Genomic DNA, 115,343 nt, shown 5'->3' on the forward strand with positions numbered 1-115,343 from the left:
GCAGCTCCGTGTCGGCGGCCGCTGCCACCGTCGCGGCGACGTCGGAGGAGGCGGAGTCGGCCGCCACGGCGGCACCGCTGCCGACGAGCGCGGTGACGACGCCGAGAGCGGCGAGGGCGGAGAGCGGTCTGCGGGCGAAGGTCACCGGCGGTTCCTCACGGTCGGGCTTGCACGGACGTCCCCGTGGCGCCGAGAAGCTATGGGCGCGATGTGTCCGCCCCGTGACCGCGAGCGCCGTTCTTCGTGACCTCGAAGGAGAATCCGCGGGCCCGACGCCCCGGAACAGCGCAGGGGGCGAGGCCTGGCGGTGGACCGGTCGGAGGACCGAGGGCGCACAGCTCCGGAGCTGTGTCACCCCACGATCACGCATTGTTGACGACAATTCGCCGTGTCTCCCTGAAAGCCTGGCAACTCGGACAAGCTCGTCTTTCCGCCCATCCCCCTCATTCCGTCGGTTCATTGTCCGGGAACCCTCGAAAGAATGAGGTTCCGGTGTTTATCCGCCGGGCACGCTGGTGCAGTCGGCCGACCGGCCGTGCTCCCGCTCCACCGAGGTCGCATGTCCAGCACAGCCGTCCACCGCACCGACGACCACACGCCCACCGGGGCCACCCCGGACGACCTCGACCGGCTCCTCCTGGCCGTCGCCCACGGCGACGAGCGGGCGTACGAGCGGGTCTACGCGATGAGCGCCCCGAGCCTGGTGGCCATGGCCGGCCGCCTCCTGCAGGACCACGGCAGCGCCGAGGACGTCGCACAGGAGGCCCTCCTCGAGGTCTGGCGGACCGCGCGCCGCTTCGACCCGGCGCGCGGCGGCGCCCGGGCGTGGATCACGACGATCGCGCGCCGCCGAGCCATCGACCGGGTGCGCCGCGAGCAGGCGAGCCAGGACCGGGACCAGCGGGCGTACGCGCTGGACCTGCCGCTGCAGGACGGCGCGGCCTCCGGCGACCCCGGGCTGCGGCTGGAGCGCGTCGAGCGCGGCGGCAGGGTGCGCCAGGCGATGACCACCCTGAGCTCGCTGCAGCACGAGGCGGTCTCGCTCGTCTACTACGACGACCTGACCCACCGCCAGCTCGCGGACCGGCTGGGCGTCCCGCTCGGCACCGCCAAGGCCCGCGTCCGCGACGGGCTGCGCCGGCTGCACGCCGCCGTTCCGGACCGTCGCCTGCTGTGAGGACGGGGCGCGCCGCCTTTGACCCGCTTCGACTAGCCTCGTACCCCGAGCCGTACCGACCGGCCCGGCCTCAGAGGACGGTGGAGCACTGACGCACGGCAGCGACGACGGCCGCGGGAGGCTGCCGGTCCAGGTCGGCCGGGAGCTGCTGCCGCCGGGCACCCCGATCGACCTGAGCAACTGCGAGCGGGAGCCCATCCACATCCCCGGCAGCGTGCAGCCCCGTGGCGCGCTGCTCGTGCTCACCGAGCCCGAGCTCGAGGTCGTCCAGGCCTCCGCCAGCGCGGCCGCGCTCCTGGGCCGTGAGCTGGACGAGCTGCTCGGCGCGCCGCTGGCCGTCGCGCTCGGGCCGGACGCGGCCGGTGAGGTCACCCGGTTCGCCAGCACGTTCGGCGACGTCCGCGACCGCAACCCGCTGGAGCTCACGCTGCGGCGGGACGGCCGGCCCCTGGGGGTGGACGCGATCCTGCACCGGGTCCCGCTCGACCCGACGGGAGCGCGCACCGGCTCGCTGCTCGTGGTCGAGCTCGAGCCGGCGTACGGCCCGCGCCCCTTCTCGTTCCCCAACACCTACCAGGCCGTCCGGGGCGCCGTCGCCGAGCTCAACCGGGCCGGCACGTTGCAGGAGCTCTACGACGTCACCGCACGGGAGGTGAAGGCGCTCACCGGCTTCGACCGGGTGATGATCTACCGCTACGACGCCGACTACAACGGCGAGGTCGTCGCGGAGGAGCGCGAGGAGCACCTCGAGCCGTTCCTCGGCCTGCACTACCCCGCCTCGGACGTCCCCCGGCAGGCCCGCGAGCTCTACGAGAAGAACTGGATCCGGCTGATCGACGACGTGGGCTACGTCCCGTCGCCCGTGGTGCCGACGGACAACCCGCTGACCGGGTGGCCGCTCGACCTGACCTATGCGAGCCTGCGCAGCGTCTCGCCGATCCACGTCGAGTACCTGCGCAACATGGGGGTGCGCGCCTCCATGTCGATCTCCCTGCTGCGCAGCGACAGGCTGTGGGGGCTCATCGCCTGCCACCACTACTCCGGACCGCACGCGCCGCCCTACGGCGTGCGCGCGGCGGCCGAGTTCCTCGGCTCGACACTCTCCCTGCGGCTGGTGGACCGCGCCCAGGACGAGGAGCTGCAGGCCGCGCTCGCGGCCCGCTCGACGATGGCCGCGCTCACCCGATCCACGCTGGACGAGGACGTCCCGCTGGCCCGCTCGCTGCTCGCCGGGCCGACGCTGCTGGACCTGGTGCCTGCCGCCGGCGTCGTCGTCGCGCTGGGCGGGGACGTGCAGAGCGCGGGACGGGTGCCGCCGCCCGACGTCGTCGAGCGGGTCGTCCGCTGGGCGTGCGACATGGGCCGTGACGTCGTCTCCACCGAGGAGCTGTCCGCCGTGCCCGGCCTCGACGTGCCCGTCGAGACCGCCTGCGGCGTGCTGGCCGTCCCGCTGCCCGACGGGCAGAGCGTGCTGTGGTTCCGGGACGAGACCGCGCGGTCGGTCGACTGGGGCGGCGACCCCCACACCAAGCTCCGCGTGCACGTCGAGGACGACCGCATGCGGCTCAGCCCGCGCCGGTCCTTCGCCCGCTGGCGCGAGGTCGTGCACGGCCGGTCCGAGCCGTGGACGGCCGAGCAGCTGCAGCTCGCCGCCCAGCTGCGGGCCACCGTCGTCGAGGCGCTCTGGGCCCGCTCACGCCGGCAGCTGCGGGCGGCGGAGACGCTGCAGCGTGCCCTGCTTCCCGGAACCCTGCCCCGGCCGGTCGGCTGGTCCATCGGCGCCCGCTACTCCCCCTCGGCGGGAGGGCGGGTGGGCGGCGACTGGTACGACGCCTTCGTGCTGCGGGACGGACGCCTCGCGCTCGTCCTGGGCGACGTCGCCGGGCACGGCCTGGCCGCCGCGGGCACGATGGCGCAGCTGCGCAACTCGCTGCGGGCGGTCCTGCTCGAGACCGGCGACCCGGCGGCGGCCCTCGGCCGGCTCGACGCGCTCGTCGAGTGGCTGCTGCCCGACGCCCTCGCGACGGCCGTCGTCGTCGTCGTGGACCCGGCCGACGGGCGTGGGTCGGCCGCCAGCTCCGGCCACCCCGCCCCGATCCTGCTCGCCCCCGACCGCGGCCCCGCGCCGCTCGAGCTGACGGCCGGGCCCCCGCTCGGGGTCGGCCTGGGGGCGCCCGAGGCAGCGGCGGTCGTCCTGCCCCCTGGCGCCTGCGTCTGCCTGTACTCCGACGGGCTCGTGGAGCGGCGCACCGAGTCCCTCGACGTCGGCCTGGCCAGGCTGCAGCGCAACCTCGCCACAGCTGACATCGACGAGGTGTTCCTGCGTACCCGGGACCCCGAGTCCGAGGACGACGCGACCCTCCTGGTGCTGCAGCGCGACGAGCAGGCCCGCGCCGGCTGACGTCGGGGCCGGCCCGGCGGACGCCTGCTCCTCGCCATGGCTAAGCATCCGGGCGGCGGCGCCGATCAGGGGGTCATGTCCGGCGTCGCCTCCGCTCCGGCCCTGCGGGGCGTGCGGGGCCAGCTGGCCGTGCTCGCGGCGCTCGCGGCACTGGCGCTCGCGGTGCCGCCGTTGCGCCCCCCGCTGCTCCTGCTCTCCAACTGGGCGGCGGTGGTGCTCGTACTGGCCGGGCCGCGTCGCTCCCCGGGCGCCCCGCTGCGGGTCGTCGTGCCGTTGGCGCTCTTCGCCACCTGCGTGGCCGTCGGCAACACCGCCCTCACCGTCGCCGGCGAGGAGAACACCCTCTCCCGCCTGGCCACCGGGCTCGCCCAGCCGGCGGCGGCCCTGATCCTGCCGGCGCTGTTCCGCTCGAGCGCGGCCCCGCGACGCGGGCTGCTGCTCGACGGCCTGGTCCTCGGGGTGCCCGTGGCGCTGGTCGCCGCGGAGCTGGCGCTGCGCGGTGCCCAGGAGCACCGGACGAGCGGGCTGCACTGGGAGCTGGCAGTGGCCCCTGCCGCGGACGTGGTCCTGCTCGGGCTGCTCGCCTGGCTGGCGCTGACCCGGTCCCGGCTCGTGCCCGCGATCGCCCTCGGGCTCGCCGGCGGCGTCGGGTGCACCGTGTACGACCTCATCGTGACCCTCGGGGGCCAGCGCGTCGCGCTCCCGGGCCAGGCGGTGCAGGCGCTCGGGGTCGTGGACATGCTGCTGTTCGGCCTCGCCGCGGTGCACCCGTCGGCGCAGGCCCTCGGAACACGCTCGGGGGCCGCCTCCCCGCGCCGCCCGCACGTCCAGGTGCTGCTGCTCCTGCCGCTCGCGGCCACCCCGGCCCTGCTGCTGGTGAGCCACGGGGTCGGCCTTCCCCTGCTCGTCCCGGAGTGGGCACTGGGCGGGGCCGCGCTCGTCGCGGTCCTGGCGGTGGCGACCCGCGCGGTGCAGGCCCTGCGCGAGGTCGAGCGGCGCTCGACCCGCGACCCCCTCACCGGCTACCTCAACCGGGCGGGCGTGGTGGACGCGCTGGGCCGGGTCACCGCGCAGGGCAGGGGCGCCGAGCTGGTCCTGCTCAACCTGCGCCGGTTCAGCGAGCTGAACGAGGCGCTGGGCCACGAGGCCGGCGACGAGCTGCTGCGCACGGTCGCCGACCGGGTCGCCGGGCAGCTGTGCCCGGACGACCGGCTCGGGCGTACCGACGGCGACGAGTTCGCGCTCGTGCTGCCCGACGCCCCGCCGGACGTTGTCGCGAAGCGGGCGGAGCGGCTCATCACGGCGTTCGCCGCCCCGTTCGAGGTGCAGGGCATGGCGCTGCACGTCACCGCACGGACGGGCCTCGTCGACGCAGCGCCGGGCGACGACCCGGAGGACCTGCTGCGCCGGGCCGGCGTGGCCGTGCACGCGGCCGAGCAGTCCGGCGGGCTGCCCGTCCGCCACGAGGACCGCCTGGACGACGCGGCGCGCCGCCGGTTCCAGCTGGCCGAGGACCTGCGCGACGGGCTCGCCCGGTTCGAGCTCGAGCTGCACTACCAGCCGAAGGTGGACCTCTACACCGGCGGGCTGTTCGGCGTCGAGGCGCTGGTGCGCTGGCGGCACCCGCAGCGCGGGCTGGTCCCGCCCGACGACTTCATCCCGCTCGCGGAGACCACCGGGCTGATCGTCCCGCTGACCGAGCAGGTGCTCGACGAGGCGGTCCGGCAGGCCCGGCTCTGGCTCGCGCAGGGACACCGCGTCCCCGTCGCGGTCAACGTGTCGCCGGCCTGCCTCCTGGCCGACGGGTTCGTCGACGGCGTGGGCGAGCGGCTCGCCCGCCACGGGCTGCCCGCAGGCCTGCTCCGGCTCGAGATCACCGAGACCGCGCTGCTGCGCGACGCCGAGCGCGCCATCGCCGAGCTGCACGCCCTCGCCGCGCTCGGCGTCAAGCTCTCCCTGGACGACTTCGGGACCGGCTACTCCTCCATGAGCTACCTGCGGAGGCTGCCCGCGGACGAGCTGAAGATCGACCGGTCGTTCGTCACCGGGCTCGCGGGCACCGGTGGGCGGGACGACATCCTCGTGGCGGCCATGGTCCAGCTCGGGCACAGCCTCGGCCTCTTCGTGGTGGCTGAGGGCGTCGAGGACGCCGAGACGGCGGACGCCCTCGCCGAGCTCGGCTGCGACGTCGGCCAGGGCTACTGGTGGTCGCGGCCGGTCCCGGCGTCCCAGCTCGCCGACTGGCTGACGAGGTCGCCGGCCGCCCAGGGCCTGAGCGAGCGCGCCCGGCCGTCCTCGGCCTAGGCCCGCAGGGCGGCCCGGGCCGTCCGGCCGGCCCGCGCCCCGTACCCGCCGCCGAACAGCACCGCGTGCACGAGCAGCGGGTGCAGCTGGTGGAGCGGCGCCCGCTGGCCCCAGCCGGGGGCGAGCGGCGCGGCCTCCGCGCACGCTGCCAGCACGCGCTCGAGCAGGGGCGCGCCGAACAGCGCGAGCATCGCGAGGTCGGTCTCGCGGTGCCCGCCGTCAACGCGGGGTCGGCCAGCCGGGCGCGGCCGTCCGCGCCCCAGAGCACGTTGCCGGTCCAGAGGTCCCCGTGGACCGTGGCGGGCGGCTCCGGCGGGCCCGCCAGCCGGTCGAGCCGCCCGAGCACGCGCTCCACGTCGCGTGCGTCGTCCGGGCCGATCGCGCCCCGGTCGACCGCCCGGGCGAGGAACGGCGCGACCCGGCGCTCGGCGTAGAACTGCGGCCAGGTGGCGGCGGGGGTGTTGTCCAGCGGCAGGACGGCGATCCAGCCGGGCGTCGGCGCCCCGAGCCCGCCGGAGGCGTGCCGTGCCTCGCCGCCAGCTCACGGCCGAGCCGCTCGGCAGCGGACGGGGTCTCCGGGCCGGGCGGCACCCACTCCAGGACGAGCGCCTCGTCGTCGACGCCCAGCACCTCCGGCACGGGAGCCCCTGCCGCCGCGGCCAGCAGCCGCAGCCCGGCGGCCTCCGTGGCGAAGAAGCCCGCCGCCGCCCGTCCCGCGTCTTGGCGAAGAACTCCCGGCCGTCCCCCAGCCGCGCCCGGTACGCGCGGCAGACGTCCCCGCCTGGCACCGGGCGCACCGCCGACACCGCGACGCCGAGCAGCCGCTCCACGGCCGTCGTGACGACGCTCCCGCCGTGGCTCATCCCACGGAGCGGGCGGCGAGCCACGCCCGCACGTGCTCGAGGATCCCCGGGGCGGCCGCCTCCACCTGGTCGAGCGTGAGCTCGAAGCCCGCGTCGTCGCCGTAGTAGGGGTCGGCGACGTCGAGGTCCTCGCCCGCGCCGGGGTCGAAAGACCGCAGCAGCCGTACCTTCTCGGCTGCGTCCGGTGTCGGCGCCAGCGCCCGCAACGCGCGTACGTGACCCGCGTCGAGGGCGAGCACGAGGTCCTTGCCCGCGAACCACTCCGCGGCGAACTGCCGTGCCACGTGGGCGTCGTCGTACCCCCGCGCCCGCAGCACCGCCGCGGCCCGCGGGTCCGCCGGGCCGCCGACGTGCCAGCCGCCGGTGCCCGCGCTGTCCACGTGCACGACGTCCCCGAGCCCGGCGTCCCCGAACGCCCGGCGCAGCACGATCTCGCCCATCGGTGACCGGCAGATGTTGCCGGTGCAGACGACACAGATGCGGTACGCGACGGTCACCCGCTCATCCTGCCCAGCCCTGCTCCCGATCCGGTGACACGGGCCCGCGGCGCCTTGACCGGTCGACGGGCGGCCTCTAACCTCCCGTGAAACGTTTGCGCGAAGGACTCCTGCCGGTGGCTGTGACGATCCGGGACGTCGCCCGACTCGCGGGGGTCGACCCCGGCACCGTGAGCCGCGCGTTGACCAGGCCCGGCCTCGTCAACGACGCGACGCGGCTGCGCGTGCTGCAGGCCGTGCGCGACGCCGGCTACGTCCCCAACGCCTCCGCTCGCGCCGTGCGCCGTGGCGGCACGGGAAGCATCGCGCTGGTGGTGCTCGACATCGGCAACCCCTTCTTCACCGAGCTCACCTCCGCGGTCGAGTCCTGTGCGCAGGAGTCCGGCCGGCTCGTGGACCTGTTCAGCAGCGGGGCGGACGCGCGCCGGGAGGAGCGCGTCCTCGAGCACGTGCTCCAACTGCGACCCGACGGCGTGGTCGTCATGCCGCTGGACCCGGAGCACCCGCTGCTGCACCGAATGTCCGCGACCGGGACCCCGGTCGTGGTGCTCGGCCATCGCGTACGCCGCAACCGGCTCAGCTCCGTCCGCGGCGACGAGGGCTGCTCCGGACGTGAGGTCGCGCGCCACCTGGTCGAGCTGGGCCATCGGCGGGTGCTCCTGGCCGGGCCGCTCGAGACGCCGCGTCTCGCGGGCGCCCGCCGCGCCCTGACCGCGGCATCGGCAACGGCTGAACTGCGCATCACCGGACGCGCCGGTCTGCAGGACGGCCGGGCCGTCGGGGAGACGGTGGCCGGCACCCCCGCACGCCGCAGGCCGACCGCCGTCTTCTGCAACAACGACATGATGGCGCTCGGCCTGCTGCAGTTCGCCCGTGAGCGGCACATCCGCGTGCCGGAGGACCTCGCGGTCGTCGGCTACGACGACACGGCACTCGCCAGCGCGGCGAGCGGGGTCGGGCTGACGAGCGTCCGCACCCCGCCCGAGCGCATCGGCGCCGCGGCCGTGCGCCTCCTGTCCGAGGAGGCCGCGGGCGTGCAGGCGCGGCGGGACGTCGTCGTACGCCCGCGGCTGCACGTCCGGGCCTCCACGGTCGGCCAGCCGCCGGTCAGAAGCCGGTGAGCTTCCAGAGCTGCTGGCTGCTGTTCCACCCCGCGGGCGTCACGGCGGCGGAGCGCACCTCCCCGGAGGCGTCGTAGGTGTCGGACGTCGCCTGCAGGGCCGCACCGCTGCGCGCATTGACGATGCGCACGTAGCCGCCGCCGGCGTCCACGATGCGCCAGCGCTGCTCGGGCAGGTCCCAGGACCGCGGGGTCAGGGCGACCTGGGCCGCGCCGGCGTACCCGCCGTACTGCTCGCCCGTCGCCTGCAGCACCAGGCCGCTGCGAGCAGTGCTGGAGATCCGGTACGTGCCGTCCCCCACAGCGCTGACCGCCCAGCGCTGCTCCGGCCCCCGCCAGGCCACGGGAGTGGTGACGACGCGCCTGGTGTCGGCGTAGCCGCCGTACGCCTCGGCGGTGGCGTGCAGCGCGCCCTGCCCGTCCCGCGCCGTGACGGCGAAGGTGCCGACGCGCGGGTCCGCGGTCGCCCGCCCCACGCCGGCGAACGCGGCGCCGTGGCTGGTGAGAGAGCCGTCGGGCGCGTACAGCCGGGTCCAGCGGCAGCTCGCGTCCGCGCTGGTGTCGAGGAACCAGGCGTAGCGCTCGACGTAGGGCGACTGCTCGAGCCGCTGGGCGACGGCGCGCAGGAACGCGTCGGCCCGCTCGTCCGTGGGAGCCTGCTTCAGCGCCGGCAGGCCCCACGCCGACACGTCGATCGCCCCGACCTCGGTCACCCAGACGGGCTTGCGCCACTTGACCCAGGCGTCCTCGACCATCGCCATCAGCTGGTCCGGCGCGCTCGGGTCGGTGAAGTCCGGGTAGAAGTGCAGGGTGACGAAGTCGACCCGGTACCCGCGGGCCTGCGCCCCGGACATGAACCTGTCGAGCCAGCCGCCCCAGTAGTTCGCGACCGCCGGGCTCCCGAGCCTCAGCCCCGTCGCCTGCAGCTTGGGCCAGAGCGCGAGCGCCTGCTCGGGGGTGAGGTCCGCCTGGTCGGCGTGGTCCGGCTCGTTGAAGCCGAGCAGCTCCTTGTAGCGGCCGGCTCTCGCCCCGGAGGCGAGCGCGCCCATCTGCGCCGCGGAAGCGGCCGTGGCCGCGCCCCAGACCATGGGGACGAACTGCACCCCGCTCGCACTGGACCCGCTGTCTGTCCAGTTGTACGACCACGTCGCCCCGAGCGCGGCCAGCTTGTCCTGCCGCGAGGCGAGCGTCGTGGCGGCGACCCCCTTCTTCGGGGACACCTGCACGACCGCCGCGGCCTTGGCCGAGGTGCGCGCCTGCGCAGAGCCGGGCACCACGGCGAGCAGCCCGGCCATCACTGTGGCCAGGGCGACGCCCACAGCCCTTCCGTTACGCGTTCGCACTCGACGTGCCTCCCTGACGATGCGGCTGGTGACGGCGACAGGCCGTCGCTCCCACAACTCCGCTTGTGCATCGGCAGCGACCGGCCGTGACTGAAGCTCGAGCCCGCACGGGTTCAGGAGCACGCGGCCCCGACCCGCGACCCAGGTGGAGTGTCGCCACCGACCCTAGCCCCGCGGCTGCTGAAACGTCTGCCGGCCGAGGATCGGGCAACCCTCCCGTCACCCGGACGGCCCAGCGGCCACTCACGCTCCGAACAGTCCCCCGGACGCACTGTCGATCTTTCGTCCCGATCGGGCGACGCGGGTGGACAGCTGGTGATCTCGTGATGCACGGTCCTGTCTGCAATCGATTCAAGACCCCTTGGAGAGCTCCCCACATGCTCCGCCCCTCGCAAGCCTCGCGCTGGGTCGTGCTCGCGGCGGCCGGCGCCGTCGCAGCCGCCGCCCTCGTCGGACCTGCTTCCCCCGCCTCCGCCACCACGGCCTTGCCGTGGATGGACACGACGCTCGGCGCGGACCAGCGTGCCGCCCTGGTCCTCGCCGAGATGTCGCTGCACCAGAAGGCCAACCTGCTCATCCAGACCGGCGGGCCTGGCGTGCCCGAGCTCGGCATCCCCGCCATTCGCGGCCGCGACGCCTCCAACGGCGTCTCCCTGACGCCGGCGTCCACCGCTCTGCCCGTCGGCCTCGCGCTCGCGTCGGCGTGGAACGACGAGCTGGCCGGCGTCTACGGCAGCGTGGCCGGCGAGCAGGTGCGCGGCGCCGGCTACAACTCCGCCGCCGCCCCGTCGATGGACCTCGCCCGCAACCCCTGGAACGGCCGCCAGTGGGAGAGCTACGGCGAGGACCCCCTCCTCTCCGGCCGGCTGGCCACTGCCCAGACCCGAGGCATCCAGTCCAAGGTGCCGGCGGAGGTCAAGCACTACAACGTCTACACCCAGGAGACCCGTCGCGGGCACGTCGACGCGGTCGTCGACGAGCGCACGCTCCAGGAGGTGTACATCCGGCCCTGGGAGAAGGTCGTCTCGGAGGCCGACCCCGCGTCCGTGATGTGCTCCTTCAACAAGATCAACGGTGAGCACGGCTGCAGCAGCGGCACGATGCTCAACACCATCCTCAAGGGCCAGCTCGGCTTCAAGGGGTTCGTGCAGACCGACTACGACGCCGCGCACAGCATCGACGACTTCAGCAAGGGCCTGGACACCTCCGGCGAGAAGCTGGACTACTCGGGGGCCAACCTCGAGCAGGCCGTGCTCTCCGGCCGGGTCCCGCAGCAGCGTGTGGACGACGCGGCCCGCCGAGTGCTCGTCAGCATGTTCAAGTACGGCGTGATCGACAACCCGCCCCCCGGCTCGTTCACCACCCCGATGCCCGCGACGCCGGCACTGCCCGCAGCGATGCTGGAGCGCGGTGACGAGGTGGCGACCGAGGTCGGGGAGCAGAGCATCGTGCTGCTCAAGAACGACCGCAGTCAGCTTCCCTTGTCGACTGCGGCCACGAAGTCGATCGCGGTCATCGGCTCCGACGCCGACCACTACATCGACGGTGGCGGCAGCGCGGCGGTCACGAACCCGATCAACGCCCAGCAGAGCGGGTACGGCAATGGCACCGGTGGCAACTCCACCGCCGCGCAGCTGACGACCATCCTCGACGGCATCACCGGCCGCGCCGGCAGGGGCGTCGCCGTGAGGCACGCCGCCGGGACCGACCCGGTCGGCACCGCCGACACGCTGCCCGGCCCGGCGCCCGTCCCCTCGGGCGTCCTGTCCGGCGTGCGGGCCGAGTACCACCTCGGCCTCAACAGCTTCGCGAGCCCGGCCATGCTCACCCGGGCCGAGAAGCAGGTCCAGCTGCGGCTCGGCCTGTCGAACGACACCATCAACAGCTCCCAGGTGCCGGGCGTCCCGTTCCCGCTCCCCGTCGCCCCGATCTCGGTGCGCTGGACGGGCACGCTCACCGCGCCGAGCACCGGCACGTACGGCCTCTCGCTCTCGAGCCTCGGCACCGCGAAGCTGTACGTCGACGGCCGGCTGGCCCTCGACAACCCGGCCACCACGTACGGCACCAGGACGGTGCAGCTGCCGCTGACCGCGGGCAAGTCCGTCAAGGTCCAGGTCGACTACACCACCGACGCGCCGAACCAGTTCGACGGCTCGCTCAACGACCAGCCCGGTGCCATGGTGCGCCTCGGCTGGACGCCGCCGGCGGACGTGCTCTCGCCCGCGATGAAGGAGGCGGCGGCGCTCGCGAAGAAGTCCGACGTGGCCGTCGTCGTCGCTCGCGACTACACCGGTGAGGGCGCCGACCGGGGCAGCCTCACGCTGCCGCAGGACCAGGACAAGCTCATCCGCGCCGTGGCCGCCGCCAACCCGAGGACGGTCGTCGTGCTCGCGACCAGCGGCGCGGTGACGATGCCGTGGCTGTCGAAGGTCCCCGCGGTCATCGAGGCGTGGTACGGCGGGCAGCAGCAGGGCAAGTCGGTCGCCAAGGTGCTCTTCGGCGACGTCAACCCCTCGGGCAAGCTGCCGGTCACCTTCCCCGCCTCCGAGGCGCAGCCCACCCGCATGGGCGTGCAGCCAGCGTTCGACGACATCGACGAGGTCAACCCGACGGTGACCTACGCCGAGGGCCTGAACATCGGCTACCGGGGCTACGCCAAGAACGACCTCGAGCCGCTCTTCCCCTTCGGCTACGGCCTGTCCTACACCCGGTTCGACTACTCCAGCCTCTCGACCCGCGGCATCGACACCCGCCACAAGGGCAAGGGCCACGCGGACGACGTCGCCCGCGTCAAGCTGCGCGTCCGCAACACCGGCGAGCGCGCGGGCACCGAGATCGTGCAGGTCTATGTGGGCAAGCTCCCGGGCAAGGCCGCGAGCCCGGTCAAGCAGCTCGCGGGCTACGCCCGGGTGACGCTGCAGCCGGGCAAGAAGTCCACGGTGACGATCGACCTGGACGAGCGCGCGCTGCAGTACTGGGACGCCGGCGCGGACCGCTGGGTGACCCCGGCCGGCGACGTCCCCGTGTTCGTCGGGACGTCCTCCGCGGACGCCCGCCTCACCGGGACGATCACGGTCGAGTAGCGGGACATCCTCCCCTGGGGCAGGGGCCGGCGAGCTCGCCGGCCCCTGCCCTCGTCCCGTCTCCCTTCGCGGGCTGATCGAGCCGCCGTCGGGTGAGCACCCCGAGCACCCGGTTGGGCTAGCACGGTCTCGGAGGGGCCGCCGATGAGACGGGCGTACTAGAACGTTCGGGGGAAGCTCATGTCCACACTTGTCGACGCCGGGAACGGCGGCGAGGTCGACACCGTCGCCGAGGCGGGCCGTCTGCAGGCGCTCGACGCGTACGCGGTGTGCGGCACGGCACCGGAGCAGGCGTTCGACGACATCGCCTCCCTCGCCGCGGACCTCTGCGGCGCTCCGATCGCGCTGGTCAGCCTGGTGGGCCGGGAGCAGGTGTGGTTCAAGGCGCGGCACGGGCTCGAGGTCGCGTCCGCAGGCCGCGAGTCCGTCCTCTGCCCGCTGGCCCTTCGCGGCACCGATCTGGTGGAGCTGCCCGACCTGACGCTGGTGGAGGAGTACGCCCGCAGCCCGCTGGTGGTCGGCGAGCCGCACGCACGGTTCTACGCCGGCGCGCCGCTGCTCACGGCCGACGGCCACGTGATCGGGTCCCTGTGCGTCCTGGACTCCGTCCCGCGCCGGCTCACGGACGCGCAGCGGCGCGGCCTGCGCACGCTGGCCTCGCACGTCGTCGTGCAGCTGGAGCTGCGCCGGCGCGTCTGCCAGGAGGCCGTCGCGAACGACCGGCTCCGGCGCGCGGACCAGCTCAAGAGCGATTTCCTCGCCCGCATCACCCACGAGTTCCGCACCCCGCTGACCTGCATCACCGGCTACCTGGAGCTGCTGGTGGCCGGGGGCCTGGGCCCGGACGAGGTGGCCGAGTCCCTGCACGTCGTGCAGCGCAACTCCGCCCGGCTCACCGGGTTGGTCGACGACGTGCTCGCGGCCTCCCAGCTCGGCGGCGCGGCGCCGGCGCCCGAGCGCACGGTCGAGGACCTGTTCGACCTCGCCGCGGAGGCCGTGGCGAAGCACGCGGGGACGGCTGCCCGCCGAGGGGTGGCCCTCGAGCTCGCTGCGCCTCTCGGGCCCTCCGAGCCCTCCATGGCGTACGTGCGGGGCGACCGGGTGGGGCTGGCCTGCGCGCTCTCCCGCGTCGTCTCCAATGCGGTGCTCTACACCCCGGCGGGAGGGTCGGCCACGGTCAGCGTCACCGTCGAGGCGGACCGCTGCGCGGTCTCCGTGACGGACACCGGCGTGGGCGTGCCCGCGGACGAGGTCGCCGAGGTGCTCAAGCCCTTCTGCCGCGGCCGCTACGCCGACGAGCGGCAGGTCCCGGGGGCGGGCCTGGGCCTGCCCCTCGCGGCGGCGACCGTGCAGGCCCACGACGGCAAGCTCACGTTCGACAGCGTGCACGGCGCCGGCACGACGGTGACGATCGCACTGCCGCGCGCCTGACCCCACGCCCGGTCCCCGCGGGGCCCGCGGCCGGCACGCCGAGGCCCCGCCACGCGGAGGGGCGGGGCCTCGGCCGTGCGGGTCAGCCGGTCAGCTGCAGACGCTGCCGTTGAGCGCGAAGGCCGACGTCCCCGTCGAGGCCCCCGTCGCGGTGAAGCTGATCGTGGCGGACTTGCCGGGCTGGATCGACGCTCCCGACCTGACGGTGACGTTCCCGGCGGTCTGGCTGACCGTCCCCGGCCAGGCCTTCGTCACCTGCGCGCCGGCCCCCAGGTCGAACGCGAGCGACAGCCCGGTGACCGGCTTCCTGCTGGTGTTGGTCACCACGACCTGCCCGCTGAAACCGCCGTTCCAGGAGGTGGCGCGGTACGTCGCGGTGCACGACCCGCCGCCGGTCCGCTCCTGGCTGTAGAGCCAGTCGAGCATGGTGGTGTTGAGGTACGTCGGCACCCACGACCAGTGCGCGTTCTGCGGGGTCGTGCCGCGGGTGTAGGCCGTGAGCAGGGTGTGGCTGCCCGAGGCCTGCGCCGCGTCCCACTGCGCCCGGGCGAGCGCGTCCGCCTGGGCGACCGGCAGGTTGCCCGCCCACTCGGCGCGGGTCGTCGCCGCGCCCGCGGCCTCGATCGCATTGACGAGCGCCAGCGAGCCGTTGGTGTAGTTCACGGTCGCGTCGTCGACCGAGTGCGTGGCCCAGATCGGCACGTCGACGAGCGCGGGCATCGCGGCGGTGCTGCCGGTCGCCGCCACGGTGAGGGCCGCCGCGAACTTCGTCGGGTACTTGGGCAGGATGTCGAAGGTGCCGATCCCGCCGAGCGAGAGGCCGGTGAGGTAGACCCGGTCGGGGTCGACCGGGTAGTCGGCCATGACCTCGTCGACCGTCTCCAGCAGCGCCTGCTGGACCGCAGGCGTGGTCCACGCGAGACCGGCGGGCACCTGCGGCGAGAGCACGAAGCTCGGGTTCTCCGCCTGCCGGGCCGGTGCCGCGAACGCCGTCGCGATCTGGTTGCCCGTGATCTGGGTGAGGTTGTTCGGCCCGCGCTCGCCCGCTCCGTGCAGTGTGACGACGAGGGGATAGAGCGCCTTCCTGCCAGGCCGCTCGTCGTAGGGCTCCGGGGTGTAGAAGCGGTAGTTCAGCACCTGGCCGGCACTGCTGGTGCTCGACAGCGCGGCGAAGTCGTCCACGACCGGCGTGATGACGCTCGTAGCGGTGACCGCCGCCGATGAGCTCTCCAGCTCGACCCGGCCCCTCCCGTCCAGGACGTCGGCCACCTGGGTCACCGAGTAGGACAGCCCGTAGGGGCTGTTGATGCCTCCCGAGTACTGCAGCGCCCCGGCCGCGGGCCCGGTCGAGCCGAGCTCGAGGATGAGGTACCTGCCCTTCGTCCCCTGGGCGGCGGGCTCGGGCTCGTCGTTGACGTACGCCCGCAGCACCGGGCGCGTGGCACTGGTGACGGCCCCGTTGACCGTGGAGGCCCGGGTGCCGACCACGCGGAAGGCGGACGGGTCGATGGTGGCGCCCTCGAGGTCGACCTTGGAGGAGTACTCGATCGCCACCGCGGTGATGAAGTGCCCCAGGGGCAGCGACTCGGTGATGATGTCGGCGTCGACCGGGCCGGGGCCAGCGGCCGACGCCGGCCCGGCCAGCGGCACCGCGGACAGCAGCGCGGCGGCGGTGAGAGCCCCGAGGGCTCGCAGCGTGTTCACATGTCACCTCGACGTTGAGGGAGGAGCGGACGCGACGGCCGGGGCCCGGCACCAGGCCCCGCCGAACTCGGCGGAGGGAGGGGCAGGTCGTGCGCGGGCGGAGTCGTCGCGCTGAACGTAGAGAGCCCGCGAAAGCGGTGTCAACCGTCCAGATCTGGACGAATAGGCGGATGCACGGCCTGGAGCCCCCGGCCGACCGCAGTGGCCGCCTGGGACGCGGACCCACCACCCCCACTGTGTAATCACGTGCGGGGAGCACCTCTGGAGAAGCGGGCCGGTGTCCGGGCCACTACCCTGGCGAGGACGTCGGCAACGCGCGCGCCGACCGCCCGCACGCCCTGCCCAGCCAGGGCGCGACGACGATGGGATGAGCTGCGTGACGAGGTCGGACGCCTCCCAGCCCGCCACGTACGACCCGGTCACCACTCTCGCACGGCTCGAGCGGCTCTCCTGGTTCGGCGGCGTCGCCCGGCGACGGTCGGCCGCCTCCGTGCTCGTCGGCACCCTCGTCATCGCGATCGTCACGGTCGTGGTCGCGACGGGCCTGAACGCCGCGGGGATGTCGCTCGTCGCCCCGTTGTGGACCCAACTGCTGGGCTGGCCCCTCCTCTACGCCTCCCGGTCCGAGCCCGTGCAGCGGTTCCTCGGCGGCGGGCGCCTGGACAACCGCGAATGGCTGCGGGCCGTGACCGGCAACGCCCTGTTGCTGTTCGTCATCCTCCCGACCGGCCTGTCATTCCTGCTGCCGCTGGGTGCGGTGATGATCGCGAGCGTCCACATCGGCTGGTCCGGCGCGCGGGCCTGGTGGGCCAACGCGCTGTCCGCCACCCTGACCACGGTCCTCGGCCAGGCCTGCGTGCACCTCGGCGTCGGCCCCGAGGGCGACTTCGTCGACAACGCGGACCTCGCCTCCGGGGTTGCGCTCATCCTGGGCCTCGCAGCCATCGCCAACATGGCTCTGGTCGCCGCCCGGCAGGAGGCCGACCAGTCCCTGATCGACGCGGAGCGCCAGGCCCGGCAGGAGGAGCTGCGCCACGCCGCCACGCACGACGCGCTGACCGGGGCGCTCAACCGGGCCGGCCTGTACGAGCGGCTCGGGACGGCCCTGCCCACCGCCGCGCCGGACCACGGGGTGGCGGCGCTCTACGTGGACCTCGACCGCTTCAAGCCGGTCAACGACCGGCACGGGCACGCGACCGGGGACCGGCTGCTGGCCGTGGCGGCCCAGCGGCTGAAGCGGGTGCTGCGCCCGCAGGACGCCCTCGCCCGGGTCGGCGGCGACGAGTTCGTCGCGGTGCTCGTCGGTGTGGGGGCCAACGCGGACGTCAGGGCGGTCGCCGCGCGCGCGGCCGCCGCCCTGCACGAGCCGTTCAACCTCGACGGGACCGTCGTCGCCGTCTCCGCCAGCCTCGGCCATGCCCTCACCCACGACCCCGCCACCACCGCCGACGAGCTGCTGGGCGAGGCCGACCGGGAGATGTATGCGGCGAAGGGCCGAGCCCCTGCGGCCCGGCCCCTCGCCGACGGGCCCCGTCGCTGACGCCCGCGAGCGGGCCGGGCACCCGCCGCTCGTCCGGCGGCGCGGGCACGGGCCGTCCGGTGCCCGAAGGCCTTCGGCTAGTTGAGCATCCGGGTCCCCGCAGGCAGCACGCCCCCGTTCACCACCTCGGCGGCAGCGTCCTGCAGCGCCGTGAGGGCGACGCGCTGGGTGAACGGGCCGGCAGAGACCCGGGCCACCCCGAGCTCCTGCAGCTCACGGGTCGGCAGCGACGCACCCGGGACGCTGATGACGCTGAGCTTCTGCGGGCCGAGGGCGTCGACGAGAGCGCCGATCTCCTCGCGCGCCACCACGCCGGGGACGAAGACCACCGGTGCGCCGGCCTCGAGGTACGCCTTGCCGCGCCTGATCGCCTCCGCCAGCGAGGCGGCCCGGTCGCTGCCGGCCGGAGCGCGGAGGAACGCGTCGGTCCGTGCGTTGAGCACGAACTCCACGCCCGCGTCCCGCCCGGCGCGCAGGACGGCCTCGACGTTCGCCACCGCCTCGTCGAGGGGACGCAGCTGGTCCTCGAGGTTCCCGCCGACCGCACCGGCTGCCAGCGCGCGCCGCGCGGTCTCGCCCGCGTCGCCGTACCCGGCCTCGAAATCCATCGTCACGGGGAGGTCCACCGCTCGGCAGATGCGCCGGACCATGTCGAGGTGGAGCTCGAGCGGGATGTTCTCGCCGTCCTCGTAGCCGAACGTGGCGGCGATCGAGTGGCTGGCCGTCGCGAGGGCGCCCACGCCGGGCACGCCCGCCACGACGCGGGCGGACACCACGTCCCAGACGTTCGCGAGCACGAGGATGTCGGGCGCGGTGTGCAGGTCGAGGAGGGTACGGGCCTTCGTGGGGAGATCGGTCATGGGAGCCTCTGTATCGCGGCGGGCCCGGTCGCGCAAACGAGTTGCGTCCCTGCGTGACTGCGGCCACGCCGGCTCGTCACAGCACTCGTCGGGTGCGACACCGAGGAGGAGGATCTTTCGTGGGCAAGCTGGTCGTGGTCGAGAACATGTCGCTGGACGGGGTGGCCCAGTCCCCGGGACGCGCGGACGAGGACCCGCGTGACGGCTTCCAGCGCGGTGGATGGGCGTCCACCTGGTTCGCCACCGACCCGGAGGCGGCCCGGGCCGCGATGGGCGGCCGGCACGAGACGACCGCACTGCTGTTCGGCTCACGAACCTACCTCGACCTGGTCGGCCACTGGCTCTCCACGCCCGGCCCGAACCCCTTCGCCGACATCCTCCGCTCGATGCCCAAGCACGTCGTCACCTCCACCCTGCCCGACCCGCTGCCCCACCCCAACTCGCACGCGCTGCGCGGCGACCCCGCCGTGACGGTGGCCCGCCTGAAGGACGAGGCCGCCGGCGAGATCGTCGTGCTGGGCAGCATCCGCCTCGTCCACGCGCTGACCGCCGCGGGCCTCGTCGACGAGTACCTGCTCACGGTGCTGCCGGTCGTGCTGGGCGGCGGGCTGCGGCTCTTCGACACGGTCCCCGTCGAGCTGGAGACGGTAAGCAGCAGCACCTCGCCGCGCGGGGCGGTGACGGCGACGTACCGCCCCGTGCGGCGCGGCTCCTGACCGTCCGCTCTTCGGGCCGTCAGCCCCGGCCGGCACGGAACCGGCGCTTCGCCGCGTACATCGCCTGACGAGCGGGACGGACAGGCAGGCCTGGACGCCCAGCCGGTCGGCCGTCGCGGCGACGGCGGGCCACCTGGTGTCCCTGCCCAGCGCCAGGGACTCGACAGGGGCGCATGCCGGCCGTCGCGTCGCGGCAGGGCCCCTCCTGCCGCTCGTCCTGCTCCAGCTCGACGCCTCGTCGCTCGTCTCGTGCACCGCGTCCGACCGTGAGCCGTTGACGGCCACCACCCCGACGTCCAGCGGAGCGTGGGCGTGCGGCACACAATTCACGACCCGTACGAGAAGGCGACGGCGTTCCTGGGACTTCCGGGGGGAGCCACCCCGGCCACGGTCCTCGAGGTACTGCTCGTACGCCGCGGCGCGCGCCCGCTCAGTGCGCGTGCGCTCCGAGGGCCGCTCCCGGGTTGACGCCGGCCAGCAGCTCGCCCAGGGCCGGGTCCTGCAGCTCGTAGTACGCCACGCGGCCCTCCCGCCGGACCGAGACCGCCCCTTCGGCGCGCAGCAGGCGGAGCGCCTGCGACACGGCGGTGGGCGTCATGTCGACGGCCACCGCGAGGTCGGACACGCACACCGGGCCGGCGCGGGAGATCGCCAGCAGCAGCGCCAGCCGACCGGGGTCCGCGACGAGCGCGAAGCGGGCCGCGGCGCGGCGCACCCCGTCCCGGTCCCCCACCGCGGCGATCGCCGCACAGGCCCGGTCGGCGTCGATGACGGAGCCGGCGGCAGAGGCGGGCACGAGGTGCACCGGGCCATCGTGCCAGGCAGCCCCACGGAGACATCTGTCCGCCTGCTCACACTTGCAGTCGAAGCAGCAGCCTGGCTAGGGTCACCCCGCCGCGGTGCTCGGGAAGCCGGTTCGATGCCGGCGCGGCCCTCGCCACTGTGATCGGGAAGCTCGTACGCCGTTGCCTCCGGGCAGCCACTGGGCGCTCATGCGTCCGGGAAGGTGGCGCACGCGCGTCTCACCCGTCAGCCAGGAGACCGGCCGCGGCACGGAAGAAGCCCGTCCACGAGGTGCTGGAAGGCGGTCCGCGGAAGCGTGCCCACTCATCGGTCGACTGCTACACGTATCGCCGCCGCAGCGTTCGCCCTGGCGTTCGCCCTGGCCGGCTGCGGCTCCGACGACGGCGCCGCCCCGGTCGCGGCCGCGCCGTCGCCCCCGCCGGCCGGCCCGGCAGCCGTGGACAACTGCGGCGTCGAGGTCGCTCCCCCGCAGGCGCCCGACCGGGTGGTCACGATGAACCAGGCGGCGACCGAGGTCATGCTCACGCTCGGGCTGGCCGACCGCATGGCGGGGACGGCGTACCTCGACGACGACGTCCTCCCCGAGCTGGCCGCCGACTACGCGAAGGTACCTGTGCTGGCGAAGGAGTACCCGTCCCGCGAGGCGTTGCTGAAGGCCGAATCTGACTTCGTGTACGCGTCCTACCCGAGCGCCTTCGAGGCCGATGCGGCGGGAAGCCGCGAGGAGCTGGCGCGCCTCGGCGTGGTGTCGTACCTCTCCCCTGCCGCCTGTGCGGACCGCGACGACGCCGATCCGCTGACGCTCGAGGACGTGTGGGACGAGATTCTCGAGGTGGGCACCGTGTTCGGCGTCCGCGACCGCGCGGAGCAGGTCGTCGCCGCGCAGCGGGCGACGGTCGAGAAGGCACGGGCCGGCCTGCGCAGCGCCGACCCGCTGCGGGCGCTGTGGTGGGACGGCGGCACGGACGCCCCGAGCGCCGGCGCGTGCTGCGGCGCCCCCGGAATGGTGATGGCGGCGCTCGGCGTCACCAACGTGTTCGGGAGCCTTCCCGGCGGCTGGGCCGACGCGTCCTGGGAGGCCGTCGTCAAGGCGGGACCGGACGTGATCGTGCTCGTCGACGCCTCCTGGGACACCGCCGCGTCGAAGCGGGCGTTCCTCGAGTCCGACCCGGTCACGCGCGAGCTGCGGGCCGTGGCCGAAGGCCGGCTCGTGACGGTTCCCTTCTCGGCGACCACCCCCGGGGTGCGCAACGCCGACGCCGTCGCCGAGCTGAGCGCCTCGCTCGCCGCGCTGCCGAGCGAGTGACAGCGGTCGAGGCGCGGCCGGGCACCCACCGGCTGGTACCCGGCGTCCTGGCCGCTCTGCTGGTCGGGTCGGCGATGTACGCCGTCACCGCCGGGCAGGCCGGCCTCTCGGTCGGCACCGTCTGGGACGTCCTCGCGCGCCACCTGGGGCTCGGGGACACGCCCGTCTCCCCGCTGCACGACGCCGTGGTCTGGGAGCTCCGGCTGCCGCGGGTGCTCACCGCAGCGGCGGTCGGGGCCGGGCTCGCGGTAGCCGGGGCGGTCCTGCAGACGCTGACCCGCAACCCGCTCGCGGAGCCGTACCTGCTCGGCGTCTCCTCGGGTGCTTCCCTGGGCGCCGTCCTCGTGCTGGTCGCCGGCGTCGGGGGCGGGGTGGTGTCTCTGACGGCCGGGGCCTTCGCCGGCGCGGTGTCCGCGTTCGTGCTCGTGCTCGCGCTCGGGTCGGTCGCTGGCCGCATCACCCCGGCCCGCATGGTGCTCGCCGGCGTCGCGCTGGCGCAGCTGTGCGCCGCCACCCTGTCGTTCGTCGTCCTCTGGGTGGCGAGCCCGCACGCCACCCAGAGCGCGCAGTTCTGGCTCGCGGGGTCGCTCACCCGCAGCAGCTGGGGGTACGCCGGGGCGTGCGCGGCCGTGCTGGCCGGCGTCCTGCTGATCTGCGCCTGGAACGCGCGGTCGCTCGATGCGCTCGCGTTCGGCGAGGACGCGGCCACCGGGCTGGGGGTGCCGGTGCAGGCGCTGCGCTGGCTCCTGCTGGTCGCCGTCGCCCTGCTGACGGCGGTGCTGGTGTCGGTCAGCGGCAGCATCGGCTTCGTCGGCCTGATCCTCCCGCACGCGGCCCGTTTCCTCGTCGGCCCCGGGCACGCCCGGCTGCTGCCGGTCGTGACGCTCGCGGGGGCGCTCTTCCTGCTCTGGATGGACACGCTCGCGCGCGTCGTCTTCGCCCCGCGCGAGATGCCGGTGGGCCTGTTGACCGCCCTGCTCGGCGTGCCCGCCTTCCTCGTGCTGCTGCGGCGTGCGGAGCTGCGCTCGTGACGGCCGGCACCGGCCTCGTCGTCGACCGGGTGTCGTGGTCGGTCGGCGGACGGCTGGTCGTGGACGGCGTCGACTGCACCGTGCCTGCCGGCACCGTGACCGGGCTGCTGGGCCCCAACGGCTCGGGCAAGACCAGCCTGCTGCGCATCGTCGCGCGCCTGCTGGGGCAGGACGCGGGCTCCGTGCGGCTCGACGGGGAGGACGTGGCCGGCATCCGGCGGCGCGACCTCGCCCGTCGACGCGCGATCGTCGAGCAGCAGGCGACCACGGACCTGTCGTTGCGGGCCCTCGACGTCGTCCTGCTGGGGCGGACGCCGCACCGGGCGCCGTTGCAGGCCGAGAGCGGGCGGGACCGGGAGATCGCCCGCGCCGCCCTCGCCCGGGTCGACCTCGCCGGCTTCGAGGACCGCCGCTGGCACACGCTGTCCGGCGGGGAACGGCAGCGCGTCCACCTGGCCCGCGCCCTCGCCCAGCAGCCGCGGCTGCTGCTGCTCGACGAGCCGACCAACCACCTCGACGCGGGCCACCAGCTGCAGCTGCTGTCACTGGTCCGCGGCTCGGGGCTGACCGTCCTCGCGGCCCTGCACGACCTGCAGCTCGCGGCGATGTTCTGCGACGCGCTCGTCGTGCTCGCCCACGGCCGGGTCGTGGCGGCCGGGCCGGTGGACGAGGTGCTCACCCCCCACCTGGTGCGCGAGGTCTACGGGGTCGGGGCGACGGTCGTCGTGCACCCGCGGACCGGACGTCCCGCGCTGCTGCTGGACCCGCCCGAGGTGGCGACGTGAGCGGCGGGCGCCGCGTGCTCCTGCTCGGCCGGGCGCACCACGACCTGCGGGCCGTCGAGGCGTTGCGGGCGCTCGCCGCCCGGGCGCAGGCGCACGCCGGTGTCCCCGTCACGGCCTGCTTCCTCGACGGGGCGGAGCCGTCGCTGCACGCCGCGCTCGACGGCTGCGTGCGCCACCGGGCCGCGGAGGTCGTCGTGGTGCCGGCGACCGCCGACGGCTACCTCGCCCAGTGGGCCGCGCGGGCACCGGCGCACTGGCGGGAGCGAGCCGGCGCGGACGGCCCTCCGGTGCTCGTCGCCCCACCTGTCGCCGAGCAGCCGGGCATGCTCGAGGCCCTCGCATCGGCGGTCGCCGGCGCAGCCGAGGCACCGCCGGTCAGCCCGGCTGGGTTCCGCAGCCCTGCCTGGACAGTCCTGCCGCGGCCGCGCACCCACCTGCTGCTCTGCCGCGGGCCGCGCTGCACCGCGTACGGCAGCGGTGACGTGCTGCGTGCGCTGTCCCAAGTGACGAGGGATCGCGGCATCAGCGAAGTCGAAATCATGATCACGCCGACAGGCTGCCTCACGCCGTGCAACCTCGGGCCGCTCGCGGTGGCCTACCCGGTCGGGCGCTGGCACACGGGGCTCTCCCCCGAGCAGGCCGCCGCCGTCGTCGAGGAGTGCCTGCCACCGCGGGAGCAGCCACCGGCCGCCTCGGAGGTCCCGGGACTACCCGGGCCCGTGCCCGGACCAACAGGGCAGAGGGACGAGCTCCGGCCCGTCCCGCGCCCGGACCGCCGAGCAAGGGATGTCTCATGTCTGTCGACGCCCGCGGGCCCGCCCGGCCCACAGACGCCCAACAGACCGCGCCGTCGGCGGGCGCCGGCGCGCGCTCCTCGAGCTGGTGGAGGCAGCTGCTCCTGCGCTGGCACTTCCACGGCGGCTTGCTGATACGCCGACTTGCCGGTGGCCGCGAAGCTCGCGCGCTGGGGCATCGACGCGCACATGGGCTCGTTCGGGGTCGTCAACCAGGTGCTGCTGGTGGCGCTCGCCATCGGGCTGCTCTGCATGATCGTGTGGGGCTACCGGATGTGGTGGCAGCGCCGGCCCGACCTCGCGGGCACGTTCGCCGTCGGGCGGCCGGTGCCGCGGGGTGCGCTGCGCTCCGCGCCGCTCCCCGCGGTCGTCGCAGTCGTCGTGATGGGGGCCGCCATCGGGTGGTTCCTGCCCGTCCTCGGGGCCAGCCTGCTCGCGTTCGTGGTGCTCGACCTGGCCCTGGCGGCGCGACAGCGGAGCTCGGCCGGCAGGCGCTGACCCCCGTCCCCCACCCCTTGTCGCGCTGATCATGCACGACCTCGCTACTTCTCCCCAGGTGGACAGCTGACCCGGTGGTGATGATCAGCGGGGGACGTGAGGTGGGGGGCGCGGGGCACCGGCAGATGAGAGACCGCTCATGCACGGCTCACGGACGTCTCACGGGCCGTGGCCAGAGTTCTCGGCATCCGGGCAGCAGACCCGGGGAACCCAGGAGGACACATGGCACGGTCCGGTCTGTTCGCCGCGCTCCAGCCGGCGCGCACCAGCTCCCGTCGCGACACCACCAGCGCCCCGAAGCGGCGCCGGCGCGTCGTCCGCCGCCGCCCCCGTCGTCGCACCACGACCTGACCCGTCCGTACCCACCCCGCCGGGAGGCGGCGGCACCCCGCCGCCTCCCGGCCCGGACGGCTGAAGGACAACTCGTGAGAAGTGCGCTGTGTACGTGGATGGCACGGCGACTGCTGCCGCTCGGGGAGGGGCTCGGCCTCGTGCCGGAGACGCCCCCGGTCCCGTTGCGGCAGGTCGTACGCCGGTTCTGGCCCGACGTCCGCCCCTACCGGCTGCAGCTGCTGCTGGGGCTGGCCTGCCTGGCGGCCGTCCCCGCGGTGCAGGCCGCGGAGATCTGGCTGTTCGGCGCGCTCGTCGACGAGGTGCTCGTCCCGCGCGACTGGGGCCCGCTGCCGCTCGTCGTGGCGCTCTTCGTGGGGCTCGCGGTCCTCAGCGGCGCGCTCTCCTTCTTCGACGACTACCTCGCCACGGCGGTCGGGCAACGGATGCTGCTGCGCCTGCGGTGCCGGCTCTTCGCCCACCTGTGCCGACTGACCGGGGACGTGCTCGACCGCCGGCGCCTCGGCGACCTGCTGGCCCGGCTCGGCGGCGACATCGCCGCCATCGAGACGCTCATGGTGGCCGGCACCGCCCAACTGGTGAGCTCGGTCGTACGGCTCGGGCTGTTCACCGCACTCCTCTTCGTGCTCGACTGGCAGCTGGCCGCCGTCGCCCTCGTCGTCGCGCCCGCCTTCTACGTCGCGGCGCGTGCGTTCGCCCGGCTGCTGCGGCGCGCGTCCCGCGCGAAGCGCCGCGCCTCGGGCGAGCTGCTGGCGGTGGCCGAGGAGGCCCTGTCGAACGCCGTCCTGCTGCAGGTCAACGACCGGGCGGATGCCGAGGTGGCGCGCTACCGCAGCCAGGCCGACGCCGCGCTCCGGGCCGAGCTCTCCGCCGCCCGCGTGCGAGCGCTCTTCGGCCCGGTGATCGACCTGTTCCAGCTCGCCGGGGTGCTCCTCGTCATCGCGCTCGGCGCGCACGCGCTGATCCAGGGCCGGCTCAGCCTCGGCGAGCTGCTCGCGTTCCTCACGCTGCTGTCCCAGCTGTACGCCCCGGTGCGGGACCTGGGCGAGCTGTCCGGCATGGTCTTCGCGGCCGGAGCGGGCGCCGAGCGCGTGCTGGAGATGCTCGACACGCCTCCCGCCGTGACCGAGCCGCCCGACGGCGTCACGATCTCCCCGCGCGGAGTCGTCGACCTCGACTCCGTCTGCGTCCGCTACGCCGACGCGGCCCGCCCGGCGCTCGTGGACGTCTCGGCCCGCCTGGAGCCGGGCGAGCTCGTCGTCCTGACCGGCCCCAGCGGGGCCGGGAAGACCACGCTGGTCAAGCTGCTGCTGCGCCTGCTGGACCCCGGCTCGGGCGCGGTCCGGCTCGACGGCTGGGACCTGCGCGACCTCACGCTGTCCACCGTGCGCGCCGCCACCGCGGTCCTGCCCCAGGACGCCGCGGTGCTCAACGCCTCGATCGCCGACAACGTCCGCTTCGGCCGCTCCTCGGCCACCGACGTCGAGGTCCGCCAGGCGCTGGCGGACGCGGGCGCCATCGGCTTCGTCGACGCGCTCCCCGCCGGCGTCGACACCGTGGTCGGGGAGAAAGGGCGGCTGCTCTCCGGAGGCCAGCGCCAGCGGCTGGCGCTGGCCCGGGCGCTCGTGCGCGACCCGCGCGTGCTCGTCCTCGACGAGCCCACCACCGGGCTGGACGAGCCGTCGGCCCGCCTGCTCCTCGGCTCGATGCGGGGCCTCGTCCCCGGTCGCACCGTGCTCGTCGTCTCGCACGACCCGCTCGTGGTCGCGGCCGCGGACAGGGTGCTCGTGCTGGACGAGGGACGCCTGACGGAAGGGCCGCGGCGGGCGTACGCACCCGCGGCCGCTTCCTCCGCGGTGACGGCATGAGGGCCCCGGCCGCCGACGGGCTGCGCGAGCTGGGCGTCGTCCCGCCCGGCGAGCCCCTCCTGCCCGGCCATGTCGTCGTCGCCCTGCTGAGCCGGGGCCGCGACCTCGACGTCTACGACGTCTGGGACACGGCTCGCGGTTGCCGTTGCGTGGTGAAGACGCTGCGCCCGGACCGGTATGCCGACGCGGGCGCCCGGCGGAGGCTGCTCCTGGAGGGCAGCCTGCTGCGCCGGCTGGCCCACCCGCACCTGGTCCGTGCGTACGAGGTGGTGCCCGGCCCGCGGCCCGCCGTCGTGCTCGAGACGCTCGGGGGCGCCACGCTGGCAGCGGTCCTCGACGAGGAGGGCCGGCTCGCCGTGGCGGACACCGCCCTGCTCGGCGTGCAGCTCGCCTCCGTGCTCGGGTTCCTGCACGCCGCGGGTTACCTGCACCTGGACCTGAAGCCCTCGAACGTCGTCGTCGAGGCGGGCCGCGCGAAGCTCATCGACCTGTCCGTGGCACGCCGCCCCGGCCGCGCCCGGCGGGTGCGCGGCACCCCCGGCTACCTCGCGCCGGAGCAGGCGGCCGGCGGGCTCGTGGGCCCGGGGGCGGACGTGTGGGCGCTCGGCGCGCTGCTCCACGAGTGCCTGACCGGGGAGCCCGCCGTGCCGGAGGAGGACGTGAGCGGCGCCAGCCCGGCGGGCACCTTCCCGACGCCTGCGCCGGTGGCCGCGCTGCGCCGGCGGCTGCCGCGTCGTCTCGCCGCCGTGATCGACGGGTGCCTCGCCGACGTCCCGGAGGAGCGGCCACCCCTCCGGGACGTCGGCCGGCTGCTGGCCGAGCACGCCGGGGTCGACGTCCGCGCACCCGCAGCCGACACGCAACCGCGGTGGAGCACCGCGGCGGCCTACGCCCCGGATGGGTGACCGGCTCGCCCGGCCGCCCTCAGTAGGGCAGCAGCGTCGCGTCGACCCGCTCCCAGGACGCGCGCAGGTCGGCCAGCAGGGCGGGCTCCGCAGCGGCCCGGTCTGCCTGCTCGTGGACGTCCCGGGCCAGGTCGTAGAGCCGCGGGACGTTGTCCGAGCCCTGGTAGTACTTCCAGTCGCCGCGGCGCAGCGCCCTGCTCCCCCGGACCCGCCAGAACAGGTCGCGCTCCGGCGCCTGCTCCCCGCGTAGCAGGTAGCCGGCCAGGCTCTTGCCGTCGAGGGGGTACGCCGGGTCCGCCGCCGCGCCCCCGAGCTCGAGCAGCGTCGCGGTCCAGTCCTGGCTGTAGACGGGCTCGTGGCTGACCTGTCGCGGCAGGACACGGTCCGGCCAGCGCAGGATCGTGGGCACCCGGATGCCGCCCTCGTAGAGGCCGAACTTCTCCCCGCGCAGCGGCCAGTTGTTGGAGAAGCGCTCGCCGCCGTTGTCGCTGACGAAGACCACGACCGTGTTGTCCTCCTGCTTGGAGCGTCGCAGCGCGTCGAGGACGTCGCCCACGGCCCGGTCCAGGGACTCGACCATCTTCTTGTAGGTCTCCAGCGACCCGCTGTCGCGGTGGTTGAGCGCAGCCGACACGTTCCCGCCCGCACGGATCTGTGCGGCGATGCGCGCACCTTCCTCCGCGTCGTCCTCGGTGAGCCACGGCCAGTGCGGGGTCGTGAAGTTGAGGTTCAGCAGCCACGGCTTGTCGTGGTCACGCCGGATGTACTGCACCGCGCGCTCGGCGAGGACGGTCGTGTAGTAGCGCGGGTCCTCGTACGGCTGCTCGTTCTCGTACAGGTCGTGGTCGCCGTGGAACCCGATCTTGGAGAAGTACTCGGAGGCAGCGCTGTAGTTGCCGAAGAACTCGTCCCACCCGGACTTCAGCGGGCCGAACCTCGGCAACACACCGCAGTGCCACTTGCCGATGAGAGCCGTAGCGTAACCGGCAGACCGCAGCAGAGAAGCCAGCGTCGGGTGTGCCGGGTCGAGCCCCGTCGTGCGGTTCGCGATGGGCTCGGCCAACCCGGCGGGCGTACGTCCCGGATGGCGCCCGGTGTAGAAGCTGACCCGGGTCGGGGAGCAGGTCGCGGACCCGGAGTACCCGTTGGTGAAGCGCACGCCCTCCCGCGCCAGGCGGTCGAGGCTCCGCGTCTCGATGTGCGGGGACCCGTAGGACGAGAGGTCGGCGTAGCCGAGGTCGTCGGCGATGATGAACAGGATGTTCGGCCGGGGCCCGGAGCCCGCGCCCGGCTTGGACCGGAAGGGCCGCTCGTTGCGGTCGATGTCGGCGGCGGCCGGCGCCGCGGCGCTCGACACGCCCGCAGCACCGGCCAGCCCTGCGATCGTGCCGCCGACGATCCCGCCGAAGCGGCGGCGCGAGATGCCGTCGGACGAGCCCACGGGGCTCTGGTCGTGCTGGGGCATGGGTCCTCCACGAAAGGGATCGGGGCCCGGCGGACGACGTGCGGCAGCGCGCCACGGCGTCGAGCGGGGAGTCGAGCGGGGAGTCGAGCAGGAGCCGACAGGGGTGCGGGCGCGGCCACCTCAGGCCGGGCGGCGTCCGCCCGCGAGCCGACATCGGGGCATCGGGAGCGTCAGCAGGTCGCGGCCGGTCACGACGCGAACCTAGCGATGTCCGGCGTAGCTCGTCAACAAAACCTAGTGGATTGGTAGGGGAGGGTCGGGACCCGGTCCATGAGAGCTCTCTCATCCGGCTCTCATTCGGCGTTCCCGTGGGGGCGGGACGCTCGGGCCATGGTCTCCGGGGTCAAGGCGGGCTCGGCCGTCGTCGGCCTGGCCGTGGCCGGCGCGGCCGTGCTGGCCGTCGCGGCGATCGGCCGCGCGTCCCCGCCACCGGACCTCGGCGGGCCGCTCGTGATCCCCTCCCCGACAGCAGGCGCCCCCTCGGGCCCGTCCCTGCGTACCCCGTCCGCTCCCCCGCCCTCGGCGGGCGCGGCCACGCGGTCCGGGGAGGCCGCGCCCCGCACGCCGGGGCCCGGCGGTGTCGCGGGCCGGTCGGCCGGCTCGCCCCCGGACGGCTCGGCCGGAGCCCGGGGCCCGGCACGAGGCGGGGCGCCGGCGAGCGGTGGGCGAGCGGGAGGCGGCGGCTCGGCGGGGAGCGGAGGCTCGGGGGCGGCGCCGAGGCCGCCGGCCCCGGCCGCCTCGGCCCCCGCGCCGGAGCGTCGTCCGGCCGAGGTGCGGCCGACGCCCCGCCGGGTGGGGGGTGCGACCGCCCCTCCGCGGGCGGCGGGCGGCTCGGGAGCGGACGACGACGACGCGCGGGATGATGACGAGGACAATGACGAGGGCGGGCGCCCCCTGCCCGACGACGACGGGGACGACGACGGCGACGACACCGGGGACGACGACAGCGGAGACGGCGACGACACCGGCGACGGCGACGACGGCGACGACGGCGACGGGGGCGACAGCGGGGACGACGACGACAGGGGCGACGACTGACCGCTCCGCGGCGGCGCACACCGCCGTCCCGGCCCGGTCGGGGCTGCGCTGGTGGCGCCGGCTCGCCGCCCGCTCCGTGCGCGCCCGCATCCTCGGCTGGGTGGTCCTGCTCGCCTCGCTCTGCCTGGCGGGGGCGGGGACCGCGGCGTACGTCCTGGAGGCCGAGCGCATCGACAACCGGGTCGACGCGTCCATCGCGCAGGAGATCGAGGAGTTCCGCGAGTTCCAGCGCACCGGGGTGGACCCGGAGACCGGGCGTGGGTTCCGGTCGCTCGACCGGCTCATGGAGACCGCGCTCAGCCGCAACGTCCCCACCGGCTACGAGCGCGTCCTGGCCTTCGTGAACGGTGAGGCACGCTTCGTCCAGGGGTCCCGCGAGGGGCCGCCGCTCTCCGGTGACCCGGAGTTCGTCGCGGCCGTCCGCGACGTCGACGGCAGCGGCTTCGGCACGGTCGAGGTCGGCGGCGAGCAGGTGCGCTTCGCCGTCCTCGGCCTGCGCATGGGCCAGGAGCGCGGCCAGTACGTCGTGGCGACGCTCGTCGGGCGCGAGCACGCCGAGCTCGTCGAGACGATGCGCGTCTACGCCGCGGTCGCCGTCGTGTCGCTGCTGCTGCTGTCCGGAGCCGCCTGGCTCGTCGCCGGTCGGCTGCTCGCACCGCTGCGCCTGCTGCGCCGCACGGCGCACCAGATCAGCGACAGCGACCTGCAGCAGCGCATCCCGGTCGAGGGCGGGGACGACATCTCCGAGCTGGCCCGCACCTTCAACGCCATGCTCGACCGGCTCGAGGCGGCCTTCACCGCCCAGCGCGAGTTCGTCGACGACGCGGGCCACGAGCTGCGCACCCCGCTCACCATCCTGCGCGGCCAGCTCGAGCTGCTGGACGCCTCGGACCCGGTGGACGTCTCCGAGACGCGGGCCCTGCTGCTCGACGAGGTCGACCGCATGTCGCGGCTGGTGGAGGAGCTGCTGCTGCTGGCGAAGTCGGAGCGGCCGGACTTCCTCCGCCCGGGCAACGTGCATCTCGCCCGTCTCGTGGACGCCGTCGTCGACAAGGCGCGCGGGCTGGGCCCGCGCAACTGGCACGTCGACGCCCGTCCCGACGCGGTCCTGGTCGCGGACGAGCAGCGGTTGACACAGGCGCTCGTGCAGTTGGCGCACAACGCGTTCAAGGTGACGGGCCCCGCCGACACGATCGCCGTCGGCGCGACGGTGGAGGACGGGACCGCCCGGCTCTGGGTACGGGACACCGGGCCGGGGATCGACCCGGCCGAGGGCAGCCGCATCTTCGCCCGGTTCCAGCGCGGCAGCGCGGGCAGCCGCGCCGAGGGGTCCGGGCTCGGGCTCGCCATCGTGAGCGCGATCGCCGCGGCGCACAACGGCCGGGTCGACCTGCGCTCGCGCCCCGGTGCCGGCGCGATGTTCGTCATCGAGATCCCGATACCCGACGACACGGCCATGACAGGCCCGACCGGACAGGAGCGAGCATGAGCCGGATCCTCATCGCGGAGGACGAGGCACGGATCGCGATGTTCGTGGCCAAAGGGCTGCGCAGCAACGGTTTCACGGTCACCGTCGTCGAGGACGGCCCTGCGGCCGTCGACTACGCGCTGACCGGGGAGTTCGACCTGCTCGTCCTGGACGTCGGGCTTCCCGGCTGCGACGGGTTCACCGTGCTACGTCGGATCCGCGGTTCGGGAAGCTCGCTTCCGGTCATCTTCCTCACCGCCCGTGACTCGGTGGCCGACACGGTTGCCGGGCTCGAGGGCGGCGCGGACGACTACGTGCCGAAGCCGTTCCGGTTCGAGGAGCTCCTGGCCCGCATCCGGCTACGGCTCCGCGCGGGCGGCACCACCGAGGTCACCGTGCTGCGCGCCGGTGACGTGTCGCTGGACCTGCGGACCCGGCGCGCGACCGTCGGGGAGCGCACGGTCGACCTGACCGCCCGCGAGTTCCTGCTTCTGGAGACGTTCCTGCGCAACGCCGACCAGGTGCTCAGCCGCGAGCAGGTGCTGTCCCGCGTCTGGGGCTACGACTTCGACCCGGGCTCCAACGTGGTGGACGTCTACGTGCGCTACCTGCGGCGCAAGCTCGGCGCGGAGCGAATCGTCACGGTCCGCGGGATGGGCTACCGCCTCGTCCCACACTGAGGGGCCGCCTCCCCAGGTCACCGGGGCCACCTCACCCCCCCCGGGCCCGACGCCTCCGGACGCGAGCCCACCGACCCCGCCCACCGTGCCCGCAAGGATGCCCCTGCCCAGCTCCTCCGGCGGCAGCGGGCGGGCGAAGTGGTAGCCCTGCCCGTGCGTCACCCCGAGCTCGCGCAGCACGACGAGGGTCGCGGCGTCCTCGACGCCCTCGACGACCACCGTGCGCTGCAGGCTGTGGCCCAGCAGCAGGACCGAGGACACCACCGCAGCGGCGTCAGCGCGCACGGTCAGGCCTCGGGTGAAGGACTGGTCGACCTTGAGCGTGCCGGCGGGGATCTCCACGAGCCTGCTCAACGACGAGTAGCCGGTGCCGAAGTCGTCGATCGCGAGCTCGCACCCCAGCCGGCGCAGCTCCTCCACCGCGCGGGCCGCGATCACGGGCTCGGTGAACAGCTGGGTCTCGGTGATCTCCAGCGTCAGCCGACCCGGCGCGAGGCCGGTCTCCGCGAGGACGGCGGACACCGTGTCGACGAGCCCGCGCTGGGCGAGCTCGGACGCGGAGAGGTTGAGGAACAGGCGGGCGGGCGCGGCGTCGCCCAGGTCCCGGTCCCAGGCCACCATCTGCCGGCAGGCCTGACGCAGCACCAGCGAGCCCAGCTCCACGATCAGCCCGTTCGCCTCGGCGAGCGGCACGAACTCGCCGGCCGACAGCAGGCCCTGCGCCGGGTGCCGCCACCGCGCGAGCGCCTCGACCGCCCACACCTCGCGACCGGCGGGCGAGCCGCCCGGCAGCGCGTGGGCGGCGCGCTTCTCCAGGGCGTCGAGGTCGAGGATCGGTTGGTAGTGCACCTCGAGCTGGCCCCGGCGCAGCCCGTTCCGGAGCGCCGAGGTGAGCTCCTGGCGGGAGCTGACCCGGGCTCGCTCCGCGGCGTACGCGGAGGGCTCGAACACGCGGTAGCAGCGGCGCCCGGCCTGCTTGGCCGCGTACATCGCGGTGTCCGCGTGGGCGATCAGCTCGTCGGGGGTGCGGCCCGCGGCGTCGGTGACGGCCACGCCGATGCTGGCGGACGGCTCGATCAGCTCCCCGTCCGGGCGGTACGGCGCCGACAGCTCGTCGAGGATGCGCTGGGCCACCGCGGCCGCGTCGGCGGGACCGCCGATGTCCTCGAGCAGGATGACGAACTCGTCGCCGCCGATCCTCGCCATGAGGTCCGACGGGCGCAGCGCCGCACGCACCCGCCCCACGCACGTCGTGATGAGGTGGTCCCCCGCGAGGTGCCCGTAGGTGTCGTTGACGTACTTGAGACCGTCGATGTCGAGGAAGAGCACCGCGACCTGCTGGTCCGGGTTCCGCTGCAGCCGGGTGAGCGCGTGCGCCACCTGCTCCAGGAAGACCCAGCGGACCGGCAGACCGGTGAGCGGGTCGTGCGCGGCGCGGTGGGCCAGCTTCGCCTGGGCAGCTCGCGCCGCGTCCCGGTCCGCCGTCACCAGCAGGTAGGACGTGGCCAGGTTCGCCAGCCGCTGCGCGGCGGTGAGCTCCTTCTCGTCCAGTTTGACCGGGCGCAGCCGGTAGAGGTCGAGCACGCCGACGGTGCGCCCGCGCGCCCGCATCGGCAAGGTGGTCACGGCCCGCAGCCCCACCTGCACCGCGGCGGCCTGGAACTCTGGCCAGTCCCCCTCGACCGAGAGGTCGCTGATGTTGATCCACTGGCCGGAGGCGGCCGCGTCCGTGCACGGCCCGTCCTGCAAGGACTCCTGCAGCCGCTCGAGGCCCTCCGCCTCCCCCGACGTGGCGAAGACGAACCGCACCAGCGGCCCGCCCGCCGGCGCCATGACCCCGGCCCCGTCCACGTCCAGCACCCGGATGGCAGCCTGCGCGAGCTGGCAGAGGATGTCCTCGGCCTCGAACTCGCCGGCCACCGTGGCGGTGAACTCGTCGACGGCCGCGGCGAGCGCGGCCTCGTCAACCACGACGGCCAGAGCACACGGCGACGAGCGGCGCCCGCCAGGCATGGTGACAAGGATCGACTGCGCTGCGCATCCGTGCTCCCCCCTTAGGACCGCGGCCCCCCGTGCAGGCGGCCGGTACGACCGGCGGCTCGCTGGACCGTGTCGGCGCACCTACCCTGCGCTTCTCCCCGTCATGCTCGCGCCCCTCGCGGCGGGGCCCCTCGGCCGTTGGCGCGGGGCCCGCGGCACCTCCGGAGCCGTCCCAGCCGGTGCCTGCCGCGGTCGGGCGGCGGTTGCCGCGGCCCCCGTCCCGACAGAAGGACGCCGGCGAGCCGCGCGGCGCGACCTGTCGTGCCGAGCCGGGACGCTGCTGCGCGCCGCCGTCGGGCTGCGCGCCCTCGTGGCGGCCTGCTCCGGGGGAGGCTGCCGCCCGGGCTACGGCCCCGGCCGGGAGCCGGCCGGGCACGCCCTCCGGCACAGCCACGCCGGGCACGTCCGGCGTACACCTGTCCGGCGATGCCGGAACCCGGCGTCTGGTGATTGCAGGCGGCGGGACCGGGTCCGACCCGGGCGTCGACGCACACCGGCTGGCCGGGGAGCCAACTCGGGCTGGTGGCAGAACGGCTGCGCGTCCCCGCGACGGGAGGCGGGCTCGGGCCGGAGACCGCGCGGGGCACGGCAGGGGGCCGTCGTGGACGTGCCGGCCGGCGCATCCACCGAACCGGCGACGTCTCCGGACCGGACGGACGTGCGGACCGCGCACTGCTATACAAGGCACGCCGCCGCCCGCCGACCGGAGGAACTGCGAGATGGCCGCTCGGGCGTACCAAGCGCACGGCTACACCCTCACGAGCGAGGTCGCCCTCACGCTTCCCGAGGCTCCGGTCGGGTGGACGGGCGACCCCGGCCGGCAGCTGCGGGTACGCCTCGGCGAGCCGCGCCCGGTGCCGGCGACCGCACCCGCGGGCGTGCCCCTGACCGGCCCGGAGGGCCAGGGGCTGCCGTACGCCTTCGTCCGAGCCCCGGACGGGGGGGTCGTGCTGCGCTTCTTCGGCGTCGCGGACCTCGTCGCCGACCCCGGGCTGACGGACGTCGTGGCGCACCTCGCCCCCGGCACGGCGGAGGAGGTGCTGCCCCTGCTCGTCACCGGCCTCCTCGTCTCGACCCGGCTGCTGCTGGACGGCGAGCTCCTGCTGCACGCCAGCGCGGTGGCGCGCTCCGGCAGCGCCGTCGCCTTCGTCGCGGCGTCCGGCGCGGGCAAGTCGACGCTGGCGACGCTGCTGGGCCGCGAGGGCTGGAGCCTGCTGACCGACGACGTGCTCCGGGTCAGCCTGGGCGGGGGGGCCGCGCTGGGCTGGCCGGGCTCGGTCGAGACCAGGCTGCGGCCGGACGCGCTCGTGCTCGTGGACGGCCCGCAGAGCGCGCACACGACGGTGGACGGGCGTACGGCCGTGCGAGCGCGCCGGGCCGAGGCGGGGCCGCTGCCCGTCCGGGTGGTTGCCGTCCCCCGCCGGAGCGCCGGGCTGGCGGGCCCCCGGGTGCTGCCACTGCCACCGGGCGAGGCGATCGCGGTGCTGCTCGGGCTCCCGCGCGTGGTGGGCTGGCAGGACCCCGCGTCGTCCCGTGCCCAGTTCGAGCTCCTCGCCGACCTGGTCGAGCGCGTCCCGGTCGTCGTGCTGGAGACCCCGGAGGGGCCGCCCTTCGCCGACCGGCTCGCCGCGGACGTCGCAGCCCTGCTGGACGGCGTCCGCGCTCCGAGCGGCTGAGCTGCCGCCAGGGCGGGGCGAGCGGTCAGTCGCGCGCGTCAGCCTCGCTCTCGAGGGTGTCGACCAGCTCGGAAGCCAGCTGCTCGAGCTGCCTGACCTGCGCGTCGTCGATGGAGTGCGGCTCGATGTCGAAGGTGCAGAGGGTGCCGATGATGAGGTCGCGGGACGTGCGCAGCGGCACCGAGGCGTAGAACCGCACGTTGCCGAGCCGGCCGTCCACCCAGGGGCTGTCGGCGAAGCGGGGGTCGGCGCTCGCGTCGGACACGTGCACGGGGCCTCCGAGCCGCAGCGTGACGTCGCACATCGCCTCCGATCGCGGCGCCGGCGTGCCCGCGAACCCGCTCGTGGCGGGCTGCCACTGGGTGTCCGCGTCGAGCAGGTTCAGCGTGGCCATGGGCACCCCGGCGGCCACGGCGGCCCGCTCGACCAGGTCCTCAACGGCGGCGCTCTGCCGCACGGCGGGGTCGGTCAGCCGGTGCAGCTCACGGACCCGGAGGCCCTCCTCGACGGCTGCGCTCATGTGCGGCGCCCCTTTCACGACGGTCCTGCGCTCAGCAGGACACCTCTGCCCAGACGACCTTGCCCACGGCCAGCGGCTCGCACCCCCACGAGGAGCTCAGCGCATCGATGATCAGCATGCCGCGGCCGCTCTCCTCCTCGAAGGAGGCCTCCCGCGGCTCCGGCCGCCGGTCCGAGTCGTCCTGGACCCCGATGCGGAGCACGTTCCCGGTCCGGCGCAGCCGCACGCGCATCAGGTCGCCCTCGCCGTGGCGCACCGCGTTGCCGACCAGCTCGCTGAGCACGAGCGCGGCGTCGTCCAGCCGGTCGGGGTCGCAGGCCCAGCAGGCGAACGTGGTCCACAGCAGGGAGCGCAGCCGGGCGCTGGACTCCGCAGCACGTGGCACGGTCGCGACGCTGCTCGAGTCCACCGGTCCTCCTCGGCTGGTCCTGCTCGGTCCACCGCGTGTCATCGGCACGAGAGCCCGCGACTGAAGCACGAGCGCGACGCCCCTCATGTCTACCCTGCCGAGTCCCCGGGCCGCGCTGCGGTGGCCGGGTGCTACAGCCGGGCCGCGAGCCCGCCGAAGAGGACGGGACGACTCCTGGCCCGCGCCGCGCCGGCCTGCCAGCACACGGGGGGCCACATGGGCAAGGCACGCACACCGGCCGAGCAGCAGGTCGCCGAGCTCCTGCGGACGGCGAAGGGCGCCCTGGGCCTCAGCGTCACCTTCCTCACCCGCATGGACGGCGAGACCCAGCACCTGGAGGTCGTCGACTCCTCGGTGCCCTTCCTCTTCCAGGAGGGCTACCAGCAGCGCCAGGAGGCGACCCTCTGCCAGGCGATCAGGGACAAGAAGCTGCCTGCGGTCATCCCCGACCTCAGGGACTTCCCCGTGGCGATGAAGCTTCCCGCGGCCCGGTTCCCCCGGATCCGCAGCTACGTCTCCGTACCGGTCGTCCTCAGCGACGGCACCGTCTACGGCACCTTCTGCGGAGCAGGGCTGACCTCGGACAAGGGGCTGACCAAGCGCGACCAGTCGCTGATGGACGTCCTGGCCAGCGCGGCGGCGGTCATCCTCGAGCCGGGCGTCCAGGAGCAGGCACGCGCCGCGGAGATCGCCGCCCGCCTGCAGCCGGTCATGGACGACGGCGGCCCGCTCGTCGTGCTGCAGCCGATCGTCAGCCTGCGGACCGGCCACCGTGAGGGCGCCGAGGCGCTCAGCCGCTTCCCCCGGGAGTGGGGCAAGGCGCCCGACCTCTGCTTCGCCGAGGCCCACAGCATCGGGCGCGGGCACGAGCTGGAGCTGCTGGCCCTGCAGGGCGCGGCCCGGCACCTCGAGGTGGTGAGCGGGTACGTGTCGATGAACGTCTCGCCGCAGACCCTGCTGACCGAGGGCTGCGCCACCCTGCTCCGGTCGCTCCCCCTCGACCGGATCCTCCTCGAGCTGTCCGAGCACGACCCGGTGGAGGACTACGAGGCCCTGCAGGCGACGCTCGCCCCGCTGCGCGCCCGCGGGATGCGGCTGGCGATCGACGACGTCGGCGCCGGCTTCTCCTCGCTCCGGCACATCGTGCTGACCTCGCCGGACGTCATCAAGCTCGACCGCAGCTTGGTCGACGGGGTCAACTCCGACCCGGTCCTGACCTCGCTCGTGCGCTCCCTGGCCGAGTTCGGCCACGGTGCCGGGGCCGTCGTCGTGGCCGAGGGCATCGAGACGGCCGAGGACGCCGCGATGCTCGTGTCGCTGGGCGTGGACCACGGGCAGGGGTGGCACTTCGGCCGGCCCGGCCCGCCCGAGGCACTGGTCGACGCCTGTGCGGTACCCGCCGCGGAGGGGCTCGTGCCGCGCCAGGCGGGTCCTCTGATCGTCACCTGATCAGCGCAGCGCGTACGCCTCCGCGACCGCCCACATCCACGGCAGCACCAGCGCGGCGGTCGGCACGGTGAGCAGGGCGGCGGCGCCGCCGTAGGTGAGCGCGGACAGGCCGCGGTGACCGGGCCGCCCGCCGCCGGCGAGGCGACGGACCCGGGCCGCGGCACCGGCCGTCAGCACCGTGCCGGACGCCGTCGGCGCGGGTACCGGCGTTGCGCTCAGCGCCAGGAGGGCGTTCGCCAGCGGCCGCTCCCCGGCCTTGCGGCGGGCGGCGTCGTCGGCGAGCATCTCCACGAGCAGCCGCACCGTCTGCAGCGCGGCGCCGCTGCGTACGAGCCGGGGGAACGCCTGGTGCAGCGCGGTGAAGAACTCGACGAGCAGGTCGTGCCGGGCGCGCAGGTGGGCCCGCTCGTGCGCGACCACAGCCGCCAGCTCGACGGGACTGAGCGAGGCCAGCGTCGCCTCGGACAGGACGACGGCGGCCTCGCGGCCGGGCAGGCAGTAGGCGTAGCAGGCCTGGCCCTCGACCACCCGGACGGCCGAGCCGCCGGAGGTCACCGAGCCGCACTGCAGCAGGTCGACGAGGTCGCGGTGGCGCTGGCGGCGGCGGCGGGTGCGCACCGCCACGCTGAGGCCGGCCGCAGCGAGCCGCCCGCCGAGCAGCCCGGTGACGACGCCGACGGCCACCGCCGCGGGCAGCCCGTGCGGGTTCAGCAGCAGCTCGGTCGTGGCCCACGTGCCGGCGCCGAGCGCGGCGAGGAAGGCGGCGACCGCGAGGGCCTGCCAGAGCACGAGAGCGGCCCGCGGCACCTGCCAGGTCCAGCGCGCGCGAGCGAGCACGGCCGGCACCGGGCCGGCCAGCACGAGCGCGAGGAGCCCCAGCCAGAGCCCGGTCATCCCCCGCGCCTCCCGCGGCGCCCCCGGGGGCGGCCCAGCCCGTCGAGCGCCTCGCGCAGCGCCTGCGCCTCCGACGGCGACACCTGCTGGACGAAGTGGACGAGGGCAGCGGCCCGGGCCTGCTCGTCGACGTCGCCCAGCGCGTCGACCATGAGCTCGGCGGCCAGCTCCTCACGGCTCGCGGCCGGGGAGTAGCGGTAGGCCCGCTCGGCGCGCTCCTCGACCGCCAGCCCCTTGCGCGCGAGCCGTTGCAGCACCGTCATGACGGTCGTGTACGCCGCCTGCCGGGAGGCGCTCAGGCGCTCGTGGACCTCGCGCACGGTGAGCGGCCCGGGCGCGCCCCACAGCTGCGCCATCACGTCGCGCTCCAGGTCTCCCAAGCCCACGCACCGAGCCTACGACGCAGCGTCGTTGACCGCGACGGACAGCGCTGAGACAAGAGACACAGGCCGTCGAGGAACACGAGGGACCTTGGTCGCTACTACTCTTTGTCGTAGGTACTACGCCTCGTCGTAGAGAGAAGAAGCGACATGGACGTCCTCGAGCTCACCCGCCTCCAGTTCGCGGTGACGACGCTCTACCACTACCTCTTCGTGCCGCTCTCGATCAGCCTCTCCACCCTGACCGCGGTGCTGCAGACAGCCGCTGTCCGGACCGGCCGGGCCGACTTCCAGCGCCTCGCCCTCCTCGTCGGCAAGATCCTCATGGCGACGTTCGCGGTCGGCGTGGTCACCGGTCTGGTTCAGGAATTTCAGTTCGGCCTGGGGTGGAGCGACTTCGCCCGCTTCTACGGGGACGTCTTCGGCCCGACCCTGGCGCTCGAGGGCATGCTCGCGTTCTTCCTCGAGGCGACGTTTCTGGGGCTGTGGTACTTCGGCCGGGACAAGCTCCCGCGGCTCGCCCACCTGGCGACCATCTGGGTCGTCGCGGTCGGCACGCTGCTGTCGGCGTTCATCATCCTCGCCGCGAACGCCTTCATGCAGAACCCCGTCGGCTACACCTACGACGAGGAGGCAGGGCGGGCGCACCTCGAGAGCTTCTCGGCCCTGCTGCTCAACGAGGTCAACCTCGCCGCATTCCCGCACACCGTCGCGGGCGCGTTCATGGGCGGCGGCTCGCTGCTGCTGGCCGTGGCGCTGTGGGGGATGTCCCGCCGGCCGGCCGACACCGCCGCCTGGCGTACCCTCGGCCGGCTCGGCGCCTGGACGACCGTCCTCGGCGGCGCCGGCACCGCGGTCACCGGAGACGCCCTCGCCAAGGTGATGACGCACGTGCAGCCGATGAAGATGGCTGCGGCCGAGGCGCTCTACGCCTCGCGCAGCTCGGCACCCTTCTCCGTCTTCGCGTACGCGCCGCCCGGCGAGGACGAGCCCAGCTGGAGCCTCGAGATCCCCGGCCTGCTCTCCTTCCTGGGCAAGGGCAGCTTCGGCGCGACGATCTCGGGCATGGGCGACCTGCAGAGCGAGTACGCCGCCCGCTTCGGCGCCGGTGACTACGTCCCGTGGGTGCCCGTCGCCTTCTGGAGCTTCCGGCTGATGATCGGGGTCGGGCTGGCCGCGGCGGCGCTCGCCGCGGCGTACCTCTGGCTGACCCGCAAGGGCAGGCCGCTCCCCGTCCCCCGCGCCCTCTCCCGGCTCGTGCCCGTCCTCGCCTTCGCCCTCCCTCTGCTGCCCGCGGCCGCCAACTCCTTCGGCTGGGTCTTCACGGAGACCGCCCGCCAGCCGTGGCTCGTGTTCGGCCTCTTCCGCACCGAGGACGGCGTCTCCCTCGGGCTGACGTCGACCGAGGTGCTGCTCTCGCTCGGCGGTTTCGCGCTCGTGTACGGCCTGCTGGCCCTGGCCTGGGCGCGGCTCGTCCAGCGCCTGCTGCACGCCGGGCTCCCGCCCGAGGAGCCGGCGCCCGCCGAGCGGGACGACGCCCCCGTCCCGGCCCTGACCTACTGAAGCGGAGTTCGCTCGATGGCGCTGGACCTCCCCACCGTCTGGCTTGTCCTCGCGATCGCCTCGTGGGTCGCGTTCTTCGTCCTCGAGGGCTTCGACTTCGGGGTCGGCATGCTCGTCGGGCTCACGCGCGGCGCGCACCGCGAGGAGCGGCGCGGCGTACTGGTCCGCACCATCGGCCCGGTGTGGGACGGCAACGAGGTCTGGCTCGTCGCCGCGGTGGGCGTCATGTTCGCGGCGTTCCCGGCCTGGTACGCCTCGCTGCTGTCCGGGCTCTACCTGCCGATGGTGCTGGTCCTGCTGGCCCTGGCGGTCCGTGGCGTGGCCCTCGAGTTCCGCGGCAAGGTCGACGACCCGCGGTGGCGCGCCCGGTGCGACATGGCGCTGGCCGCGGCGTCGCTGGCCACGGCAGCCCTCTTCGGGGCGGTGCTCGCGGTGCTCGCCCAGGGCCTCCCGCTCGGGCCCGACGGGGAGGTGCGCGGCACCGGGGCGGGCCGCTCCCTGGGCCTCGTGCTCACCGGCCCCGCCCTGCTCGGGGCGGTGGCCGGCGTCGCGGCCTGCCTGCTGCAGGGCGCTGCGTTCCTCGCACTGCGCACCGAGGGGAGGCAGCGGCAGGCCGCACGTCGGGCGGCCGGGAGGCTCGCCCCGGCCGTCGGCCTGGCCGCCGCGCTCGCCGGGCTGGCCACGGGCGCGGGCCTCCTGGTGCTGGCGGGCATCGCGGCCGGGCTCGCCGGGCTCGCCGCGCTCCGCGCCCGGGAGGCGCTGACGTTCGCCGCGAGCAGTAGCGCGGTCGCGCTCGCCGTCGTGGCCGTCTTCGCCTCCAGACTGCCCACGCTGATGCCCAGCACGCTCGCGGAGGAGTGGTCACTGACGCTGCACGGCGGAGCAGCCTCGCCGTACGCACTGCGCGCCCTGTCCGTCGCCGCAGTGGTGATCCTGCCGGGCGTGCTCGTCTACCAGGCCTGGTCGTACTGGGTCTTCCGGCAGCGCGTCGCGGGGCCTCGGGTCGCACCCGTGCTCCCGTCGCAGGCGGCCCGCTCGTGAAGCCGCTGGACCCGCGGCTGCTCCGCCGCTCCCGGCACGCGCGGGTGGGCAGCGCGGCACTGGCCCTCACCGGGGCACTGGGCAGCGGGCTCGCGGTCGCCCAGGTCTTCGCGGTCGTCGGGCTCGTGTCGCCGGTGGCCGACCCGGGCCGCCTCCCGGCGCCGGCCACGCGGCTGCTGCCCGCGGCGGCCGTGCTGGCCGGGCTGGTGCTGGCTGCCGCGGCGGTGCGCTGGGCCGAGCAGCTGCTGGCGGTCCGGGTGGCGACGGCCGTCCAGGGCGAGCTGCGGTCGGCGGCGCTGCGGGCGGCCCTCCCGGTCGCCGGGCAGCTCGGGGTCGCCCGCGTCGCGACCCTGCTGACCTCCGGGCTGGCGGCCCTGGAGCCCTGGTTCACCGCGTACCTGCCCTCGCTCGTCGTCGCCGCCGTGCTGCCGGTCGCCGTCGTGGCCGTTCTGGCCCTGCTCGACCCTGCGACGGCGGTCACCGTCGCCGTCACCCTGCCGCTGGTCCCGCTCTTCGCCGCCCTGCTCGGCTGGACCGCCCAGCGCCGGGCCGAGCGGCAGTGGCACGCGATGAGCCGGCTCGCCGCGCACTTCCTGGACGCCGTGCAGGGCCTGGCCACGCTGCGGGCGTACGGCAGGGCGGAGCGCCAGGCCGGCGTGGTCGCGGCAGCGACGGACGCGCACCGGCGCTCCACCCTCTCGGTGCTGCGTGTCGCCTTCCTGTCCTCCACCGCGCTCGACCTGGTCGGGACCGTCTCCGTCGGGCTGGTCGCCGTCTCCGCCGGCCTGCGCCTGGTCGACGGAAGCCTCGATCTGCGAACAGCGTTGCTGGTGATCCTGCTCGCTCCTCATGCCTACGCCCCGCTGCGCGAGGTCGGTGCCCGCTTCCACGCCAGCGCGGACGCGCTCGCCGTGCTGGACGAGCTCGACGCGGTGCTCGCGCGCGGCCCCGGTGCCCCGCGAGCCCTGAAGCAGGTTCCCGGACTGTGCGTGCGCGGGCTGGCCGCCTCGCCCGGAGGCGCCGACGGCCCCCGCTGCGGCCCCCTGGACCTCGACGTGCGCCCCGGCGAGCTGGTGGCCCTGACCGGCCCGTCCGGGGCGGGGAAGACGACCCTGCTACGGGCCTGCGCGGGGCTGTCGGCGTACGACGGCGAGCTGGCCCGCGCCGAGCGGGTCGCGTACCTGCCGCAGCGGCCTACCTTCCCGGCGGCCCGCACCGCGCGCGAGGCCGTCACTGCGGGCCGGCCGGACGTGCCCGAGGCGGCGCTCCGGGCGGCGCTGGACGACGCAGGGGTCGAGCCCCCCGTGACCCTCGACACCCGGGTCGGCGAGCGGGGCGCCGGGCTGTCCGCGGGCCAGCGGCAGCGGCTCGCCCTGGCCCGGACGTTCCTCACCGCCCGCGGCGGCGCCCAGCTGCTGCTGCTCGACGAGCCGACGGCGCACCTGGACGCGGCGGCGGAGGCGCGTGTGGTGACGGCACTGCGTCGGCTCGCCGACGACGGGTACGCAGTGCTCGCCGTCGCGCACCGGCCGGCGCTCGTGGCGGCCGCCGACCGGGTCGTGCACCTGCCCGCGCGGCCAACCGTGCCGGCTCCTGCCCCGCCGGCGCCGCGGCGCACCACGACCGGGGCGGGCGCGCAGCTCCCGGCGGCGCCGGTCACCGACCGCTGGCACCGCGCCCGCGACCTGCTCGCCGTTCTCGTCGGGGTGGCGGCCGCGCTCACCGGCCTCGGGCTGGTGGCGGCCGCGTCCTGGCTGATCGCCCGTGCAGCCGGGTCCCCGCCCGTGCTCGCGCTCTCGCTCGCGGTCGTCGCCGTGCGCGGCACCGCGGTCGCACGGCCGCTCCTGCGCTACGTCGAGCGCCTGCTCACCCACGAGGTCGCGCTCCGCCGGCTCGCCGAGTGGAGGTCGGAGGTCTACGCGCAGCTCGTGCCCCGCGTGCCCGGCCGGCACGTGCCCCGCCGCGGTGACCTGCTGACCCGGCTCGTCGCCGACGTCGACGCGCGCGCCGACGTGCGGGTGCGGTGGGCGCAGCCGGTGCTGGTCACGGCAGTGGCGGGCGCGGTCGCGCTCGCCGGGGCGTACGCGATCTGCCCACCGGCCGCGACGGCCGCACTGCCGCTCCTGCTGCTGGCCGGGGTGGCCGCGCCCCTTGCCGCGGCCATCGGGGCGGGACGGCTCGCGGCGCGGCAGGCGGCCGCGGACGCCCGGCTGCAGGAAGAGGTGCTCGAGGCCCTCGACGGTGCCGACGACCTGCTGACGCTGCCGGCCGGGGCGGCCGGGGCTGCGGCCGGTGTGCAGGCCGCGGGACGCGCCTGCGACAGCGCCGCCCGTGCCCGCGCCCGCGTCGCGGGGCTCGCGGACGCGCTGGTCGGAGCCGGCTCCGGCCTGCTGCCTGCGGCCGTGGCTCTCGCGGCCGCGCCGGCCGTCGTCGCCGGCGAGCTGGCCCGCACCTCCTACGCCGTGCTGACCCTCGCCGCTCTGGGCGCCGGCGAGCTGCTCGCCCCGCTGCCGGCGGCGGCGCGGGCCCGCTCGCGCGGCTCGGTGGCCCGGGCGCGGCTGGCCGAGGTGCTGGGCACCGCACCGGCGGCGACCGAGCCCGCCGCCCCGCTCCCGCTGCCCGCGGGGACGCACCTGCAGCTGCGGGGCGTCCACGCCGGCTGGCAGGCCGGGAACCAGGTGCTGCGCGGGGTCGACCTCGACCTGCCCGCGGGGGCGGTCGTGGGCGTCGTCGGCGCGTCCGGCAGCGGGAAGTCGACGCTGGGGGCGGTGCTGCTGCGCCTGCTCGACGTATCGGCGGGCAGCGTGCGGCTGGGCGGTGCAGAGCTCGCGCGGCTGCCCGGGGACGCGGTGCGCCGGCGGGTCGGGCACCTGTCCGACGACGAGCACGTGTTCGCCACCACGCTCCGGCAGAACCTCGCGCTGGCCCGGCCGGACGCCTCGGACGACCAACTGGTGCGCGCGCTCGGCCGCGCGCGCCTGGGCGACTGGTACGCCCGACTGCCCGGCGGCCTCGACACCCAGCTCGGCGACGGCGGCCGCGCCCTGTCCGGTGGCGAGCGACGCAGGCTCGCCATGGCCCGGGCACTGCTCGCCGACCTGCCCGTGCTGGTCCTCGACGAGCCGACCGAGGGGCTGGACGAGCCCACGGCCCGCGCCCTCCTGACGGACCTGCTCGGAGCCGCGGACGGCCGCACCGTCCTGCTGCTGACCCACCGACCGGAGGGGCTGGAGGCCGCCGACGCCGTCCTCCGGCTCGAGCACGGGGTGCTCCACCCGCACGAGCAGCCCGCAGCCCTGCCGCGGGTGGCCGACGAGCCGGTGACCTGCTGAGCTCTCCGCTCAGCGGTAGCTGAAGACGGTCTCGTTGTAGCGGTGCAGCAGCTTGGCGAAGAGGTTCACGTCGGCCTCGTCCCAGCTCGCGAGCAGCTCGCCGAAGTACTCGCGACGGGCCTCCCTCATCCGCCGGATGCGCGCGCGCCCGTCCTCGGTGATCTTGAGCACCGTCGCCCTGCCGTCGGTCTCGTCCGGGTGGCGCTCCACCAGGCCGAGCTTCTCCAGGGTGGCGACCTGCCGGCTGATCGTCGGCTTGCCGACGCCGAAGAAGGCGGCGAGGTCGGTGCCGCGCGCCCCGTCCACCTGGTCCAGCCGGATCAACAGCCCGTACGCGTCGTTCTCGAGCTCCGGGTGGATCTGGCGCGCGAACTCCTGGGAGGTCCCGCGGGCCCGGCGCAGCAGGACGGTGAGCTCCTGCTCGACGCCGACGTGACCGGTGCGCTGGGCCGTGCCCTCGGTGTCACTGGCTCCGGTCATGCCACGCCCTTTCTCGTGCCTGGTCCACCGCAGCGTTCGCGGTGAGCCCACCCTGCCATGGCACGCGCCGGACGGGCGCACGACGCGGCGACGCTCGACCCCCCGCTCAGGGGCGTCGCGGGCGTCAGATGCCGACGAGCATCCGGTCCACCTGGGCGAGCAGCGCCGCTCGTCCCGCGTCGTCGATCTTGCTCGACCGGGCCGACTGCACGAGGGCGCGGATCTCCCGGAGGCGCCGGCGCTGGGCGTCGACGTTCCCGCACAGCTGGGCCTGCTCGCCCTGCTCGACGAGGCGGCCGAGGTCGCGGGCGAGGCTGCGCACGACCGAGCCCGCCGCGACGAGGTCGGCCACGTCGACCGACAGGTGGCGCACCGACTCGCCCCGGACGATGGCGTACGGCTGCGGCGGCGTCTGCGGCGGGTCGCCGGCGAAGAGGAGCGGCTTGTACGGCACGGGGCTCACGATCGCCGGGATCGGCTGAGCCGACGGCCTGAGCCGGCCCGGGACCACCTGGCCCGCCGCGTTGACGACGCCGAAGCAGTAGCCGCGCGCCCGGACGCCGTCTAGCACCTGCGGGAGGGCCTCCTGCACGGCCGCGCCCGCCGGGGTGTCGATCGGGCCGTCGTGGAACAGCAGGATCCGGTCGGGTGAGAGGTTGTTCAGGATCGCGTCGCGGATCGTCGTCGCGGTGGTCTCGGCGCGGAAGTCGTTCCCCCCGAGGTTGGACGGGACGCTGACGTAGCCCGCATCGGCGATCGCCTGGCGCAGCGGGGCGCCGTTGCCGGACCCGCCCGGAGCACGGAAGCCCTTGAAGGCGAAGGTCGCGCCCGAGCCCAGGATGACGGACTCGGCCGCGAGGATCTCGCGTCGCATGTCCGCCGGGGCGAGCTGGCCCATGTTGACGTGGCGGTAGGAGTGGTTGATGACCGAGTGGCCCTCGCGGACCTCGAACTCGGTGATGTGCGGGTTGGCCGCGACGCGCATCCCGATGTCCGCGAACGAGGCGGGGACGAGCTTCTCGCGCAACACGCGCAGCGTCTGCGGTCGGTAGCTCGACGGCCCGTCGTCGAAGACGAGGCCGACGGTCCCGCTCGGGCACACCTCGTCGACCGCGACGGCGGCCGTGGGGAGCGAGACGAGGGCACCGGCGCTCAGGGCCGCTGCCGACACGGCGGCGAGGACGAGCTTCTTCATCGAAGCCTCCGCGAGGACGACGACGGCGGCGAGTGGGCCGACGTCTCCCGCAACCTACGAGAGCGCCATTCCGGCCGTCAACGGGCCAGATCTGGACGAACGCCGGTCGACCCCGCCGCTTCGTGCGGCCCTTGACGCTGTCCGGAGCCGCGGTTAAGTTCGGCCCCGCGACGAAAGCGCGCTGTACCCCGGTTCGCACACCGGAGGCAGCACCGCGTCCCGAGGCCGTCCACAGCGGCCGGGCGTCGGCGATCCCGCTCGCGCGAAGACACGGGTGAAGCGCAGTTCGTGTGAACGCTCACAGCGCTTGCCCGGCGCCCTCGTCGTGCACCCTGACGCGGCTCCGCACCGCAAGCGGCCGCGGCTACCACGGCGCGCGACGCGGAGCAGTACCCCCACCACCACGCCCACCACCACGCCCACCACCACGCCCACCACGACAACGACGACGTCGGAGGAGCTCATGGACAACGACATCCCGAACGGCATGGGGCGACGCGCGTTCCTGCGCGCATCAGCAGTGGGGGCGGCCGCCGCCGCCGTGCCACTCGCCCTCGAGGCGGCCCCGGCGGAGGCCGCGCCGCTGCACACCACCGTCGGCACCCGCCTGCAGCCGAAGTACGCGACGGCTCCTGTCGACATGAGCAAGACGTACGTGAACCCGATCAACCTGCCGTGGATGGAGGTGCGCAGGACGCCCAGCACGCTGCCTGCCACCGACGCCGGCATCAACTCGACGCAGATGCTCCCGATCCTCGCGAAGGAGCAGTGGGTCGAGGCGGACGGCCGCAACCTCGTCGGCCGCGCCAGGACCGGGTTCCGGGTCCTGAGCGAGAACGCCTTCCGCACGATGGCCGACTTCTCGGCCGTCAACTACGACGGGACGATCTGGCTCTACCTCTCGGGCAGCATGCAGAACGGCAACCGGGCGGTGTACTCCACGACGGACTACATCAACTGGACCATGCACGAGATGAACATCGGGCCGACCGCTCCCACGGCGGTCCGGGTGAACGGCAAGTACTACCTCGCCGGCAACAACTCGCCGGTGTACGTCGCCGACAGCCCGACGGGCCCCTGGACGCAGCTGGGCCGGTTCACCCGGCCCGGAGGCCAGACCCTCAGCCCCGGCGACGTGCAGTTCTTCCTCGACGAGGACACCAACCGGCTCTTCCTCTCCTACAACATCGGCGCGCCGATCATGGGTGTCGAGCTCGACCCGAACAACCCCACTCGCCTGTTGAGCGAGCCCGTCGTGGTCGTCGACTTCGACCCGCACGAGGAGTGGATGCACCTCGGCGACAGCAAGCAGATGTACAACCTGGGCTACGTCGAGGGCTCTCAGCTCTTCAAGATCGGCCAGCAGTACTACATCCAGGTCGCGTCCGGCGGCACCGAGCACACCACGTACTCGACCGGCGTCTACAAGTCGACGGGCGGCCCCCTCGGCCCCTTCGTCCCGCAGGCGAACAACCCGATCGGCCAGGAGATCGGCGGGAACTTCCCGAGCTCGCTCTACCCCGACGCCGGCCACGGCAGCTTCGTCCAGGACGCCGACGGCAACCTCGTCTTCTTCTACACCTACGTCATCGCGTACGAGGAGATCTTCGAGCGCCGGATGGGGATCGACATCTGCGAGGTGGACGACAGGGGCAACATCTCCTGCCGGATCACGAACACGCCGCAGCTGTCGCCCGCCGCACAGCCCCCGGCGGGCAACACCAGCCGGGACGCCGGCCTCTACAACCTCGCCACGAACTCGTACGCCTACTGGGCCAGCAGCTACGCGCCCGGGCGCACGCCGTACTACGCCACGGACCGCACGTTCAGCACCTGGTGGGAGCCGCGCGACGGCGACCCGTCGCCGACCTTCGTCGTGGGCCTGAGCAACGCGTTCCACGTCTCGGCGATCCAGATCAACTGGAAGGAGCTCGGGCAGGCCTTCACGGCGAGGAACGCCGTGAAGTACACGGTGGAGTTCTTCGACATCAACGCCAACGCATGGGCGCCGCTCGTGGACAAGAGCCAGAACACCACCGCCCTCCCGGTCGACTACCTGCCGTTCGACCGGGTCTTCACGCACGCGATCCGGGTGCGCATCCTCGGGACGACCGAGAACGTCAAGGTGGGGATCCTGCAGCTCAACGTGTTCGGCGAGAACTACACGCTGACCGCGTCGAAGGGGATGATGGACCTCACCCACGGGTTGAGCCTCGACCCGCTCTACGCCACGCTCGACGCCCTTGTCGCCGCGGGCGACCTGCAGCGCAGCGTGGCGCGCGACCTGCGCGCCTACCTCGATGACGCCCGTACGGCGCAGGCCGGCGGCGACGACCAGCAGGTGCGCGCGCTCCTCACCCAGTTGCGGGACGTCGTCCTGGCTGCGCGGCCGGCGAAGATCGGAGCCACCGCCAAGACGGCCCTGCTCGACGAGCTCGCTCCCTGGCTGCGGCCCTGACCCGGCGGCCCTGACCCGGCGACGGCGACCCGGGGACCCCGTGGCCGGATGGACGGGCAATGGCCCGTCCACCCGGCCACGGGTGCCTCCGACAACGATTTGTCGGAGGCAACAACGAAAACTTTCGCTACCCATTGCCACTGCGTTCGAGGCGCCTCTAGCGTGGCCGCGCCGGTGCCCCTGGACCCGGGACGCCGGCGGTTGTGAGCGATAACAGAATCCGACGCGGAGCGCCTGTGCGAGGGCGCTCCGCAGCTGGCCAGACAAGGAGGAGTGCGGCAGCGACGGGACCGGTCGGACTCGGCCCTCTCGCCTTCCGCCCCACGGCAGTTCACCGCTGACGACGGACAGCGGGCTGCACCCGGGACATACGAAGGAGTATGCGACCCCCATGACCCGAACGACTTCCCGCCGGAGACCCGGCAGCTCCCGCCTCCTGGCGACGGCCACGGCCCTGGCGCTCGGCGCGTCCGGGCTGGCGGCGACGGTCGCCACAGCGGACACGGCCCTCGCCGCCGAGGACGGCCTCGTCGTCCACTACCCGCTCGACGAGACGAGCGGCAGCACCGTGCACGACGCGTCCGGCAACGGCAAGGACGCCGTCATCGTCAACAACACGGGCACCGCGGCCTGGCAGAACGGGCGCGGCCTGCGCCTGCCGGGTGGCAGCAGCACCAACCTCAACGCCTTCCCCGCGGTCAAGCTGCCCGATGCCCTCCTTGCCGGCCTGTCCGACGTGACCATCGCGTACGACGTGCTGGCCTCCGGCACGGCCGCGGGCGGCCCCGTCGCGGCGTTCGGGCAGAACTCCGACAACGGCGGCTACCTCGTCTCCTCCCCCGGCGACAACAACTCGACGACGGTCCGCCACCAGGCAGCGATCGCCGGCCCCGGCACCCCCGCCCAGACCGCGGCCGGGCCGGCAGGGCTGGCCCGCAACGTGTGGAAGCACGTCGCGGTGACGGTCAAGGGCGGCAGCGCCTCCGCGCCGGGCGAGCTGCGGGTGTACGAGGACGGCGCGCTGGTGGGCATCAACTCCGGGCTCACGCTCAAGCCCGCTGACATCACCTCGCCGACGTCGTACATCGGCCGGTCGAACGTCACCTCCGGCACGGTCCGTCAATTCGCCGGGACGGTCAAGGACTTCCGCGTCTACTCCGCAGCCCTCGCCCCTGCGCGGGTGCAGGAGCTGTCCGCGGCCACGGCTCCCGGGAACCTGCAGGAGATCCTGGCCGGGGTGACACTCGGGGACACCAGCGCGGTCCGCGAGCACCTCGTCCTGCCGACGGCACCCGGGCTCACCTGGACCAGCAGCAACCCCGCGGCCGTCACGGCGACCGGCCGGGTCACCCGCCCCGCTGCCGACGCGGCCGACGCCTCCGCCACGCTCACCGCGACGGTCACCCACCGCGGCCTCACCGGGACGAAGGACTTCCCGGTCACGGTGAAGAAGCGCGCCGCGCTCACCGAGCAGGAGCTCACCGCCGGGCTGGTCCACCGCTTCAAGCTCGACGAGACGAGCGGGACGGTGCTCCACAACTCCGGTAGTGCGGGGTCGGCGGCGGACGCGACGCTGGTGAACCCGCAGAAGGCCGAGCTGACCGGTGACGGCGTGCGGTTCAACCCGAGCTCCTACGAGGACTCGCTCACGGGCGCGCACGTGCGGCTGCCGAACGACCTCACCGCCAGCATGACAAACCTGACGGTCGACTACGAGGTGTGGGTCGACCCGGCGAACGTCGGCGACCACCAGATGTGGAGCTTCGGCAGCAAGTCCGGCAGCTGCGACGTCGACACCGGAGCGCAGGGCTCGATCTTCGCGTCGAACACCGCCCCTCGACCGGGCCTTCGCTTCCGCGTCGGTGTCGGCAGCCAGAACGTCATGGCCGCCGCACCCAGCCACCTGCTCGAGGGCGCCTGGAAGCACGTCACGTACACCCAGTCGCTGAACGCCAACGGCACCAGCTGGACCGGCACGGTCTACGTCGACGGCGTCCGCCAGGCCCAGGTCACCAACCTGACCACGCCGCCGTCGGTCAACGTCACCGCCGGGACCAACTGCAACTTCCTCGCGCGGTCGCAGGTCGCGGGCCACTACTCCTTCCGCGGCATCCTCAAGGACTTCCGCGTCTACGACCGCGCGGTCAGCCTCGACGAGGCGCTGGCGCTGTCCGACGCGAGCGTCGAGGCCGGCGTACGCGCCGACGCGGCCGCGATCGACCTCGGCCTGACGAGCGCCATCGTGCGCGACATCGTCCTCCCGAAGGTCGGCTCGGTGGCCGGCTCGTCCATCACGTGGGCCAGCTCGGACCCCTCGGTCGTGTCGGTGTACACACCGCCGGCCACCAACAGCGCCCGCAAGGTGCAGGTGACGGGCCGGGTCACGCGCCCGGCGCTCGGCCAGCCCGACGCGACCGTCGTGCTCACGGCGACGGTGCGCAAGGGCACGGACAGCGTCACCACGCGCCAGATCCCCGTCACCGTCAAGGCGCAGTTCGACGACGCGCAGGCGGTCGACCGCGACACGTTCGACCTCGACCTCTACAAGACCGACGACGTGCGGGGCAACATCGACCTCCCGGCGACCGGCGAGTTCGGCTCGACGATCACCTGGACGTCGACCACCGACCTCGTCGGCCCGACGGGCGAGGTGACCCGGCCGGCGTACGGCCGTCCCGCGGTGACCGGGACCCTGACGGCGACCATCACCAAGGGGTCGGCCTCGCAGACCAAGTCGTTCCCCGTCACGGTCAAGCCGCTGCCGCGCTGGGAGGAGAAGGAGCGCTACTTCCTCGGCTACTTCAAGGGCGAGAACATCGCCGACGGCGAGCAGATCATGTTCGCCACCTCCAACGGCAACACGGCGCTGGACTGGACCGGCCTCACCGGCGGGCGCCCGTCGCTCATCTCCCAGCTGGGCGACCAGGGCCTGCGCGACCCGCACATCGTCCGGTCTCCCGACGGCGACACGTTCTACATGATCGCCACCGACCTGAACTGGTACGACCAGGGCGGCTACGAGATCAACGACACGCAGTACATCGAGGTCTTCGAGTCGCACGACCTCGTGAACTGGACGCCGCAGCGCCACGTCAAGGTCGCGCCGGAGAACGCGGGCAACGCGTTCGCCCCGGAGTCGCTGTGGGTCGAGGAGATCGGCGCGTACGTCGTCTTCTGGGCGCAGTCGCTGTGGAACGACCCGGTCAACCGCACCAACCCCGGGAACGCGCAGATGTGGTACAACATCACGCGCGATTTCCAGACCTTCTCGGAGCCCAAGGTCTGGCAGAACCCGTTCCCGCAGTCGCGCATCGACACGACCGCGATCAAGGTCGGCGACTACTACTACCGCGTCACGAAGAACGAGGCCGGCAACGCCGGCTCGGACATCTTCTCGGAGAAGCACACCGACTTCCTCGACAGCAACATCAACAACTGGCAGCTCGTCGCCCCGGCCCTCGGCCGCACGACGTGGGTGGCGAACCAGGGCTACGAGGGCCCGATCATCTTCGAGGCGAACCCGGGCGACACCGCCTGCCCCGGCCAGTTCTACCTGTGGGGTGACCGCTACACGAACGGCGGCGGCTACCAGGCCGCGTGCGAGGAGAACATCGAGGCGCCGACCTGGGACGCGAAGCCGATCACGATGACCAACGCGGGGGTCCCGCGGCCGCGTCACGGCACCGTCATTCCGATCACGCTGCGCGAGTGGAACTCCATCCGCGGGATCCCGAACAGTGACGTGGCCACGACCACCGAGGTCACGGTGGCGCCGGTGGCTTTCGAGGGCAGCCGGCCGACCGTGACGGCGACGGTCCGCGCGGCCGACACCTTCGAGACCGGCGGGCAGGTCCGGTTCTCGGCCGGGGACTGGTCGCAGACGGCGTACCTCACCGACGGCAAGGCCTCGGTACAGCTGCCCGCGGGCCTACCGGCGGGAGCCTCCACCGTCACGGCCGAGTTCCTCGGCTTCGAGATCCTCGACGGCTCGCAGGGCAGCGCGTCCGTCCGGCTGCTGCCGCCGGCCGCCGGGCTCGACGCGGCGGTCGTTGGTGCCGTCGGCCGGGGCGACCTGACGGCGAGCCTCGGGCGCGACCTGCAGCGGGTCATCGACCGCGCGCAGCAGGCCGAGCAGGGCCAGGACCCCGCAGCGGTGCAGGTGGAGGCCCGGGCGCTGCGCGACCTGCTCGTCGCGGCCCGCACGAGCAAGGTCTCGGCCGCGGCACGGTCCGCGCTGCTCGAGCAGCTGGAGCTGTGGCTCGGTGACCCCACCGGGATCGCCGAGGCTCAGGTGCGGGCCGCCGCGCTGCTGGACGGCGGGCAGCTCGCCGCCGGCCTCGCGGCCGACCTGCAGCAACAGCTCTCGGACGCGGCCCGCGCCGAGGGAAGCGTGCAGCAGACGCATCTGCGGTCGGCCCGCGCGATGCTCGCCGGCGCCTCGCCGAGCAAGGTCAGCGACTCCGCGCGCGCGGTGCTGCTCCCCGTGCTCGACGCCCTGATCCGGTGAGCTGACGCACCGGTCGCCCTGCGGCCGCCGTGCCCCGGAGCCCGGCTCGACCCGCAACGGTCGGGCCGGGCTCCGTCGTGCGGCAGCACCCCGACGACACCGCTCTGGAGGAAACGCCATGTCGGCAGCCGGATCTCGCGGCCGTCCCCGCTCGCTCGCCCGGGCGGTGACCCTCGCCGACGTCGCCGCGGCCACCGGCGTCTCGCACCAGACGGTGTCGCGCGTGCTCAACGACTCCCCCGCGGTCCGGCCGGAGACGCGAGAACGTGTGGCCGCCGTCATCGAGCAGCTGGGCTACCGGCCCAACCCGGCGGCCCGGGCGCTGGCCACCCGGCGTTCGCTCACCCTGGGCGTCGTCAGCTTCGACCCCACCCTGCACGGGCCGGCGAGCACCGTGCACGGCATCGAGGTGGCCGCTCGGGCGGCCGGGTACTTCGTCAGCGTCGCCGGCCTGGACTCGCCGGGCGCCGACGGGGTCCGTCGGGCGCTGGACCGGCTGGTCGGGCAGGCGGTCGACGGCGTCGTCCTCATCGCGCCCTTCCACGAAGCGGCAGCCGCCGCTGCGGAGCTCGCGGAACGGGTGCCCGTGGTCGTCGTCGGCGCGGGCGGCTCCACAGGGATGCCCTGCGTCGGTGTCGACCAGGTCGAGGGCGCCCGGCTCGCGACGGCCCACCTGCTCGACCAGGGGGCGGGCACGGTGTTCCACGTGGCCGGGCCGGAGGGCTGGACGGAGTCCGAGGAGCGGGCGGACGGATGGCGGGCGGCCCTCGAGGCAGCCGGGCGCCCCGTCCCGCCGGTCGTGGGCGGGACGTGGCGCCCGTCCGCCGGCTACGAGGCGGGACGGCTGCTCGCCGCGAGAGGAGACGTCGAGGGGGTCTTCGTGGCCAACGACCAGATGGCGCTGGGCCTGCTGCGCGCCTTCGGCGAGGCGGGGCTCCGCGTGCCCGAGGACGTGCTGGTCGTGGGCTTCGACGACGTGCCCGAGGCCGCGTACTACAGCCCGCCCCTGACCACGGTGCGCCAGGACTTCGCGCGGGTCGGCCGGCGCAGCATCGACCTCCTCGTCGAGCGGCTTGCGCAGGGGGCGTCCGTGCCGGCGCGGTACGACGTCGTCCCACCCGAGCTGGTCGTGCGGTCCAGCTCGGTGCGTGCGCGGACGCGGCGGGCGCAGCAGGGCCGACGGGCGCCGGCGGAGGGCGCGCGATCCGCGCGCTGAGCTGGCTACCCGCCGCGGGGCGGCTGCGTGCTGGCGCGCACGACGAGCTCGACGGGGAGCTCGACACGAGACTCCGTGAGCGGCACGCCGGCCGCCTGCCGCACGACGATGCCGGCCGCGGCGGCGGCCATCTCGCGGATCGGCTGGTGGACCGTGGTCAGCGGCGGGACGCTGGACGCGGCGATGGACAGGTCGTCGAAGCCCACCACGCTGAGGTCCTGCGGCACGCGCAGCCCGGCCTCCTGGGCCGCCTGGCACACGCCGAGCGCCTGGCCGTCGTTGCCCGCGACCACGGCCGTGGGGCGGTCAGGCAGCTGCAGGAGCGCCTGCGCCTGCTCCCGGCCACCGCGGGGGACGAAGTCGTCCTCCCGGACGAGAGCCGGGTCGAGGGCGAGGCCGGCTCGCCTCAGGGCCGCGGTGTAGCCGTCCAGCCGTGCGCGCGCGGGCAGAGCCCACAGCGGCCCGGTCACCGCGGCGATGCGGCGGTGACCGAGGTCGAGCAGGTGCTGGGTGGCCAGCGCCCCACCGTGCCAGTTCCTCGCGGCCACCGTCGGGAAGTCCGGGCCGGGGTCCTCGGTCGGGTCGACCACGACGTACGCGATGTCACGGTCGCGCAGCTGCCGGCGCTGCTCCGCTCCCAGCCCGGAGAAGACCGAGATGACGCCGGCCGGCCGGCGCGACAGCACGCGCTCCATCTCCACGGACCCCGGGGTGAAGCGGTAGTTGAGCTGCGAGATGACCAGCGCCAGGCCGTTCTCGCTCGCGACCTGCTCGGCGCCGTTGATGACCTCCGTGTCGTAGGCGCTCTCCAGCGCGTGGAAGACGAGCTCGATGTGCGCCCCGGGGGCTCCGAGCTTGCGGGCGGGACGGTAGCCGTGTTCGCGCAGCGCGCGCTCCACGCGGCTACGGGTGTCGGGGCCGACGTCCGCGCGGCCGTTGACCACCTTGGACACCGTGGGGACCGACACGCCCGCGATCTGCGCGATGCGGGAGAGCGTCGGCCGTTGACGGGGCGGCTCGGGCGGCCTTCCGGCGGGCACGCCCGCGGACTCTAGCCCGCGACGCTGCGACATGCGGAACCGCTCACGGCTGCAGGAAGCCCTCGACCGTGCGGAGGAAGAGCGCGGGATGCTCCACGGCGGGGACGTGGCCGCACTCCGGGATCGTCTCCAGCCGGGCGTCCGGCAGCAGGCTGCGCAGGCGGAGGGCGGTCTGCTCGAGGGGCGTGACGGCGTCCTGCTGCCCGTGCACCAGCAGGACGGGCGCGACGACCGATGCGAGGGTCGGCTCGTCGAGGGCCAGGTCGTCCGCCCACCGCTCCCGCGGTGGCGGGAAGAGCCGTGCGTAGGCCGCCTCGCCGGCCGTCATGGCGGCGAGGCGGGCGTCGACGGCCGCCTCCGTCACGAGCACCTCGTCGTGGAACAGCAGGCGCAGCAGGCTGCGGGCCGCGTCGCGCGACGGGCGGGCGGACCAGAGCGCGTCCAGCCCGGGCGAGAGCGGTGCGGGCGCCCCCATCGAGGACACCGCGACCACGCGCGAGACCCGGTCCGGGTACGCCGCAGCGAGCGCGAGGGCGACGGCGCCGCCCATGGAGTGGCCGACCACGGCGTACGTCCCGAGGCCGAGCGCCGCCATCACGCCGGCGGCCTGCGAGACCCACACGTCGCGCCCGGCCCGGCCCTCGCCCGGGATGGGCGTCGCCCCGAACCCGGCCTGGTCGGGCACGACGACGCGAAAGCGGCCGGACAGGGCGGCCGCGGTCGCCCGCCACGCCCCCCATCCGGTCGTGCCCGGCCCCGACCCGTGCAGCAGCAGCACGCCCGGGCCGGAGCCGGCTTGCACGACGTGGACCGGGGAGCCGTCGACGACGACGTCACCCCCGGTCGGCGACGCGGAGCCCGCGTCGCCGACCGCCCGCAGCTGGGTCAAGCGGGGACCGCCGCGCGCTCGAGAAGCCCCATGAAGGCGCGCGAGAACTCCGGCATGTCCGGCCAGCCACGGCACGAGGCGATGTTGCCGTCGACGACGTCGGGAGCGTCGACCACGATCGCGCCGGCGTTCTCCATGTCCCCGGTCAGCGGGGGGAAGCACGCGGTCCGGCGGCCGCGCAGCAGGCCGTAGACGGCGGGGACCTGCGGGCCGTGGCAGACGAGCCCCACCGGAAGGTTCTGGGCGAAGAAGTATTCGGTGATTCGCCGTACGTCCTTGTCGAGCCGGATGTACTCCGGGGCGCGGCCTCCCGGGATGATGAGCGCGGAGTAGCGCTCCACCTCGACCTCTGCGAACGCCAGGTCGACCGGGAGCTTCCTGCCGTTCTTCTCGGTGTAGGCGTCGGAGTTGGGGTCGAAGTCGTGGATCACCAACTGCGCCTCGCGCCGGCTCGGCGCCGCGACGTCGACGTCCCAGCCCGCCTCCCGGATCCGGTACAGCGGGTACATGACGTCGAGCTCCTCGGCGGCGTCGCCGGTGAGCATGAGTGCTCGGGGCACCTGCTCCTCCTCGGTGGGGTTCAGCGGTCGACGAGCGCGTGCGACAGGGCTCGTCGGGCCACCTGCCCGACTGCCGTGAAGGCTCGATCCGGCTCGGAATCCGATCGGATCTGATCGCGCTCTGTCCGCAGTCTGCTTCAGCCTGGAGGGCGCGTCAATGACCGTTGCACAGTCGTGTCCTACCGATCACTTCTTCACCGGCGCGGCCATGCGCTCGAAGATGGGACGGAAACGTTCACCGGAGCGCAGGATGTGCCGCCGCATCGCATACGCAGCGCCGTCCGCGTCCCGTGCCGCGATCGCCTCGAGGATCTCCGCGTGCTCGTCCATGGCCTCGTTCGTGACCTTGGCGTCGTAGAGAAGCCTGAAGAGATGTACGTGCGTGTGCAGGCGGGCCAGCGTCTCGCGCACGACCCGGTTGCCGCCCCCTACCGCGATGAGGTCGTGGAAAGCGGCGTCCCGACGGCCGAAGATGCCGTACGCCAGGTGCTGGTCGCCGGCCTGCGGCCGAGCCATGTCCTCCAGCAGGCCCCGTAACTGCTCCGTCTGCGCCGGCGTCATGCGCTCGGCCGCATGGCGCGCGACCGACGGCTCGAGCAGCAGCCGGATCTCGACGAGGTCCTCGAACTGCTGCCGGGTGATCTGCGGCGCCACGCGGTAGCCCGCCAGGTGGACACGTACGACGAGGCCGTCGGCCTCGAGCCGGCTCAGGGCGTCGCGGATGGGGGTCTGGGACACCCCGAGCTCGCGCGCCAGGGCGTCGATGGTCACCCGCGCGTCCGGCTCGATCCGCAGCGTCATGAGCTGCGAGAGCAGGAAGTCGTAGACCTCGTCGGCCAGCCGCGGGCGCGCAGACGCCGCGCCCGCCTCGCCCCGCAGACCCGCGCCCGGCGTGGCGCCTTCGACCGCCGTGACCTCGCGCCGCTTCGCCATCAGCCAACCTCCGCTGCCGAGAAGTCTTCCCAGGCATGTTGACAGGCGCCGCCTGCTGCACGATTCTCTGCGCAGATCCTATCGGATCCTGCGCTTCGAGACCTGGTCTCGCTCTCACCGTCTGCGCGCTCCTCATGCGCCCGCCCCGGCAGGATGTGTCCACGCCTATGACTGTGTTCGGGCTTCTGCGGAGCCCCCGCCACGTGCTGTTCGGAGCCGGGCAGCGTCGTGCACTCGGAACCCTCGCCGCCTCCGTGGGGCGGCGGGCGCTCGTGTGCACGGATGCGAGATTCAGCAGCACCCCCGACTTCGACGAGCTGCTCGGCCTGCTGCGCGGGGCCGGCATGGAGGTCTCGACCTTCACCGAGACGCTGCCGGACGTACCCACCGGACAGGTCGTCGAGTGCGCGGAGCTGGCCCGCCGAGCGGCCCCCGACGTCGTCCTCGGCATGGGCGGCGGCAGCTGCATCGACCTGGCCAAGTCCGTGACCGTGCTGCTCGCCCACGGAGGCCGCCCGCAGGACTACTACGGCGAGTTCCGGGTCCCCGGGCCGACGTTGCCCCTCATCGCGCTGCCGACGACGGCCGGCACCGGCTCCGAGGTCACCCCGGTCGCCGTCCTGTCCGACCCGGAGCGGTCGAGCAAGGTAGGTATCTCGAGCCCGCACATCATCCCCTGGGGCGCGGTGTGCGACCCGGAGCTGACCTACGGCTCCCCTCCCGCGCTCACGGCAAGCACGGGCGCGGATGCCCTGGCCCACGCGGTGGAGGCCTTCACCGCCATCCGGCGCGAGCCGGAGCCGGGGCTCTCGGCCGCCCGGGTCTTCGTCGGCAAGAGCGAGCTGACCGACCAGTACGCGCTCCTCGCCGTGCGCCTCATCGCGGCCAACTTCCACCGCGCGTGGTCCGACCCGGACGACCTGGAGGCGCGCGAGGCCATGATGCTGGCCGCCATGGCGGGCGGCTTCGCGCTCGGCACCGCGGGGACCGCGGCCGCCCACGCGATCCAGTACCCGCTCGGGGCGCTGACCCACACCCCGCACGGGGTCGGCGTGGGCGCCCTTCTGCCGTACGTCATGGAGTTCAACCGCAACGTGCGCGAGCAGGAGCTGGCCCGGATCGCCCGGGAGATGCGAGTACCCCTGCAGGGCGACGACGCGGAGCTGGCCGACGCCTCCATCGAGGCCGTGGCCGACCTGCTGGCCTCCGTCGGCATCCCCCGCACGCTGGGCGAGCTCGGGCTGGCCGAGGACAAGGTCGGCTGGACCGCGGAGCAGTCGCTCAACGCGGCGCGGCTGGTGGAGAACAACCCGCGTCGGCTCGACGCGGCCGGCGCCGAGCGCATCGTCCGCGCGGCGTACGCCGGGGACCGCACAGGACTGCGCGACGAGCACGAGCCGCTCGTCGCCGCACGGGGAGGATCGCTGTGACGCTCGTCGACTGGGGAAAGCTGCCGACCGACCTGTTCATCGGAGGGGTGTGGCGGCCCGCCGCGAGCGGCCGGCGCATCGACGTCGTCGACCCGTCGACGGCCACCGTCATCACCTCCGTCGCCGACGCCGGCGTCGAGGAGGCCGTCGCAGCCGTCGACGCGGCATCGGCCGCGGCCGCCGCCTGGGCGGGCACGTCGCCCCGGCAACGTGCCGAGACGTTGCGCCGGGCCTTCGACCTGATGACGGAGCGGCGCGAGGAGCTCGCGCAGCTCATGTCGACCGAGAACGGCAAGTCCCTCGTGGACTCGCGGGCCGAGGCCTCCTACGCCGCCGAGTTCTTCCGCTGGTACGCGGAGGAGGCCGTGCGGGTGCGCGGGGAGATCGCCGAAGCGCCCGCCGGCACGAACTCGATCCTCGTCACCTACCAGCCCATCGGAGTGGCGGTCCTCGTCACCCCCTGGAACTTCCCTGCCGCGATGGCCACCCGCAAGATCGGGCCGGCGCTCGCGGCGGGCTGCACCGTGGTGCTCAAGCCCGCCACCGAGACCCCGTTGACCGCGCTCGCGCTGGCCGACCTCCTCACCGAGGCCGGCGTCCCGGCCGGCGTGGTCAATGTCGTCGCCACCTCGACCCCCGGCCCCGTCGTCGGGGCGATGCTGTCCGACGAGCGCGTCCGGATGCTGTCCTTCACCGGTTCCACCGAGGTGGGCCGGGTGCTGCTGCGCCAGGCGTCCGACCGGGTGCTGAAGACGGCGATGGAGCTCGGCGGCAACGCGCCCTTCCTCGTCTTCGACGACGCGGACCTCGAGGCCGCGCTGGACGGGGCGATGGTCGCCAAGATGCGCAACGGCGGGCAGGCCTGCACGGCCGCGAACCGCTTCTACGTCCAAGCGGGCATCCACGACGCCTTCGTGCGCGGGCTGACCGAGCGCATGGGCCGCATCGTGCTGGGCGCCGGCACGGACCCCGACACCCAGTGCGGCCCGTTGGTGAACCGTGCTTCGGTCGAGAAGGCCGACCACCTGGTCCGTGACGCGGTGGCGCGCGGGGCGTCGGTCACCACGGGCGGGGAGCCGCCGGAGGAGGACGGCTTCTTCTATCCCCCCACCGTGCTGGTGGACGTCCCCGCGGACGCGGAGATCCTGCGCGAGGAGGTCTTCGCTCCCGTGGCCCCCGTGGTGCGCTTCGAGGACCCGGAGGAGGTCCTCGCGGCCGCGAACGACACCATCCACGGCCTCGTCTCCTACGTCTTCACCGGGGACGTCGCCCGCGGCATGCGCGTCGCCGGGCGCCTCGAGTCCGGCATGGTCGGGCTCAATCGTGGCCTGGTGTCCGACCCGGCCGCGCCCTTCGGCGGCGTCAAGCAGAGCGGCCTGGGGCGCGAGGGCGGGCACGAGGGCCTCCTCGAGTTCATGGAGGCCAAGTACGTCGCGACCTCCTGGTGAGCCCCGGACGCATTCCGAAAGCGAGAATTGGGAGAAACAATGATGTTCCTCGACAGGCACGGAAGGCGCCGCCGGCTCTCCAGGCGCACGGCGGCGACGGCGGCCCTGGCCCTGGCGGTCGGCACCGTGGCCGCCTGCGGTGGGGGTGACGACAGCGAGGGCGGCGGCGACGCGGCCCCCGCGACGATCCCCGAGCTGTCCACCGAGCCCATCACCTTGAGCTTCCTCTGGTTCGAGTGGCCCCCCGCCCAGGCGCTGGAGGACTTCGCGAACGCGGAGTACACGAAGGAGCGCCCCAACGTCACCGTGAAGGTCAACACGGTGCCGAACCCGAACTGGCACGATGCGATCTTCACCCAGTTCGCCGCCCGCAAGACCGACTTCGACATCCCGATCCTGGACTCCCAGCACATCGGCGAGGCGGTCACGAACGGCAGCATCCTCGACATCACCGACTTCGTGAAGGCGAACATCGAGGAGGAGGCCTACGACCCGTACCTGCTCGCCGCCTACGGCCAGTACCCGCAGGCCGAGACCGGCCAGCGTGACGAGAACGCGAAGCTCTACGGGCTCCCGCTGCTGGGGGACACCTGGGCGATGATCTACCGCAAGGACCTCATCGGCGAGAAGCCCCCGGCCACGTGGGACGAGATGATCGCGACGGCCAAGAAGTGCCAGGAGGACAACCCCGGCGTCAGCGGCCTCGCCTTCCACCAGTCCAACGGCTCGGACGCCGCGGCCGTCACGTACAACACCGTGAACGGCGTCTACGGCGGCAAGCTGTGGGACCCCAAGGAGAAGCAGATCGAGGGGATCATCAACGACGAGGCCGGCAAGAAGGCCATGGACGTCCTCGTCAACCAGATGAAGCCGCTGGCGCCCAAGGGCTCGGGCAACTGGTTCATCGACGAGGTCAACGCCGCCATCGGGCAAGGCAAGGTCTGCATCGGGTTCAACTGGCTCGCCGCGATCGGCGGCCTGCTCGACCCCGGCCAGTCGACGCTCGGCAAGTCCAAGGAGGAGATCCTCACCAAGCTCGGCTTCGCCACGCTGCCGACGCAGGATGCCGACATCGTGCCGCTAGGCGGCATGGGCATGCACATCTCGAAGTACGCCCCGGCGGAGCGCCAGGCCGAGGCGCTCAACTTCATGAAGTGGTTCGAGCAGGCGGACGTGCAGAAGAAGTGGGCGGCCGCCGGCGGGGTGCCGGCGCGCACCGACGCGATCAACTCCCCGGAGTTCCTGAACGCGGCCCCGTGGAACAAGGTGTTCGCCGACTCGGTGCCTCGCCTGCGGGACATGTGGAACGTCCCGGAGTACGCGAAGCTCATCGACATCGAGAACACGAACGTCAACGCGGCGCTCAACGGGGCCAAGGACCCCATGGACGCCCTGGACGCGATCGCGAAGGAGCAGCAGGCAGTGCTGGACCAGAGCGGCGGGATCCGGTAACTGCTGATGGCTACCACGATCTCGCCCGCGGAGCCGGCGGCGCCCCTGGTGGCGCCGCCGGCGGCGCGGCGCTTCCGCTGGCTCGGCGACCGGCGCCTGTCCGCGATGTTCATCGCGCCGGCCCTCGCCCTGCTCCTGTTCCTCTCCGTGTTCCCGCTGCTCTGGGCGCTGTACCTCTCGTTCACGAACTACTCGGCCACCCGCGACACCCCCGCCCAGTGGGTGTGGTTCGACAACTACCGCGACATCCTCACCTCGGCCACGGTCCACCAGCGGGCCCTCACCACGCTGATGTACGTCATCGGCGCCGTCGGCCTGCAGACGGTGCTCGGCTTCTCGATCGCGTACCTGATCTCCCGCCGGGTCCGCGGCCGCGGCCTCATGACGACGCTGTTCCTCGTGCCGATGATGCTCTCGCCCGTGGTCGTCGGCCTCTTCTGGCGGTTCATGCTCGACACGCAGTTCGGCGTGGTCAACTCGCTGCTCAACTCGCTGGGCTTCGGCTCCGTCGAGTGGCTCACCAAGCAGCGGACCGCCCTGCTGTCGCTGATCGTCGTCGACACCTGGCAGTGGACGCCGTTCATCATGCTGATCGCCCTGGCCGGCCTCACGGCGGTGCCGAAGTACCTCTACGAGGCCGCGTCCATCGACCGGGCGTCGGAGTGGTTCCGCTTCCGGCACATCACGCTGCCGCTCGTGTGGCCGCTCCTGCTGATCGCCGTGCTGTTCCGGGCGATCGAGGCGTTCCGGCTCTTCGACCTCGTCTACATCCTGACGAACGGCGGCCCCGGCGTGTCGACCGAGACGCTGTCCTTCCACGTCTACAAGGTCGCGTTCCTCGGCTTCGACACCGGCGCCGCGTCGGCGTACGGGATCCTCATGGTCCTCGTCGTGATCGTCCTGGCGCAGTTCTACCTGCGCTACCTCGAGAAGCTGCGGAGCACCTGATGGCGCTGCACATCGACGAGACCGTCGCCGCCGAGGCCGGGGCGGCACACCGCAACCCTCCCCGCGGGCCACAGCGCCGCCGGCGCGGGACGCTGCGCACCTGGCTCGAGATCGTCGTGCTGGCCGCCTTCGCCGTCGTCATGCTCTTCCCGGTCGTCTGGATGCTGGAGACGTCCCTCAAGGAGAACCGCGACGTCTACGCCGTCCCGGCGCAGTTCTTCCGGTTCGACGTCACCCTCGACCACTACAAGGACGTGTTCGTGCAGCGCGACGGGTCGGGTACCTCCGACCTGGCGGTGTCGTACAAGAACTCGATCCTCGTCGCCGGCACGTCGACCATCCTCGCGACGCTGCTCGGCGTGCCCGCCGCGTGGGCCTACTCGCGCTTCGCGCTGAAGGCGAAGAAGGACCAGCTGTTCTTCATCCTCTCGACGCGTTTCATGCCACCGGTGGTCGTGGTCATCCCGATCTTCCTGATGTACCGCGACCTCGGGCTCATCAACACCAAGCTCGGGCTGGTCCTCATCTACGCGGCCTTCAACCTGCCCTTCACCATCTGGATGATGAAGGGCTTCGTGGACGAGGTGCCCGCGGAGTACGAGGACGCCGCGATGCTCGACGGGTACTCACGCTTCGAGGCCTTCTGGCGGTTCACCCTGCCGCTCCTCGTCCCCGGTATCGCCGCGACCGCGGTGTTCGCCCTCATCTTCTCCTGGAACGAGTTCGTGTTCGCCATCTTCCTGACCTCGAGCGACTCCGCCCGCACCGCCCCACCGGCGATCGCCGGGCTCATCGGAGGGACGACCATCGACTGGGGCCTGGTGGCGGCATCGGCCATGGTCTTCGCCGTTCCGGTGCTGCTCTTCGCCTTCCTCGTCCGCAAGCACCTCGTCGCGGGCGTGACCCTCGGGGCGGTGCGACGCTGATGGCCGGCATCGAGATCAGCGCCCTGCACAAGCGCTTCCCCGACGGCACGGTCGCGGTGGAGCATCTCGACCTCTCGATCGGCCAGGGCGAGCTGTTCGTCATGCTCGGCCCCTCCGGCTGCGGGAAGACGACGACGCTGCGCGCGATCGCCGGGCTCGAGCGGCAGTCCTCGGGCGACATCCGCATCGGCGACAAGCTGGTCAACGACCTCCCGCCGGCCGAGCGCGACATCGCGATGGTGTTCCAGTTCTACGCGCTCTACCCGCACCTGCGCGCGCGGGACAACATCGCCTTCCCGCTGCGCGCCGAAGGGGTCCCCGAGCCCGAGGTCAAGGCCCGGGTCGCGGACGCCGCGCGCATGCTGCGGCTCGAGCCCCTGCTCGGCCGCCGCCCCAACCAGCTGTCCGGTGGCGAGCAGCAGCGGGTCGCGCTGGCGCGTGCCCTGATCCGCCAGCCGCTCGCCTTCCTCATGGACGAGCCGTTGACCAACCTCGACGCGGAGCTGCGGGCGGACATGCGGACGCAGATCAAGCACCTGCAGCAGCGGCTCGGCACCACGATGGTCTACGTCACCCACGACCAGCTCGAGGCCATGTCGCTCGGGGACCGGATCGCGATCCTCAACAAGGGCAAGCTCGAGCAGGTCGGGACGCCGCTCGAGGTCTACAACCGGCCGGCCTCGCTGTTCTGCGCCGGGTTCATCGGCTCCCCGCCCATGAACCTCGTCGACGTCGAGCTCGCGGACGGCGCGCTGCGCGCGGGCGGCGGCCTCTCGATGGCGCCTCCGCACGGGCTGGACCGCAGTCGCAGGCTGGTCGCCGGCGTACGCCCCGAGGCGCTGGAGCTCACCGCGCCGGAGGCCGTGGGGGCGATCCCCGCCCGCGTCGTCTCCGAGGAGATGCTCGGCGACGAGACCATCTACGTCGTGCAGACGGGAGGCAGCGACCTGCGGGTCCGCATGCCACCCACCGCCCGCTACGGGCCCGAGGCACCGGTCGGGCTCAGACACGTCGGCGGTCCGCCCCCGGTCTACGACCTCGAGTCCCGGCAGTTGGTGGCCTGACGTGAGCGCTATCTCGACCGTCGGCCTGCGCAAGGCCTTCGGCACCGTGCAGGCACTGGAGGACGTCACCATCGACGTCCCGCAGGGGTCCTTCTTCGTCATCCTGGGACCCTCCGGAGCGGGGAAGACGACCACGCTGCGGGCGATCGCCGGGCTGGAGAAGCTCGACGGCGGGTCCGTGCACCTCGACGGCCTCGACGCGACCCGCTCGACCCCTGCCGAGCGGGACCTCGCAATGGTGTTCCAGAGCTACGCGCTCTACCCGAAGCAGACGGCGTACGCGAACATCGCCTCGCCACTGAAGGCACGGCGTGTCCCGTCCCCGGAGATCGCCAAGCGCGTGGAGGAGGTCTCCGCGCTGCTGCACATCGAGAAGCTGATGCAGCGGCGGCCGGCCCAGATGTCCGGCGGCGAGATGCAACGTGTCGCCCTCGCCCGCGCCCTCGTCCGCACGCCCCGCGCGTTCCTCATGGACGAGCCGCTGACCAACCTCGACCTCAAGCTCCGCGTGGAGATGCGCACCGAGCTGACCCGCATCCACAGAACGCTCGGCGGGACCTTCCTCTACGTCACCAACGACCAGGTCGAGGCCATGTCGATGGCGGACCAGGTGGCGGTGCTGCGCGCGGGCAAGGTCCAGCAGGTGGGGTCCCCGCGCGACATCTACGAACGCCCCGCCAACTCGTGGGTGGCGGCCTTCGTCGGCAACCCGCGGATCGCTCTGCTGCCCTGCCGGGCCGCGGGTGACCGGTTGATCGGGGAGAGCGGGTGGTCCCTGCCCCGCCCGCGTGGCTCCGGCGCCGACGACGGGCGGCCACTGCTGCTGGGGCTGCGGGCCGAGGACCTCTCGATCGACCGGCGCGAGCCGTCCGCGTCGCTCGACGGCGAGCTCTACGCCCTCGAGCCGCTCGGGGACCGCACGGTCGTGGACGTACGCGTCGGGGACGCGATGCTCAAGGTCAAGGCCCGGCCGTCGGTGTCGGGCCAGCCCGGCGACCCCCTGCGGGTGGCCGTGGACCTGGACCGGGCGCACGTGTTCGACGCGCAGACGGGCCTCGCCCTCGCCCGATGAGGACGCGACCCCCGCGCGGCCCGCTACCGGTCGGCGGCCTCGTCGCCCCATGGGGCGAGGGCCGACCCGCCCCCGTCCACCAGCGGGACGGGGCCGCCGACCAGCTCGAGCTCGGAGTGCTGCTGGACCTGCGGCAGCAACGCGGGCGACACGAGCAGGTCGGCCACGTCGAGCGTGTCGTGCATCCGTACGAGCCGGACGTCGGCCGGTGCGGCTCGACCGCACGTCAGCACCGCTGCGCTGACGGCGGATACCGGGTCGGCGAGGACCATGGGAAGCGCGACCCGGCGCGTTCCCACCACCCCGGCGGTGAGCGCGTTGGTGTACATCGCGTGCAGGTCGAGGGAGGCGGCGACCTCACGCGTCGTGAAGTCCGCCAGCCCGATGCCGTAGCCGTTGCCCTCCGAGTCCGGGGTCAGGCCGAGGGCGACGACGTTGGCGATCCGCGGCTCGACGGGCTCCTCCACCCCGTGGATGCGGCGGCGGCCGATGACGTTCGTGTCCATCCCCGAGCCCGAGACGTTCTTGCCGAAGCTGTCGACCACGAGGACGTCGAGCTCGTCGAACGGCAGCGTCCCCAGCAGGCGTCGGGCCTCGGCCAGCAAGGCGGCCTCCTCGGCACCGCCGATGCCCTGCGGCGGGACCCAGGCGACGCCCGCGGTCTGCCCCCGCCCGTTCTCCACCACGCCGAGGCCGCCGATCACCTTGCCCCGTGCGACGACCGCCCGGGCCACGGCGACGATCGACTCGGACAGCCGGGCCGGGCCGAGCGCGTGCAGCGTCGCCGCGCCCGCCTGGTTGCCCAGCCCGATCGCCGCCATCTTCGCCAGGCCGCTCTCGTGCGGGCCGTGGAAGTCGGTGTGCGGCTTCACGCGGTTGACCACGAGCACACCGTCCGCCTCGGCGGCGAGGGCGTCCATGTGCACCGGCACCCCTGCGGGCCCGCCGCCCAGGTCGACCGTCGCCATGCCGGAGCGGATCGGCGCGCCCACGCTCGCCTCGGTCACGCCGAGCTGGACGAGCAGGGACTGCTGGCCCTCCGCGGTGGCATGTCCGTGCGACCCCATCGCGGGCACGACGAACGGCTCCGCGCCCTGCACGCGCAGCCATTCGACCGCTGCCCGGACGAGCTCGACCAGGTCGTGCAAGCCGCGGCTGCCCACCGTGATCGCGATCCGCGAGCCGGGAGCCAGGGAGAGGCCGGCGCGGGCCAGCTCGCGCCGCACCGCCCCCGCCACGTCCGGCTCCTGCGGCTGGCGGCCGTGGCGGCGTACGCGATGGACGGCGGGCAGTGGGCAGGAGGCAGTGACCTCGTCGAGCCGGATGAACGAGCCCGTGGTCGATACCGTCATCGTCAACTCCAACTGGCGGGGGCTTGAAGCATCGCATTCAGCGAGCCGGATGTGAAGGCTCGTACGTTGAACGCTTCAGAGAAGCCTGCTTCCTGCAACACGCCACTGAGAGCCCGGAGCCCCTGCACGGCCGAGACGATCTCCTCGTCGACCTCGACCCGGGCCTCGTCGCCGAGGTCGCGCACCCGGACGTTCCCCCGCGGAAGGCCGGAGGCGGCCAGGAGCTCACGCAGGCCTGCCTCTGCCCTGCCCACGCGGTGCAGCCGGGCCGGGGTGATCTCCAGTCCGTAGGCGATGCGGCTGGACAGGCAGGCCGCGGCCGGCTTGTCCCAGGTGCGCAGCCCCCACAGGCGGCTGACCGCACGAACCATCGGCTTGGACATCCCGCACTCGGCCAGCGGCTCGCGGGCGCCCCGCTCGGCAGCCGCCCGCATGCCCGGGCGGAAGCCCGCCACCCGGTCGTCGGCGTTGGTGCCGGTGAGCACGACGGCTCCGCGCTCGCGGGCGATCGGGCCGACAGTGTCCAACAACGTCGACTTGCAGAAGTAGCAGCGGTTCCCGGCGTTCGCACGGTAGCCGTCGACGGACATCTCGTCCGTCCGCACGAGCAGGTGCTCGACCCCGAGCTCCCGTGCGAAGATCTCGGCGGCACGGGCCTCCACCTCGGGCAAGGAGTCCGAGCTGGCCGTGGCCGCCACGACGGAGCCGGGCCCGAGCGTACGGGCGGCGGCAGCGAGGACCAGAGCCGAGTCGGCCCCACCCGAGAACGCGACGAGGACGCATCCATGACCGTTGAACCAGCCCGACAGCCGCTCGGCGGCGCCGGCCGCCCCGTCCGCGTCGATGAGCACGTCGACCATGTGCCGATCCTCCCACCGGACACGGGTTTTGCCGATCTCGGATTCGCTTGTGTCGACACGGCCCGGGCGGCGCGCACCGGTGACCCCGAAGTCGTCTTCGCCCAAGGGAAGCGGCCCCACGAGGTGGTCGCGATCCTGCGACGGCTCGCGGAGGCGCACCCCGACCGGGCCGTCCTGGCGACGCGCTGCCAGGAGGAGGCGGTGCTGGCGTGCGCGGACTCGCTGGGCGACCGGGCGACGATCGACCGGGTCGCCGGCACGGTGGTGGTGGGCCCGCTGCCCGCCCCGGTGGGCCGGGTGGCCGTCGTGGCCGCCGGCACGTCCGACCTGGACGTCGCCCGCGAGTGCCTCACCACCGTGCGGGTGCACGGCGCCGGGGCCGACCTCGTCAGCGACGTCGGGATCGCCGGCCTGCACCGGCTGCTCGCCCGGCTGGACGACATCCGGGCCGCCGACGTCGTGGTGGCCGTGGCCGGGATGGAGGGCGCCCTGCCCAGCGTCCTCGGCGGGCTGGTCGCCACGCCGCTCATCGCGCTGCCCACCAGCGTCGGCTACGGACTGTCGATGGACGGGCTCACGGCCCTGCTGGCGATGCTGAACTCCTGCTCCCCCGGCGCCACGGTGGTCAACGTGGACAACGGGTACGGCGCCGGGGTCGCGGCCGCGCGCATCGCCCGCACCGTCGGGGCGCTCCGCGCGGCCGCGCAGATCGCTCCGCCCGCTCACGGTTAGCGGGTCGCGCACCGGGCACGCCCGCGCCCATGCCGACCCTGCACCCGACGCCCCAGCTGACCCGTGAGCCATGGATCGACCTGACGGGCACCTGGCAGTTCGCGTACGACGACGCCGACGTCGGCCTGCTCGAGCGCTGGCCCGAGCGCCCGGAGGCCTTCGACCGGGTGATCGAGGTGCCGTTCCCGCCCGAGTCGGCCGCGAGCGGCATCGCGGATCCCGGCTTTCACCCGGTCGTCTGGTACCGCCGGGAGCTCACCCACCGGCTCGCGCCGGGACGGCGGCTGCTGCTCCGCTTCGGGGCGGTGGACTACCGGGCCTCGGTGTGGGTCGACGGGCAGCTCGTCGTCACACACGAGGGCGGCCACACCCCCTTCGGCGCCGACGTCACCTCGGCGCTGCGCCCCGGCGACTCCCACGAGATCGTCGTCCGGGCCGAGGACCGTCCCGGCGACCTGCAGCAGCCGCGCGGCAAGCAGGACTGGGAGGAGCAGCCGCACGCGATCTGGTACGCCCGGACGACGGGGATCTGGCAGCCGGTCTGGGTGGAGGAGGTGCCCGAGACCTACATCGAGACGGTGCGCTGGACCCCGGACGTCGACCGGTGCGCGCTGCGGATGCAGGTCCGCGTACGCCGGACGGAGCCCGGGCGGCCGTTGCGGCTGCGTGCCCGGCTCACCCAGCACGGCCAGGTCGTCGCGGACTCCGTGCACACGCTGACCGGGCAGGACCTCGACGTCGAGGTCTACCTTCCGCAGTCCGGGATGAGCCTGCGCCGGCACGACGTGCTCTGGTCGCCGGAGCACCCGAACCTCATCGACGCGGACCTCGAGCTGCTCGACGAGGGAACGGTCGACAGCGTCCGCAGCTACACCGCCATGCGCACGGTCCGCACGAGCGACGGCCGGTTCCTGCTCAACGGCCAGCCCTACTTCCTCCGCCTCGTGCTCGCGCAGGGGTACTGGCCGGAGAGCCACCTGGCCGCACCCGACGCCGACGCGCTGCGCCGGGAGGTCGAGCTGGCCAAGAGCCTGGGCTTCAACGGCGTCCGGGTGCACCAGAAGATCGAGGACCCGCGCTTCCTGCACTGGTGCGACCGCCTCGGGCTCATGGTCTGGGCGGAGATGCCGGCGGCGTACGAGTTCTCCGAGCGCACGGTCCAGCGCGTCACCCGCGAGTGGCTGGAGGCCCTCGACCGTGACTACAGCGTCCCGTCGGTGATCGCGTGGGTGCCGGTCAACGAGAGCTGGGGCGTGCCGGCACTGCGCGAGCGTGCCGAGCAGCGCGACTTCGTCCGCTCCCTCTACTTCCTGACCCGCTCGATCGACCACACCCGCCCTGTGATCGGCAACGACGGCTGGGAGCAGGTCGTGTCGGACGTGCTCACGATCCACGACTACAGCCGGGAGGCCGCGACGCTGCGCGCGCGCTACGGGGACTACGAGTGCGTCGAGCGGACGCTGCAGCGCAGCCAGCCCGGCTACCGCTCGGTCCTGCTCCCGGGCACGCGGCGCGGCGACGAGCCGGTGATGGTGACGGAGTTCGGCGGGATCACGTACGACGTGGGCGGCGACGGCGAGACCTGGCACGGGTACGGCTCGGTGCACGACAGGACCGAGTTCCTGGAGCGCTACCGAGCGCTCGTCGACGCGCTGCTCGACAGCCCCGCGCTCACCGGCTTCTGCTACACCCAGCTCACCGACACCCTGCAGGAGAAGAACGGGCTGCTGACCGACGACCGGGCGCCGAAGCTCCCGCCCGAGGAGCTCTGCGCCATCAACCGGCGCACCTCCGCCGCCGTGCCGGCCGACGCGATCGGAGCGTTCGAGTTCGAGTTCGGTGACTACCCGGTCGGCCCCCAGGAGCGGGTGGACCAAGAAGCGAGCACAGGGTCCAGCACAGGGCCGTCGGGACGGCCGGAGGTGTGAGGCCGGGCGGGGCCACCGCGCTGACGGCCTAAGGGCTCGTGCCGGGTCCGCCCGTGCCCTGCGCGGCCGAGCGGTGCCGGCCCGCCCCGGCCTCCAGCGCCGCGAACACCTCCTCGACCGCGGCCGTCGCCGCCCCGCGCAGCCGGGCCGGCCCGTCCCCCGCCAGGATCCCGCGGCGTACGACAGTGTCGATCGCACGGTGGGCGGCGACCAGCTGCCCGGCGAGCAGCTCGACCTCGACCTCGCCGGCACCCGGCCCGAGGACCTCGGCCAGGGCCGCCTGGAGCTCCTCGCGGCGGCGTACCTCGATCCACCGCTCGCGCGCCCGCAGGGTCTCGCTGCCGGCGAGGACGGTGAGGAAGCGGCGGTATCCGGCCATCGCGTCCGGCTCCTGCTTGGCCGTGACGCGCTGCTCCTCGTAGCGGCGGACGGCGTCCAGCACGCGCTCCCCCGGCCCGGCCGCACGGACCGCATCGGCCAGCGCGCGCTCGTCGGCGGGCTGGTTCCAGAAGACGAGGTCTTCCTTGGTGCGGAAGTGGTTGAAGACCGTCGCCACGGACACGTCGGCGGCATCCGCGACCTCGGCGATCGTCACCGGGTCGAACCCGCGCTCGAGGAACAGCGGGCGGGCGGCGTCCAGGATCGCCTGCCGGGTGGCGAGCTTCTTGCGCTCGCGGCGGCCGGGCGTGTCCTCCATGCCCTCCACGGTACCGCGAGTTGCTCCAGGAATAGGCCGGATGAGTTCTTGAGTTGGTCACAACGCTGTAGCAGCTCTACTGTTGCAGCAGGCAACCAGCAGGACGAGGGACTCATGACCACGCAGACCGCACCGCCCCCCGTGGCGCACACGCACGGCAACACGCACGCCCACTTCCCGAGCTGGGCGGTGCTGCTCATCGCCTGCGCCGCGCAGTTCATGGTCATCCTCGACGTCTCCATCGTGAACGTCGCGCTCCCGTCGATGCAGCACGACCTCCGGCTGACCACCGACGGGCTGCAGTGGGTGGTCAACGCCTACACGCTGACGTTCGCCGGGTTCCTGCTCTTCGGCGGGCGGGCCGCGGACCTCTTCGGCCGCAAGCGCGTCTTCCTGTTCGGCCTCGTCGTCTTCACGCTGGCGAGCCTGGTGGGTGGCTTCGCCCAGGACGAGGCCACGATCGTCGCCGCGCGCGCCGTGCAGGGCCTCGGCGGCGCCGTCCTCGCGCCGGCCACGCTCAGCCTGCTCACCACCACGTACACCGAGCCGCACGCCCGGGCCCGCGCCCTCGGCATCTGGGGGTCCGTGGTGGGGGCCGGCGGCGCGCTGGGGGCCCTGGCCGGCGGCGTCCTCACGGACCTGCTGTCCTGGCGGTGGGTGCTCTTCGTCAACGGGCCCATCGGCCTCGCGCTCCTGGTGGGCGCGGTCGTGGTCCTGCTCGAGTCCAAGGGCCAGGCCCGCGGCGTGCGCAGCCTCGACATCCCCGGCACCGCGACGGTGACGCTCGGCCTCACGGCGATCGTGTACGCGATCGTCAGCACCGACACGTACGCCTGGGGCTCGGCCCGCACCCTCGTCCCGCTCGTGGCGGGCATCGCGCTGCTGGGCGTGTTCCTCCTCGTCGAGTCGCGGTCGCGCCAGCCGCTCGTGCCGCTCGCGATCTTCCGGCTGCGGGCGCTCTCTGCGGCCAACGGCGTCGCCGCGTTCGTGGGCGGCGGCATGTTCGCCTACTGGTTCTTCCTCACGCTGTACCTGCAGCAGGTGCACGGGTACAGCCCGCTCGCGGCCGGCTTCGCCTTCCTGCCCAGCAGCGTCTCGATCGTGATCGCCTCGCAGATCTCCGGCAAGCTGGTCCGCCGGGTCGGCCCGCGCCCGTTGCTGGTCGTCGGCCCGCTGCTCACGGCCACCGGCCTCGCCTGGCTCTCCCGGTTCTCGGCCGACGGCTCCTACGCCACCGACGTCCTGCCCGCGACCATCGCGCTCTCGCTCGGGCTCGGCCTGACGATGGTGCCGATGACCGTCGCCGCCACCGCCGGTGTCGGCCCCCGCGAGGCGGGGCTCGCGTCCGGGCTGCTCAACACGTCCCGCCAGGTCGGCGGCGCGGTCGGGCTCGCCGTGCTGTCGACGATCGCGAACACGCATGCCGCCGGGCTGCGCGACGCCGGCCGGCCGGTCGCCGAGGCGCTGACGGCCGGGTACGGCCGCGGCCTGCTCGTCTCGGCGGGGATCCTCGTGCTGGCCGGGGTCGCCGGTGCCCTGCTCCCGGGGCGGGCCCGGCAGCAGGCCTAGCTGTCCTGCCCAGGGAGGTTGATCGACCTTCCTGGGCAGTACAGCTAGCCCATCGCCTCCGCGGTCAGGGTGAGCGAGCGCAGCCGGGCCTCGGTCGTCGGGGCCTGGTGGACGGTGATCAGCTCGTCGGCATCGGCCTGCTTGCGGAACCGCTCGAGGTAGTCACCGACCTCGAGCGGGGTGCCGACGGCGGCGTAGGTGAACATCTGGTCCACGTGCCGCCCGGCGCCCTGGCGCAGCAGCTCGTCGGCCTGGTCGTCGGTGAAGCTGCGGCCCCGCCCGAAGAGCCCCACCGCCATCGTGCGCCGGACGGCCTCGAGGCTGTCGTTGGCGGCGCTCGTGGTGTCCGCCGCGATGACGTTGACCCCCGCGATGACGTACGGCGCGGCGAGCTGCGCGGACGGCGTGAACTCGCGGCGGTAGAGCGACACCGCTGCCTCGAGGGCCTGCGGCGCGAAGTGGCTGGCGAACGCGTACGGCAGCCCGAGCGCCGCGGCGAGCTGAGCACCGAACAGCGACGAGCCGAGCACGTAGAGCGGCACGTTCGAGCCCTTGCCGGGGACCGCGTCCACTCCCGGGACCCGGGACTGGCCGCTGAGGTACGCCTGCAGCTCCAGCACGTCCTGCGGGAAGGCGTCGGCCGAGCCGGCGTCCCGGCGCAGGGCGTACATCGTGTTCTGGTCCGAGCCGGGGGCGCGGCCGAGCCCGAGGTCGATCCGGCCGGGGTACATCGCGTCGAGCGTGCCGAACTGCTCCGCGATCACCAGCGGGGAGTGGTTCGGCAGCATCACGCCGCCGGCGCCGAGCCGGATCGTCGACGTGTGCGCCCCGACGTGGGCGATGAGCACGCTGGTCGCCGACGACGCGATGGTGGGCATGTTGTGGTGCTCGGCGTACCAGACCCGGCGGTAGCCGAGCTCCTCCGCCCGCTGGGCCAGCGCGACGCTGGCCGCGAAGCTGCTGCTCGCGGACTCACCGCGGGCGATGGGGGCGAGGTCGAGGACGGACAGCGGCATGCGCATGCGGGGGCCTTTCGATCGGTCTTCCCGGGGAACGCCCGTGACCGCCGAACTCCTTCCCCGGCTCGGGGTGACCCTTGCCGCGCGCCGACCGACGTCGCCCTTCGCCGCCGTCGGTCAGGCGGGGGTCACAGCGAGCGCGTCTCCCCGCTGCGGTCGCGGTAGGCCCCTCCGACGTCGCCGTCCAGCGCCGCGCGTACCCGGGTGGCCAGGTCGACGACGCCGTCGACGTCGGCCTTGGTGAGGGAGTCGGGCATCTCGTCCATCACGAGCGCGACCTGCCGGCTCACCTCGGCACGCTGACCCTCGTCGCGGGCGTTCACCGCGACGTCGCGCAGCATGCGCAGCAGCGCCACCAGGACGGTGGGCTCGCGCGCCCCGTAGCGGCGCACTTGTCCGCACACCAGGTCCAGGTAGTAGCGCAGATCGCGGTCCCCGACGACGACCCGCCCCGTGCCGTCGGCGTCCGCGTGCAGGGTCGGGCCCAGGTGCCGTCCCGTGAGCGCCACCAGCAGGTCACTGGCGTACCCGACGGCGTGGACGGCGGTCACCGGGTCGTTGATCCCCGGGGAGAGCGCCTTCACCGCGATGTCGGTCAGCTGCCGGAAGCCGAACGCCGCGTCCTGCTCGATGGTGCGCTCGTAGCCGAGGACGACGGCCTCGGCGACCGCCCGCCGCAGGCCCTCGTCGCCCAGCCGCTGCGCCCCTCCGTCGGCCGCGAGCAGGGTCGCCACGGGCGCCCCGACGGTGACGTGGTCGCCCGGCCGGGACTCGACCCAGACGCGGACGCGGTGGGCCGCGGCGAGGTCGACCAGCGTGTCGACGTCGACGAGCCGGACGAACCCGCTGCGGCGCGCCACCACCAGGGCGCCCTCGCCGAGGTCGACGGGCCCGAGCTCGTCCGGCGCACGTGGGCGGTCGTCGTCGTACGCCGGGTAGAAGGTGGCGATCGCGCGCGCGGCCTCGTCGTGGACGACCCGCATCATCGTGTCGACCCGCAGCAGGCGGACGATGTGGTCGATGAAGACGAGGACGGCGATGACGGAGGCGACCCCCAGGGCGAACGCGACGAGGAGGGCGGGCACCGGGACCTCGCGCTCGGCGTCCAGCCCGCGCAGGACCGTGACGGCGAAGACGAAGGTCGCCACGAGGACCGCGAGCACGGACTTCGTGACACGGTCCCTGGTGAAGTCGCGCAGCAGCCGCGGCGAGAACTGCTGCGACGCCAGCTGGAGGGCCACGACGGTCAGGCTGAAGGTCAGCGTGATCGTCGCGATGGACGCGGCCGTCAGCGTCTGGAGCATCGCCGACGCGGCGTCGACGTCGCCCGGCCACGCCCACCGGGCGAGCCACGTGCCCTCGTCCGGACGTAGCGGTGACAGCAGCAGCCCTGCGCCGAGAGCCATCGCCCCCGCCGCCACCGGCCACAGCCACAGCTCCGCCCGGGACTCCTCGGCCCGCCGCACGTTCCGGCCCGTCGCCCTCGCCACCCGCGCCCGCTACCCCGTCCCCGGCGGGAATCACGCCCGCCCGCGACGGATGCTCCAGCCGCTCCGGGCGCTTCGCGAGGGCGGGGCCGGGTAGTCGGGTCCGCCGTGAGCACCCAGCGCACCAGCGAGTCCAGCCAGGACAACGACGCCCGGCTCGAGTCGGCCGTCGACGACGCCTTCGACCGGCTGGCCGACGAGGGCGAGCAACGGCTGGACCGGACGTGGAAGGCGCTCGTGAGCACCGGACTCATGGGCGGCATCGACGTGGCCGTCGGCCTGCTCGCGATGCTCGTCGTCATCGAGCAGACCGGCAGCACACTGCTCGGCGCGCTCGCCTTCTCCATCGGGTTCGTCGCGCTGCTGCTGGCCGACAGCGAGCTGTTCACCGAGGGCTTCCTGGTGCCCGTCACCGCCGTCGCGGCGAAGCGCGGCCGTCCCTCCGCGCTGGCCCGGCTCTGGGGGGTCACCCTCGTCGCGAACCTGATCGGCGGCTGGGTGATGGCCTGGCTCATCGCGCACGCCTTCCCCCACCTGCATGCACTGGCGGTCGAGACCGCCGCCCACTACGCCACCGCCGGGCTCTCGCTGCGCACCGCGTGCCTGGCCGTGCTCGCGGGCGCCGCGATCACGCTGATGACCCGGATGCAGCACGGCACGGACTCGGACATCGCGCGGGTGGTGGCAGCGGTGGCCGGCGGGTTCGTCCTGGCCGGGACGCAGGTCTTCCACTCGGTCCTGGACTCGCTGCTGATCTTCACCGCGCTGGCCGGCGGCTCGGCTCCCTACGGCTACCTCGACTGGCTGCAGTGGTTCTGGTACACCGCCCTGCTCAACGTCGCCGGCGGGCTCGGCCTGGTCACCCTGCTGCGCCTGGTGCGCACCAAGGAGCGGGTGCAGCAGGAGCGGGCGGCGCGCTGACGCACGCGCGAGAAAGGGCCCCGCGAGGCGTGCCGGGTGGCGCACGCGCCGGGTTGCGACATGCTCGACACCCACTCGGGGACATGGAAGGCGACGCCGAAGCGGCGCCGAGCGACAGGGTAGGAGGTGCTCGTGATCCGGCGGAGACCGACCGCCAGGGCGGCGCTGGTCGCCGCCCTGCTCGGCCTGCTCCTCGTGGACGCCGCGGCGGGCTCCGTGCTGTCCGCTCAGCGCAGCAGCCGGCAGGAGCGGGTCGACGAGCAGCTGACCCCGGCGCGCACGCAGCTGGCGGCCCTGTCGAAGGCCTTCGTGGACCAGGAGACCGGCGTCCGTGGCTTCGTGGTGACCGGCGCCGAGGAGTTCCTCGAGCCGTACGTCGCCGGGCGCCGGGAACAGGCGCGGCTCGCCTCCGACCTCGGCCGCCTGTGGCGGGAGGACCGGGCGCTCTCCGACCGGCTGGACGAGGTCCTCGCCGCGGCCGAGGACTGGCGGCAGAACGCCGCGGAGCCGGAGATCGCGTACCGGCGGGCGGGGGACGAGGCCCGGTCGGTCGCGCTGGTCACCAACCGCACGGGCAAGGTCCGCTTCGACCGGCTGCGTGCGCTGGTCGCGGACCTGCAGGGGCACCTGGACGCGGAAGCCGACCGGGTCAACGACCAGACCCGCCGGTCCGCGGACCTGGCCAACGCGATCGTGGTGGCCAGCGCGATGCTGGCCCTCCTGCTCGCTGCGGCCCTGTCGACCCAGGTGCAGCGCCGTGTCCTCGGCCCGCTGCGCCGGCTGCGGCCCCGGGCGGAAGCGGCCGCCCGCGATCCCCGCTCGGGGCAGGTCCCCATCCCGACCGGGGACCCCGACGTACGCGCGGTCGCGCGGTCCGCGGAGCAACTGCGCAGGACGGCGGTGCGCAACGAGGAGTCCGCCGCCCGCGCGCAGCAGGCACTGGCTCAGGAAGCGCCCAGCGTGGCGGCGATCAGCGCGGAGCTCGCGCCGACGGCTGGGGCACTGCCGGCGGGGCTGCGGTGGGCCGGCAGGACCGTTCCCGCGGAGGGGGACGTCCCCGGCGACGTGTACGACGTCTTCGCCGTCAGCCCACAGCAGGTGGCCGTGCTCGTCGCGGACGCCGCCGGCCACGGCCCGCAGGCGGGGCTGGTCGCGCTGCGGGCGAAGCACGTCCTCGCCGGCGCCGTGCGGCACGGCCTCGACCCCGCCGGGGCAGTCGCGCGCCTCGCCGAGGAGCTGGGCGACACGGGCGAGGGCTTCCTCAGCGTCTTCCTCGCGACGGTTGACCTGCCGGGCGGCGCTCTGCGGTACGCGAGCGCCGGGCACCCGGCCGCCGTGCTGCTCTCCACGGGCGCGGTCGAGCGCCTTCCCCCGACCGGGCCGCTGCTCGGGCCCGTGCCCGGCCGGTGGGCCACGGCTTCGGCGGTGCTGCCGCCGCACGGCACCCTCGCGGTCACCACGGACGGGGTGTCCGGCACCGCGGTGGGCGAGGCGCGGGTGTCCGGCGTCGAGCGGCTGGTCGAGCACCTGGGCGACGCGACCAGGACCACCGCGCGCGCAGAGGGCTCCCTGGACCTCGGCTCCGTGATCGACGCCGTCCTGGCGGACCCCTCCCCTGCCGCGGGACCCGCTCGCGCCCGGCCGCAGGACGACCGGACCGTCGTCCTGCTGCACCGCCCCGCTCACGCCGCCGCGGACCAGCAGTGGACGACGCTGCCGGCCGTGCCGGCGAGCGCCGGCGCAGCCCGCCGGCTGCTGCGCGAGACGGTCCCGCCCCCGGGCGACGACCTCCTCGAAGCCGCCGAGCTCTGCCTGACCGAGCTGGTGACGAACGCGGTCCTGCACGGCGGCGGCACCGAGATCGCGGTGAGCCTCGCACTGGAGCAGGGCGTGCTGCGCCTGGGGGTGCGCGACCGCTCGGACAGCCACCCTCGGCTCCTGGTGCACAGCGCCTCCGCCGGAACGGGCAGGGGGCTCGCGCTCGTCGCCGAGCTCAGCGAGCGGTGGGGCAGCGACCCGAGCCCCGCCGGCGGGAAGGTCGTCTGGTGCGAGCTGACCGAGGAGTCCGCCGGACGCGGCGCCGGAGCCGGCGACGCGTGGCTCGCCGACCTTGCCGAGCTGCTCGACGCCGACCTCGACGCCGACCTCGACGCCGGCCTGCTCGACGGCGTGCCCCGCGACGGGACCGGGCCCGACGACGCTCCGCCGCGCGCGGCCGCTCTCCTCCTGCGCTACCCCGTCCGGCTCGGGATGCGGGCCCGCGAGCACTACCGGTCGCTGCTGCGCGAGTGCCAGCTGCGCGTCCTGCACGCACCCAGGGACGCGGACGCGGCGGCGACCCGAGCGGCGGCCGAGCTCCTCGCCGACGTCTACACCCGGCGGCTGCGCGTGCAGGACGTGACCGGTGGCGGCCCCGGCGTCGAGGACACCCTGCTCGCGGCCTTCACCCGAGGGGACAGGACGGCGGACCTGCTCCTCTCCCTGGGCGAGCGACCGGAGGAGCTGCTGGCAGCCGCCGCCGGGGCGCTCGATCAGGTGCGCCGCGCGACCGCCACCGGCGAGCTCCTGACCGAGCGGACGCCCTCCGGTGTCGCCGAGCTCGACGCGTGGGCGATCGAGGAGTGCGAGCGTCAGCTGGCCGGCCGCAGCGCGACGCCCTGGCCCGGCCCGCTCGACTGAGGTGGCCGTGGGCTCACGCGCTCGCGCGCAGCGCCGCCGCCGGCGGGCCTACCGGCTCCGGGCCCGTCGACGCCAGCGGCAGCCAGAGGTGCAGGACCGAGCCCTGGGCCGGCGCGCCCTCCTCGTCGGCCGGCCTGTCGTCGATCCACAGCCGGCCCGCGTGCCGCTCGACGATCCGCCGGCACGTGGCGAGGCCGATCCCGGTGCCCTCGTAGCCGGACGTCGGCTCACGGTGGAACATGCGGAAGACCTTGTCCCTGGCGTCGGCCGGGATCCCGATCCCGTTGTCCGCGATCTCGATCGCCCAACCGTCGCCCGTGGGGCGAGCCGTGAGGTCCACCCGCGGCGGCACTCCGGGCGCGACGTACTTGACCGCGTTGCCGATCAGGTTCGCCAGCACCTGGCGCAACAGGACGGGGTGGGCCGCGACGATGGGCAGCGCGCCGGCGCGCAGGGCGCCGCCCGACCGCTCGAGGAGCGGTGCGAGGTCGAGCGCGACCTCCTCGACGACCTGATTGACGTCCACGGGCTCGAGGGCGAGGGGCGCACTGCTCGCGCGCGCGTAGGCCAGCAGGCCGTCGATGAGTGCGCGCATGCGGTCGGCGCCGCGTTGGATCGCGGCGACCGCCGTGGCCTCGACGCTGTCCGCGTCGAAGTCCCCGAGGTCGTGGAGGAGCTCGGCATAACCGGCGACGGTCGTGATCGGGTTCTTCAGGTCGTGCGCCACGCTCGCGGTGAAGCGGTCGAGCTCCGCGTTGACCTGCTGCAGCGCGGAGTTCGCGGCCCCGAGGTCGGCGTTCGCCGCGGCCAGGCGCCTCCGGTCGGCCTGCCGTTCGGTGATGTCACGGGAGGCGATGGAGGCGCCGACGACCTCTCCGGCCGCGTCGAGCACCGGCGACACGGCGACGGACACCTCGACCGTCGAGCCGTCCCGGCGCCGGCCGGTGCTGTCGAGGGGATCGACGTGCTCGCCCGCGACGGCCCGCTGCAGCCACCCGGCGAGCTGGTCGTCGCCGGCGGGGGCGAGCGTCGCCACCTGCGCGCCGACGACGGCGTCGGCGCCGTAGCCGTAGAGCTGCTCGGCAGCTCGGTTCCACGACGTGATGGTTCCTTCGAGGTCGACGGAGACGATGGCGTCGCGGGCACCGGAGACGATCCCGGCCAGCGACCGCAGCTCCTGCTCGAGCCGGCGACGCTCGGTGACGTCGCGGATCGCCGCGTAGACCCGCCATCGGCCGCCCACCAGCACGGGGGTGACGGTCAGCTCCACGACGAGCTCGGCGCCGTCCCGGTGCCGGGCGGGCACCTCCACCGCGCCGGCCAGCGTGGGAGCACCGCTCCGGATGAACCGTGCGAAGCCGTCGTGGTGCGCCGAGGCCAGCCGGGTCGGCAGGATGGTCGCGCGGAGCGTCCGGCCGAGGGCCTGCTCGGCCGACCAGCCGAACAGGCGCACGGCGGCGGGGTTCCACGCGATGATCCGCTCGTCCTCGTCGACCGCGACGAAGGCGTCGCTACTGGCCGCCAGCACGTGGCGGAGCTCGGCCTCACGAGCCGCCAACTGCTCCTGCAGCGCATGGGCGGCCTGCAACTGCTCGTACTGCTCGGCCAGCGTCTCGGCGTGAGCACGTAGCCGCGAGTAGAGGGTGGTGATCTCGCGGAGCAGGGACGCGAGGACGACGAGCGCAGCCGCGAGTGCGAGCAGCCTCGCGGCGTACCACCCGGCGGTGAAGCGCCCCGTGGCCCACAGGGTGAGGACGACGTCGCCGCAGGACGCGACGACGGCGACGACCGCCCAGGTCTCCAGCCCGCGCCTGCTCCCGCGGGCCAGTACCCCGGCGACGGCTGCGCCGAGCGCGACGACGTTGACGCCGACGATCCACGGCCCGAAGCGGTCGGTGAGAACGGCGTAGCTGCCGTTGCTGATGATGACGGGCAGGTGCCGGGCGCCCGCCGTGACCAGCCCCGTGACCCCGCCGGCGGCGACGGCCAGCCCCGTGAGGCTGGCCAGGACGACGAGGCCGCGGTGCTGCAGTGCGTCGAGGGCGGCCTCGAGCCGTGCAGGCCACGGCGCCAGCGCGAGGCCGATGAGCGCGGGCAGCCCGACGTGCCATGCGGTCCAGAGCCAGGGCGCGCTGCTGGGCGTCGCGCCGAGCAGCCCCTGGGCGGTGAAGAGCCCGGAGAAGACGAGCGCGTGGGGCACGACGATGAGCGCGGACCACGCGTACGCCCAGGACAGCACGAGGAGCCTTGCCCGCCCGCCGGACACGTACTGGCTGAGCAGCAGGACGACCGTGATCACGTCGAGCACGAGCACGGTGGCGAGGAAGCCGGGCATGAAAGCGGGGATCTGGCCGAGGGGCTTGCCGGCGGCGTGCAGCACGGCCGCGACGAGCGCGGGAACGGCACAGGCCGACACGAGTGGCATCAGCCCGACTCGCGCCTCCGGCACCCCCGACGACAGCTCCGACACGGACCCTCACATCGGCCCCTGACGCGGCGGCCTGAGCAGTTCTCGTCGGGCGGCCGAGCAGCCACCGCGGGAGCCGCGGCAGCCCGGCGTTCTCCTCAGCCCGGCGGGGCACCGTCCGATCCCTAGTCCGACCGGGCTCGCGGCTCGGCACCTCGCACGGCACATAGGACGGTGGGCAGGATGAGCGCGACGGAGAAGGCTGCGGTCGGCAGTCGCGGAGGGTGGGCTCGCGGGCTGAGCGTCCGCACGAAGATCCTCGCGGCCGTCACGGTGGCGGTGCTCGCCGGCTGCGTGGTCGGGACGCTGGGCATCAGGGGGCTGGCCGCGACGAACACGGAGGCTCAGGCTCTCTACACGGAGAACTTCGCCGGCCTCGACCAGGCGGCCAAGATGCGGCGCCTGATGGTGCAGGAGCGCCTCGACGTCGTCAACCACGGCATCTCGTTCGACCAGGCGACGATGGACACCTACGAGGCCGCGGCCGAGGACACCGAGCAGCAGCTGACCGCCGTCATCGACGAGTACGCCGCCTCGAACCCCAGCCCGGCTCAGGCCGAGGCTCTCGACGCCTTCCGCGCCGCGCTCGCCGACTACACCCGGATCCGTGACACCGAGCTGTTCCCCGCGTCGCGCGCGAACGACCTGAAGCGGTGGACCGCGGTCCGGGACAACGAGGCTGCGGCCACGATCAAGGCCATGACGGACGCGGTCGCGACCATGGTTACCGAGGAGCAGAAGCTCGGCGCGGAGGCCGCGGGCGACGCCCGCGACACGTACCAGGCCAACCGCCTCTCGATGATCGTCGCGCTGCTCCTGGGAGCTCTGCTGTCGCTGGCACTGGGCTGGCTCGTCGCCCGGGTCATCATGTCCGGGCTCCGACGGGTGCAGCAGGCGGCCGAGGGGCTCCAGGCCGGGGACCTGACGCGCTCGGCCGATGTGCCGGGCACCGACGAGGTCGGGCGCACCGGGGCCGCGCTCGACGCCGCCCTGGCCGACCTGCGCGGCGTCGTCACCACGATCGATGCCTCCTCCAGCGGGGTGGCCGCCGCGGCTGCCCAGGTGTCGGCCGCCGCCAGCCAGATCGCCGCCGGCGCCGAGGAGACCTCGGCTCAGGCCGACGTGGTGTCCCGGGCGGCCGGGGTCGTCTCCACGACCGTGCAGACCGTCGCGGCCGGGTCCGAGGAGATGGGCGCGTCCATTCGGGAGATCTCCACGAACGCCAACGAGGCGGCGCGCGTGGCGGCCCAGGCCGTCGACGTCGCCGAGGCGACGAACCAGACCATCACCTCCCTCGGGGCCTCCTCCCGCGAGATCGGCGAGGTCGTCAAGGTCATCACCTCGATCGCGGAGCAGACCAACCTGCTCGCCCTCAACGCCACCATCGAGGCCGCCCGCGCCGGTGAGGCCGGCAAGGGCTTCGCCGTCGTGGCCGGCGAGGTCAAGGAGCTGGCGCAGGAGACCGCTCGGGCGACCGAGGACATCGGGCGCCGCGTGGAGGCCATCCAGCACGACACCGGTGAGGCGGTGGAGGCCATCGGCGAGATCGCGGCGATCATCGCCCGCATCAACGACTTCCAGGTCACCATCGCCTCGGCCGTCGAGGAGCAGACCGCGACCACGTCGGAGATGAACCGCAACGTCTCGGCCACCGCGACGTCCTCGGAGGAGATCGCGGGCAACATCACCGGCGTCGCCGAGGCGGCTCAGTCGACCGCTCAGGCGGTCACGGAAGCCCAGCAGGCCACCAACGCCCTCGCCGGGATGTCGGAGGAGCTGCGCGAGCTCGTGGGCCGCTTCCGCTTCTGAGCGGGCGGGCGGCCTCGCCCGGCCCGGCCGGGTCGATCAGGGCTCGGGGTCGAGGAACGGCGGCACCCGGTTGGGCCCCGCCTCCACCGGGCGGGGCCGGTCCTGCCGGTGCAGGCGCACCGCGACGAGGGCGACGTCGTCCTCGGGCTGACGGGGCAGCATCCGGGCCAGCGCGCGGTCGCACAGCTCGTCGAGCCCGACGCCCTCGGCGGCCAGCGCTGCGAGGGTGTCGCGCAGCTGCACGAGCCCGGCGTCGAGGGACTGCCCCCGGCGCTCGACCAGGCCATCGGTGTAGAGCAGGACGGTCGACCCCCGGTCCACCGTGACCTCGGACTCGACCCGCTGGGCGTCGGGCATGATCCCGAGCAGCAGGTCGGCCTCCAGGCCGACCAGCGGGACGACGGTCCCGTCGGGGTTGACGACCATGGGCGGCGGGTGGCCGGCGTTCGACCAGCGCAGCCTGCTGACCCCGCGGGCGCGCTCGTCGGCGGTCTGCTCCAGCCGGGCGACGACGGCGGTGGCGGTGGTGCCGACCTGCAGGGTGTGCATCACCCGGTCCGCGCGGCGCAGGATCTCCGCCGGGCTGTCGCTGCCCTCCGCGCCGACCGTGCGGACGATGCCGCGCACCTGGCCCATGGCCGCCGCCGCGACGACGTCGTGGCCGATGACGTCCCCGATCACCAGGACGGTGGCCCCGTCGGGCTGGACGAACGCGTCGTACCAGTCGCCGCCGACCTGCGTGGCCTCGGCGGCCGGGGAGTAGCGCACGACGACCTGCATGTGGTCGGGCTCGGGCGGCGCGGTCAGCATCGCGCGCTGCAGCTCCTCGGCGACGCGGCGCTGCTGGCGGTAGAGCCGGGCGTTGTCCAGGGCGAGCCCGGCGCGGCCTGCCACCTCACCCGCGGTCGCCAGGTCATCCGGGGCGAACCGCCCGCGCGCGGCGCCGTTGAAGAGGCTGAGCAGCCCGACCGTGCGGCCGCGCCCGCGCAACGGCAGCACGGTGAACGACTCGGGGGCGAGCTCGCCGAGCAGCTCGTACGCCTCCCCCGGGCGCAGGACGCGACGGATCGCGGCGGCGGCCCCGGTCGCAGCTCCGATGGGGCGGCCGGTGCGCAGGGCGCGGTGGACGAAGGAGTTGTCCAGCAGTGCCTCGAGGCGCAGCCCCGCGTAGCGGGCGACCAGCGGCTCGAGGCTGGGGTCCACGTGCGCCCAGCCGACGTCGCGCAGCCCGCGGCGGGCTCCGGCGTGCTCGTCGTCGTCGACGAGGGTGACGAGGCACCAGTCGGCGAGGGCGGGGACGACGAGCTCGGCGAGCCGGGCGACCGCCTGCTCCGGGTCGAGGGTCTCGGCGAGCTCCGCGGTGACCTCGCCCAGCAGCTCCGCGCGCACGGCGGCGCGATGGGCCTGCTCCTGGGCTGCGCGCCGGGCGGTGATCTCGAGGAAGTAGACCGCGATGCCCTCGCCGCTCGGCCAGACGCGGACCTCATACCAGCCGTTCAGCGGCTCGGGGTAGTAGGCCTCGAACGTGACGTGCTCGCCGCTCGCCGATGCGCGCCGGTAGCTCGCCTCGAAGTCCGACCCGACGGCGGCCGGGAACAGCTCCCAGATGCTCCCGCCGAGCAGCTCGCCACGCGGCCGGCCGAGCAGCCGCTCCGCTTCCGCGTTGACGTACGTGAACCGCCAGTCCCGGTCCAGCGAGTAGAACGCCGCGGACATGGCCTCCAGGACGCGGGTGACGCGGGCCTCGCCCTCCTGGCGGGCGGTGATGTCGTACGCCGTGCCGAGCACCCGCGTGGCCATGCCGGCCGCGTCGCCGAGCGCGCGGCCACGGGCGGCCACCCAGCGCACCGTGCCGTCGGGCAGCACCACGCGGTAGTCCGCCTCGTACTCCCCGCAGCAGTCGATCGCCTGCTGCAGGGCCGCCGTGACCCGGGGCAGGTCGTCCGGGTGCAGCCGCGCGTTGAACGCCTCGATGGACTGGGTGAACGTCGCCGTGTCGTAGCCGAACAGCTCGACCAGCCTGTCGTCCCAGCGCAGCGTCCCGGAGCCGAGGTCCCAGTCGAACGTCCCGATGCCGCCCGCGCGCACCGCGAGCTCCCAGGCGACGCGGCTGGCCTCGTACTCATTCGCGAGGGCCGCCAGCTCCAGCTCGGCGACCGCGGACGCCGCCAGCTGGGCGAGCACCGCGACGTCAGCATCGGTCCAGGGCCGGGGCACCGGGTCGAACACGCAGAGCGCCCCGACGGTCTGCCCGTCGTCCGCGACCAGCGGCACGCCGAGGTAGGACGCGACCTGCCCGGTCACGACCGGGGGGAGGGCGGCCACGCGGCTGTCCGCCCGGGCGTCGGGCACGACCAGCGGCCCGCCCAGCGCAGCGGTCACCGTGCACAGGGAGTCGGTGAGCGCTCCCTGGCTGCCCACCGCGCCGGCCGGCAGCCCGGCACCCCCCGCGACGGTCTGCACGTCCGTGAGTAACGACACCTGGGCGGCAGGCGCCCGGAGCAGCTGCGCGGCGAGGCCTGACAGCCGGTCCAGCCCGGGATGGCTGCCCAGGGCGGGAAGCAGGCGCCGCGCGGCCGCCGCGCCGTCCGGATGCGGCCGGTGCGCGGGCAGGTCGACGGCCTCCCGCTGGGTGGGCGTCGGTCGACCGCCCCCGTCCGCTGCCACTGCGCGCTCCCCCTACGACAACGAAGCCGCGGCCCGATGGCCGCGGCGCCACCATTGTGCGGCACCGACGGGGGTGGGCGGGGGGCTCCGGGTGAGCGGCAGGGGCGCCTGGGTAGGAGCCGCCGGTGGACAGAGAGCTGCGCGACGGCGCCGAACGGCTGATCGAGCTTCCGGACGACCTGCGGGCGGCGCGCGTGGCGCGGCAGGCGGTCGCCGACACGCTCGAGCAGTGGGGCGTCGGCGATCGGGTCGACGAGGCCCTCCTCGCCGTGAGCGAGGTCGCCGGCAACGCCGCGCGCCACGGGCGCCCCCCGATCGACCTCCACCTGTCGCTCGCCGACGGGCGGGTCACGATCAGCGTGGCCGACCATGACGCCGCGTGCGTCGGGCCGCCGCCACCCGAGGCAGCGCTGGCCGACGAGGGCGCCGAGAGCGGCCGCGGGCTGGCGCTGGTCGACGCGGTGGCCGACGAGTGGGGGTGCTGCACCCGGCAGGGCCGCAAGCAGGTGTGGTTCGCGCTCTCGACGAGCGCTCCGTGACCGTCGCGCTGCCGTGCAGGCGGGGCGTGGAGGCGGCCGCGGGATCTTCGACCGGCGCGGCAGCGTTCCGCTGATGTGTACGGACGGCTGCGCCCTTGACTGCCCCTGACGTCGCGGGCGGCTCGCCCCGCTCAGACCGGACGACGACCGTCGGCGCCCCGGCCCGGCAGCGCGCTCGCCCGGCCTCCGCCGGGGCCGTGGCGGGGGCGGTCGCGCCCGCGGCCGTGATCGCGGCAGTCATCGGGCTGGAGCTGGCCACGAGCTCGAAGGCGGTCGTGCTCGCCCTCGTCGTCGTCGCGCCCCTGCTGGCGTCCAGCCTGGTCGGCCCCGTCTCCACGCTGGCGTACGCCGTCGCCTCCCTCGGCGTCGGGGCCGCGCTGGGCGCGTGGTCCCACCAGTACACGGACGGCCGCCTGGGCGACCAGATCACCCGCCTGGCGACCATCCTGGTCGGCGGCGCGCTCGCCGTCGGCGCGGCGCGCGCCCGCGTCCGCCGTGAGGCCCGGCTCGCCCGCGTGCTGCGCATCGCCGCCGTCGCCCAGCAGACGATCCTGCCCCCGGTCCCCGAGCGGCTGGGGCCGCTGCGACTGGCCGCCTCGTACGACAGCGCCCAGGAGGAGGCCTCCATCGGTGGCGACGTGTACGCCGCGGTGGACACGCCGCACGGGCAACGGCTGCTCATCGCGGACGTGCGCGGTCATGGGCTGGACGCCGTCCGGCTGGCCTCGACCGTCCTCGGGGCGTTCCGGGAGCGCGCCGACGAGCGGGCAAGCCTCACCGAGCTCGCCACGGACCTGGACCGCGCGGTGTCGCGGGCAGCGGACGCGGAGGACTTCGTGACCGCCGTCCTGCTCCAGGTGTCCGGCGCCGAGCTGCAGGTCGCCAACGCCGGTCATCCGGACCCGCTGCTCCTGCGGGACGGCGTGGCCGTGCCGCTCCCCCCGTCCGGGCCCACGCCCCCGCTGGGCATCGGCGCGCGCCCGCGCCCGGTGCGCGTCCGGCTCGAGGAGGGCGACCGGCTGCTGCTCCACACCGACGGGGTGACGGAGGCGCGCAGGCCCTCCGACGCCGCGTTCTTCCCCCTCTCGCGGCTGGTCGCCCCCTGCCTCGGCAGCGGGACGCTGGAGCAGGGCCTGGCCGGCCTGCGCGCGGCCCTGATCGAGTGGGCGGGCGGGTCCCTCAGCGACGACGTGACCCTGCTGGCGGTCGAGTTCACCGGCGACGCGAGCCGGCGGGCGAGCGACGGCCCCTGACCCGTGCGAGGGCCGCGCCCGCCCACGCCTGCACGTAATGCGACAACTGGTGACAACCGCTTGCCATCGTCAGGTGACGGCGTGGTTGCATCCGTGTGAACGGCAGGTCGAGGCGCGAGGGACCCGGCAGCGATGGGCGGAAGGCGGGGCGGATGCAGCTCACCACCTTGGCGAGGGCCGAGCGGGCCGCCGCCGACAGGGTCGTCGACGCCTTGCGCGGCCAGGGCCGGGTCGGGGTGGCGTTCTCCGGCGGGGTGGACTCCTCGGTGCTCCTGGCCCTGGCTGCCGCGGCGGTCGGCGGCGACAACGTCCTCGCCGTGCTGGGGGTGTCGCCCAGCCTGGCGAGCAGGGAGCGGGCCGCTGCCCACCGGGTGGCCGAGCACATCGGGGCCCCCCTCCTCGAGCTGGAGACGTCCGAGGCCGGCCTGGAGGCCTACCGGCGCAACGCGCCCGACCGGTGCTTCCACTGCAAGAACGAGCTGTTCGCGGCCATCGACGACGACGTCGTGCGGCAGCACGGGCTGACCGCCGTCGCGTACGGGGAGAACGCGGACGACGCGCGGCGCCCGGACCGCCCGGGGGCGCGCGCCGCGGCCGCCCACCGCGTCCTCCGGCCCCTCGCGGACGCCGGGATGGGCAAGTCGACCGTACGCGCCATCGCCCGGGCCCTCGCCCTTCCGTGCGCCGACAAGCCCGCGGCCCCCTGCCTGGCGTCACGGATCCCGCACTTCAGCGAGGTCACCCCCGAGAAGCTACGCCAGGTCGAGGATGCCGAGGCAGGTTTGGCAGAACTCGGGTTCGCCGAACTCCGCGTCCGCCATCACGGAGCGGTCGCGCGGGTCGAGTTGCTCCCCGAGGACCTGTCGAGGGCGGCTGCGGAGCCGATGCGCACGCAGATCGTCCGGACGGTGCGCGCCGCCGGCTTCGACTTCGTGGCCGTCGACCTCGCCGGGATCCAGTCCGGCGCCTTCACCCTCCCGCTGGTGGAGGCGCGGCATGGCTGAGCTCGCGGCCACGGCCGCTCCGCTGTCGGCCTTCGCCGACCTGGACTACGACCGCGCCCGGCGCAGGGGCTATGCCGAAGCGGTCTTCTGTGAAGGCAAGACGCCGGAGCAGGTGCGGGCCATCGCCGCGGCCCTGCGGGAGCGCGAGGTGCCGACCTTGTTCACCCGGGCGAGCGAGGGCCACGCCCGCGCCGTCCGACAGGAGCTCCCGGACGCGGCCCACGACCCGGAGGCCCGGCTGCTCGCATGGCCGTCCGAGCCCCCGGAGCCGTCGGGCGGCCTGGTGGTGGTCGTGGCCGCCGGCACGTCGGACCTGCCCGTCGCGCGAGAGGCCGTGCTCACCGCCCTGCACCTGGGCCGGCAGTGCGAGCTGGTCGTCGACGTGGGGGTGGCGGGGCTGCACCGGGTGCTCGCGCGCCTGGAGCTCCTGCGCCGCGCCAGGGTCGTCGTGGTGGTCGCGGGCATGGACGGCGCCCTCCCTGCCGTGGTCGCCGGCCTGGTGAGCGCCCCCGTCGTCGCAGTCCCCACCTCGGTCGGGTACGGCGCCGCCTTCGGCGGGCTCGCCCCCCTGCTCGCCATGCTGAACGCCTGCGCTCCCGGTGTCGCCGTCGTGAACATCGACAACGGGTACGGCGCCGGCCACCTAGCCGCGCAGATCGCGCAGGCATGAGCGCGCGGGCCGTCGGCTGGGTCGACGCCTCCTGCGGGGCGAGCGGAGACATGCTGCTCGGCGCCCTGACCGACCTGGGCGCGGTGGACGTCGGCGACGTCGCCGAGCGGCTGCAGCTGGCCGTCTCGGTGGAGACCGAGCCGGTCCTGCGCGCAGGCATCGGCGCCACCGCGGTACGCCTCCGGCCGGCTCACGAGCAGCCCAGCCGCACCTGGAGGGACATCCGCACGCTGCTCGAGACGCTCCCGCTCCCGGAGGCGGTGGGCCGGCGCGCGCTGTCCACCTTCGCCCGGCTCGCGGCGGCCGAGGGCGCGGTGCACCGGGTGGCGCCCGAGGACGTGCACTTCCACGAGGTGGGGGCCGTGGACTCGTTGATGGACGTGGTGGGAGCGTGCTGGGGCCTCGCCGCCCTGCGCCTCGACACGCTGCACTGCACGCCACTCGCGCTCGGCGCCGGCACCGTACGCACCGCCCACGGCGTCCTGCCGGTGCCCGGCCCGGCGGTCGTGCGCGTCCTGGCCGACGCGGCGGTGCCGGCGCACGGCGGGCCGGTGCCCGTCGAGCTGTGCACCCCGACGGGTGCTGCCCTGCTCGCGGAGCACGTGGACGTCTGGGGGCCCATGCCGGCGCTCGTGCTCGACCGCGTCGGCACCGGCGCGGGCTCGCGCTCCTTGCCCGACCGCCCGAACGTGCTGCGCGTGCTCGTCGGGGCCGCCGCGGCCGCCGCGGCCGACGCGGCGAGCGAGCGCGAGATCCTGATGGAGACCAACGTCGACGACCTCGACCCCCGGCTCTGGCCGGCGGTGCTCCGCCGGCTGATGGACGCGGGGGCTCGGGACGCGTGGCTGACGCCGATCCTCATGAAGAAGGGGCGCCCCGCCCACACGTTGAGCGTGCTGGCCGGCGCGGCCGATGCCCACGCGCTTCGCGAGCTCGTCTTCCGCGAGACCTCTGCTCTCGGCGTGCGCGAGCGGGCGGTTGCCAAGCACGCGCTGGAGCGCAGCTTCCGGACCGTCGAGGTCGACGGAGCGGTGGTCCGGGTCAAGGTCGGGCTCCTACACGGACAGGTGGTCAACGTGCAGCCGGAGTACGAGGACGTGGCAGCCGCCGGCGCCGCGCTCGGTCGCTCGGAGAAGTCGGTTCTCGCGGCGGCGATCGCGGCCGCGGAAGCGGCCCGATGACCACCGGGCCGCTCCCACGGGCGCGCCAGGTGCCCGACCCGGCCGACCGCATCCGCTACGGCGAGGAGGGCAGGAGCGGGGCAACGCCGACCATCTACGACATCGCCCGCGAGTGCGGTGTCGCGGCCTCGACCGTCTCGCGCGCCTTCTCCCGGCCGGGGCGCGTCAAGGCGGAGACCGCACAGCGGATCCGGGACACCGCGGAGCGCCTGGGCTACCGGACGAACCCGCTGGCGAGGGCCCTGCCCACCGGCCGCACGTCGATGATCGGGCTCGTCCTCTCCGACATCACCAACCCGGTCTACTTCGAGGTCATCCGGGGGGCGCAGTCCGCCGCCGCCGAGGCGGGGTTCACCATGCTGCTGGCCGACACCCAGGAGAGCGGCGAGCTCGAGCGGTCGGCGCTGGAGCACTCGCTGCCGGTCGTCGAGGGCATCGTGCTGGGCGGCTCGCGCATGTCCGACTCGGCCATCCGCATGGCCGCGAAGCAACGGCCCATGGTCGTGCTCAACCGCCTCGTCGCCGACGTGCCGAGCATCGTGTCCGACAGCGCGCGGGGCATGCGGCGCGCGGCCGAGCACCTGGGCGAGCTGGGCCACGAGAGCATCACGTACGTGGCCGGCCCGGAGGCCTCCTGGGCGGACGGCATGCGCTGGCGGGCCCTGCGCGAGGCCGGGACCGAGCTCGAGCTGAAGACGCGCCGTCTGGGGCCGTACCCGCCGACGCTCAAGGGCGGGATCCGTGCGGCGGAGGACCTGCTCGGCCAGCCGAACACCACCGCGGTGGTGGCCTACAACGACCTGCTCGCGATCGGCCTGGTCCGCGGCCTGGCCCGGCTCGGCGTGCAGGTGCCCGAGCAGGTCAGCGTGGTGGGCTTCGACAACATCTTCGGCGCGGACTTCTGCAGCCCGGCGCTGACGACGGTGGCGTCGCCGTTGCGGGCACTGGGAACGGCGGCCGTGCGCGACCTGGTGGCACAGCTCGCCGGCGCCCCGGTGCGGACCGGGCAGGCGGCTGTCCTGCCGGTCCGCCTCGTGGTCCGGGAGTCGACCGCGGCGCCGCTCACCCGGCGGCGGGGCGCGTCGCGCCTGCGCCGCATGACGGCCCCGGTGCCGGCGGGCAGCGCCTGAGCCTGCCGCTCACCCGCGGCCGACCGCGTGCGCGTGCGCCGGGGCTAGGCGCGGGGGCGCACCCGGAAGAGCACCTCCCCGGCCTGCGGCACGACGAGGGTGTCGGGATCGGCCTGCCATCCGGCCACGTCCAGAGTCGCCGGGTCGAGGTACTCGAGGCCTGCCGCCCTCGTCGCCTCCTCGCTGATGCCCGTGGCGAGGGTGACCGTGATCCGGCAGTGCTCGCCGGCCTGCTCGTCGTACGTCCCCTGCCCCCGCAGGTGGGTCGAGTGCGCCAGCACTCCCCAGTGGTGGTGGCGGTAGCGGTCCCACTGCTTGAGGAAGAAGTCCCGACAGTGGAAGCCGATTTCGGTGATTTCCTTGTGCACCCGGCTGAAGTCCGTGACGTGCGGAGCGTAGATCACGACCTCCCCGCCGTCGGCCACCGCAGGCTCGACCTTGTACATCCCCTTCGCCGCGGTCCACATGTCGTCGTACCGGTCCGGCATGAGGGAGAGGACGCGCCGGACGGGGCGGTCGAGGTACCGCACGTGCACCAGGGCCGACACCTCCGCCGCTGCCGCCCACGACTCCTCGGGGGAGCCGAAGGCGACCGCGTGCAGCGCTCCGGTCCCCGACTGGACGACGACGCTCAGGGCGTACTGCCGGCTGGGGACGAGCGCGGCGGCGTCGTGGATGAGCGCGCGCACCGGCGTGACGCCGGGAGAGCCGATCATCTCGGCACTGGTGATGAGGGCCCCCAGCCAGTGGGAGAGGTCGATCACCTCCTGACCCGCGACTCCCGGGAAGAGGTATTTCGCCCCTCCGGAGAAGCCGACGACCTCGTGGGGGAACACCGGCCCCAGGATCAGCGTGACGTCGTTCTCGACGACGGCCCGGTTGACGCGGACGTCGACGGCGACGTCGAGCATCCCGCCCGACAGCTCGTTGACCCGCGCGGGGCCGATGGCGCCCAGCGACACGAAGGTCTCCGGGTCCCACCACTCGTGGTTCTGCACCGTCATGCCGGGGTAGCGCTCGGCGAGCCCGCCTTCGGGCAGCTGCAGGAGCCGGGCGATCTCCTCCTCGGACATCGGCGCATGGGTGCCCAGTGCGATCAGCACGGTCATCCGCGCGACGCGCGGGGCGAGCGCCTGGTGCACCGCGTCCAGCAGCGCGGGCAGCGGGCAGCTCCGGGTCCCGTCGGGCACCAGGACCACGACGCTGCGACCGTCGACGTCCTGCCCGTCCAACTGCCGCCGGACGAATTGCCGCACCTGGCCCGCGGAGAGGATGCCCTGTCCGTCTCCGAGAATTGCCGCGCTCGAGGCGCTCATGGTCGTCTCCCGTGTGCGATGAGCTTCCGGTTCATGCAGTCATCCGGCAGGGCCCACGCACAACACCTTGCCGTGAATTGCCGTGCTTTTTCCGGGGTGCCAGAACTCGCCCGATCGGCGGTGCAGGGTGTCAAGGGCACGCGGCAACTGACGGCAAGCGATTGCTGACGAAGCTGCCGGATTGCAGCATGACGACATGCTCACCGACACCCGGATGATCAGTGCGCAGCTGGACGTGCACCCGGACAGGCTGCTTCCGGCTGACCCGGGGACGCGGGAGATCGCCCGGCGCCTCTACCGGGCCGTGGCCGACCTCCCGATCGTGTCGCCGCACGGGCACGTGGACCCGCAGCTGCTCCTCCACGACCGCCCGTTCGCCGAGCCGGCGAGCCTCTTCGTCACTCCGGACCACTATGTGACCCGCTTGCTGCACGCGAGCGGCGTACCGCTGGCCGAGCTGGGTGTCGGCGAGGAAGTGCTCGACGAGAAGGCCTCCCGGACGGCATGGCGGCGCTTCTGCGAGAACTGGCACGTCTTTCGGGGAACGCCGGTCCGCGGCTGGCTCGAGTCCGAGCTCTTCGAGATCTTCGGGGTGCGGCTGCGGCCGAGCTGGGACACGGCGGACGTGATCTACGACCAGGTCGTCGAGTGCCTGGGGCAGCCCGCGTTCCGGCCACGCGCCCTGTTCGACCGCTTCGGCATCAGCGTGCTGGCGACGACCGACGACCCCTGCGACGACCTGTCGGCCCACCGGGCGCTTGCGGCGGACCCGAGCTTCTCCGGACGTGTGCTTCCGACGTTCCGGCCCGATCGGCTCCTCGAGGCGGGCGACCCCGGCTGGGCCGAAGCCGTCGCGCTGCTCGGCGACGCGGCCGCGACCTCCACCGGGACGTACGCCGGATGGGTCGCGGCGATGGAGGCCCGCCGCCGGTACTTCATCGACCACGGCGCCACCTCGGCCGACCACAGCCACGAGGACGTCGGCACGGAGCCGTTGCCGCCCGAGGACGCCGAACGTGTCTACCAGGCAGCGCTGCGTGGGTCCGCTGACGCGAGGGACACGGCTGCGCTGCGCCGGCACATGCTGCTGGAGATGGCCCGCATGTCGTGCGAGGACGGCCTGGTGATGACGCTGCACCCGGGGGTACGCCGGGGGCACCACCGTCCGACCCTCGCGCGCTTCGGGGCCGACACGGGCCATGACATCCCGCTGCACGGCTCCTTCACGGACCCGCTCCGACCGCTCCTGGAGCGGTTCGGCACCCATCCCAACCTGCACCTGGTCCTGTTCACCCTGGACGAGACGACGTTCTCCCGCGAGCTCGCGCCGCTGGCCGGCTTCTACCCCTCGGTGTACGTCGGGGCGCCGTGGTGGTTCCTCGACGCGCCCGACGCCATCCGGCGCTTCCGCTCGGCGGTCACCGAGACGGCGGGGTTCACCCGCACGTCCGGCTTCATCGACGACACCCGCGCCTTCTGCTCGATCCCGGCACGGCACGACATGGCCCGCCGTCTCGACAGCGGCTATCTCGCCGGGCTGGTGGCCGAGCACCGGCTCGGCGAGGACGAGGCGTACGAGACAGCGGTGGACCTCGTCACGCAACGGCCCCGGCACGTGTTCAAGCTGTGAGCCACGAGCGACCCGGCCGTCCCGTCACCGCGCTCCACCTCGGCCTCGGCTCGTTCTTCCGAGCCCACCAGGCGTGGTACACCGACCGGGCCGACGACGCCGAGTCCTGGGGCATCGCCGCCTTCGCCGGGCGACGGCCAGATCTGGCCACGGCTCTGGCGGCGCAGCAGAACGCCTACACGCTCGTCACCCGCAACGCCGGGGGAGACGAGTACGCCACCGTCCGGTCCCTGGCGGCCTGCCACGTCGCGGACGACGGCGAGGCCTGGGGCGGCTACTTCGCCTCCCCCGAGGTCCGGGTCGTCACCCTGACGGTGACCGAGGCGGGCTACCGACGCGACGGCTCCGGCCGGCTCGACCGGCGGGACCCGCAGGTGGAGGCGGACATCTCGGCGCTGCGGTCCGGCCACGGCGCCGACGTGCGGACCGCGCCCGCGAGGCTGCTGGCGGGGCTCCGTGCCCGACGGGCCGCCGACGCCGGGCCGATCGCGCTCGTGCCCTGCGACAACCTCGCGGACAACGGCGCCGCGCTGCAGCAGGTCCTGCTGGACATGGCGGAGGCGGCGGACCCCTCGCTGCTGCCGTGGATGCAGGAGCAGGCCCGCGTCGTGGCCACGATGGTGGACCGCATCACGCCGGAGCCCACGGCCGCCGACCGGCAGAGCGTCGCAGCCGCCACAGGCGTCGACGACCGGTGCCCCGTCGTCACCGAGCCCTTCACCGAGTGGGCCCTGGCCGGGGACTTCCCCGGCGGCCGGCCGGGCTGGGAGAGCGCCGGCGCCGTCTTCACCGCGGACGTCCGGCCGTTCGAGGAGCGCAAGCTCTGGCTGCTGAACGGCGCGCACTCCCTGCTGGCGTACGCGGGTGGGCTGCGCGGGCACGCGACCGTCGCGGAGGCAGTGCGCGACGGCGCCTGCCGGGAGTGGGTGCTCGCCTGGTGGGACACGTGCACCCCGCACCTGCGCCTGCCCGGCGCGGACGTCGAGCTCTACCGGCAGGCGCTGCTGGAGCGCTTCGGGAACCCGCGGTTGCAGCACCGGCTCGAGCAGATCGCCACGGACGGCTCTCAGAAGCTGCCGGTGCGCATCGTTCCCGTGCTCCGCGCCGAGCGTGCCCGCGGCAACGTCCCCACGGCAGCGGCCCTCGTGCTGGCGGCGTGGCTGACGTGCCTGCGGGACAGGGGCTCCGCCGTGCGCGACGTGCGGGCCGCCGAGCTGCTCGGGCTGGCGGAGGGGCGGCTCGAGGACGCCGCGCGCCGCGTCCTGGCCGCCCTGGGCGACGACCTCGGCGACGACGACGAGCTGGCCCGCGCCGTCGTGGCGGCCACCGGCGGCCTTCGCGGCTGAGCCGCCGGAGCCCGCAGCGCGCGGCCCGGCCGGTCGTCAAACGGCTCGAGTCGGCACTGCCGTCGCGCCCGTCACCTTCGGCACTGCGTCGTCGTCTGCGGCGCGGTCGTGCCGGCTCCCACCGGTTTCCGACAACAGCCGAGCGGGCGTCGGCCGCGCACAGCACGGGGCCCGCGCTGCTCATGGCAGCGCGGGCCCCGTGCTGTGGCGTAGTGCGTCAGTAGCGCAGCTGCTCGAGGTAGGCCATGCTGTTGCAGGCCGAGGTGATGCCGTCCGGCCGCGGGTTGTCGTGCTCCACGAAGCCGTACTCCAGCCCGGCGAGCTCGGCGTTGGCGAACACCGAGGCGAAGTCGATCGTCCCCGTGCCCACGTCGGCGAAGGTGCCGTTCGCCAGGTCCTTCAGGTGCATCAGCGGGAAGCGCCCCGGGTACTGCTGCAGCAGCCCGACCAGGTCCGTGCCCACACGGGCCGCCCAGTGCAGGTCGAGCTCCATCGCCACGTACTCGGGGTTGGTCTCCCGGATCAGGATGTCCAGGCCGCGCACGCCGTTCCCGAGGTCGACCAGCTCGTAGTCGTGGTTGTGGAACGCGACCGTGATCCCCTCGGCGGCGAGCTTCTCACCGACCTCGTTGAGGATCGCGGCGACCTCCGCGTACCGCTGCGCGTTCCAGCTCGCCGAGCCGGAGATGCGGACGTACGTGGCCCCCGCCGCCTTGGCCTCCGCGATCACGCCGGGGAGGTCGTTCTGCAGGTTGCCCAGGCTCACTCCCAGCGACGGCACCTGGAGGCCGGCCGCCTTCGCCAGCGGGGCGAGCTGCGCCGCGGTGTAGCCGTAGAAGCTGCGCACGCTGCCCGAGGGCTCGATGTTCTGGTACCCGCAGGAGCTCAGGGCCTGCAGCGTGGCTGTGGTGCTCGGTGCCGGCAGCTGCGCGCGGACCGTGTACCCCACCAGCCCGATCCTGCTCATGTCGAGCGCCCGGTCGCGCGTGACGGGCTGTGCCCGGCCGATCCGGGACGCCTCGGCCGCTGCGCGGATCGCGGTGCGCTGGGCCGCGGACAGCACCCCGTCGTCTACGAGCCCGGCGGTGACCCGGTCCACGGTCCCGAGGAACGCGCTGTGGGTCGTGAAGGGCGCGTCCCGCATGACGGCGTCCATCACCGTGCAGCCGTCGCCGAGGTCGTAGTTGGGCACCCCGGACGCAGCGTCCCCGGTGCCGAAGTGCACCGTGTGGGACGGGCCGTAGCCGTACTGGCAGGAGTCCTCGGTGTCGTCCACGGTCTGCAGCTCGGCGATGGCCGCCTCGGCCGCGGAGACCAGCGCCTGCCGCGCCGCCAGGTCCGCGGCGTCGCCCTTCACCTGGTTCTCCACGCGGGCCACGAACTGCTCGAGGTACCCGATCGCCCGCAGCTCACTGCCGGCGGCGAGCTCCCGGATCGCCCGGTCCAGCGGGAAGCGGACGTTCGCCGCGGTCCGCTCGCTGATCGTGCCGTCGGTGGTGTAGCCCGACAGAGCGGTGGCGATGCCGTCGAGCGCCGTGCCCGCCGCCACTGCGGGGACGGAGAGCCGGATCGTCGTCCAGTCGCGTGCCCCCTCGCTGTCCGAGGCGATGAGCCGCGCCGTGTACTGCCCGGCGTGGGCGTAGGTGTGGCTGACGCGCGCGCCCTCCGCGGTGGTGCCGTCGCCGAAGTCCCAGGTGTAGGAGTCGATCTGACGGCCCTCGGGTGCGAAGGCGAAGCCGTTGAACGAGACCGTGCGGGCGTTGTTGCCGCTGCCCCGGGCGGCCGTTGCCGTCACCGTGGGAGCGGCGTCGTCGGCCACCCCGCGGCCGTGGAAGACCAGCCAGTCCAGGCTGAGGGCGTCGGCGCCGCCCGCCGGCTGCCCCGCAGCCTTGAACACCAGGTAGAGCGTCGTGGTGCCGGGCCGGTCGCCCACCGGGATCGTGGGCGACGTCGGCTGGCCCGCGGCGGTGGCAGCAGCGACCTTGACCTCGCCGACCTTCGGGCCCGTGGGGCTGTCGACCCGTACCTCGATGACGGAGTCGTACGCGCCGCGCCGGGCACCGAGGGTGAGGCTGTGGATCCCGCTCAGGTCCACCGGGTCGAAGGACACCCAGTCGCCGTCGTCGATGTCGCCGACGTAGCGGTCGCCCCGGGCGCTCGTGTCCGTCACGGTCTGGACCCCGCTGCCCTGGGTGTAGAACTCGGCCTCCTTGTCGCGGACCTGGAGCTGGATCCGGTCCTGCCCGCTCAGGGCCGGCACGCCCGGTGCGCCGAGGTCGGTGTAGCCGGCGCCGAGCACCGGGTAGACGTTCTGGCCCGGCCCGTGGTCCGCGGGGTCGAGGTACACCGAGCCGCTGCACCCCGTGTAGTTGTCCAACGGGTGCGCGTGCGTGTCGTGGCCCAGCTGAGTGTTGACCGCGACCTCGTCGCAGTCGATCGTCCCGGCGGTGGAGGACCCGTCCTCGGCGTCGGTGACGCGGACCGCGTACGGCACGGTGTCACCGAGCTCGGCGAAGCCACCGGCCAGCGGGGTGGTGAACGCCACCGTCGGTCGGGTGTTCCCGACGGTGACCGTGCGGACCGAGACGCCGGTGGAGCCGTCGGTGTCCGTCACGGTGAGGCGCGCCGTGTACTGCCCGTTCGCGGTGTAGGTGTAGGTGGGGTTCGGGGCGGTGGAGTCGACGACCTTGTCGTTGTTGAAGTCCCACGCGTACGTGATGTTCAGCCCGTCGGGGCTGTGGCTGCCCGCGCTGTGAAACTGCACCGCGAGCGGCGCCTGCCCGGAGTCGACGTTGCTCGTGAAGGAGGCCACCGGACGACGGCCCTCGGCCACGTAGTCGATCCGGTAGATGCCTGCATCGGTGTTCGTGCTGCCACGTCCCGCGCCGTTGCCTCGGCCGAAGTCGATGATGTAGAGCGACCCGTCCGGCCCGAACTCCGCCTCGAACGGCGAGACGAAGGTCTGGTTCGGGAGCCAGCGCTGCAGTGCCTGCAACTGGCTCGTCTGCTCGTCGAGCGTCGCCACCAGGTAGCGGTTGCGCGTGTACTCGGAGACGAACCACTTGCCGTCGAAGTACTGCGGGAACTTGGTCTTGACGTCGAGGTCGGGGTCGTAGCGGTAGACCGGCCCGGCCATCGGGCCGGCGCCACCCGAGCCGAGGTCGGGGTACTGCGCGTGGGCGCCGTACCCGTAGGCGAGCATCGGCGCCTGCGACGGCGGAAGCTCGCGCAGGCCGGTGTTGTTGGGCGACTCGTTCACCGGGGCGGCACAGTTGAAGGTCGCGCCGGACTGGCGTGTCGCCCAGTCGTAGTCGACGTACGGCTGGTTGTTGCCGTGACAGTACGGCCACCCGTGGTTCCCGGGGCCGGTCATCCGGACCAGCTCGACCATGCCCTCCGGTCCGCGCAGCGGGTTGGCCGAGCGGGCGTCGGGCCCGTAGTCACCGATCAGCACGGCGTCGGTCTCCGGGTCGACCGTGATGCGGAAGGGGTTCCGGAACCCCATGCCGTAGATCTCCGGCCTGGTCTTCTCGGTGCCCGCGGTGAAGAGGTTGCCGGCCGGGATGGAGTAGGTGCCGTCCGCCTCCGGGTGGATCCGCAGGATCTTGCCACGCAGGTCGTTGGTGTTGGCCGACGTCGCCTGCGCGTCCCAGGCCCTGCGGCCGGGCCGCTCGTCCAGCGGGGTGAACCCGGACTGGTCGAAGGGGTCGGCATTGTCGCCGGTGGCGGCGTACAGGTTGCCCGCGGAGTCCATGGCGAGGGACCCGCCCATGTGCGAGTTCGCCCGGCCCTCGCCGCGCCAGATGGTGAAGTCGAGCAGCCGCTTCTCCGACGCGCGGTCGATGACGTTGTTCGCCCCCATGGTGAACCGGGACAGGTTCATCTTCGGCACCTGCGGGTCGCTCCACATGAGGTAGAGCCAGCCGTTCTGCTGGAAGTCGTTGTCCAGCGTGAGGCCGAGCAGCCCGTCCGACTGGGTGAGCAGGCTCAGCGGGTAGTCGAGGTCGAGCGCCGTCGTCACCTGCAGGGTCTCCTGGTCGATGACCCTGACCTCGCCGGTGCGCTGGATGTAGATGACCCGGCCGTCGTCGGCGACGTCGAGCTCGAACGGGTCGGCCAGGCCCTGGGTGACGAGCGGCACCTTGTCGAAGTTCGACGGGTCCATCGGGTTCGCGGGGTCGGCCGCGTGGGCTGCCCCCGTCACGGCTGGTGCGGTCATGAGCCCGGCTGCGACGACGACGCCCAATGCCGCGGTCAGGGCACGACGATGTGCTCTCATGAAGACTCCATAGGTCAGCAAAGGCGCTCGACGGGAGCCCGTCGAGCGGATCCGTCTGTGCGAGGGGGTCACCCCCCGTGCGGCCCCGCTCCCCCTGCCCGGGGACGATCGGTGGAGCGCGGGCCGGAGCCCGTGCGGTCAGTGCACCGCTGCGCCGAGCTCGGCCGGCCGGGCCTGCGCCCCGGTCCCCGCGGCCGCGTAGATCGCCGCCAGCAGGCGCACGGTCTCGACGGCGTCGTCCGGGCCGTTCAGCGGCTCGACCCCGTCGTCGAGGGCGCGGAGCACGTCACGCCACTGGTTGAGGTGCCCCGCATGCCCGATCGCGAGCGGGTCGGCGGCCCCGCTGGCGATCCTCGCCGGGTCGGCCGGTGGCGGAGGGACACCGTCGACGTCCCAGCGCAGCACCTCGCCCTGCCCCAGCTGGACCACTCCACGGGAGGTGTGGAGCGTGAGGGTCGCGGGGTCTCCGGGCGGCGTGGCCGTGGACGTGCTCACCACGCCGAGGGCGCCGGACTCGAAGCGCAGCGTGGCGACCGTGGTGTCCTCGGCCTCCATCGCGTGCCCGAGCGTCCCGTAGTGAGCCGTGACGCTCTCGACCGGGCCGCACAGCCAACGCAGCAGGTCCACGTTGTGCACCCCCTGGTTCATCAGGGAGCCGCCCCCGCCGGCCATCGACGTGCGCCACGGTGCGCTCCGGTAGTAGGCCTCGTCGCGGTACCAGTGGACGTGCGTGATCGCGAGGCGTACGTGCCCGAGGGCTCCGGAGTCCAGCGCGTGCTTGAGGTAGCGGTACTCGCTCTCGAACCGTCGCTGGGAGACCATCGAGACCACGAGGCCCTGCTGGCGAGCGAGACGGGCGACCTCGAGCGCATCGCCGACGGTGAGGGCCAGCGGCTTCTCCACGACGATGTGACGCCCGGCCTTGAGGGCGTCCCGCGCCAGGGCGGCGTGGGTCTGGGAGGGCGAGCAGATGGCGACGACGCTCACCCGGGGGTGGGAGAGCACCTCCTCGGGCGCGAGCATCGGCGTGCCGGGCCAACCGGCTCCTGCGGCGGATGCTCCTTCGACGCCGCTGTATGCGACGAGCTCGACCCTGTCCGCCAGCTCGTGCAGCGCCTGGGCGTGGATCAGGCCGATGCCGCCGAGGCCGATGATCCCGACGCCGAGCCTGCCCTCTGTCACCGCGTGCTCCTTCCGCTGCAGGCGCGGGCGACGGTCGTGCGGGACGAGGCCGGCAGTCGCTCAGTCATGGGCGGACGCCGCGCCGAGCAGGACCCGGATGCGCTCGGTGGCACGGGCGAAGCGGGGGTCGACCATCGTCGCGGCGTAGTCCCTCACGTCCGGCAGGCCGGGTGTGAGCGTCTCCACGACGCGGCCGGGGCGCGCGCTCATGATGACGATCCTGTTCCCGAGGTAGACAGCCTCCGCGACCGAGTGGGTGACCAGGACGATCGTGGTGCCCGTCTCCCGCCAGACCCGGTTCATCTCGAGGTTCATCTGCTCGCGGGTCAGCGCGTCCAGCGCGCCGAACGGCTCGTCCATGAGCAGGACCCTGGGCTCGTGGAGAAGAGCGCGGCACAGGGCGACGCGCTGCTGCATCCCGCCCGAGAGCTCGTGCGGCAGCGCCTGCTCGAAGCCGGTCAGCCCGGTCAGTGCGATGAGCTCGTCGGCACGCGCCTCTGCCTTCCGCTTGTCCATGCCGCGCATCTCCGCCTGCAGCAGGATGTTCTTGCGCACGCCCCGCCATTGGAGCAGCGCGGATCGCTGGAACGCGAAGCCGATGTCACGCTGCGGGCCCGTCACGGGCTTCCCGTACAGCGCCACCTTCCCCTCCGTCACCGGCGTGAGGCCGGCGATGAGCTTGAGGAGGGTCGACTTGCCGCAGCCGGACGGCCCGGCGATCGTCACGAACTCCCCGGGAGCGACCACCATCTCCACGTCGTCGAGGGCGACGGTCACCGACCGCTTCGTCGTGAACCGCTGGGTCAGGCCACGGACCTCGATGACCGGCTCGGCCGTGCGGCCGGCGTGCCCCGACTCCGCCATGGTCGGGGCCGTCACAGCTCGGCCCCGAACTGGGAGGCCCAGTACGCCGCCGGGTCGTCCTTGCCCTCGAAGTCCGTGTTCTGCGCGAGGAACGAGATCGTGCGCGCCCACTGGTCCTCGGTGTTGGCTCCGGGGGCGGGAGCGGCGTCGAGGCCCAACAGGCCCACGGTCAGGTCCATCTGGGCCTTGAGGACCTCAGGGGCAGGGGCTTGCTCCGCCATCTCCGACATGGCCGCGACAGCGGCGTCCTGGTTCGCCGCAGCCTGCTTGAACGCCTGCGAGGTCGCCCGGACCATCGACTCGACCAGCTCGGGGTCGTCCTCGATCGTCGAGTCGCTCGCGACCAGGCCGGTGCCCAGCAGGTTCATGCCGAAGTCCGCGAACGGCAGGGCCTCGACCTCCTTGCCGGTCTGGTTCTCGATGGTCGGCGCCTGGTCGTGGTAGAACCCCTGGATCGCGTCCACCTTGCCCTCGATGAGGGCAGCGATCTTCCCGGACGCGTCCATGTTGACCACCTGCACGTCGTCCGGGTCGACGCCGTTGAGCTCGAGCCAGGCGGGGAACGTGCCGTACATCGCGTCCCCGGGCGTGCCGCCGACCCGCTTGCCGACGAGGTCGGCCGGCTTGGTGATGCCCTTGTCGGCGAAGAACTCCACCGAGCTCGGCCCCTTCTGCAGGAAGACGCCGGCGCTCTTCACCTTCATCCCCGAGTTGATGCCCTTGAGCAGCGGCGGCGTGTCGGCCCACCCGAAGTCGGTGTTGCGCTGCGCGACCTGCTGCACGGTGTTCCCGGAGCCGTTGCCCGGCTGGATCGTGAGGTCGATCCCCTCGGCCTCGTAGAGGCCTTCCTTGACCCCGTAGTAGAAGGCGGCGTGCTCGCCGTAGGGCACCCAGTTCAGCGTCAGGGTGACCTCCTCGAGGCCGCCCTCGCTGCCCGCCGGCTGGGCGTCGGGCTCGTCGGAGTCGCCCCCGCACCCGCTGAGCACCAGTGCTGCGGCCGCCGCCAGCGGAAGGATCGATGTCAGGGAGCCAAAGCGTCGCATCGTGTGGGACCTCTCTCGAAGGAACGCGGACAGCAGGACGGGACGAGCTACGAGCCCGACAGCAGGGGGTTCTCGCGCCGGCTCGAATGCCAGGGGATGAGGAGGCCCTCGAGTGCCTCGATCGCGACGAAGAGCAGGATGCCGATGGCGGACATGAGGATCAGGTCCGCGAACAGCAGCGGCGCGTCCAGGTTGCCGCTCGCCAGCAGGAGCACGTACCCGAGGCCGCGGTCCGCGCCGACGAACTCACCGACCACAGCCCCGACGACGGCGAGCGTCACCGCGACCTTCAACCCGGACATGAGCTGGGGCAGGCTGGTGGGGAAGCGGATCTTCGTGAACGTCTTCCACCGGGAGGCGCCCATCGTGGCGGAGAGCTCGAGCAGCTCCGGGTCGACCGACCGCAGTCCCGCGACGCCGGAGACCACCACCGGGAAGAACGCGATCAGCACGGCGAGGACGATCTTCGGCGTGAGGCCGAAGCCGAACCACACCACCAGGATCGGCGCGATCGCGATCTTGGGGATCACCTGGGCGAAGAGGATCAGCGGGTAGAGGGCCTTCTCCGCCGTCTTCGAGTAGACGAGCAGGACGGCGGTGGCGACCCCGATCACGGTCGCGAGCACGAAGCCGATGATGGTCTCCTGCGTGGTGACCCACGTGTGCTCGAGCAGCATCCGCCACTCCTCGACGAGCGTCTCGGCGACGGCTCCGGGCGGCGGGACGAGGTATGAGGCGACCATCTCGCGCCAGGCGACGAACCACCACACGAGCAGGAGGAAGGCCAGCACGAGGGCGGGCCTCCAGGACACGGAGAGCAGGGCGAGCGCTCGACGCCCCACGCGGCCGGCGACACCCGGCCTGCTGACCGCGTCCGCCCGGTCACCGCCCCTCGGGCCGCCGGCTTCCGGGACACCACCCGACGTGGCCGTTCCCTTCCGCTCCAGGACGTGCGGGCCGTGCGTCCTCATCTCCGCTTCCCCTCGTCGATCCTCGTGTGCTCGGGTTGCCTGCGCCGCGAGCCGCGCCGTCGCCGGGCCGCTCGTCCCGCTCATTTGAAGGGCACCTTCTCCGCCTTCAAGATCTCGGCGAAGGCCTCCCATGCCTCCGCGAACAGCGCCGGCCCGGAGTAGCCGCCCATCGTGTGGGCCTCGCTCAGGTGGGGCTCCAACGAGAAGAAGCCGTCGAACCCGTCAGCCCAGAGGGCCCTGATCGTCTCCACGACCTCGCCGTCGCCGCGTCCGGCAGGGACGACCTCGCCGCTGGCGCGGACGGCGTCCTTGATCTGCACGTACTCCAGGTGGGGGCGCAGCAGCTCGTAGCCGTCCACGTACGGGCGGACCCCGACCTGCACGAAGTTGGCCGGGTCCCAGGCCAGCGCGAGGCTGAGCGAGCTCACCGACTCGACGATGTCGGCGCACCTGCGCGGGATGTCCCCGTAGATGCCCTTCTCGTTCTCGTGCAGGAGGACGACGTCGTACTCCTCCGCGACGCGGGCGAGGCGCGCCATCCGCCGGAGCACCTCGCTCCGGTGCATCTCGGGGTCGTCGCCCTCGGGGATGAAGAACGAGAAGACGCGCACGTAGGACGACCCGAGGAGCGCCGCGACCTCCATGGCACGCTCCATGCGGCGCAGGTGCGCGTCGAAGTCCTCGTCGACCCGGATCTTGCCGATGGGCGAGCCGATGCTCGAGACCCCGAGGCCGTGGTCGGCCAGCACCCGGCTCACCGTGGCCAACTGCTCGTCGTCCAGGTCCAGGACGTTGACGTTCCAGGCGCTACGGAACTCGATGTACTTGAGCCCCAACGAGGCTGCGACCTTGCACTGCTCGTCGAAGTCGGCGGAGATCTCGTCCGAGAACCCGGAGAGCGTCCACATCGAGCATTCCCTGCTTCCTCTTGTCGTTGGGCGAGCTCATTGCGCAGTGGACGGCGCCGCTATTGTGGTGGCCACAGACAGAGGAGTTCGCCGACCAGCGGACAGTGCTCTGCACCAGCTCGGGGAACGGAGGCCGGCGACTGCGCGGCGAATTGCGCCCGGCTCGCGGCGCCATATTCGGCCCCGCGCAGCAGCGCGTCAACCGTGTTGCCGACAGTTGCTCCGCGACGATCCCCCGTGCGCCGGCATCCCCCGGCGCCGGGCGTCGCCCGCGGGGCGGCACCATGGCAGGTCGCGACACACACGAAGTGGTGCAGGAGGCGCCTTCGCCCCGCCACGGTGTCGCCGGTGACGACCGAGAACATGCCGGAAGCATTGCCAGGGGGTTCCTCGGCTGGCAATCGGTTGTCAGAAGTTGCCAGCCGACCGGCATAACAATCAAGACACGCTCTCGGCAGGCACCGCAGGGGCACTGTCGGTTGATTAGGGCAGTCACACCGATAATCGAGCCCGCCGCCCGCACGTCGACATGCACGCCGCGCCCGCTCGGCCGGCTCGAGGGCGTGCGCGCAACTTCGCGCAATCAATTGCAGTCGCCGGCGGCCCCACGATGCTCAGCGGCGCGAGCGACGGGCCCCGCTCGGGCGGCTTCTTCACGCCCGCCGCGGTCGCACTACCCTGCCGCGAGGGAGCCGCTCCACGACGACGGGAGCCCGGCTCGTCGGCGCGCGGCTCCCCCGCGACGACAACACCCGGGGCGCCGGACGCGTCCCTCCGGGAGCTGGGCTCCCACGTGCCGGCGCGGTCAAGGGCGAGTGCCGGCTCGAGCACGTATGCGCGTCTCGGCGGGGAAGGGCTTCCCCGGCGTGCGCGTGTCAGTGCCGTTGACCTGGGTGGGCTGCTCCTCGACGCTCGCAGCACCGCTCGTCGCGAGCGGCTTCCCGCGGCGGTCGTCGCCCCGCAGGGAGGAACAGCTGGGACGGCATCGCAGGCGCAACCGTCGCCCGAAGCGTGCTCGACCGGGTCGGCGGCACGCTGCTTCAGCAATGGCGCTGCGCCGACCCGCACTCGCTGGATGCAGCGGACGACGGTGCGGATCAGCAGCGAGAGCGTTCGAACGTCGGGCTCGCCCTGTGCCTCCGCGGCGAAGTCGTCTGTGGTCTTCCGACATCCGTGGCGCAGCCGCCGGGAAGCAGGCTCAGGCCCGCCGTGGCTGCCACGACGGAAGCTCCCGCACGGGAGCGCTCCAGGTGCACACGAGCAGGATGCCGGCCCAGCACGTCCCCGGACGTTGCCTGATCGCCGTCCCCCGCCGCCGGTGCGGCAGGGGACAGCGGTCCTCAGGCCGACCGGGTCACAGCGAGCGGCACTGCCCCTCCTTGCCCTCGCCCGCCTGGTTCCCGCTGCCGGTCGGTGCCGGCCTGTTCTCCTTGCACTGCAGGGCGCCGTCGATCCGGTTCTCGACGACGCGGACCCCGCCGGTGTTCTTCACGATCTGGATGTTGCCGCCGACGACGTTGCTGCTCGCCTCGAGCGACTGGGTCATCTCGTCGTACTGGATGTCCCCGCTGATGCGGTTGTTCGTCACGACCGCACCGCCGCCCTGCTTGATCTGGACGCTGCCGCCGACCGTGGAGGAGCTGAGCCGGACCGAGCGTGCGCCCTCACCCTGCACGTTGCCCACCACGCGCACGGCGCCGGCGGTGAGCGAGGCCCGCGTCTCGACCTTGAGGGTTCCCTTGACGGTCGTGCCCTGCAGGGTGCAGGAGGCTCCGCTCGGCACGCGCAGGTTGTCCACGGTGACGGCACCGAGGGTGCCGCGGCAGACCCGCTCGTCAGCGGCGGCAGGGGCTGCCTGGACGGCGAACGCACCGGTCGCGAGGCCGGCAGCCGTGAGAACTGACAGAAGACGCATCGTTGCTCCTCGGGTCGGGAGGGACGGGTTCCCTCGCACCCGGAATCTGGCGCCGGTCGATGAGCCGGCTGTGAGGCGACGATGAGGAAGCGCTCATCTGCGCTCACGACCGGGACCGTCGATCGCGGGCGGCCGAGCGACCGGGGGTGGCGTCGACGTGAAGAGCCGCCCGCAGCCGGGGCACGACGTCGCCCCTCGCGTACGAGGCGACGAAGGCCACCGGCTCCGGGCCTACGACTACGCCGGTCCCGGCGCCCTCTCAGCTCATACGGAGGGGGCGCCTCGATCCCGGCAACGGGGCGCCGCGACAGCCCGCCACCATCGCACGCGAGCCGCGGCCGGGAGCGCCGAGAAAGCAGTGCGGCAGCGCCGGTCGCCGGTCGCGAGCCGCGCCGGCACCTGGCCCCCGAGCTGCGGACCCGGCGCACGGCGGGTCGGCTCACGCCGGCCTCAGTGCAGCCCGGCGACGACCGCGTGCCCCTTGCCACGCCGGACGAGGGCGTAGTTCACCGGCACCGTGACGACGAACGCCACCGCCAGTGCGACGGCCATCGCGCCCCAGAAGAGGACGTCCGTCAGGCCGGCGTCCATGGCGCCCGGCCACCCCAGCATCACCGCGTTGTCGATCGTCTCCATGGAGATCAGCGACACCGTGTCCGCCGCGAGCGCGAGGCGCAATGCCTGCCCGAGCGGAAGCCCTGCTCGCAGGACGGGACGGATGGTCAGGGCGTACCCGAACAGGAAGGCGAGGGTGACGGCCAGCGCGATGCTGGGCAGGTCCGGCCAGCCCCACCAGGTCGCAAGCACCATCCCGAGGACCTCGCCGATCGCGCAGCCGGTGAGGCAGTGCACGGTTGCGGAGACCGCCAGCCGGCCCAGCTGCCGCTGCTCGGGAGAGCCCGCCGCGGGGCGATGGCCGCCCCGTGCGGGAGCATGCTGCCCGGGCACGCGTGGCACGTCGAGGTGCTGCCGGGGCCCGCCCTGGGCCGGTGTCACGCCCGCGCCTCGTCGGCCGCCGCTGCGGTGCGCTGGGCGACCACCGTCGGGGAGGGCTGCTCCGCGGCGCCCGGCGTCACGGGCAGGTGCCGGGACACGAAGCCGAGCGCGGTCTCGGCGACCTCGCGCCACCCCGAGTCGATCGTCAACGAATGCCCTCGGCCCAGGATCTCGACGATCTTCGTGGTCCCCGGGTTGTGCCGCTGCCGCTTGAACGCGGCGTTCGTCAGCGCCCATGGGACGGTGTTGTCCTGCTCACCGGAGATGAGCAGCAGCGGGCCGCGGTCCGGGTTGTGCACGTCGACGCGCACCTCGGTGAACGGGTTGAGGTTCGCCGCAGCGGCCTGGAAGAGCGGCACACCCGAGGCCGCGACGTGGAACTCGTCGTACAGCGCCCGCGACTCCTCCTCCGACACGACGTTCGTCCATCCGTAGCGGAACTGCTCGTACGTGAGGGCCACGGCCCGCCCGATGTTCGCCGGGTTCGCCAGCACCGGGGCTGCGGAGCGCAACGAAGAGACCGGCAGCGGCAGCACACCCCGGAAGGGCGCCGGGTCGATGGCGACGGTGACCGCGGACAGGCCCTCACCTGCGAGGCGCTGCGCGATGAGCCCACCGAACGAGTGCCCGACCACAGCCGGGGCAGCGCGCAACTGCCCGAGGGCGGACGCGTAGTGGTCCGAGACCTGCTTGACCATCTTGTGCGCGAAGGCCTGCGGCTCCGCCCGTGCGTCCTCCACGCTCGCCGGGTCGTCCGGCCACCCGGGCGCGATCGTGGCGTACCCGGCCTCCTCGAACGCTGCCCGCCACCGGTCCCAGCTGCTCGACAGCAGCCACAACCCGTGCACGAAGACGACGACCGGCCTCCCGGAGTCGTTGGCGCGCTCGATCTCCCCCTGCTCGACCTGCGTCAGCTCGCCCATGGTCGGCCCTCGCCCCTTCTGTGACAGCTGGTGGTCAACCTGGTGAAGGCTGACGACGCATGACCGTAGGGGCGCGGATGACCTTCCTACGCTGGGTCGATGGTCAACATCCCCACGGATCCGGCCAGTCGCGCGCAGGGGCCGCACCCGCACCGGGTCGTCGTCGTGGTGCAGTCCGGCATGGTCGCCCTCGACCTGGCCATCCCGCTGCAGGTGTTCGGGCGGTGGCCCGCCTACCTCTACGAGGCCCTCGGGGCGACCGACAGCCCGTACGCGCTCTCCATCGCCTGCGCCGATCCTGCCGGTCTGGGCGAGGACCTGCTCGTCCCGCGCACGACCGCGTCCCTCGATGCCGTCGCGGGGGCCGACACCGTCATCGTTCCGGGCGTCCACGACCCGGACGCTTCGGTCGACCACGACGTGGCGGATGCGCTGCGCACCGCCCACGCGAACGGCGCACGCCTGCTCTCGATCTGCACCGGGGCCTTCGCGCTCGCGGCCGCCGGGGTCCTGGACGGGCGGCGCGCCACCACGCACTGGTACTGGGCACGCGAGCTCCAGCGACGCCACCCCGCCGTACGCGTGATCGAGTCAGAGCTCTACGTGGAGGACACCGGGGTGCTCACCTCGGCCGGCGTCCTCGCGGGCGCAGACCTCTGCCTCCATGTCCTGCGCTCGGACCTGGGACAGGCCGCCGCCAACCGCATGGCCCGCTTCCTCGTCAGCCCACCTCACCGGGCCGGCGGGCAGGCGCAGTACATCGAGGCCGTTCCGCCTCCGGACCGCGACGACGAGGTCGGCGGCCTCATGACGTGGATCCTCGACCACCTCGACGAGCCGCTCGACCTGGCCACCATCAGCCGACAGAGCCACATGAGCGACCGCACGCTCCGCCGGCGCTTCCGTGCCACGACGGGTAGCAGCGTGACGGCCTGGGTCACGTGCCAGCGGGTCGCGCGGGCGCGCGAGCTGCTCGAGGGCACCCAGCTCTCCGTCGAGCAGATCGCGCACCGCTGCGGGTTCGGGTCGAGCGAGGCGCTGCGGCGCAACTTCGTCGCGGCCACCAAGGTCAGCCCGGCGCAGTACCGCCGGACCTTCGCGGCGCGCGGGGCTGGGTGAGCCGGCGCCGTGGCCCGGGCCCATCGGCAGGCGCCGGGGTCGATCGAGGGGGCGCCCACCCCGGTGGGTGACCGCCCCCGAGCGGTGCGGTGGGCTCCGCCGATCGGGGCACTCCGTACCGCCGGGCACAATCTCAGCCGTGTCGTACCGGGACGAGGCGGTGGAAGCGCTCGCTCAGGCTGTCGCGCTCCACCCCACCGACGGCGTCGTCGTCATGCGCGCCGTCCGAGACGCCGACGGTCGCGTCTACGACCTCCGCCACGAGCTCGTCAACGCGCGGGCCGAGCAGAACGCCGGCCGCGAGCTGCTCGGCCGCACGCTGCTGGAGGTGTTCGCTCCTGAGGACGCCACGCTGATCGATGCCTTCGCGGAGCTCTTGACGACCGGCGGCTCCCTGGACGGGGAGTACGCCAGGGACGAGAGCAACGACCCGCAGCTGGCCGGCCGGGTCTTCGCGATGAACGCGCGCGCGGTGGGCGGGGAGTGGATCGTCGCGCAGTACCGCGACATCACCGAGCTGCGCGAGCTGCAGCGTGGGCTGGAGCACGCCGCGCTGCACGACGCGCTCACCGGGCTGCCGAACCGCCGGCTGTTCATGCACGACCTCGAGCAGGCCCTTGCCCGGCTCCCGCGCACGGAGCGGGCCATCGGGGTGGTCTTCTGCGACGTCGACGGGCTGAAGCTGGTCAACGACACCTTCGGTCACGCCGTGGGTGACCAGGCCCTGCTCCACGTCGCCGACAGCCTGCACACGGCGCTGCGTCCCAGCGACTCGCTGGCCCGGCTGTCCGGGGACGAGTTCGTGGTCCTGGCCCAGGACCTCGACGGGGCTCAGGACGCGCTGTCGCTGGCCACCAGGCTGCACCAGGCGATCAAGCCGCTACCGGCGAGCTCGAGCGCCGCCGTGCGCGTCGGCCTGTCCATGGGGGTCACCGTCGCCCATGACGCGGTGCCCGTGGACCAGGTGCTCTCGGAGGCCGACGCCGCCCTCTACGAGGCCAAGCGACGCGGGCGCGGCCGCGTGGTGCTGTTCGACGCGGGAATGGGGGAGCGGTCCCGGCACCGCTACCACCTCGAGAACGACCTGCGGGCTGCCGTCCAGCGCGGCGAGTTCGCGCTGCACTACCAGCCCAAGTACGACCTGGCCACCGGCCGCCCGGTCGGGGTCGAGGCGCTGCTGCGCTGGCAGCACCCGACCCGCGGCCTGCTTCACCCCGGCGTCTTCCTCGAGGCGCTGGAGGAGACCGGGCTCATCGTCGAGGTCGGCGCCTGGGTTCTGCGCACGGCCTGTGCCGAAGCATGTGGCTGGGCAGCGGTCACGCCGCAGCCACCGGTCGTGGAGGTCAACCTCGCAGCCGCTCAGCTGGCGACGACCGACATCGTCGACCAGGTGCACCAGGTCCTCACGGGTACCGGTCTCGCGCCCGAGCGCCTCGAGCTCGAGGTGACCGAGCACCAGGCACTCACCGACCTCCCCCACGTCATCGCGTCCCTCGGGCGCTTGCGGCGTCTGGGCGTCGGCGTAGCGCTCGACGACTTCGGCGCCGGGTACTCCTCGCTGTCCTGGCTGCAGCGTCTGCCGGCTTGCACGCTCAAGCTCGACCGCAGCCTGCTCGCAGCCGCCTCGGACACCTCCACCGGCACTCCCGTCGCCCGCGCCGTCATCGATCTCGGTCACGCCCTCGGGCTCCAGGTGGTGGCCGAGGGCGTCGAGACCGCGCAGCAGCTCGACCTGGTCCGGAAGCTCGGCGCGGACCAGGCGCAGGGGTTCTACCTGTCACGCCCACTGCCGCAGGAGCAGGTGCGCGGGCTGCTGGCCCGATCAGAGGCCGACGGCTACCTGGGCCGCCCCGGCGTCGCCCGAGCCCCAGAGGCTTGACAGCGCGCCCTGCCTGCCGGGCTCGGCGGGCGTCTCAGCCGTCGCTGCCCGCGAGGGCCTGGCGCACCCAGCCGGTCGCGCTGGTCCGGCCCCGGACGAGGGCGGCGTCCTCCGGCAGGGCGGGCGGCGGTCCCGTCTCGGCGTACGCCCCGGCGACTCCCGCCGCAGCGCGCTCGCCGAGGTGCGGGCGCAGCAGCTGCTCGTACCGCGCGGGGCTGATGGTCTGCCACTCGACCTCACGGCCCATCCCCGCGGACAGGGCTCGTGCCAGCTGTAGGCCCTGCAGGTCCTCCGGGCCCGCCACGACCGTCAGCCGAGCGGGCCGCTCCGCGTCGACGAGCTCGACGACCACGTCAGCGAGATCGGACCCTGCGACCCACGGGATCGGCGCCTCCGCCGGCAGCGGGTACTCGAGCACCCCCTCGCGCAGGAGGGGCAGGGACCACGGGGCCACCAGGTTCTCCAGGTAGGTCGCGGCGGGATGGACCACGGCGGTGACGGCGCCACTGGCAGCCAGCTCGTCCGCCAGCCATCGGCGGGTGTCGAGGAAGGGCACCCCGACAGCGGTCGGTGGCAGCGGCGTCCCCGTGTTGAGGACGACCCTGCCGACGCCGGTCTTCTGCACCGCGAGCAACAGGTTCTCGGCCTGGCGCCGGGCCGCGCCGGCCTCGAACTCGAGCGGAAGGCCGACGACAGCGGCCTGCACTCCGTCCAGGGCACGGACGAGCGAGTCCGGCTCGAGCAGATCGGCTGGTGCCGCCTCGTCCCACGCGGCGAGGACGCGGCCCTGCGGGCGGTGCAGGGCCCGTACGCGGTGGCCGGTCGCGCGCAGGGCGCGGACCACGGGGGTCATCTGGCTGCTGGCCGCTGAGGTGACTGCGATGTTCGTCATGGAGCGGACGCTAGTTCCTTCTCTGAAGCAGTACCTAGCACGTAACCTAGAGACCGTGGAGGAACCATTGGCGGACGAGCTGCTGCGCGCGCCCGCGGCCGGGTGCGGGGTCGAGCGCGCCCTGGAGATCCTCGAGGGCAAGTGGTCGACCCTGGTGCTGCGCGAGCTGCTCTCCGGCCCGCTGCGCTTCACCGAGCTGCGCGCACGGCTCGGCGGCCCCAGCCCGAAGACGCTCACCGACAGGCTGCGGATGCTCGAGCACCAGGGCGTGCTCACCCGCACGGTCCACGCGGAGGTGCCGCCGCGGGTGGTCTACGAGCTGACGGCGCGCGGGCACAGCATCCGCCCGGTGCTCATGGCCATGCTCCAGTGGGGCGAGCAGGACGCTGCGGCAGACGTCGGCGGCAGGCAGGCGGGCGTCGCCGTGAGGCGCTGACAGAACCGCAGCTCGCCGTGTCCGGGTGCAGCCTCGCCGCCGGCCGCTGGGATAACGCAAGCGGCTGGCCGACGTTCGCACAGCCCTGTCGGTGGGCCCGTGGGCGGGCTGGTGAGTCCTGCTGGGACCAGCCCAGCCTCGCCACTCCGACAGAATGCGCGCATCTGAAGAGAAGCGTGAGAGGGAACCTGCGGGTCGTCGGCGCACATCTGGATCAGCAGATCGCCACCGGTGCGCGAGCTCATCAGCTGGTCACCGAGGAAGGCCGGCAATGGCTCGAGCTGGACCGACCTTGTGCGGCGCCGTTGCAGGTGCTGGCCAGGCTGTTGCAGCAGTGGACGTTGCCGGCGGCGCTCTCCCGTGGGGAGCCAGCGCCCGCCCGTCCGGGCCGGTGCCGGGTGCCCGTAGTGACTCGTGTATCGCACTACGGCTGTTTCCAGCCCGGGCTGACCGTCGCCTTCGGCTTCGGCCCCAAGCTCTTCGGAGAGCCGGCTCGGGCTTGCCGGAGCTTCCCAGCCTTAGTACTTGAAGCGGGCGACCAGCGCCTGAAGCTCCCCGGACAACGACGCGAGCCCAGTGGCTGCCCGTTGCGTCTCGCCCACGCCGTCGCTGGTCGAGGACGTGGCGGAGGCGACGGAGGCGATGTTGCTGGCGATCTCGGTCGCGCTCGCCGCGGCTTCGGACACGCTGCGGCCCATTTCCGCAGTGGTGGCCGACTGCTCCTCC

Annotated in this window: 86 protein-coding genes, 3 pseudogenes and 1 riboswitch (1 of these 90 running past the window's edge); of the genes and pseudogenes, 51 read left to right on the plus strand and 38 right to left on the minus strand. The window is 73.9% G+C overall.

The window, feature by feature from the left end; translation table 11 throughout:
- Nucleotides 1-559 precede the first annotated feature (559 nt).
- The 3 genes from G9H72_RS15445 (at nucleotide 560) to G9H72_RS15455 (ending at nucleotide 5,882) form a co-directional block, all read left to right on the plus strand.
- Entirely contained in the window at nucleotides 560-1,177 is a 618-nt protein-coding gene (locus tag G9H72_RS15445) for a sigma-70 family RNA polymerase sigma factor (RefSeq protein WP_166172681.1), read from the plus strand.
- A 172-nt stretch (nucleotides 1,178-1,349) separates the two neighbouring features.
- Nucleotides 1,350-3,578 carry a SpoIIE family protein phosphatase gene (locus G9H72_RS15450; protein WP_269205294.1) on the plus strand — a complete coding sequence of 743 codons (2,229 nt, stop codon included), beginning with the start codon at nucleotides 1,350-1,352 and terminating at the stop codon, nucleotides 3,576-3,578.
- Between the two features lie 36 nt (nucleotides 3,579-3,614).
- Nucleotides 3,615-5,882, plus strand: a complete 2,268-nt coding sequence (locus tag G9H72_RS15455; protein WP_166172683.1) for a putative bifunctional diguanylate cyclase/phosphodiesterase — start codon at nucleotides 3,615-3,617, stop codon at nucleotides 5,880-5,882.
- Here the strand turns inward: G9H72_RS15455 and G9H72_RS22495 are convergent.
- Nucleotides 5,879-6,745, minus strand: a pseudogene (locus G9H72_RS22495) (fructosamine kinase family protein). The gene G9H72_RS15455 and the pseudogene G9H72_RS22495 overlap by 4 nt on opposite strands.
- Nucleotides 6,742-7,185: a low molecular weight protein-tyrosine-phosphatase gene (locus G9H72_RS15465; RefSeq protein ID WP_196791282.1), complete on the minus strand. Its 444-nt coding sequence runs from the start codon at nucleotides 7,183-7,185 to the stop codon at nucleotides 6,742-6,744. The pseudogene G9H72_RS22495 and the gene G9H72_RS15465 overlap by 4 nt, the downstream one beginning before the upstream one ends.
- Before the next feature lie 173 nt (nucleotides 7,186-7,358).
- Here G9H72_RS15465 and G9H72_RS15470 point away from each other — a divergent pair, with 173 nt between their 5' ends.
- Nucleotides 7,359-8,363, plus strand: coding sequence for a LacI family DNA-binding transcriptional regulator (locus G9H72_RS15470; RefSeq protein WP_166172687.1), 1,005 nt, complete (start codon nucleotides 7,359-7,361; stop codon nucleotides 8,361-8,363).
- Here G9H72_RS15470 and G9H72_RS15475 read toward each other — a convergent pair.
- The gene (locus G9H72_RS15475; protein WP_166172689.1) at nucleotides 8,350-9,681 is read right to left on the minus strand and encodes a glycosyl hydrolase; all 1,332 of its coding nucleotides are present in this window, start codon (nucleotides 9,679-9,681) and stop codon (nucleotides 8,350-8,352) included. The genes G9H72_RS15470 and G9H72_RS15475 overlap by 14 nt on opposite strands.
- Before the next feature lie 401 nt (nucleotides 9,682-10,082).
- Between G9H72_RS15475 and G9H72_RS15480 the strand changes: the two genes are divergently transcribed.
- Nucleotides 10,083-12,788 carry a beta-glucosidase gene (locus tag G9H72_RS15480; RefSeq protein WP_166172691.1) on the plus strand — a complete coding sequence of 902 codons (2,706 nt, stop codon included), beginning with the start codon at nucleotides 10,083-10,085 and terminating at the stop codon, nucleotides 12,786-12,788.
- A 180-nt stretch (nucleotides 12,789-12,968) separates the two neighbouring features.
- Nucleotides 12,969-14,219: a GAF domain-containing sensor histidine kinase gene (locus G9H72_RS15485; protein ID WP_166172693.1), complete on the plus strand. Its 1,251-nt coding sequence runs from the start codon at nucleotides 12,969-12,971 to the stop codon at nucleotides 14,217-14,219.
- A gap of 90 nt (nucleotides 14,220-14,309) precedes the next feature.
- Here the strand turns inward: G9H72_RS15485 and G9H72_RS15490 are convergent, their stop codons facing one another.
- A complete protein-coding gene (locus G9H72_RS15490; RefSeq protein WP_166172695.1) occupies nucleotides 14,310-15,923 on the minus strand; it encodes a cellulose binding domain-containing protein in 1,614 nt (537 codons plus the stop codon).
- A gap of 376 nt (nucleotides 15,924-16,299) precedes the next feature.
- Between G9H72_RS15490 and G9H72_RS23095 the strand changes: the two genes are divergently transcribed.
- On the plus strand, nucleotides 16,300-17,463 hold the full coding sequence (locus G9H72_RS23095; RefSeq protein WP_331272346.1) for a GGDEF domain-containing protein: 1,164 nt from the start codon (nucleotides 16,300-16,302) through the stop codon (nucleotides 17,461-17,463).
- A 77-nt stretch (nucleotides 17,464-17,540) separates the two neighbouring features.
- On the opposite strand, the gene G9H72_RS15500 is transcribed toward G9H72_RS23095, so the two are convergent.
- A complete protein-coding gene (locus tag G9H72_RS15500) occupies nucleotides 17,541-18,323 on the minus strand; it encodes an isocitrate lyase/PEP mutase family protein (protein WP_166172697.1) in 783 nt (260 codons plus the stop codon).
- Nucleotides 18,324-18,442: 119 nt separating this feature from the next.
- Between G9H72_RS15500 and G9H72_RS15505 the strand changes: the two genes are divergently transcribed.
- Entirely contained in the window at nucleotides 18,443-19,039 is a 597-nt protein-coding gene (locus G9H72_RS15505; protein WP_166172699.1) for a dihydrofolate reductase family protein, read from the plus strand.
- A gap of 430 nt (nucleotides 19,040-19,469) precedes the next feature.
- Here the strand turns inward: G9H72_RS15505 and G9H72_RS21820 are convergent, their stop codons facing one another.
- The gene (locus G9H72_RS21820; protein WP_166172701.1) at nucleotides 19,470-19,844 is read right to left on the minus strand and encodes an ArsR/SmtB family transcription factor; all 375 of its coding nucleotides are present in this window, start codon (nucleotides 19,842-19,844) and stop codon (nucleotides 19,470-19,472) included.
- Nucleotides 19,845-19,919: 75 nt separating this feature from the next.
- Nucleotides 19,920-20,103, plus strand: a riboswitch (cobalamin riboswitch).
- A 35-nt stretch (nucleotides 20,104-20,138) separates the two neighbouring features.
- Here G9H72_RS21820 and G9H72_RS15515 point away from each other — a divergent pair.
- The 8 genes from G9H72_RS15515 to G9H72_RS15545 all read left to right on the plus strand — a co-directional run bounded on the left by G9H72_RS15515 (nucleotide 20,139) and on the right by G9H72_RS15545 (nucleotide 27,381).
- Entirely contained in the window at nucleotides 20,139-21,149 is a 1,011-nt protein-coding gene (locus G9H72_RS15515; RefSeq protein WP_166172703.1) for an ABC transporter substrate-binding protein, read from the plus strand.
- A 74-nt stretch (nucleotides 21,150-21,223) separates the two neighbouring features.
- Complete coding sequence (locus G9H72_RS15520; RefSeq protein ID WP_166172853.1) at nucleotides 21,224-22,180, plus strand: FecCD family ABC transporter permease; 957 nt, start codon at nucleotides 21,224-21,226, stop codon at nucleotides 22,178-22,180.
- Complete coding sequence (locus tag G9H72_RS15525) at nucleotides 22,177-22,965, plus strand: ABC transporter ATP-binding protein (protein ID WP_166172705.1); 789 nt, start codon at nucleotides 22,177-22,179, stop codon at nucleotides 22,963-22,965. Before G9H72_RS15520 ends, G9H72_RS15525 begins: the two co-directional genes overlap by 4 nt.
- The gene (locus G9H72_RS15530) at nucleotides 22,962-23,894 is read left to right on the plus strand and encodes a CbiX/SirB N-terminal domain-containing protein (protein ID WP_166172707.1); all 933 of its coding nucleotides are present in this window, start codon (nucleotides 22,962-22,964) and stop codon (nucleotides 23,892-23,894) included. Before G9H72_RS15525 ends, G9H72_RS15530 begins: the two co-directional genes overlap by 4 nt.
- Before the next feature lie 15 nt (nucleotides 23,895-23,909).
- On the plus strand, nucleotides 23,910-24,257 hold the full coding sequence (locus G9H72_RS15535) for a PepSY domain-containing protein (RefSeq protein ID WP_331272348.1): 348 nt from the start codon (nucleotides 23,910-23,912) through the stop codon (nucleotides 24,255-24,257).
- Nucleotides 24,258-24,479: 222 nt separating this feature from the next.
- A complete protein-coding gene (locus tag G9H72_RS22500; RefSeq protein ID WP_269205292.1) occupies nucleotides 24,480-24,608 on the plus strand; it encodes a hypothetical protein in 129 nt (42 codons plus the stop codon).
- A gap of 98 nt (nucleotides 24,609-24,706) precedes the next feature.
- The gene (locus G9H72_RS15540) at nucleotides 24,707-26,476 is read left to right on the plus strand and encodes an ABC transporter ATP-binding protein (protein ID WP_166172709.1); all 1,770 of its coding nucleotides are present in this window, start codon (nucleotides 24,707-24,709) and stop codon (nucleotides 26,474-26,476) included.
- Nucleotides 26,473-27,381 carry a serine/threonine-protein kinase gene (locus tag G9H72_RS15545; protein WP_166172711.1) on the plus strand — a complete coding sequence of 303 codons (909 nt, stop codon included), beginning with the start codon at nucleotides 26,473-26,475 and terminating at the stop codon, nucleotides 27,379-27,381. The genes G9H72_RS15540 and G9H72_RS15545 overlap by 4 nt, the downstream gene beginning before the upstream one ends.
- A gap of 19 nt (nucleotides 27,382-27,400) precedes the next feature.
- On the opposite strand, the gene G9H72_RS15550 is transcribed toward G9H72_RS15545, so the two are convergent.
- Nucleotides 27,401-28,846: a sulfatase family protein gene (locus tag G9H72_RS15550; RefSeq protein ID WP_166172713.1), complete on the minus strand. Its 1,446-nt coding sequence runs from the start codon at nucleotides 28,844-28,846 to the stop codon at nucleotides 27,401-27,403.
- A gap of 330 nt (nucleotides 28,847-29,176) precedes the next feature.
- Between G9H72_RS15550 and G9H72_RS22505 the strand changes: the two genes are divergently transcribed.
- The 3 genes from G9H72_RS22505 to G9H72_RS21825 all read left to right on the plus strand — a co-directional run bounded on the left by G9H72_RS22505 (nucleotide 29,177) and on the right by G9H72_RS21825 (nucleotide 32,032).
- On the plus strand, nucleotides 29,177-29,884 hold the full coding sequence (locus G9H72_RS22505; protein WP_269205293.1) for a hypothetical protein: 708 nt from the start codon (nucleotides 29,177-29,179) through the stop codon (nucleotides 29,882-29,884).
- A gap of 571 nt (nucleotides 29,885-30,455) precedes the next feature.
- The gene (locus tag G9H72_RS22510; protein WP_269205299.1) at nucleotides 30,456-31,373 is read left to right on the plus strand and encodes a sensor histidine kinase; all 918 of its coding nucleotides are present in this window, start codon (nucleotides 30,456-30,458) and stop codon (nucleotides 31,371-31,373) included.
- The gene (locus G9H72_RS21825) at nucleotides 31,370-32,032 is read left to right on the plus strand and encodes a response regulator transcription factor (RefSeq protein WP_231127122.1); all 663 of its coding nucleotides are present in this window, start codon (nucleotides 31,370-31,372) and stop codon (nucleotides 32,030-32,032) included. The genes G9H72_RS22510 and G9H72_RS21825 overlap by 4 nt, the downstream gene beginning before the upstream one ends.
- Nucleotides 32,033-32,170: 138 nt before the next feature.
- Here the strand turns inward: G9H72_RS21825 and G9H72_RS15560 are convergent.
- A pseudogene (locus G9H72_RS15560) lies at nucleotides 32,171-34,045 on the minus strand (putative bifunctional diguanylate cyclase/phosphodiesterase); the annotation flags it as partial.
- 746 nt (nucleotides 34,046-34,791) lie between these two features.
- Here G9H72_RS15560 and G9H72_RS15565 point away from each other — a divergent pair.
- Nucleotides 34,792-35,748 (plus strand): hypothetical protein, encoded by a 957-nt coding sequence (locus G9H72_RS15565; protein WP_166172719.1) that lies wholly within the window; start codon nucleotides 34,792-34,794, stop codon nucleotides 35,746-35,748.
- A 25-nt stretch (nucleotides 35,749-35,773) separates the two neighbouring features.
- On the opposite strand, the gene G9H72_RS15570 is transcribed toward G9H72_RS15565, so the two are convergent.
- On the minus strand, nucleotides 35,774-36,268 hold the full coding sequence (locus G9H72_RS15570; RefSeq protein ID WP_166172721.1) for a GAF domain-containing protein: 495 nt from the start codon (nucleotides 36,266-36,268) through the stop codon (nucleotides 35,774-35,776).
- A gap of 31 nt (nucleotides 36,269-36,299) precedes the next feature.
- Nucleotides 36,300-36,677: an ATP-binding protein gene (locus G9H72_RS15575; RefSeq protein WP_166172723.1), complete on the minus strand. Its 378-nt coding sequence runs from the start codon at nucleotides 36,675-36,677 to the stop codon at nucleotides 36,300-36,302.
- Nucleotides 36,678-36,893: 216 nt separating this feature from the next.
- Here G9H72_RS15575 and G9H72_RS15580 point away from each other — a divergent pair, with 216 nt between their 5' ends.
- The gene (locus G9H72_RS15580) at nucleotides 36,894-38,126 is read left to right on the plus strand and encodes an EAL domain-containing protein (RefSeq protein ID WP_166172725.1); all 1,233 of its coding nucleotides are present in this window, start codon (nucleotides 36,894-36,896) and stop codon (nucleotides 38,124-38,126) included.
- Here G9H72_RS15580 and G9H72_RS15585 read toward each other — a convergent pair whose 3' ends face one another.
- Nucleotides 38,127-39,020, minus strand: coding sequence for a M56 family metallopeptidase (locus G9H72_RS15585; RefSeq protein ID WP_166172727.1), 894 nt, complete (start codon nucleotides 39,018-39,020; stop codon nucleotides 38,127-38,129).
- Nucleotides 39,017-39,406 carry a BlaI/MecI/CopY family transcriptional regulator gene (locus G9H72_RS15590; protein WP_166172729.1) on the minus strand — a complete coding sequence of 130 codons (390 nt, stop codon included), beginning with the start codon at nucleotides 39,404-39,406 and terminating at the stop codon, nucleotides 39,017-39,019. Before G9H72_RS15590 ends, G9H72_RS15585 begins: the two co-directional genes overlap by 4 nt.
- 144 nt (nucleotides 39,407-39,550) lie before the next feature.
- On the opposite strand from G9H72_RS15590, the gene G9H72_RS15595 reads away from it, so the two are divergent.
- Genes G9H72_RS15595 through cydD form a run of 3 tightly spaced genes read left to right on the plus strand, consistent with a single transcriptional unit; the run spans nucleotide 39,551 to nucleotide 45,336 of the window.
- Entirely contained in the window at nucleotides 39,551-40,963 is a 1,413-nt protein-coding gene (locus tag G9H72_RS15595; RefSeq protein WP_166172731.1) for a cytochrome ubiquinol oxidase subunit I, read from the plus strand.
- A gap of 15 nt (nucleotides 40,964-40,978) precedes the next feature.
- Nucleotides 40,979-42,004, plus strand: coding sequence for a cytochrome d ubiquinol oxidase subunit II (gene cydB, locus G9H72_RS15600; RefSeq protein ID WP_166172733.1), 1,026 nt, complete (start codon nucleotides 40,979-40,981; stop codon nucleotides 42,002-42,004).
- Nucleotides 42,001-45,336, plus strand: coding sequence for a thiol reductant ABC exporter subunit CydD (gene cydD, locus G9H72_RS15605; protein WP_166172735.1), 3,336 nt, complete (start codon nucleotides 42,001-42,003; stop codon nucleotides 45,334-45,336). Before cydB ends, cydD begins: the two co-directional genes overlap by 4 nt.
- A gap of 9 nt (nucleotides 45,337-45,345) precedes the next feature.
- Here the strand turns inward: cydD and G9H72_RS15610 are convergent, their stop codons facing one another.
- Nucleotides 45,346-45,816 (minus strand): MarR family winged helix-turn-helix transcriptional regulator, encoded by a 471-nt coding sequence (locus G9H72_RS15610; RefSeq protein WP_166172737.1) that lies wholly within the window; start codon nucleotides 45,814-45,816, stop codon nucleotides 45,346-45,348.
- Between the two features lie 124 nt (nucleotides 45,817-45,940).
- The gene (locus tag G9H72_RS15615) at nucleotides 45,941-47,011 is read right to left on the minus strand and encodes a polysaccharide deacetylase family protein (protein ID WP_166172739.1); all 1,071 of its coding nucleotides are present in this window, start codon (nucleotides 47,009-47,011) and stop codon (nucleotides 45,941-45,943) included.
- 307 nt (nucleotides 47,012-47,318) lie between these two features.
- Between G9H72_RS15615 and G9H72_RS15620 the strand changes: the two genes are divergently transcribed.
- The 3 genes from G9H72_RS15620 (at nucleotide 47,319) to G9H72_RS15630 (ending at nucleotide 55,192) form a co-directional block, all read left to right on the plus strand.
- The gene (locus tag G9H72_RS15620; RefSeq protein ID WP_166172741.1) at nucleotides 47,319-49,469 is read left to right on the plus strand and encodes a family 43 glycosylhydrolase; all 2,151 of its coding nucleotides are present in this window, start codon (nucleotides 47,319-47,321) and stop codon (nucleotides 49,467-49,469) included.
- Between the two features lie 391 nt (nucleotides 49,470-49,860).
- Nucleotides 49,861-53,976: an immunoglobulin-like domain-containing protein gene (locus tag G9H72_RS15625; protein WP_166172743.1), complete on the plus strand. Its 4,116-nt coding sequence runs from the start codon at nucleotides 49,861-49,863 to the stop codon at nucleotides 53,974-53,976.
- A gap of 118 nt (nucleotides 53,977-54,094) precedes the next feature.
- A complete protein-coding gene (locus tag G9H72_RS15630; RefSeq protein ID WP_166172745.1) occupies nucleotides 54,095-55,192 on the plus strand; it encodes a LacI family DNA-binding transcriptional regulator in 1,098 nt (365 codons plus the stop codon).
- Nucleotides 55,193-55,197: 5 nt separating this feature from the next.
- Here G9H72_RS15630 and G9H72_RS15635 read toward each other — a convergent pair whose 3' ends face one another.
- From G9H72_RS15635 to G9H72_RS15650, 4 genes are all read right to left on the minus strand, one after another.
- A complete protein-coding gene (locus G9H72_RS15635; protein WP_331272349.1) occupies nucleotides 55,198-56,232 on the minus strand; it encodes a LacI family DNA-binding transcriptional regulator in 1,035 nt (344 codons plus the stop codon).
- Nucleotides 56,233-56,275: 43 nt separating this feature from the next.
- Nucleotides 56,276-57,121, minus strand: a complete 846-nt coding sequence (locus G9H72_RS15640; RefSeq protein ID WP_231127124.1) for an alpha/beta fold hydrolase — start codon at nucleotides 57,119-57,121, stop codon at nucleotides 56,276-56,278.
- Nucleotides 57,118-57,681, minus strand: a complete 564-nt coding sequence (locus tag G9H72_RS15645) for a DJ-1/PfpI family protein (RefSeq protein ID WP_166172749.1) — start codon at nucleotides 57,679-57,681, stop codon at nucleotides 57,118-57,120. The genes G9H72_RS15640 and G9H72_RS15645 overlap by 4 nt, the downstream gene beginning before the upstream one ends.
- A gap of 186 nt (nucleotides 57,682-57,867) precedes the next feature.
- The gene (locus G9H72_RS15650) at nucleotides 57,868-58,614 is read right to left on the minus strand and encodes a GntR family transcriptional regulator (RefSeq protein WP_166172751.1); all 747 of its coding nucleotides are present in this window, start codon (nucleotides 58,612-58,614) and stop codon (nucleotides 57,868-57,870) included.
- Nucleotides 58,615-58,781: 167 nt separating this feature from the next.
- On the opposite strand from G9H72_RS15650, the gene G9H72_RS15655 reads away from it, so the two are divergent.
- The 7 genes from G9H72_RS15655 to G9H72_RS15685 are packed head-to-tail and all read left to right on the plus strand — an operon-like array spanning nucleotide 58,782 to nucleotide 66,954.
- Nucleotides 58,782-60,044 carry an iron-containing alcohol dehydrogenase gene (locus G9H72_RS15655; protein ID WP_166172753.1) on the plus strand — a complete coding sequence of 421 codons (1,263 nt, stop codon included), beginning with the start codon at nucleotides 58,782-58,784 and terminating at the stop codon, nucleotides 60,042-60,044.
- Entirely contained in the window at nucleotides 60,041-61,492 is a 1,452-nt protein-coding gene (locus tag G9H72_RS15660; RefSeq protein WP_331272350.1) for an NAD-dependent succinate-semialdehyde dehydrogenase, read from the plus strand. The genes G9H72_RS15655 and G9H72_RS15660 overlap by 4 nt, the downstream gene beginning before the upstream one ends.
- Nucleotides 61,493-61,531: 39 nt before the next feature.
- Complete coding sequence (locus G9H72_RS15665; RefSeq protein WP_231127125.1) at nucleotides 61,532-62,944, plus strand: extracellular solute-binding protein; 1,413 nt, start codon at nucleotides 61,532-61,534, stop codon at nucleotides 62,942-62,944.
- Between the two features lie 6 nt (nucleotides 62,945-62,950).
- The gene (locus G9H72_RS15670) at nucleotides 62,951-63,892 is read left to right on the plus strand and encodes a carbohydrate ABC transporter permease (RefSeq protein ID WP_166172755.1); all 942 of its coding nucleotides are present in this window, start codon (nucleotides 62,951-62,953) and stop codon (nucleotides 63,890-63,892) included.
- The gene (locus tag G9H72_RS15675) at nucleotides 63,892-64,818 is read left to right on the plus strand and encodes a carbohydrate ABC transporter permease (RefSeq protein ID WP_166172757.1); all 927 of its coding nucleotides are present in this window, start codon (nucleotides 63,892-63,894) and stop codon (nucleotides 64,816-64,818) included. Before G9H72_RS15670 ends, G9H72_RS15675 begins: the two co-directional genes overlap by 1 nt.
- Nucleotides 64,818-65,882, plus strand: coding sequence for an ABC transporter ATP-binding protein (locus G9H72_RS15680; RefSeq protein ID WP_166172759.1), 1,065 nt, complete (start codon nucleotides 64,818-64,820; stop codon nucleotides 65,880-65,882). The genes G9H72_RS15675 and G9H72_RS15680 overlap by 1 nt, the downstream gene beginning before the upstream one ends.
- 1 nt (nucleotide 65,883) lies before the next feature.
- Entirely contained in the window at nucleotides 65,884-66,954 is a 1,071-nt protein-coding gene (locus G9H72_RS15685) for an ABC transporter ATP-binding protein (protein WP_166172761.1), read from the plus strand.
- 23 nt (nucleotides 66,955-66,977) lie between these two features.
- On the opposite strand, the gene G9H72_RS15690 is transcribed toward G9H72_RS15685, so the two are convergent.
- Entirely contained in the window at nucleotides 66,978-68,306 is a 1,329-nt protein-coding gene (locus tag G9H72_RS15690) for a nickel pincer cofactor-dependent isomerase, group 22 (RefSeq protein WP_166172763.1), read from the minus strand.
- Between the two features lie 2 nt (nucleotides 68,307-68,308).
- A complete protein-coding gene (gene larE / locus G9H72_RS15695) occupies nucleotides 68,309-69,166 on the minus strand; it encodes an ATP-dependent sacrificial sulfur transferase LarE (RefSeq protein WP_166172765.1) in 858 nt (285 codons plus the stop codon).
- On the opposite strand from larE (G9H72_RS15695), the gene larB (G9H72_RS15700) reads away from it, so the two are divergent.
- A complete protein-coding gene (larB, locus tag G9H72_RS15700) occupies nucleotides 69,167-69,898 on the plus strand; it encodes a nickel pincer cofactor biosynthesis protein LarB (protein WP_407939595.1) in 732 nt (243 codons plus the stop codon).
- Nucleotides 69,899-69,927: 29 nt separating this feature from the next.
- On the plus strand, nucleotides 69,928-71,826 hold the full coding sequence (locus tag G9H72_RS15705; protein WP_166172769.1) for a glycoside hydrolase family 2 protein: 1,899 nt from the start codon (nucleotides 69,928-69,930) through the stop codon (nucleotides 71,824-71,826).
- Nucleotides 71,827-71,854: 28 nt separating this feature from the next.
- Here the strand turns inward: G9H72_RS15705 and G9H72_RS20990 are convergent, their stop codons facing one another.
- Nucleotides 71,855-72,523, minus strand: a complete 669-nt coding sequence (locus tag G9H72_RS20990; protein WP_196791280.1) for a TetR/AcrR family transcriptional regulator — start codon at nucleotides 72,521-72,523, stop codon at nucleotides 71,855-71,857.
- Nucleotides 72,524-72,637: 114 nt separating this feature from the next.
- On the opposite strand from G9H72_RS20990, the gene G9H72_RS15715 reads away from it, so the two are divergent.
- The gene (locus tag G9H72_RS15715; protein ID WP_166172771.1) at nucleotides 72,638-74,092 is read left to right on the plus strand and encodes an MFS transporter; all 1,455 of its coding nucleotides are present in this window, start codon (nucleotides 72,638-72,640) and stop codon (nucleotides 74,090-74,092) included.
- A gap of 44 nt (nucleotides 74,093-74,136) precedes the next feature.
- Here the strand turns inward: G9H72_RS15715 and G9H72_RS15720 are convergent, their stop codons facing one another.
- A complete protein-coding gene (locus G9H72_RS15720) occupies nucleotides 74,137-75,114 on the minus strand; it encodes an LLM class flavin-dependent oxidoreductase (RefSeq protein ID WP_166172773.1) in 978 nt (325 codons plus the stop codon).
- A 125-nt stretch (nucleotides 75,115-75,239) separates the two neighbouring features.
- Nucleotides 75,240-76,601, minus strand: coding sequence for a DUF2254 domain-containing protein (locus G9H72_RS15725; RefSeq protein WP_166172775.1), 1,362 nt, complete (start codon nucleotides 76,599-76,601; stop codon nucleotides 75,240-75,242).
- Nucleotides 76,602-76,706: 105 nt separating this feature from the next.
- On the opposite strand from G9H72_RS15725, the gene G9H72_RS15730 reads away from it, so the two are divergent.
- Together G9H72_RS15730 and G9H72_RS15735 are read left to right on the plus strand one after the other, a co-directional pair.
- The gene (locus tag G9H72_RS15730; protein ID WP_166172777.1) at nucleotides 76,707-77,519 is read left to right on the plus strand and encodes a formate/nitrite transporter family protein; all 813 of its coding nucleotides are present in this window, start codon (nucleotides 76,707-76,709) and stop codon (nucleotides 77,517-77,519) included.
- A gap of 132 nt (nucleotides 77,520-77,651) precedes the next feature.
- Nucleotides 77,652-80,198, plus strand: a complete 2,547-nt coding sequence (locus G9H72_RS15735) for an ATP-binding SpoIIE family protein phosphatase (RefSeq protein ID WP_166172779.1) — start codon at nucleotides 77,652-77,654, stop codon at nucleotides 80,196-80,198.
- Between the two features lie 13 nt (nucleotides 80,199-80,211).
- Here the strand turns inward: G9H72_RS15735 and G9H72_RS15740 are convergent, their stop codons facing one another.
- On the minus strand, nucleotides 80,212-82,623 hold the full coding sequence (locus tag G9H72_RS15740; protein WP_166172781.1) for a PAS domain S-box protein: 2,412 nt from the start codon (nucleotides 82,621-82,623) through the stop codon (nucleotides 80,212-80,214).
- Between the two features lie 225 nt (nucleotides 82,624-82,848).
- On the opposite strand from G9H72_RS15740, the gene G9H72_RS15745 reads away from it, so the two are divergent.
- Nucleotides 82,849-84,474 carry a methyl-accepting chemotaxis protein gene (locus G9H72_RS15745; RefSeq protein WP_166172783.1) on the plus strand — a complete coding sequence of 542 codons (1,626 nt, stop codon included), beginning with the start codon at nucleotides 82,849-82,851 and terminating at the stop codon, nucleotides 84,472-84,474.
- Between the two features lie 36 nt (nucleotides 84,475-84,510).
- Here G9H72_RS15745 and G9H72_RS15750 read toward each other — a convergent pair whose 3' ends face one another.
- On the minus strand, nucleotides 84,511-87,141 hold the full coding sequence (locus G9H72_RS15750) for a SpoIIE family protein phosphatase (RefSeq protein ID WP_331272351.1): 2,631 nt from the start codon (nucleotides 87,139-87,141) through the stop codon (nucleotides 84,511-84,513).
- A 125-nt stretch (nucleotides 87,142-87,266) separates the two neighbouring features.
- On the opposite strand from G9H72_RS15750, the gene G9H72_RS15755 reads away from it, so the two are divergent.
- From G9H72_RS15755 to G9H72_RS15780, 6 genes are all read left to right on the plus strand, one after another.
- Nucleotides 87,267-87,680, plus strand: coding sequence for an ATP-binding protein (locus tag G9H72_RS15755; RefSeq protein WP_166172785.1), 414 nt, complete (start codon nucleotides 87,267-87,269; stop codon nucleotides 87,678-87,680).
- 95 nt (nucleotides 87,681-87,775) lie between these two features.
- The gene (locus G9H72_RS15760) at nucleotides 87,776-88,933 is read left to right on the plus strand and encodes a PP2C family protein-serine/threonine phosphatase (protein ID WP_231127126.1); all 1,158 of its coding nucleotides are present in this window, start codon (nucleotides 87,776-87,778) and stop codon (nucleotides 88,931-88,933) included.
- Nucleotides 88,934-89,085: 152 nt separating this feature from the next.
- Nucleotides 89,086-89,937 carry an ATP-dependent sacrificial sulfur transferase LarE gene (larE, locus tag G9H72_RS15765; protein WP_166172787.1) on the plus strand — a complete coding sequence of 284 codons (852 nt, stop codon included), beginning with the start codon at nucleotides 89,086-89,088 and terminating at the stop codon, nucleotides 89,935-89,937.
- Nucleotides 89,930-90,607, plus strand: a complete 678-nt coding sequence (gene larB, locus G9H72_RS15770; protein ID WP_166172789.1) for a nickel pincer cofactor biosynthesis protein LarB — start codon at nucleotides 89,930-89,932, stop codon at nucleotides 90,605-90,607. Before larE (G9H72_RS15765) ends, larB (G9H72_RS15770) begins: the two co-directional genes overlap by 8 nt.
- Nucleotides 90,604-91,788: a nickel pincer cofactor biosynthesis protein LarC gene (gene larC, locus G9H72_RS15775; RefSeq protein ID WP_166172791.1), complete on the plus strand. Its 1,185-nt coding sequence runs from the start codon at nucleotides 90,604-90,606 to the stop codon at nucleotides 91,786-91,788. The genes larB (G9H72_RS15770) and larC overlap by 4 nt, the downstream gene beginning before the upstream one ends.
- Nucleotides 91,785-92,918, plus strand: a complete 1,134-nt coding sequence (locus G9H72_RS15780) for a LacI family DNA-binding transcriptional regulator (RefSeq protein WP_166172793.1) — start codon at nucleotides 91,785-91,787, stop codon at nucleotides 92,916-92,918. Before larC ends, G9H72_RS15780 begins: the two co-directional genes overlap by 4 nt.
- 44 nt (nucleotides 92,919-92,962) lie before the next feature.
- On the opposite strand, the gene G9H72_RS15785 is transcribed toward G9H72_RS15780, so the two are convergent.
- Nucleotides 92,963-94,234 (minus strand): lactate racemase domain-containing protein, encoded by a 1,272-nt coding sequence (locus G9H72_RS15785; protein WP_166172795.1) that lies wholly within the window; start codon nucleotides 94,232-94,234, stop codon nucleotides 92,963-92,965.
- A 196-nt stretch (nucleotides 94,235-94,430) separates the two neighbouring features.
- On the opposite strand from G9H72_RS15785, the gene uxaC reads away from it, so the two are divergent.
- Entirely contained in the window at nucleotides 94,431-95,864 is a 1,434-nt protein-coding gene (gene uxaC / locus G9H72_RS15790; RefSeq protein WP_166172797.1) for a glucuronate isomerase, read from the plus strand.
- On the plus strand, nucleotides 95,861-97,210 hold the full coding sequence (locus G9H72_RS23100; RefSeq protein ID WP_166172799.1) for a mannitol dehydrogenase family protein: 1,350 nt from the start codon (nucleotides 95,861-95,863) through the stop codon (nucleotides 97,208-97,210). Before uxaC ends, G9H72_RS23100 begins: the two co-directional genes overlap by 4 nt.
- A 217-nt stretch (nucleotides 97,211-97,427) precedes the next feature.
- Here G9H72_RS23100 and G9H72_RS15805 read toward each other — a convergent pair whose 3' ends face one another.
- From G9H72_RS15805 to G9H72_RS15845, 9 genes are all read right to left on the minus strand, one after another.
- Entirely contained in the window at nucleotides 97,428-101,489 is a 4,062-nt protein-coding gene (locus tag G9H72_RS15805; RefSeq protein WP_196791281.1) for a PKD domain-containing protein, read from the minus strand.
- 138 nt (nucleotides 101,490-101,627) lie between these two features.
- Nucleotides 101,628-102,671, minus strand: a complete 1,044-nt coding sequence (locus tag G9H72_RS15810; protein WP_166172801.1) for a Gfo/Idh/MocA family protein — start codon at nucleotides 102,669-102,671, stop codon at nucleotides 101,628-101,630.
- A 60-nt stretch (nucleotides 102,672-102,731) separates the two neighbouring features.
- On the minus strand, nucleotides 102,732-103,535 hold the full coding sequence (locus G9H72_RS15815) for an ABC transporter ATP-binding protein (protein ID WP_166172869.1): 804 nt from the start codon (nucleotides 103,533-103,535) through the stop codon (nucleotides 102,732-102,734).
- An 11-nt stretch (nucleotides 103,536-103,546) separates the two neighbouring features.
- Nucleotides 103,547-104,578 (minus strand): ABC transporter substrate-binding protein, encoded by a 1,032-nt coding sequence (locus tag G9H72_RS15820; RefSeq protein ID WP_166172803.1) that lies wholly within the window; start codon nucleotides 104,576-104,578, stop codon nucleotides 103,547-103,549.
- A gap of 47 nt (nucleotides 104,579-104,625) precedes the next feature.
- On the minus strand, nucleotides 104,626-105,549 hold the full coding sequence (locus G9H72_RS15825) for an ABC transporter permease (protein ID WP_166172805.1): 924 nt from the start codon (nucleotides 105,547-105,549) through the stop codon (nucleotides 104,626-104,628).
- An 80-nt stretch (nucleotides 105,550-105,629) separates the two neighbouring features.
- Nucleotides 105,630-106,457: a sugar phosphate isomerase/epimerase family protein gene (locus G9H72_RS15830; protein ID WP_166172807.1), complete on the minus strand. Its 828-nt coding sequence runs from the start codon at nucleotides 106,455-106,457 to the stop codon at nucleotides 105,630-105,632.
- Between the two features lie 1,354 nt (nucleotides 106,458-107,811).
- Nucleotides 107,812-108,372, minus strand: coding sequence for a hypothetical protein (locus G9H72_RS15835; RefSeq protein WP_166172809.1), 561 nt, complete (start codon nucleotides 108,370-108,372; stop codon nucleotides 107,812-107,814).
- A 450-nt stretch (nucleotides 108,373-108,822) separates the two neighbouring features.
- The gene (locus G9H72_RS15840) at nucleotides 108,823-109,320 is read right to left on the minus strand and encodes a DUF4396 domain-containing protein (protein WP_331272354.1); all 498 of its coding nucleotides are present in this window, start codon (nucleotides 109,318-109,320) and stop codon (nucleotides 108,823-108,825) included.
- Nucleotides 109,321-109,364: 44 nt separating this feature from the next.
- Nucleotides 109,365-110,291, minus strand: a complete 927-nt coding sequence (locus G9H72_RS15845; RefSeq protein WP_166172811.1) for an alpha/beta hydrolase — start codon at nucleotides 110,289-110,291, stop codon at nucleotides 109,365-109,367.
- A 99-nt stretch (nucleotides 110,292-110,390) separates the two neighbouring features.
- Between G9H72_RS15845 and G9H72_RS15850 the strand changes: the two genes are divergently transcribed.
- Nucleotides 110,391-111,410: a GlxA family transcriptional regulator gene (locus G9H72_RS15850; protein ID WP_166172813.1), complete on the plus strand. Its 1,020-nt coding sequence runs from the start codon at nucleotides 110,391-110,393 to the stop codon at nucleotides 111,408-111,410.
- 139 nt (nucleotides 111,411-111,549) lie between these two features.
- Complete coding sequence (locus tag G9H72_RS15855) at nucleotides 111,550-113,289, plus strand: putative bifunctional diguanylate cyclase/phosphodiesterase (protein WP_166172815.1); 1,740 nt, start codon at nucleotides 111,550-111,552, stop codon at nucleotides 113,287-113,289.
- Nucleotides 113,290-113,323: 34 nt separating this feature from the next.
- Here G9H72_RS15855 and G9H72_RS15860 read toward each other — a convergent pair whose 3' ends face one another.
- Nucleotides 113,324-114,181, minus strand: coding sequence for an SDR family oxidoreductase (locus G9H72_RS15860; protein WP_166172817.1), 858 nt, complete (start codon nucleotides 114,179-114,181; stop codon nucleotides 113,324-113,326).
- Nucleotides 114,182-114,236: 55 nt separating this feature from the next.
- Between G9H72_RS15860 and G9H72_RS21840 the strand changes: the two genes are divergently transcribed.
- Nucleotides 114,237-114,617, plus strand: a complete 381-nt coding sequence (locus G9H72_RS21840) for a winged helix-turn-helix transcriptional regulator (RefSeq protein WP_331272355.1) — start codon at nucleotides 114,237-114,239, stop codon at nucleotides 114,615-114,617.
- Between the two features lie 185 nt (nucleotides 114,618-114,802).
- On the opposite strand, the pseudogene G9H72_RS23445 reads toward G9H72_RS21840, so the two are convergent.
- Both G9H72_RS23445 and G9H72_RS15870 read right to left on the minus strand, forming a co-directional pair.
- A pseudogene (locus tag G9H72_RS23445) lies at nucleotides 114,803-115,042 on the minus strand (Dyp-type peroxidase domain-containing protein); the annotation flags it as partial.
- A gap of 93 nt (nucleotides 115,043-115,135) precedes the next feature.
- On the minus strand, nucleotides 115,136-115,343 hold the final stretch of the coding sequence (locus G9H72_RS15870; protein ID WP_331272356.1) for a methyl-accepting chemotaxis protein. 1,316 nt of this gene lie beyond the right edge of the window; the window shows 208 of its 1,524 coding nt (coding positions 1,317-1,524); the start codon falls outside the window, past its right edge; the stop codon is at nucleotides 115,136-115,138.

This window comes from Motilibacter aurantiacus (assembly GCF_011250645.1).
GTDB classification, from domain to species: Bacteria; Actinomycetota; Actinomycetes; order Motilibacterales; family Motilibacteraceae; genus Motilibacter_A; species Motilibacter_A aurantiacus.

Excerpts from the sequence above, each read along its gene's own strand:
- larE (WP_166172787.1), top strand. The coding sequence starts at position 89,086 with ATGCAGCTCACCACCTTGGCGAGGGCCGAGCGGGCCGCCGCCGACAGG.
- G9H72_RS15550 (WP_166172713.1), bottom strand. The coding sequence starts at position 28,846 with ATGCCCCAGCACGACCAGAGCCCCGTGGGCTCGTCCGACGGCATCTCG.
- G9H72_RS15595 (WP_166172731.1), top strand. The coding sequence starts at position 39,551 with ATGGACGTCCTCGAGCTCACCCGCCTCCAGTTCGCGGTGACGACGCTC.
- G9H72_RS15650 (WP_166172751.1), bottom strand. The coding sequence starts at position 58,614 with ATGGCGAAGCGGCGCGAGGTCACGGCGGTCGAAGGCGCCACGCCGGGC.
- larC (WP_166172791.1), top strand. The coding sequence starts at position 90,604 with ATGAGCGCGCGGGCCGTCGGCTGGGTCGACGCCTCCTGCGGGGCGAGC.
- G9H72_RS22510 (WP_269205299.1), top strand. The coding sequence starts at position 30,456 with ATGCGCGTCTACGCCGCGGTCGCCGTCGTGTCGCTGCTGCTGCTGTCC.
- G9H72_RS15675 (WP_166172757.1), top strand. The coding sequence starts at position 63,892 with ATGGCGCTGCACATCGACGAGACCGTCGCCGCCGAGGCCGGGGCGGCA.
- G9H72_RS21825 (WP_231127122.1), top strand. The coding sequence starts at position 31,370 with ATGAGCCGGATCCTCATCGCGGAGGACGAGGCACGGATCGCGATGTTC.
- G9H72_RS15610 (WP_166172737.1), bottom strand. The coding sequence starts at position 45,816 with ATGACCGGAGCCAGTGACACCGAGGGCACGGCCCAGCGCACCGGTCAC.
- G9H72_RS15835 (WP_166172809.1), bottom strand. The coding sequence starts at position 108,372 with ATGCGTCTTCTGTCAGTTCTCACGGCTGCCGGCCTCGCGACCGGTGCG.
- G9H72_RS15545 (WP_166172711.1), top strand. The coding sequence starts at position 26,473 with ATGAGGGCCCCGGCCGCCGACGGGCTGCGCGAGCTGGGCGTCGTCCCG.
- larB (WP_166172789.1), top strand. The coding sequence starts at position 89,930 with ATGGCTGAGCTCGCGGCCACGGCCGCTCCGCTGTCGGCCTTCGCCGAC.
- G9H72_RS15585 (WP_166172727.1), bottom strand. The coding sequence starts at position 39,020 with ATGACCGGGCTCTGGCTGGGGCTCCTCGCGCTCGTGCTGGCCGGCCCG.
- G9H72_RS15805 (WP_196791281.1), bottom strand. The coding sequence starts at position 101,489 with ATGAGAGCACATCGTCGTGCCCTGACCGCGGCATTGGGCGTCGTCGTC.
- G9H72_RS15570 (WP_166172721.1), bottom strand. The coding sequence starts at position 36,268 with ATGAGCGCAGCCGTCGAGGAGGGCCTCCGGGTCCGTGAGCTGCACCGG.
- G9H72_RS20990 (WP_196791280.1), bottom strand. The coding sequence starts at position 72,523 with ATGGAGGACACGCCCGGCCGCCGCGAGCGCAAGAAGCTCGCCACCCGG.
- G9H72_RS22505 (WP_269205293.1), top strand. The coding sequence starts at position 29,177 with ATGGTCTCCGGGGTCAAGGCGGGCTCGGCCGTCGTCGGCCTGGCCGTG.
- G9H72_RS15465 (WP_196791282.1), bottom strand. The coding sequence starts at position 7,185 with ATGGGCGAGATCGTGCTGCGCCGGGCGTTCGGGGACGCCGGGCTCGGG.
- G9H72_RS15705 (WP_166172769.1), top strand. The coding sequence starts at position 69,928 with ATGCCGACCCTGCACCCGACGCCCCAGCTGACCCGTGAGCCATGGATC.
- G9H72_RS15520 (WP_166172853.1), top strand. The coding sequence starts at position 21,224 with ATGTACGCCGTCACCGCCGGGCAGGCCGGCCTCTCGGTCGGCACCGTC.
- G9H72_RS15690 (WP_166172763.1), bottom strand. The coding sequence starts at position 68,306 with ATGACGGTATCGACCACGGGCTCGTTCATCCGGCTCGACGAGGTCACT.
- G9H72_RS15455 (WP_166172683.1), top strand. The coding sequence starts at position 3,615 with ATGGCTAAGCATCCGGGCGGCGGCGCCGATCAGGGGGTCATGTCCGGC.
- G9H72_RS15615 (WP_166172739.1), bottom strand. The coding sequence starts at position 47,011 with ATGAAGAAGCTCGTCCTCGCCGCCGTGTCGGCAGCGGCCCTGAGCGCC.
- G9H72_RS15850 (WP_166172813.1), top strand. The coding sequence starts at position 110,391 with ATGGTCAACATCCCCACGGATCCGGCCAGTCGCGCGCAGGGGCCGCAC.
- G9H72_RS15715 (WP_166172771.1), top strand. The coding sequence starts at position 72,638 with ATGACCACGCAGACCGCACCGCCCCCCGTGGCGCACACGCACGGCAAC.
- G9H72_RS15565 (WP_166172719.1), top strand. The coding sequence starts at position 34,792 with ATGGCCGCTCGGGCGTACCAAGCGCACGGCTACACCCTCACGAGCGAG.
- G9H72_RS15445 (WP_166172681.1), top strand. The coding sequence starts at position 560 with ATGTCCAGCACAGCCGTCCACCGCACCGACGACCACACGCCCACCGGG.
- G9H72_RS15630 (WP_166172745.1), top strand. The coding sequence starts at position 54,095 with ATGTCGGCAGCCGGATCTCGCGGCCGTCCCCGCTCGCTCGCCCGGGCG.
- G9H72_RS15680 (WP_166172759.1), top strand. The coding sequence starts at position 64,818 with ATGGCCGGCATCGAGATCAGCGCCCTGCACAAGCGCTTCCCCGACGGC.
- G9H72_RS15480 (WP_166172691.1), top strand. The coding sequence starts at position 10,083 with ATGCTCCGCCCCTCGCAAGCCTCGCGCTGGGTCGTGCTCGCGGCGGCC.
- G9H72_RS15485 (WP_166172693.1), top strand. The coding sequence starts at position 12,969 with ATGTCCACACTTGTCGACGCCGGGAACGGCGGCGAGGTCGACACCGTC.
- G9H72_RS15825 (WP_166172805.1), bottom strand. The coding sequence starts at position 105,549 with ATGAGGACGCACGGCCCGCACGTCCTGGAGCGGAAGGGAACGGCCACG.
- G9H72_RS15740 (WP_166172781.1), bottom strand. The coding sequence starts at position 82,623 with ATGCCACTCGTGTCGGCCTGTGCCGTTCCCGCGCTCGTCGCGGCCGTG.
- G9H72_RS15780 (WP_166172793.1), top strand. The coding sequence starts at position 91,785 with ATGACCACCGGGCCGCTCCCACGGGCGCGCCAGGTGCCCGACCCGGCC.
- larE (WP_166172765.1), bottom strand. The coding sequence starts at position 69,166 with ATGGTCGACGTGCTCATCGACGCGGACGGGGCGGCCGGCGCCGCCGAG.
- G9H72_RS15820 (WP_166172803.1), bottom strand. The coding sequence starts at position 104,578 with ATGCGACGCTTTGGCTCCCTGACATCGATCCTTCCGCTGGCGGCGGCC.
- G9H72_RS15785 (WP_166172795.1), bottom strand. The coding sequence starts at position 94,234 with ATGAGCGCCTCGAGCGCGGCAATTCTCGGAGACGGACAGGGCATCCTC.
- G9H72_RS15845 (WP_166172811.1), bottom strand. The coding sequence starts at position 110,291 with ATGGGCGAGCTGACGCAGGTCGAGCAGGGGGAGATCGAGCGCGCCAAC.
- G9H72_RS15625 (WP_166172743.1), top strand. The coding sequence starts at position 49,861 with ATGACCCGAACGACTTCCCGCCGGAGACCCGGCAGCTCCCGCCTCCTG.
- G9H72_RS15665 (WP_231127125.1), top strand. The coding sequence starts at position 61,532 with ATGATGTTCCTCGACAGGCACGGAAGGCGCCGCCGGCTCTCCAGGCGC.
- uxaC (WP_166172797.1), top strand. The coding sequence starts at position 94,431 with ATGCTCACCGACACCCGGATGATCAGTGCGCAGCTGGACGTGCACCCG.
- G9H72_RS15815 (WP_166172869.1), bottom strand. The coding sequence starts at position 103,535 with ATGGCGGAGTCGGGGCACGCCGGCCGCACGGCCGAGCCGGTCATCGAG.
- G9H72_RS15580 (WP_166172725.1), top strand. The coding sequence starts at position 36,894 with ATGGGCAAGGCACGCACACCGGCCGAGCAGCAGGTCGCCGAGCTCCTG.
- G9H72_RS15720 (WP_166172773.1), bottom strand. The coding sequence starts at position 75,114 with ATGCGCATGCCGCTGTCCGTCCTCGACCTCGCCCCCATCGCCCGCGGT.
- G9H72_RS15745 (WP_166172783.1), top strand. The coding sequence starts at position 82,849 with ATGAGCGCGACGGAGAAGGCTGCGGTCGGCAGTCGCGGAGGGTGGGCT.
- G9H72_RS22500 (WP_269205292.1), top strand. The coding sequence starts at position 24,480 with ATGGCACGGTCCGGTCTGTTCGCCGCGCTCCAGCCGGCGCGCACCAGC.
- G9H72_RS15670 (WP_166172755.1), top strand. The coding sequence starts at position 62,951 with ATGGCTACCACGATCTCGCCCGCGGAGCCGGCGGCGCCCCTGGTGGCG.
- G9H72_RS15830 (WP_166172807.1), bottom strand. The coding sequence starts at position 106,457 with ATGTGGACGCTCTCCGGGTTCTCGGACGAGATCTCCGCCGACTTCGAC.
- cydB (WP_166172733.1), top strand. The coding sequence starts at position 40,979 with ATGGCGCTGGACCTCCCCACCGTCTGGCTTGTCCTCGCGATCGCCTCG.
- G9H72_RS15540 (WP_166172709.1), top strand. The coding sequence starts at position 24,707 with ATGGCACGGCGACTGCTGCCGCTCGGGGAGGGGCTCGGCCTCGTGCCG.
- G9H72_RS15860 (WP_166172817.1), bottom strand. The coding sequence starts at position 114,181 with ATGACGAACATCGCAGTCACCTCAGCGGCCAGCAGCCAGATGACCCCC.
- G9H72_RS15655 (WP_166172753.1), top strand. The coding sequence starts at position 58,782 with ATGACTGTGTTCGGGCTTCTGCGGAGCCCCCGCCACGTGCTGTTCGGA.
- G9H72_RS15500 (WP_166172697.1), bottom strand. The coding sequence starts at position 18,323 with ATGACCGATCTCCCCACGAAGGCCCGTACCCTCCTCGACCTGCACACC.